Below are 114,806 nucleotides of genomic sequence, written 5' to 3' on the forward strand. Positions count from 1 at the left end.
CGCGGCATTGGGAACGTCTCCAAGTGCTCGTTCGAGCAGTACGGCGCCGAGTTCCTGGGCGCTCAATTGCTGGGTAGTGAACGGGCGCGAGCGCTCCGTGCCCTTGTGCTGGGTCGACCAGATCACATAGGGCGTCGTGCCCGCAGGCGCACCGTAGTGAGCGTAGGCGGCGGGCAAGATGGGCACGTGATCGCCGTACCAACCCAGTAGCCCTGGGCGCGAGCGGCTACTCAGCGCTTTCGTTACCTCGGCCATCATCCTGTCGGCCTCGCGCAGGTGATGCAAGTAGACCGCCAAATCGCGCTGGTGTTCGGCCAGTGGCCAGTGCGCCTTGGGCAGCGTCTGCTGGGCTGCCTCAGCCTGCGGCGCTTCCAAGTGCAGCGGGCCGTGATTTTCCATGGTGATGATGAAGACGAAAAGCGGTCTATTATCGTCATCTTCCAGCAGGCGTCCAACCTTTCGCGCAACCGCTGCATCGCCAATGTATTGGCCGTGACGGTCGGTGGCGGCGTCGAAGGCCTGCAAATCGACGAACTGCTCGAAGCCCAGCGCTGGCATGACGCGGTGGCGTAGATAAAACGTCTCGGGGTAGGGGTGCACGCAAACCGTTCGATAACCTGCCGCCTTGAAGGCGCTCGCGATGCTGGGCAGTGGGTGGCGGGCAAGTGTGCGGTAGGGGTTGAACTGTAGCGCTCCCCAGGCGCTGGGCGCGATACCGGTGAGTACGGCGCATTCGGTGCGCACGGTATTGGCGCCCCAGGCAGGAACGCTTAGCGTGCCTGCGATATCGGCTTGTGCGCGTAGCGTATCGAACGCCGCCAAGATCGAAGGCGCTATCTCATCGCACCAGGAGCGTGGGTCGAAGAAGGATTCACTCTGCACCAGCACCACGTTGGGGCTATCCGCGCTTGGGGTGTTGGTCTGGGCATTGACCTTGGCGCTGGCGTGGTCAGTCTGATTATCGGCACCTTGATCAGCGCCTGGGTAATAGGGTGACTGCTCGGGCCGAGGTGGGCGCGCGCGCATAAGGGCTACGCCGTAGGCCCACAGGCTAGCGAAGAGCCCCAACGCGTGCATGTCTTGCGCTGGGTGTAGGGTAATCGACGTGCGCCAGGGCTTGACGGCCACGATGAGGGCGCTACCCACGGCGATGAGCGACAGGGTGGCGACGAACAGCGCACCCGCGCCATGACGCGAGACCAGCGACGGCTCCCAAATGAGAAAGGCGCCAATGGCGGCGGCCCCGACGCAAGAGGCAAGGATCGCCAGGGTAACACCGAAAAACGGTACATAGAGACGAGGGTGGCGCAGGGCGTCCCAAAAGTACTCGAAGTCGTGGCAGATGAAAGGCTCGTTCAGCGTGCTGGATTTGGTGTTACTCGACTGCACGATGACCAACTGCAGCGAGAGCAAAAACACCACCGCAAACCAGGGGCGTTGAAGCACTAAAGTGAATAGCCCGAAAAGCAGCAGCCAGCTGCCCACATGCATCGCCGTGGCTGCCATACCACGCTGCCAAAAGGGCGTAGGGGCCGGGCGCAGCAGGGCCTCGATGGCGAAGGTGGCGATCAACCCCGTCACTAGCGGCCAGAGAAGTGATACCTCAAGCATGGGGATGTCCGCTGTGATCGAAACCGAGGCGCTTTACCAGCCATTGCGACACTGGAGCAGGGAGCACGGCGAGCCACCAGGTGCCGAAGTTGAGCGGGAACGGGAAGCTAACGCGTGCTCGGTTACGCTCGATGCCGCGCTTGATCACCTTGGCGGCTTTTTCCGGCGGCCACTCCCACGGTTTAGGGCCCGGCATCGCCTCGCACATGGGCGAGGTCACGTAGCCTGGCATGATCACGCTAACGCCAATGCCACAGGGCGCCAGCAGCCCGCGAAGGCCTTCGCCGTACGCTTTGATGCCTGCCTTGGTGGCGCTATAGGTCGGCGTGGTGGGTAAGCCGTGCCAGCCTGCGAGCGAGCTAATGAAAACCAACTGCCCGCTACCTCGCGCTTTCATGGCAGGCACAAGCTGCTGCGCCATCGCCATGGGCGTGCGCAGATTGAGCGCGACCAGTGCCTCGGCTTCTGCCCAAGGCTCGAGCTCGCCGGGGCCGGGCGGGTGCGTATTTCTACCGGCATTGGCAATAACGATATCGGGCAGGCAACGCCGCGCGACGTCGCTGAGCCATTCGGCAAGGGCTGCATCATCGTCGAGCGGGATCGAGGCCGTCTCTACCGTGGCGCCCTGTACGCGGCATGTCTCGGCCAAAGCGTCGAGCACGGCTTGTTTGCGGCCATGGAGAATGAGATGACACCCCGAGGTGGCATAGGCGCGTGCCAGCGCCCCGCCAATAGCGCCCGTGGCCCCGGTGATCAGCACGCAGCGTGTTGCAGTAAAACTCAAAGCAGCTTCTCCAGGGGTGATGGGCAGGCCTGTAGTATACCCGCTGCGTTGTCTACGGCTAACTCGATGCCGGTTTGACAGTAAAACCCGCCATTGACCTGGGTGGCATGCATCACCGTTTTGTGGAAATAGCCAAAGAGCTCGCGGCTTGGCGGCGGCGGCTGGAACCAGAACTCCTCCAGCGCGCCTTGATAGGTCAGCCCCGCCAACTGATAGATGGGATCGCTAAGGGCAAAGGTAGGGCAACCCTGTTCCAGGGCCACGAGACCCACGGTGCTATTGACGGTCACCGTGCCGGTAGCATGCTTGAGCAGCGCGTTGAGATCGCCCGACTCCAAATAGACGATACGCCCTTCAAGGCCGTAGAAATCACTCAGCCGCTGGATGATGCCGGGATAGTTCACCAAGCCCATGTCTAACGGGTGATTCTTGATGCAGAGCAGGGCATCGCTTGGCGCGTGCAGGGCGAAAGAGCCCAAGACGTGATCCATCACCTCTTCCATGTTGGCGTAGGGCGAATGGTCGCGAATCTGAGCGTCAGTGTTGAGCTGCAAGGGCAGTAGAAAATATGGCTTTGACTGGGCGATCAAGGCATCGATCCGAGCTTTGTCGCGCTTTTTCCAGTGCTTTAGCAAGGTGAAACGCTTGAGGTAACCTGCGTACTCCATCGGTGCCGTAATGCCCGCATGGTTACGGTAGCGTGGCGCGACGAGCGGGTTGGCAAGACCTGCCACGTGGTAGCCGATATCGTGCAGCGCGCGCACCTTGAACGAAGAGCGAAAGCGCTTGGGCTTGGGCGGCTCGGGCAGTGCCTTCCCCGTAGCATAGAACCAGCTGGGGTCGCGGGGCAGTAGCGAGTGACCGTTGACGCCGTCGCGCTCCAGGGTGATCCAGAAGGGGCGAAAGTAGCCCTCTTCGAACACGTGGGTGCGCACCCCCGCATCGTTTGCGCCTTCGATGGCGGCGCGATGCACGGGGCGACGGTCGCCGAAAAGCACTTGATCGGTAATGCCATAACGCTGCCAGAGCGTGTTGAGATAGCCGGGCAGCTCGTTTAGTGGCGCGCGAAAAAGATGCTGCTGAGCGCCGGTGCCTTGCGAATAGGCGATATCGCCCGCATTGAAGTTGACCTTGACGACGCGGTGACCGGCGTCGGTGAGGCTACGCGCCAAACGCGGGTAAAAGGGGGAACAAACTCCCTGTAGAAACAAGAAGGCGCGCTTTTGCTGCTTCAACTCAGTGTCTTCCTATGACGATGCTGCGATAGCAGCGATAGAGCTGCTGTTTCCATGTCGGTTTGACCAAGCGGTACTGGGCCTGCTCCAGCAGAGTGACCACGGTTTCGACGTTACACAGCTGCTTCGTTGCGGGGTCGACGTAGCTTGGATAAAGAATCAAGGTAGCGGCGACGAGCGCGTCAAGACCGAGGCGGCGCGTGCGCCTTGGGCAGTGCAACGCATCCTGGGTCAGGCCCCAGCCCGCATAGAACGGCAGCCCGTAGGTGTAGACCTTACGACCACGTAATAGCGCCTCGAAGCCCGTTAACGAGCTCATCGTGTGCACGGCGTCTACCCGTTCGAGCAGGGCGGCAATGTCGACATGGCCCACTTCGGCATCATACAGCGTGCTCGCATCGGCGGCGAGTAGCCCCAGGCGCGCCCCGCTGATCACATCGGGGTGCGGTTTATAAAGAATATAGGCGTCCGGATGCGCCGTACGCACGGCTTCTAGTAGTGCCTGATTGGTACGAATCTGAGGAGAGCCTGCGGCAATCGAAGCATCACTTTCTACTTGGCCAGGTACCAGCACGAGGTGCCGGTCGCTCGGAAGATCGAGCTCACGTTCGCCCGGCACGTTGTACTTGGAAAGTTTTAGGCCCACCAAACGCTCGCGCAGGTGCCGGGCGCGCTCGAGTAGGTCGGGTGTGAAGTCGAAGGTTTCCAGCAGTATTTCTAGATCGCTTGGCTGGCGCGGGTCGTAATAGATGCCTTTACTGTCGATGACGAGCGATAGGGGGCGAGTAAGATCCACCCCAAGCCCCGCTGAGCGCACGAAGCCGTCCTCCATTCGCCACAGGGTGTCGATGTGCCCGGAATGGCGCTGCTTGAAAGCGTCATCGATGCTGCTTGACCACACCAGCACGCGTTTACTGACAGGCGCTTTAGGCAACTGACGCTGATGGCTTACTTTGGCGGCGGCGCCGAGAAAATCGTCGATGAAGCCACGCTTCCACGAGGAGAAACCACATGCCAACCAGTCACCGCTCAGGCGGTCGCGCTGGCGCTTTTGATCGGCGATCAGCGCAAGGGTATCTTCCAGCGTAGAGGGCTGGCCGGTATAGGGGTTGGCGTAGCGGGCATAGCGTAAATACGCCGCCGCGAAGACCTCGGTCAGCGTGCGGGTACGCCGCCGTCGGTGGCAGGCTTGGCGATCATCGGTAAGCCCCCAGGCGGCGTAGAAGGGCAGGCCAAAACAGGTGACAGGCACTTGAGCGAGTAGGGCCTCGAAGCCCAACTGGCTGGTCACGACATAGACTTGCGAGACGATGTCGAACAGTGCCCAAGGGTTGATGTCGTTTCCCACCAGCACGCAACGAGGATGCTGGGCTGCCTTTAGCAAGTGCCCGCTCTTTTTACCCGCGATGACGTCTGGGTGAACTTTCACCAGCACCGTGGCATTGGGGTGCTCTGCTAGCGCCGCTTCCAGCATAGCGGTGAAGCTCTCGGCACTGGCGCCACCAAAGCTTATCGAGGCATCTCCGGCGGTTTGATCCACCACCAATACGCAGCTGCCCGGCGTACCTCTATTCAGCGGTTCCGGAAGCTGGTCGGGGGCGTGGTTATACTTCGATAGACGATAGTGTCGCAGTTGCGTCATACAGCGCTCGGCAAGAGCGAGTTCGTCGTGGTCGAAGGTGGCATCGTTGAGCCAGTTTTCCAGATCACTGGGGCGCGTGGCATCGTAGTAAATGCCGGTATGATCCACTACCAAGCTGTGCGGTTGGTAGCCCGCAACGCCAAGACCTAGAGAGCGCAGAAAGCCATCTTCCAGGGCGATATAGGGTAGGTGGTGTTTCTGCGCATAGCGGCGGGCACGAACGCTCGTCGGTTTCAATCCCCAGCCGACGACGGCATCAGGCATCCGACTGAGTGAGTTAAGTCGGATAAGCCGGTCGAATTCGGGTAGCAGCGCCTTGAGGGCGCTAATACGCTGAATTCCAGGAGAAAGAATGCCTGCCGTGCGTTTTTCCATGGTGAGTACGTACCGCTGACGAATACGCTCAGCGGCGCTCTTCGTGTCGTGGGTCAAGGGAGGGCGAACATACGTGAATCCCGCTGTCTTGGCAATTTCTCAATCACCAGGCAGTTGTACCAGGAAAAATGAGCATTGATACTTATTTTCATTTTTAAATACAAAAAGTTACGTTGGCTTGAAAAAAGCTTGATGAGATAAATGGTTAATTAAAGTTAAATTGTGTTATATAGTTTTGCGAAGCGTTAAAAAGTATCATTGACGGCATAACGCTTTTACTTAAATTAATAAATATTACGTTCTTACCGTTTAGCCCATGCTGTTATACAAAACTGGGTAACATCAGCGAACGAGTGGCCTTTGCACGAGGAATTACCTTGGGTAACGTATTTTTCTTGATCGCCAGGGTGACCGAGTGGATGCACTACTGCGTTTGAGCCGCCGCGTTCGCTTCCCCTCTCTCGAAGGGCGCTTGCTGATGGGGCTGGCCATTATCTGGCTATTAGTGGTGACGCTAGTCGTGGGTGCGGCGTGGCATCTGGGCAAGGAGATGATGCTCAAGACCAACATCACTCATCTACGCTACGAGTCGACGCTGTTAGCCGACGAGGTGACCCAGCAGATCAATAGCCGTATTCGCTCGCTCGAGCGTGTAAGCACCAAACTCGGTGAAGAGGAAAACCCCACACGCCTCTATGAAGAATTGCGCAGCAATCAAGCGCTTCTCTCCTGGTTCGAAGGACTTGTGGCCATTGATCAATACGGGCGCGTCGTTGCCGATATGCCAGGTGTGGCGGGGCGCATGGGGCTCGATACGGCCGAGCGTGAGTTTTTCGGTATGGTCAAGGGAACGCTTCGGCCCTATGTCAGCGAGCCGTTCATTGGCCGGGCGAGTCAGGAGCCGATCGTAGTGATCGTTGCTCCCCGTATAGCCGCCGACGGCGCCTTTCTTGGGGCAATCGGCGGGGTCATGAACCTAACGGGCGGTATCTTCGAGCGCCTGTCGCGGGTGCGTTTGGGTGAGCATGGCTACGCCAGTATCGCCACGGCATCGGGCAAGATTCTCTATCACCCCAATCGCGACCTGCTACTGACGCAAACACCGATACAACCCACGAGTGACCTGCTCGACCAAGCGCTCTACGGTTGGCAGGGAGAGGGCGTAGGCCCATTACAAAGCGGGCAGGCGGGGCTTCAGTCGTATGCCCAGGTGTGGCCAGCTAATTGGATCGTTTGCCTTTTCATTCCGCTGTCCCAAACTGAGCTACTGCTTTCCGATTTCATTGGCCAACTGCTGTGGCTATGGGGGCTTTTGGCGTTGTCGATGTTGCCACTATTGTGGTGGCTGCTGCGCAAACAGCTTCGCCCCTTTAGCCAGCTAGCCCAGCAGATCAAAGAAGTGGGGCTGCGCCAACGGCGTCGCGTAGCGCTAACGACCAGCATGCAGGAGCTGCAAAATCTGACGGAGACGTTCAATCGCGTCGAGGAGGAGCGCGACGCGCTCTTGGCGCACCTACAAGAGCGTGAGGCCTTTTTAGACTCGGTGCTCAATACGTCGCCTCAGGGTATGTTCGTCGCCAGCTTCGATGGCCAAATTACCTACATCAACCCCGCGCTGCTGGAAATGCTCGGCTTTGATCGCAACGTTTCGCAGCCCTCTTGGCTCAAACAGATCCATCGCGACGACCTTGAAGATGCCAAGGATCTATGGCTGCACAGCCTTAAATCGGGCAATGACTTCATTCGCCAACTGCGTTTCATTCGTGAGGATGGCGAAGTGCTGTGGCTGGATATTCACGCGCGCAGCGTCATGCTCTACCAAGGCGGCCATTCGCTTGGCCTGGTAGGCGTGGTGAAAGACATCACCGAGCGCCGTGCACAGGAGGCGCTGCAGCGTTGGGAGGCCGAGCATGACCCCTTGACTGGACTTCTCAACCGGCGCGGCTTCCTTCGGCGCTTGGAGGAGGCCTTTGCCGATTTTCAAAAGACCAGTACGCCTTCGGCGCTGCTGCTCTTCGATCTCGATCGCTTCAAGCCGATCAACGACGAGGGAGGGCACGCCTTGGGCGATGAGATGCTTCGGCGAATCGCCCAGGTAGTGGCCTGGGAGGTGCGACGAAGCGATCACGTAGCCCGCCAAGGAGGCGATGAGTTCGCCGTTCTGTTGCCAAGCTGTACCTTGGGCCAAGCCGAGCGGATTGCCGAGGCGCTGCGCCAAGCCGTGAGTGAAATTTCGGTTTCCCAAGCAGGGCGGGAGTACCACGTGACGCTGAGTATCGGTGTCACCACCTTCGATGAACATGATGCCAGCGTCGAGGAGGCGCTTGAGCGCGCGGACGCGGGCAGCTATTACGCCAAGGACAGGGGGCGCAATGGCGTTGTAGTCAATATCATGAGCGACGAGGCCACGCAGCTCTTCGAATGAGGTAAAATCAACGCTTACTCGTTGGCTATGGCGCTAAAAGGCGCGGCCACCTATCACATTCGAGGCCCTGTCGTGAGCCTATTCGACCTCTTTTCCCGCACCCTCGATACCACACTCCCCGTGTTTGCCATGGTCTTTCTCGGGATAGGGCTCAAGCGCCTAGGCTGGATCGACAGCGCTTTCATTACCACCGCCTCAGCGCTGGTCTTTCGCGCTACCTTACCTACGCTGATTTTCCTGAGTTTGGTGCGAGCCGATTTAAGCGTGGCGCTGGATGTGCCGCTCATGCTTTTCTTTGCCGCCGCAACACTCGGGCAATTTCTCTTTAGCTGGCTCTGGGCGCATTATCGGGTTCCCTACGCCGAGCGTGGCCTCTACGTTCAGGGCGCCTTTCGCGGTAACTGTGGGGTAGTGGGGCTAGCGCTGGCAGCGGGGATGTATGGCCAGTACGGCTTGTCGGTAGGGGGCTTACTGGTAGGCGTAGTGATTCTGATGTACAACGCGCTCTCGGTCATTGCGCTGGCGGCGTATCAGCCCGGTCAATCGACCGAGTGGCGAAGCATCCTCAAACATATCATCACCAACCCGCTGATCCTGGGCGTGCTGATCGCACTGCCTTTCGCCGCTTTTTCGATTCCTCTGCCCAGCTGGCTGATGACCTCGGGTGACTATTTTGCATCACTGACCCTGCCGCTGGCGCTGATCTGCATCGGCGCAACGCTCTCTATGTCGGCCATGCGTGAAAATAAAGAAGTGGCGCTCAGCGCGAGTATCATGAAGATGGTCGTGCTGCCCGTGGTAAGTACGCTAGCAGCGTGGGCGGTAGGCTTTTCCGGCCAGGCACTGGGGCTTTTGTTCCTCTTTTTTGCAAGCCCCACGGCCGCGGCAAGCTTCGTTATGGTCAAGGCCATTGGAGGCAACACCGTGCTCGCCGCCAACATCATCGCCATGACCACGCTCATGGCCAGCCTCTCGGTGACACTGGGGATTTTCGCCTTACGCTGGCTCGGCTGGGTCTAAACCAAGCGGCGGCACCGAACTATGCATCGAGCTACGCACTGGCCTATGGTTGGAGTAGCACGCTTAACGCGCTATACTCTGCCCCCGCAATCTCCCCTCCACGCGACACAAAGTCCCTGTAGCTCAGTAGGATAGAGCAGCCGCCTCCTAAGCGGCAGGTCGCAGGTTCGACTCCTGCCAGGGACGCCAACGGCGTATTTTTCGTAAGTCTGCCCAACGCTGAAATGAAAGCTTAATCCTCTAAAAATATTGATTTTCAGGCTTTCAACTCTTTATTTTTTCCCATTCAAATTTTACTTTCAGGTGGTATACAGAATGGTATATGCCGCTAGCTCAGAGATATCGGTGGCTCGCCGCGCGTGAAGTAGCTAAAGAGCCGGATAGAGTATGTATGCAGTCTTGAAAAGCTGGACAGCGACAGCGCCGCTTAACAGCCCCTTGCACCCATCAGAACCAGCCCCGCCACGTGCGGGGCTTTTCGTGTTTGGGCAGCGAGGACAGATAAGGGAAGCACGCCACAAAGTGCTAGCTGATGGCAATTGCTATGGGGAGAACCTGCCTTCTAGGCTGCAACCTGCGCCGCGCTGTCAACTCCCCGCCCCGCCCTCGCGCTAAATGTAGTGGTTTTTATGCACTCTACGCCTACCCTCAAGTCGCGCCACTGCTGGGCTGGCCAGTAAAAAATGGGTGCATGAAAATCATGCGAATTCATGCGGGTTTATGCACTTTAGTAAGGTGCGGTGGTTAATCAGGCTTGCCAGCTCGCTCATACCTCGCTGACAGCGAAATAGGGCGTTCTTGAGCAGCTTTAGTAAGGCTTCAGAGTACATACCATGAAAGATGCTAATAATTAAGCGTGTGGTTTTGCCCCTATGAGGACTTTCGTTGTTATGGGGCTAGGCGCAGTGTAGGAGGGCTTATAGCGGCACCCAGCAGCTTTGCGGAACAGTTACCTCTGCAGTCCCACCCACCAAGGCGCGTCTTTCACCACTGATTTATGGAGCTTGCTTGTAAGCTATTTCCTTCTGCACCTTAGAGTATGGTCGCAAGCCCGTTACTGTTTGACCTTGGAGAAAAAGCAGGGCCACATGAAATTATGTGGATTTTTGCTTCAGTTGGAGGAGGGAGTATTACTTATTGCTAGGTGTAGGGTCCCGGATGATCAAATGAGCTATAGGAGTTATCCTCTGCTGGCAGCCAGAGAGCTTCTAAAGCACTTCATTCGGGAGCAGATTCATGAACATCAAACTGCATAAGCAGGCCACCACGACACCGAAGATCCGGGGCGAGATCCAGGCGTCACCCACCAGCCTCACGGATAGCGAGCTGGCCCGCCAGTATGGCGTCTCCCCCGCGACCATCCGGCGCTGGCGGTACCGCGACGATGTCCATGACCGACCGCATACGCGTCACAACCTGCTAGCCACCCTCACGTCCGAGCAGGAGGAGGTGCTGATCGCCGCCCGTGAATTCCTGCGGCTCGGCCTGGATGATCTCCTCGTTGTGGCACGTGAGTTCTTGAACCCTCGACTGTCTCGTTCGGGCCTGCACCGCATGCTCCAGCGGCGCCAGGTGCCGACACTGGCAGAACTAGCCCGTCAGGACGCGGGAGATGATGGCAAGCCCCGGCACAAGCCCTTCAAGGACTACGAGCCCGGGTACGTGCATATCGACATCAAGCATCTGCCGCAGATGCCCGACGAGGAGAAGAAACGCTACCTGTACGTTGCTATCGACCGTGCCACACGCTGGGTCTATCTGGAGGTCAGGCGCAGCCAGTCTGCTCAGGATGCCCAGGCGTTCATGAAGCGCGTGGAGGAGAAGGCTCCCTTCATGATTCAGACGGTGCTCACTGACAACGGTAAGTCGTTCACCGATCGCTTCACGCGGGCAGGAGAGCGCAAGCCCACCGGGCGCCACCCCATTGACAAGGAGTGCCAAGCCCATTTTATCGAACATCGCCTGATCAAGCCGGGAAGGCCACAGACGAACGGTAGGGTGGAGCGGTTCAACGGCCGCATCAGTGACGTGCTGGCAACCCGGCGCTATACCACAGGCGAGGATCTGGAACAGACGCTTAAACGCTATGCCTGGGTGTACAATCACCACGTCCCCCAGAAGGCACTGCATCATCAATCACCGATCACGGCGCTGAAGGAGTGGCAGGCCAGGCAGCCCGAGTTATTTAACAAACGGGTAGTTAATCATGCGGGACCTGACAGCTAGGAATGTTCTAGTGTAAATGAGTGGCAAAATCACTTGTTCCTTAGTATGCTTTGGCGATCCAAGCTAGTACATCAGATGCAAGTCATAAGGCGGGTGCCCTTTGATGTATTATAGAAAAATTATGTAACTAGTAAAATTCGAGATGTATATATAATTATTGGTCGTCTATTTGCCAGCTATTGATCAGTATCCGTTCAGAAATAGAAGTTAGTTATAAGAAGGTAAGGGAATTATAAATGGATGAGTTTTGGAAAAAAGCTTTAAAGTGTTGTCCTGGCTTAGCTATTTCTGGTGTAGTAGCTGTTACAATATTCCCACGTATTTTTGAATCAAAATATCTTGATGGCTTAAATGAGTCTCAAGTTTATGGCCTTTTTGTTTCAATTGCGGTTTTAACTTTTCTGCTATGTACTTTCATAGTTTTTAAGTGGGATGCCGGTGAGCGTTCCTTGGGGGGGAACAAGATTAGTATCAATAAATCAAGTGTTAGAGGTGATGTTGTTGGTGGTAATAGTAATGGGCGTCGTGAGAAAAAATAATGAATAAAGTATCAGTCAAAAATGGCGAAGTTGGTAAAGATATTATTGGGGGTGATCAGTATAACTATAATATTGAACTCCCCCCGATTGACTGTGGGGCTGTGGTAAGAGGCCTAGAGCGTTTTCAAGAAATGGCTGAAAGTGATGAAGATTTTCAATATTTTCTTGAGCGGCTCGAGTTTTTTACTAATAATAAAACGCGTTCGGCTGTAATTGGTTTAGAACAAAAGCTTGTTAACGGTGGTAGATCTGATTTAGTTGATGATGCGATTGAAAAGAAAGATCACTTTGCCAAGAGGTTTTCAAAGTCGCAGTTAAACCCAAGACGTCAATGGATATATCTTTATATTTTACAAAAAATTAAAGCTACTTTTGAGAGCTCGATTCGTCCGTTAATTAAAAATAAAGCTCGCTCTGAAGTTATTGATATGGCAATATATAATCACATAGTCGATAGAGTTTATAGTGAGGTTATAGGTTCTGATCCTACTATAGATCAAGATACTATTTCAGGCATGTTGTACTTTTTGACAGGTAAGTGCCACTTGATTTGGGATTAATTATGCTTATTTATCATCCTGCTTTTGATGCGAATCATTGCCTTTATCGTATTGTTTCAATTTTGCACTCTGCTAATAAAACGGGAGTGTCTTGGTCTCTTTTACGTTTGCTAGATTTCTATTATTTGTTTCCAGCTCAGCTTAAAGAAATATCTCCTTGGCCAAGTCAGATATCTAAATATAAGAGGCTTCTTAAAAACATCCCTCAACAGTATGAAGATATAAATAACTCTCCTAGAGTTTTTTATGATCTTGAGAAATTTCAAAAGACTGCAGTGTTAGAGCTTATAGCTAAAGGAATAGTTTCAAAAGAAAGCTTTGAGGCTGATAAGTTGTGTTTGGTCGATGATGCTTTGCCACCTTCCTTTATTGCATATATGAAGAGTGATGAATTTTTTAATAAAGATGAATTTAAAATTATCACTGAAGCTTTGCCCATGGTTGGTTTAAATGGGCCTCAAGGACTTAAAAAAAGATCTGGATTAATGGAATATATTTATGATGCTTAAAATGGATACTTTGTTCGTAAATCGTTTTATCGTTAAAAAGTCTAAAAAAAATGTTTACGATCAGGTGTTTGGCAAAAGTGTAAATATAATCCGTGGTACTAACAGCATCGGTAAATCTACTGTAATGGATTTGCTTTTTAGCTGTTTAGGTGGCGATGTTCCAGAAGACCGCTGGAATAAAGAAGCAAAATCCTGTGACCAGATGATTGCCGAGATAGAAATCAATGGCCATATAATTACGATTGAACGAGCGATAGATCCAGGGTCTAAACCTCCAATCTACTTTTTTAGCGGAACACTTCTCGATAGTTTAAAAGCTAGTCGTGATGATTGGCAGCGATATGGATTAAATAGAACCGATAACAAACTTAGCTTCTCTCAGCAGTTTTTTGATTTGCTAAATTGGCCTCATAGTCAAACTGATGATTATGCAAATTTAACTATGCATCAAGTGCTACGCCTTATATATGTAGATCAAGGTACAGCAGTAAATAAAATATTGCGGGCTGAGCACTCAACTTTTGATAAGCCAAGTATGCGACAAGCGATAGGGGATTTTTTACTTGGGCTAGACGATTTGGGTGTTTACTCTTTAAAGCAGCAGCTTGCGAAGGCGGAGTCAGAATTTTCTAAGATAGGAGGGCAGTTAGATTCAGTATATAAGTTTATTTCACCCACAGAAGGTGTTTTACGTGAAGAGCATCTTAAAGAAGAAATAACTGAATACTATAGCAATCTTGTTCAGCTAACTGAGGAGCGTCAAAATTTATTATTAAAGCCAGATGATGATTTAAATGAAAATATAAAAGATGAAGTCGAAAAATTATCCAATGATATAATCGAAACTTCTAATGAAATTGATTCTTTAACTTCCGAACGTACTGAGGTATATAACGAAATTATAGAGTCAAAAATGTTTTTGGGTTCAATTGAAACACGTACAAAAGCTTTGAAAGAATCAAGGACAGCGTATAACTTTTTTGGTGAGGTTCGGTTCAAGTTTTGCCCCAGTTGCCTCTCTTCGTTAGAGTCTCAGGATGATACCTGCTGTGCTCTTTGTAAAACTCCATTAGGGGATAATGCTCGGGATAAGTTATATTTATCCACTTTAAATGAACTGGAGTTTCAAAAGCGTGAAAGTCTGACTGTTGTAGGCCGATTGAAAAGTAGGCTTGAAGATTTGAATCATGCTATTAGAGTTTTAATAAGTAAATTAGAAGCCCGAAAAGCCGAACACAAGGCGGCTTTAAATATAAGCTCGGAAAAAATACTTAAACTAAATGTGCTATCGGGAAATATAGGTGCCCTTCAAGAGAGAATTGTTAATTCAGAAAGTAAGATGAAGTTAGTTTCATCTGTTGAGGCTTTGATAAATGAAAAAGCTGAACTTAATGATAAAATTTTGAAGCTTAGAGAGTCTATAAAAGAAAGTAAAGAAAATTCTGATTCTCGTCGTGAAAAAATAGAACATAATCTATCAGAAAAGACAAAAGAGCTACTTGAAAAAGATGGTGGCTTTGAGCCTGATTTTAATAAAGCGAAGGTTGTTCAATATGACTTTGCTAAGGATTTAATACTTGTAGATGGACGGTCTAAGTTTTCAGCTAGTTCTGAAACTGTATTAAAAAATAGTTTTCATTTAGCTATTTTAATGGAGTCGTTAGAAGATAAGGATATGAGATATCCCAGATTTTTAATGCTTGATAATACTGAAGATAAGGGAATGGGGCCGGATCGTAGTCAAAATTTTCAACGAGTGCTAATTGATGCATTAAGTCAATATAAGGAACCATATCAAGTGATTATGACTACCTCAATGATAGATCCTGATCTTGATAAATCTAAATATTGTGTTGGACCTCACTATGTAAAAGGTATGCATACTTTAGAAATATGATTTTGCGAGATGGTTTTAACGGCTATTTGTTGTAAGCCTTTTTGGGGAGGAGTGGTTTGTTGTTCAGTATGCTGAGAGCCTTGGGACTAGGCGTTTTTTGAATAGAGGTATATTTGTAGGTATACCATTGTTTTGTTTTGTTTTTTTATAAAAACAGTGATTTGTTTTATTTTTTGACTCCTGCCAGGACGCCATATCATCCCGCCTATCATTTTTCTAACCCCACTAGTGTTAGATGAGCATTTTTAATTCAACAATGTTTCATATGGAATTTTCATTCCCGCATGCAGCTTTTTGATCATGTTGATGCTTAATGTGCGCTTACGATTGAGTACTTCCGAAACTCGGCCGCTGGCGCCAATGAACGGTATAAGGTCTTGCTGTGTAAGCCCTTGTTGTTCCATGCGAAACTTGATTGCTTCGATGGGATCAGACGGGCCGATAGGATAGTGCTTGTCTTCATACTTCTCGATTAGAATGGAAAGCACTTCGAGCTCATCGGCTCCCTCAGAGCCGGGTTCTGCGGCCCAGAGCTTCTCCATGCGAGCGAAGGCTCGATCAAGATCGGCGTCATCACGAATAGGGTGAATATGCATTAGATTGTCTCCGCGTCGATTCTATCGTACTGGGCATGCGTGCCGACAAAGCGAATCCAGGCGATTTGTTCTTGGTAGCGAATGGCGAGGATGACGCGATACTTATTACCTGCAATATTGAAGACGACGCGCCCACCTTTCAAAATACTTGCCGTTCTAATGTCGGCTTTGAGTTCTTGTGGCGTTCGCCAAGAAGCACTCAGCACCATGTTGTACCACTCGGTTAGTGGTGTCTCGGCATCAACATAGCCTTGCTGCCAAAATAGCCTGAGTGTGCGTTTTGCTATGACTCGCATGCGGCCTCCTTCCTTGAGTAAAGATAGATCCTCCCGTTTTGGGAGTCAATGGTCTTCTCTCGATGCTGGCGTACTCTCGCTTTGTCAGCGACCCTAAAGGTGAGCACCGTACTTTCGGCCAACGGGAGATTTACCATGACGCGCTTTCATGCCACCACCTTGGCGGCGCTACCCCTAGTGGCGCTGCTGTTGTCGGGGTGTAGCACATTGACCAGCGAGCAAAATGCCCAAGAGGCGCAGCGCTATGCGGTTGCCTACTGCGAGCGAGAAGGGGGCGAGGTGCATACGCGCGAAACCTCTGATGGGACGCGGCAGTATTGCCATCTGATGGAAGGGCGAGTCGTCGAGGTCAATATGCTCTACCGTACTGAAGGGCTGCGCCCCTACTAACTAGAGGTGCGTGGTCACTTCGCTTTAGGTGGCGATTTTGGCAACGCCGCTTCCTTTCTCCCCGCGTTTCCACGATGCGGGGCTTCTATCTCTTTCGATCCTTGATCTAGATCAAGCCCCTTAGATCCGAACGGCGTATGTTGGGGTTAGAGACGCGGTCACTACGCTGCCTACTCAATGGTCTGCAGTGGATACGGGTATGCGCATGAGCCGAGAGAGCCCGGCACTGCGCCCTTCGAGTAGATCGGCAAGCGTATAGTCATCGAGTACCTGAAGAAACGCACCGAGCGCCTCGTTGAGAATGGGGCGTAGTTTGCAAGATGGGGTGACGACACAGGCGTTGTCATCGCGAAAGCACTCGACCAGCGCCATGTCGTTTTCGGTGTCGCGCACGAGCCCGCCCAAGGTGATTGAGGCCGGGTCGCGTTTGAGGCGTAGCCCGCCGTGTTTGCCTCGCGTCGCTTCAAGGTAACCTTTTTGATTGAGCTCTTGAACGATCTTCATCAAATGGTTGCGAGAAATTGCGTAGGTGTCGGCGATTTCGCCAATCGTTGCGCGCTCCTCACCTTTGACGGCAAGGTAGAGCAGAACGCGAAGGGCGTAGTCGGTGAAGCGGGTCAGGTGCATGAGGTGACCAGCGAGAATGAGTGTAAGGCCTATTGTAAAGCTTAACCCGAAGGTAGGAAACGCATAGTAGCTTATCGGGTTTACCACAATAGGGTATGACCTTGGCTTTAAAGATGTATAAAATATGCATCTTTAAAAAAGACCCAGTGATAGAAGGAGAGAGCATCATGCTGACGCCAGCACAAGAAGCCGTTATTGCCGCTACGGCCCCAGTCGTTGCCGAACATCTTGAGACCATCACCCAGCGGTTCTATCCGCTGATGTTCGAGCGCTACCCTGAAGTAAAGGCGCTGTTCAACCAAACGCATCAGCAGGATGGCGCTCAGCCAAGAGCACTTGCCGGATCGGTATTGGCCTACGTCAAGGTGCGTCAATCACCGGAAACAGCGCGTCAGGTAATGGAAACGGTGGTCAACAAGCACGTTTCACTGGATATCCGGCCGCACCACTATCCCATCGTGGGGGAGTGTTTGATGGCCGCCATCGCTGAAGTGCTGGGCGAGGCGGTAACGCCCGAGATCGCCGATGCCTGGGGCGCCCTTTATCAAGAGCTTGCGGGGCTTTTGATCGAACTCGAAGAGCAGCGCTATCGGGCTTTCGAGCAGAAACCTGGCGGCTGGCGTGGCCCACGGCGTTTTGTCATCGAAGCGATTCGCCAGGAGAGCAGCGTGATCCGTTCCTTTGTACTGACGCCTGAGGATGGGGGGCCGGTTGCCGAACACGCGCCAGGGCAGTACATCGGCGTCAAGCTGCGTATCGACGGTGAGCCAGTGCATCGCCACTATAGCCTTTCGGCCATGCCCAACGGCCGCTCCTATCAGCTATCGATCAAGCGCGAAGCGCATGGTGTCGTAAGCCGCTACTTCCACGATCAGTTGAGCGTCGGTGATGTTCTCGAGCTATTACCGCCTGCAGGAGAGCTAACGCTGATACCCGGTGACGAGCCGCTGTTACTGATCAGCGGCGGCATTGGTCAAACCCCGCTACTGCCCATCGCCCAAGATGCGCTGCAACAAGGCCGTTCGGTGGTCTACTTACACGCCGCCCTCGACTCAGACCACCGGGCCTTTACCCAGATGCTGGAAGAGCTGGCCGAGGCCTACCCGCAGCAGCTACGGGTGGTGACGGTATTCGAAAAAGAGACCAGTGGGGACTACCAAGGCCGTATCACGCAAGAGATACTCGCTAAACACCTTGCGCCGAACGCGCGCTGCTATTTCGTCGGCCCTCACGGCTTCATGGGTGCCGTGAATGCCTACCTAACGCAGCTCGGCGTACCTGCCTCGCACCGCCACTTCGAGCATTTTGGACCTGCCAAGGCGCTTAGTGCTGCCTGATTAGCCGCAAACTCAAGCTAACCAAGAAAGAGGATCATGACGGATCGCCGCCCCCACTATGTAGATGAACACCGCAACGGCGGCAACGGCAGCCCCCGCGCGAATAGTGGGGGTGGCGCCGCGCTTGATGGCTACCGTACCTAAGACGATATAAATCACTAGACCCGCGAGCTTAGCGCTTAGCCAGCTGGGTAGGGGCCAGAAATTGAGCATTACCGCGAGCATGACGCCAAGCGTTAGCAGGGCGGTATCGATGATGTGCGGAACGATCTTTACCCAGCGCGCCTGAAGCAGGGGAAGGCTTTGTACCGACCACCATGCCCTAACGATGAAAAAGGCGAGACTGGCAAAAGCGGCCGTCATGTGTAGATGCTTCAGTGTCATGTAGTGTTCGAGCATTAAGACTACTCACCCAGGTTGCCTGCCACGCACTGTATCGCGTAAGCGACGGCTACTCAGTGCGCTGGATCAATGCGTCGAAACTATTTTCGATGGCGCAAACAGCTGGCTTCTAGTTCAGCCAGCTGGGTGTGGCCGAGCAAGCCAAGCGTTGCTTCCATCTCTTTTTTAATCAGTCGGAGTGCGTGTTCGACCCCAGGCTGCCCGCCCGCCGCGAGGCCGTAAAGCGTTGCGCGACCCAGCCACACGGCATCGGCGCCGAGTGCCAGTGCTTTGATGATATCGGTGCCGCGGCGAAAGCCGCTATCGACATAGAGCTCGCAGCGTTCGCCCACGGCCGCTTTGACTTCAGCCAGCGTGTCCATGGGGGAGAGCGAGTGGTTGAGCTGGCGCCCGCCATGGTTGGAGAGCACCAGGGCATCGATGCCGTATGCTGCGGCCTGCTCGGCCTCGGCAGGGGAGAGAATGCCTTTGAGAATCAGCTTGCCCGGCCAGAGCTCGCGTAGCCACGCCATATCATCCCAGTTCAACGAAGGGTCGAGCTGAGGGCCGATGATCTGCGAGGCACCTTGAGCATTACGTTTATCCGGTGGCAGCAGGTCATCCAGGTTCTTGAACGTGGGTAGTCCGTCGGGGATCAGCACGTCTTTGATCCAGCCAGGTTTGGTAAGCAAATGCATAAGGTTGGGAAGCGAAGGCTTCATCGGGCGGCGAAAATTGCGTACGTCCCACTCTCTGTTGCCATAGATCGCGCTATCGGTCGTGATCACGATTGCCTCGAAACCCGCTCTCGCACAGCGCTGGATCATCGATTTGACGAAATCACGGTCGCGATAGAAATAGATCTGCATCCAAGCGGTGAGTCCTTCGATGGCAACGATATCTTCCATGCGCGTGGTCGAAACGCTACTGAGCACGAAGGGGATACCCAGCTCCCGGGCAGCGTGGGCGAGCTTTAAGTCACCATCGCGGGTGAGCATGCCGTTGAACCCTGTAGGGCCTATCGCCAGCGGCATCTGATAGGTGTTGCCTAGAAGCTGCGTGTGTAAATCGCGAACCCCCACGTTGGTCATCGTTTTGGGTTCGAACAAATACTCATCGAACACTTGACGGTTATGGCGCAGCGTATGCTCGTCATCGCTGCCACCGTAGACGTACTCGAACACGAAGTTAGGCAGCTTTTTCTTGGCGATGCGTTCTAGATCCTCGATGTTGACCGCTTTGGCATAGCTCTTTCCTGTATAGCGCTGACGTTTCATGGGGGCTCCTTGGTTGTCCTGCCATTGTTTCTTTTTCGTCGCCATATGCCACCTGAAAGCCGACGAATACCTACCAAAGTATACGTATATAGGGCTTTTTCTTATTTCGCCATACTACCATACTAGTTGCATCGAGCACCGCTAACCCTAAGGACACGCGTGTGAACACGACACTTCAGGCACTGCATCGAGAAGCGCTGTGGCAAGAGATGCCGGAAACCGAACCGGTACGTCAGCGGCTCTATCGCGTGCTGCGCCAATCGATCATTCAAATGCAGCTAACGCCGGGGCAAGCGCTATCCGAGAAGGAGGTGGCCGACGCCTTTGCGGTCAGCCGTCAGCCGGTACGCGAAGCGTTCATTCGGCTTTCTGAGGCGGGGCTCATTGAGGTGCGCCCTCAGCGCGGCTCCTATGTGGTCAAGATTTCCCAGCGCGCCGTGCTAGAAGCGCGTTTTGTGCGCGAAGCGGTAGAAATTGCCGTGGCAAGGCAGGCCGCTGTGCGGGGCCTTGCGCCGGAGGTGCTAACCGAGCTGCACGATTTACTCGAACGCCAGCGCCAATGTGTGGCGCCACACGACTACGCCCGTTTTTACCAACTAGACGAGGCCTTTCACCGCGCGCTCTCTTTTGGCGTTCAGCAAAGCGCTGCCTGGAAAGTAATCGAGGACGTGCGTGTCCAGATGGACCGCGTGCGCTATCTCAGCGTGCCGGACAGTACCCCTATCGCGCGGTTGATCGAGCAACACACCGAGATCGTGGCCGCCATCGAAGCGCGCGATGAACGGTGCGCGGAGCAGGCCATGCGCCGCCACTTACGTGAAATATTCATCTCTCTTCCCGACCTGGTTCGGCGTTTTCCCGAGATGTTCGATGCTCAGGAAACGGCAGCGCTCATCGAGGAGGCTAACCAATGAAAATCGAACACGCCTATACCATCGTCACCTCACCGGGGCGCAATTTCGTCACGCTGAAGATCGTCACCGACGAAGGCACTTACGGAATCGGAGATGCCACACTCAACGGCCGCGAAATGGCGGTCGTGGCCTATCTCGAGGAGCACGTGATTCCAGCGCTGATCGGCCGCGATCCGCAGCGTATCGAAGATATCTGGCACTACCTCTATCGCGGTGCCTACTGGCGTCGTGGCCCCGTGACCATGAGCGCGATTGCCGCCGTCGATATGGCGCTGTGGGATATCAAGGCAAAGCTTGCCGGTATGCCGCTCTATCAGCTGTTAGGGGGCAAGAGCCGCGATCGCGTCATGGTCTATGGTCATGCTACCGGTCGCGATATCGAATCGTGTCTCGAAGAGGTCGCTCGCCACGTCGAGCAGGGCTATAAAGCCGTGCGCGTTCAGGCAGGGGTGCCGGGGATCGCCAGCATTTACGGCGTGGCCAAGAAAGAGGGCGAACCTTACGAGCCCGCCGATGCGGACCTGCCGACCGAACACGTTTGGAGCACGAGCAAGTATCTGAATCACGTACCCAAGCTCTTTGCCGCCGTGCGCGAGCGCTTTGGTGACGACCTGCACGTGCTGCACGACGTGCACCACCGCCTAACGCCGATCGAGGCGGCTCGCCTAGGCAAAGCGGTAGAGCCTTACAACCTGTTCTGGCTCGAAGACTGCGTGCCAGCGGAAAACCAGGAAGGCTTTGGGCTGATTCGCCAGCACACCACCACGCCGCTGGCCGTCGGCGAGGTGTTCAATAGCCTCTTCGATGCCAAAACGCTGATCGAGAATCAGTGGATCGACTACATTCGCGCCACGCTGACCCACGCCGGGGGCATTACTCACGTTAGGCGCATTGCCGATCTGGCCGGGCTCTATCACGTGCGTACCGGTTTCCACGGCCCGACGGATCTCTCGCCGGTGTGCATGGGCGCCGCCGTGCATTTCGATACCTGGGTACCCAACTTCGGGATTCAGGAGTACATGCCGCATACCGACGAAACCAATGCCGTCTTCCCTCACGATTATCGCTTCGAAGCGGGGCATTTCATCGTCGGTGAAACGCCGGGGCACGGCGTCGATATCGATGAAATGCTGGCCAAACAGTACCCCTACAAGCGGGCAAGCCTGCCGGTGAACCGGCTCGAGGACGGCACGCTATGGCACTGGTAAGCAGGACGGTAACGGCCACGATGCGCTTGGATAACACGAGGAAATCGCCATGAAAGCCTTTCAGGTCAATGCCCCCCACGATTTTGCCGTGGTCGAAGCCGAACTGCCAAGCGTTGGGTCGGGTGAGGTGCGCGTACGCGTAGCGTTTGCCGGCATTTGTGGCTCCGATATGCACATCATCCACGGTGACAACGCCTTCGTGCGCTACCCGCGCATCACCGGGCACGAGTTCGCTGGCGTCATCGATGCCGTAGGCGAGGGCGTTACGGAGGTGGGCGTAGGAGCACGCGTGTGTATCGACCCGGTCATCAGCTGCGGTGAGTGCTATCCCTGTCGCATTAGCCGACCCAATGTCTGCCGCTCGCTAGAGGTCATCGGCGTGCATCGCCATGGCGGCTTCGAGGAGTGTGTCGTGGTGCCTGCCGCCAACGTCCATGTTCTGCCCGATCACATCGGCTTGGACGCGGCCGCGCTGGTCGAACCTTATACCATCGCCGCCAACGTGCTCGATCGGATGCAGCCGCATCCGGGCGATGCGCTGCTGATTCTCGGCGCGGGCGTGATCGGCCTCACCATCTTGCAAATGGCGCGGGCGATTGGGTTGGGCGAGATCATCGTCACCGACATCATCGACGAGCGCTTGGCGCTGGCGCGCGAGCTTGGAGCCACGCATACGCTCAATAGCCGTGAGGTCGACGTCGAAGCAGAGATCATGGCCCTCACCGACGGCGAAGGGATACCGCTAATTGCCGATGCCGCCTGTGTTCCGGCGCTGTTGGCGCAGATGCTGCGCGTCGCCTCTCCGGCTGGGCGCATCGGTCTGCTGGGCTTTAGCGCAACACCCAGCGAGCTGGTTCAGCTCGAAGTGATCAAGAAAGAGCTGACACTGGTCGGCTCGCGGCTCAACAACCGCAAGTTTCCGGAGGTGCTGTCCCTGATGACGGAAGGCAAGCTCGATCCCCTGGCGCTGGTGAGTCACCGGCTACCGCTAAGCGAGATGCCCGATGCCATCGATATGCTCGAGCATCATCCCGAAAAAGCGCGCAAGGTGCTCGTTCGCATCGAGGCCTGACGCGTGCACGCCAACCACGCATGCACTCACGCAATGCACTACTAACAACACAATGCCACGTGCAGGAGAAATACCATGTTGAAGCAATTCGTTACCGGTGCCCTGGCCAGTGCCGTCATGCTGGGAAGTAGCTCGCTTTGGGCCGCCGACTACACGCTGCGTTTCGGTCACCTCGCCAATGAGCAGAACATCTGGCACCAGGCGGCGGAGAAGTTCAAGGAAGAGGTAGAGGCCAACTCCGAAGGGCGTATCGAAGTGCTGCTGTTTCCTAACGAGCAGCTCGGCAGCGAAATGGACGTGATCAACAGCATTCAGTTGGGCACGGCCGATATGACCATCACCGGTGAGAGCCTGCAGAACTGGGCACCTAAAGCTGCGATGATGGCCGTACCCTACGCCTTCCGCGATTCGGAGCACATGCGCGCCGCCGTTAACGGCGAGATTGGCGAAGAGATCGAAGCGCAGGTGATCGAGCGTACCAACCTCGTGCCGCTGACCTGGTTCGAGCGTGGCCCGCGCGAATTGACCGCCAACCGCGCCATTCGCACCCCTGATGATCTCGATGGTCTGCGTTTGCGTGTACCCAACGTACCGCTGTTCGTGGATACCTGGGAAGCCATGGGAGCACGCCCTACGCCGATGGCCTTTAGCGAAGTGTTTACCGCGCTGCAGCAAAACACCATCGAAGGGCAGGAGAACCCGCTGAGCCTGATCGAAAGCGCCAGCCTCAACGAGGTACAGGACTACGTCAACATGACCGGTCACGTACGTAGCTGGATCTACGTGGTCATCGGCCGCAACCAGCTCGAGCGCATGCCCGACGATCTCCAGCAGGTCGTACGTGACGCTGCCGAGGTAATGCAGGCCTATGAGGCCGATCTGTTCGTCGAAGATCAGGAGCGTCTGGAGCAGGCGCTGACCGAGCGCGGCATGGAGTTCGTCGAAGTCGATCAAGAAACCTTCGCCGAGCGTGCGCTTCCCGCCGTCACCGAAGCGTTGAATGACGAACAGCGCGCGCTGTTCGAGGCCATTCAGGCGCTTTGAGCCCACCCGCGTTACTCGGCGGGCGTATGGGCGTCTGCCGAGTGCATGTCTTCGAGGATACGTTGATGGAATCGAATCACAAGGCGTTGGAAGAGCAGGCGCTGGAGAGTCTGGATTCGATGTCGTCGGTGCCGACCCTCAAGGGGCCTATCGGCTTCGTGATCGGGCTGATCGATAGAGTATTCATAACCCTGGCGGTGCTGACCCTGGTGGCCATTGCCTTCACGGTTTTGCTGCAGGTGTGTTCACGGCTGTTTCTGCCTTTCTCCATTTCATGGACCGAGGAGCTCTCGCGCTATCTGTTCATTTATATGGTGGCGTTCTCCGCGGGTGTGGTGCTGCGGCGCCACCGTAACGTCAGCGTCGAGCTTTTCCACCATCTATTAGGGCCACGTGGGAAAGGGGCTTTCCAGGCGTTGATCTGTCTGTGTATCGGCGTATTTGCCGTCATGGTGCTGCCCTACGCCTGGGCCTATGCCCAAAACGGCGCCTGGCAAACCTCGCCAACGCTGCGCGTTCCCATGCTCTACATCTTCTTCTCCACTGTCGTTACCTTCGGGCTTCTGTCGCTCTATAGCGTACTGGGGTGTCTCGAAGGGCTTCTCGCCGTGGTGAAACCCAACGCCTCACCTACCCAGGAGTCCTGAGCATGGAAGTCATCGTGCTGTTCGGCGTTTTCTTGCTGCTGCTCATCGTCGGGGTACCCATCGCTTTTTCGTTGGGGATCGCCTCGCTCGCTTATCTGCTTCTGGAGGGTATTTCGCTTACTATCGTACCCCAGCGTATGTACGCGGGAATCGATACCTTCGTGCTGCTGTGCATCCCCGGCTTCGTTCTTGCCGGTAATCTAATGAACGTGGGCAATATCACCGAACACATCGTGCGCTTCTCCAATGCGCTGCTCGGCCACATTCGTGGCGGGCTAGGGCTTGCCAACGTGGGCGGCTCGATGATCTTCGGCGGTATTTCCGGTACTGCAGTGGCCGATTCGGCCAGTATCGGCTCGGTGATGATTCCTGGTATGGCGCGCTCGGGCTATGACAAGCCCTTTGCCGCCGCCGTCACCGCAGCCTCGTCAACCGTGGGCCCAATCATTCCGCCCAGTGTACCGATGATCATTGCCGGTTCTTTGAGCGGTATTTCGGTAGGCAGGATGTTCCTCGCGGGCGCCATTCCGGGACTTCTGATGGGCTTGGCGATGATGGTGACCGTCTATATTCTGGCGGTGCGTCGTGGCTATCCCAAAGAGAAGCGGGTACCGCTCTTGCAGCTCTTGCGCGAAGCCAAGACGGCCTTCTGGGCGCTACTGATGACCGTAATCATTCTCTACGGCATCATCGGCGGCTTCTTCACGCCTACCGAGGCGTCCATCGTCGCCTGCCTCTATGCTCTCGTGGTGGGCATGTTCGTCTACAAGGGGCTCTCTTGGCGTAAGCTGCCGGGCATTCTAGTCGATACGGTGCTCACGTCGTCGGCGTTATTGTTGATGGTGGGGCTGGCGAACCTGTTCGGCTGGATTCTCACCAGCGAGCAAATCCCCCAGATGATCGCCGCCCTGATTCTCTCCATTAGCGAAAATCCGCTGATCGTCCTGCTGATTCTCAACCTGATTCTGCTTTTCGTCGGCGCCTTCATGGAAACCATCGCCGCGCTGATCATTCTATTTCCCGCACTGGTAGGTGTGGCCACGGGCGTTGGCGTCGATCCGGTGCACTTTGCCGTCATCGCGGTGTTGAATCTGATGATCGGCCTGACTACGCCCCCGGTCGGCGTCTGTCTGTTCGTCGTCGCTGGTATCGGCAAACTGCCGATGCTGACGGTCGCCAGAGCCATCGTTCCCTTCATCCTCTGCAACCTGGCGGTTCTTTTCCTCGTCACCTACGTGCCGGCGCTCTCGCTTTGGCTACCCAATTTACTTATGGGGAGTAATTAAGCATGGCCGAACCACGCGCGTACCAATCATCTATGTCTCAAGCACGTAGGTCTCAAGCACGTATATCCGTAGAGCGTATCGAGGCCGCGCCTGCATCAGGCCAGATCGGTATCGTGCATCTTGGCCTTGGCGCCTTCCATCGCGCGCACCAGGCGGTGTATCTCGAGCGCTACCGCAAGCGCTCAGGAGATACGAGCTGGGCGGTGAGCAGTGCCAACCTACGCACTGGGCTTGCCTTGGTGGATGGGCTGCATGAGGCAGGCCACCGCTATCACGTAGCGGAGTACGCCGACCGTGAAACGCTTACCCTACGCCATGTGGGCGTCATTGAAGAGACGCTGTTTAGCGGTCGTGATGGTCAGCAACAGTGGGGGCGAGACCTCGATCGACTGCTCGCTCGCATGGCCGCCGCTGATACCCGTATCGTGACGCTAACCATCACCGAAAAAGGCTACTTCCTCAACCCCGCCAGCGGCGAGCTTCTGCTCGGCGACCCGATGATCCAGGCCGATATCGCTACGCCGACGCAGCCACGCACGGCGCCAGGGCTTTTAGTCGAGGCGCTGGCCCAGCGCAGGGCGCGCAATACGGCGCCGTTCACGGTGCTCTGCTGCGACAATATGCCCGACAATGGTCAACGCACGCGTCAGGCCGTCATTCAACTGGCGTGTCAGCGCGATGCGTCACTGGCCGAATGGATTGCTGAACAGGTCGCCTTTCCCTGCAGCATGGTCGACCGTATCGTCCCCGCGATGACGCCCGCTGACTTCGAGGCGCTTAAAGCGCTCGGCGTCGAGGATGCCAATGCCGTGGTGTGCGAAGCGTTCTCGCAGTGGGTCGTGGAGGATCACTTCCCGCTGGGTCGCCCGCAGTGGGAAGAGGAGGGCGTGACCATGGTGGCCGATGTCGCGCCTTTTGAGACGATGAAGCTGCGCATGCTCAACGGCAGCCACTCCTTGTTGGCCTATCTGGGCGCGCTTGACGATATCGATACCGTCGTCGACGCCGTCCAGCGCGACGACATTAAGGCGCTGCTGCGTCGCTACATGCGCGATGAGGCCGCGCCCACGCTCGATATGCCCGAAGAGGTGAATCTGAGCGCCTACGCCGACTCGCTCCTGGCTCGCTTTGCCAACGATAGCCTGCGCCACAAACTCCAGCAGATCGCCATGGACGGTAGCCAAAAGCTGCCCCAGCGCTGGCTATCCGCTGCCCAGATCAACCTCGAGGCCGGGCGCGATGCCTCTTGTGCAGCGCTGGGGTTCGCGGCGTGGGTTCGCTACACCGCAGGCCATACCCTGTCGAATCAGCCTTATTCCGTCGATGACCCTATGGCGGCGCACTTCGCCGAGCTGCATCGGCGCTTTGCTCATGATGAATGCGCCCTCATCGAGGCGTTTCTCGCCATTGAGGCCGTCGTGCCCGCCGCCTTGGCGCGCCATGAGGGGTTCAAGGCCTGCGTGCTGGCTTCGTACCAGCGATTAACCCAGCAAGGCCTGGCAGCAGCGCTCAACGAACTCATGCACCGCGCCTAAACAGGCGCTATTAGGATAACGCTATGGAACATACCTGGCGCTGGTTCGGGCCTAGCGACCCCATCCAGCTCGAAGAGATTCGCCAGACCGGTGCCACCGGCATCGTCACCGCGCTGCACGACGTGCCCAACGACCGCGTATGGACGGTACAAGCGATACACGAGCGCAAAGCGATGATCGAGGCCGCCGGGCTTACCTGGTCGATCGTCGAGAGCGTTCCGGTACCCGAAGCGGTGAAGAGAGGGCTTCCCGAGCGCGACGAGTTGATCGCGACCTACTGCCAGACGCTCAAAAACCTGGCGGCCTGCGGCATCGATACCGTCTGCTACAACTTCATGCCGATTCTCGATTGGACGCGGACGGATCTCAGCCATGCGCTGCCCGACGGCGCCCGAGCGCTGCGTTTCGATCAAACCGCCTTCGCTGCGTTCGATCTCTATCTGCTCGCGCGCAGCGGTGCCGAGGCGGAGTATTCGGATGCCGACAAGAGAAAGGCCAAGGAGTATCTCGCTACGCTCGACGAGTCGGGCCGCGCGACGCTCATCGATACACTCATCGCTGGGCTTCCCGGTGCCGAGGAGCACTACACGCTGGTGCAGTTTCGCCAGGCGTTGGAGGGCTATGCCCATATCGATGCCGAGGCGCTGCGCGAAAACCTGGGTTACTTTCTGCGAGCGATCATTCCCGTGGCCGAGGAGGCCGGCATTCGCATGGCGATCCACCCAGACGACCCGCCCCGGCCGCTGCTTGGCTTGCCCCGGGTGGTCTCGACCTTCGATGACGCCCAGTGGGTGATCGACTGCGTGCCCAGTCCGGCCAACGGCATCACCTTCTGCACCGGCTCTTACGGGGTGCGCGAGGATAACGACCTCATCGCTATGGCGCGACATTTCGGCCCGCAGATTCACTTCGCCCACCTACGCTCGACCCAGCGCGAAGCTGACCCGCGCTCGTTCCATGAAGCGCCGCACTTGTCAGGCGATGTGGATATGGTCGGCGTGATTCACGCCCTCGTTACCGAAGAGCGCCGCCGCGAGCGCGAAGGTGGGGCGCGGTTACCGCTGCGACCGGATCACGGCCATCACATTCTCGATGATCGGCAGCGCGCTACCGCCCCAGGCTACCCGCTTTACGGTCGCCTACGTGGGCTTGCCGAACTGCGAGGCGTCGAAACGGCGGTGCGTCAGCTCACGCTGTAGCCAAGAAGCCAGTAAGCTAAGAAGTAGATCAAGAAAGCCCCATCTGATTGCTTCCACAGATGGGGTTTTCTTATATAAATGCTAGCTAAGCGCTGAGAGACTCAGGCGTGCCACGGTATCGACCAATTCGCTGGCATGGCGAATTTCGATGGCGCCTTCCGGCGTTGTCTCCTCGTCGGGGAAGTGGTTGAGGTGAATGACCTGCATGCCGGCGGCAAGGCCCGCTTCGACCCCCACGGCGGCGTCATCGATGACGACGCACGCCTCTGGCGCGAACCCCATGGCGGAAGCGGCCTGAAGGTAGAGCGCTGGATTGGGTTTCCACACGTTGAGCGTGTAGGCGCTAAACAGGTTGTCACCGAAATGATCGCTCAATCCGGTGCTTTCCAGGGCGCAGCGAATCTTGTGCTCTGGGCCATTGGATACCACCGCTTTGGGATGCGCCGCTAGCGCCTGCAAAGCACCGGGCATGCCGGGGATGGGGTTGAGCTGCGCGCGCATACGTTTTTCCATTAGGGCGCGCATCTGGGCTTCTAGCGCCGCGAAGCGCTCCTCCATCCATACGCCGTGACGCTCTTCGAGCAGCTGCACGATGGTGTAGAAGCGGATGCCGCGAAACTCCTCCATGTACTGCTGGGCCGAGAAGGGCAGACCGAACTGCGGAAGCAATTCGGCCATGACGTTCGCCAACAGGATTTCGCTATCGACCAAGGTGCCGTCGTTGTCGAAGAGTAAACAGAGCGGTGATTGCATAAAAGCCCTATTGCTGATTGAGCGCTTCGGCATTGACCGGGCTAATGGGCGGCTGGCCTTGCAAAAAGCGCGTGAGGTTGTCCACCGCGCGTTGGGCCATGGCCAGGCGAGTCTCTGAGGTCGCCGAGCCGATATGCGGCAGCGCGACGACGTTGGGAAGCGCGAGCAGCGGTGAGTCGGCCGGTAGCGGTTCCTGCTCGAAAACGTCCAGGCCCGCGCCGCGAATCGTGCCCGCCTTGAGCGCCTCGATCAGCGCGGCTTCGTCGACCACTTTGCCGCGCGAGATGTTGACCAGAAGAGCGGAGTCCTTCATTTGCGCCAGCTGTTCGGCGCCGATGAGCTTTTCGGTTTTCCTGGTCAACGGCACGGTAAGGCAGACGAAATCGCTTTCGGCCAGCAACTCGTCGAGTTCGCAGCGCGTGGCGCCAAGCTCACGTTCGAGGTCGGGCTTAGGGGACGAGAGGGCGTAGCGCACCTTCATGCCAAAGCCCAGCGCGCCGCGACGGGCAACGGCCGCGCCGATACGGCCAAGCCCGACCATGCCCAAGGTCTTGCCGTGGATGTCGCTACCATAAAGCTCGGGGCCGGGCGATTTCTGCCACTTGCCCGCCTTGACCCACTCCGCCAGCTCGACGACGCGGCGGGCACTGGACATGATCAGCGTGAACGCCAGGTCGGCCGTGGTTTCGGTCAATACGTCGGGGGCGTTGCACAGCAGTACGCCGCGCTTGCTCAAGGCGTCGACATCCATGGTGTCGTAGCCTACCGAGAATAGCGTGACGGCTTTAAGCTTCGGGGCCGCATCGAGGAAGGCATCATCGATGGTGAAGCCAGAGCCAATGATGCCGTGCGCATCGGCAAGCGCTGCTTTTACCTCGGCGTCGTCGGCGTTAAGCGGCTTGCCCAGGTCGATGAGGTGGGCATGGGGTTCGAGTTCCTGGCGCTGCGCTTCGCTGAGCTGTCCGGCGACGATGATGTTCTTTTTCATGCGTTCTCCTGTCGGGCTTTTGTGTAATGACTTTTGTTATCGATGCGTTTAGGCGTTTTCCAGTGCCTGTAAACGCGCGCGAGTGGGCAGGCCTTCCATGTCGCCGACGACCTGAACCGCTTCGGCACCGACCAAGTTGCCACGGCGCAGCGCCTCTTCGGGTGATAGGCCTTCGAGCAGGGCGCTGATGGCCCCCACGGCGAAGCCGTCTCCTGCGCCAACGGTATCGATGATCTGGGCGACCGGCTTACCGGGTACCTCGCAGCTCTCTAATGTAGCGCCTAAACGGCCGCGGTAATAGCTGCCCTCGGGACCCAGCTTGATGATCACCCCTTTGGCACCGCGGGCAAGATACGCATCGGCAATGGCCTCAGGCGACTCTTCCCCGGTCAGTAAGCGTCCCTCGGTAAGGCCGGGGAGCACCCAGTCGGCAAGGCCTGCTAGTTCGTTGAGCGTCTCGCGCATCACGGCTTCGCTTGGCCACAGGGTAGGGCGCAAGTTGGGGTCGAAAGAGACGGTAGCGCCGTGTTCGCGCGCCTGGATCATCAGCTGACGCGTTAGCGCCCGCGCTGAATCCGAAAGCGCCGGGGTGATGCCGGTTGCGTGAAGGTGGCGCAGGGCGGAAAAGTCGATCTGTTCGGCATCGGTTGGTGATAGGGCGCTGGCGGCGCTGCCGCAGCGAAAGTACTCCACGCGTGGGTCAGCGCCATCGCGTGTGCGCTCTTTGAACAAAAGTCCGGTGGGGCGTGCAGGGTCGGTGATGATATAGCGTCCATCCACGCCCTCGTGGATGAGCGCTTGGCGAATGAAGTGGCCAAAGCTGTCTTTACCCACCCGGCTCAGCCAGCCCACGTGGTAGCCCAGGCGCGTCAAACCGATGGCGACGTTGTTGTCGGCGCCGGCAAGTCGGCGCTGAAAGGCTTCGGCCTCGGCCAGTGGCCCCGGTGCTTCGGCGATGAACATCGCCATGGCTTCGCCGAAGGTGAGAATCTCAGGACTGCTGTTACGCGCTGCGTGCGACATAGAGGCTCCAATCAAAAGGCTTCAATCAAATGCGTTGGGTGCTGCCCCGAGCGATCAGCGTAGGGCGGTGGCGATACTGGAAAGCAAGGTCGAGCGGCATTAGCCGGTTGAGCAGGCAGGCCGCCGCCGCCTGGCCGATAGCCTCCGTGGGCTGGGCTAGGGTAGTGATGCCTGGCCCCACGAGCGCGCACCAGGGCATATCGTCGATGCCCATAAAGCCGACGGGCCCCATGGTGAGGCCGAGCGCGCGGAACGCATGGGCGACAGCGAGGGTGACGTTGCCATTGGCCGCGAGTACGGCGCAGGGTGTTGCCGAATGGCGGGCAACGAATGCCTCTATGGCGACTTCGAGCGTGGGCTCTGCATCCTTGCCTGCAATGACGCTGCTGGCGGCCATCGCAAGCATTTGGCTGCGCGCCTCGAAGCGTTCGAGCCGGGCGCGGCGCGAGCTTGCCCGTTCGGGCGCTTCGCCCACGTAGAGCACGGCACGGTAGCCCTTGGCATGCAGGTGGTCGAGCGCCATATCGATGGCGCCTTCGTCGTCCAGGCCAATGACATCGAGCTCCGGCAGGCCAAGATCACGATCGAGCAGCACTAGCGGCAGAGCGCGATCGCGAAGGGGGGCGAGCTGGCGCTCGGGAAGGCCCGTGGCGTTGAGAATAACGCCTTCGACGCGGTAGGCATCCAAGGCATCGAGCAGGTCTTGCTCGCGGGCATCGTCGTTGTCGGTATTGGCGACGATCAGGGCATAGCCGTGCTGGCGGCAGAGCATTTCAGCGCCGTGCATCACGGCCACGGAGTAGGGGTTGCGAATATCGGCCACCAGCAGGCCCAAGAGTCGCGAGCCACTGCCTTTAAGGCTGCGCGCCATGAGGTTGGGGCGGTAGTCGAGCGCGGCTGCCGCACCTTCGATACGTGCCTGCAATGTGGGCGAGAGCTTATCGCGCTCGGGGCCAAAAAAGCGTGAAACGCTGGTCTTCGAGGTGCCCGCCAGACGGGCAACTTCGATTAGGGTGGCGCGTGTGGGTGGGGTGAAAACCATGGGCAGTACGGTATACGCTAGCAAATGGGAACGTTCCCATAATCTAGTCATTGGATGACCTCACGACAATAGGGCCAAGGTCGAAAAGGTGAAGACGAGCGTGATCGGCACTCGGTGTGACGCCAGCGCTATGGAGTGCGATACACTAGGGCACTTCGTTTCTACGCCGATACCGTCTCTGTATGCGCCCCCATGCTACGCCTTCCCACTACGAACTGACCGCCGCCGGTGATCGCTATTTCGATGGCCTGGCCGAGAAGTTCTCGCGCTCGCTCTACCAGGCGCCCCGAGGCGAGCTTCGGCTTGCCATGCTCGACTACTTGCTCCCGCAAATGCTGGCGCTCCATGATCAGCCGGTGCTCGACATCGGCGGTGGGCTAGGGCAGCTCTCTGCTTGGTTTGCTCGACGCGGCAATGCCGTGACGCTGGCCGAACCCTCCGGCGATATGCTCGAACATGCGCGCGGCTGGCATGCCGATGAGTGCGGGCAAGGGGCATGGCCGTGCGAGCGTATTACTTACCTGCCGCTTGCGCTGCAAGCGCTTCCAGCGGCAGTTTCCGGCCCCTGGCAGCTAATTACCTGCCACGCGGTGCTCGAATGGCTGGGTGACCCGCGTGCGGCGCTGCATACGCTGGCAAGCCTGCTGGCACCGGGCGGCCAGCTTAGCCTCATGGTGTTCAATCGCGACGCGCTGCGTTTTTCCAACGTGGTCAAAGGCAATCTAGAAAAGGCCCTCGATGACCGGCTCGAAGGCAAGGGCCGACGCCAGCGGTTAACGCCCATTTCGCCGCTGACGCATGAGAACATCGTTGCCTGGAGCGGTGAGGCGGGGCTTGTCATCGACGCAGTGGCGGGTATCCGCATCTTTCAAGACTACCTGCGCACCCCCACGAAAGAGGGCGCGCGCGACACCCTGCTCGCCCTGGAAAAGCAGTATTGCCGTACCGAGCCGCATTGGCGCTTGGGGCGCTACCTTCTTTATACCCTGACCAAACCCGAGGCCGATGCATGAGTGCCCAGACGCCCGCCTGCCAGCTTCTCGAGCGCTACTACGGTGAGCGATCGACGCTGTTGCCCATCGTCCCGCCCCAAGACGACTGGTTGATCGCCCGTTCGATGGCCATGATCAGCGATAACGTGGCGCTGCGCGCGCTGTGGCAAGCGCAAGGTCGTGCTGCTTTTAGTCCCTTCGACAGCGCCATCGCGCTTCCCGATTCGCTGGCCGCGCCTATCGTTCTCTTCTGGCCGAAGGCCCATCAGTTGGGCGCCTGGTGGCTCGACTGGCTCTGCCATCTGCTGCCCGAGGGCAGCGCTATCGAGATCGTGGGCGAGCACCAAGGCGGCATCAAACGCGTGCCCAAGCTGCTCGAGGCGCGCAATATGGCCTGTGACAAACTCGACAACGCTCGACGCTGTTCACTGTTCGCTACCCGCAGCGTAAAAGGCGACGCCCCTGACGCCGCCTGGACGAACTTTAGCGCCGAAGGATTGATGTTGGTTAGCCATCCAGGAGTGTTCGGCCATGGCAAGCTCGACGACGGCACGCGGCTTCTGCTCGCTACTCTCGAAGAGCGCCTTCCGGCATCGCCACAGCGGGTGCTCGATATGGGCTGCGGTGACGGCATTATCAGCGCTTGGCTTGCGACCCGTGGTCATCATGTCAGTGCGGTCGATGTCAGCGCCTTTGCCGTCAGCGCCTGCCGCCGCACCCTTGATGCCAACGCCTGCGAGGGGCGCGTGGTCGAGAGCGACGTCTACTCGGCGCTAGCGGGCGAGCGCTTCGATCTCATCGTCAGCAACCCGCCGTTTCATCAAGAGCGCGACATTACCTATGGGCCCAGCGCTCGGCTGATCGAGCAGGCCCGTGACCACTTGACGCCCCGAGGCCAGCTCGTTCTGGTAGCGAACGCCTTTTTGCCCTACTCGGATCTGCTCGACCGCGCTTTCGGGGGCTTCGAGGTGCTAGCGGATGATCGGCGGTTCAAGGTTTATCGCGCAGCACGCTAATTTTTGTTGGCGGTAGCCGCGTATTTGTCCTGCGGCGCTGTCTAAGTGCCGCTATCAATCGATTCGCTTAGCGTAAGGAGCAAGGAGATGGCGGTGAATACACGCGGTATCGTGGTGTTGACGAGTGCGGTGGCGCTGGGCGGGCTGCTTGCCCTGGGCCTTGGCTGGGGAGGTAGCTATCTAAAAGGGGCGGCCGAGGTGTGGCAGCAGTCGTCGCGTAGCGTGACCGTACGCGGGCTTGCCGAGCGTGAGGTGGCGGCGGACTTGGTGATGTGGCCGCTCAATTACGCGGTGAGCGCCAATACGCTGACCGACCTGGAGCAGCAGCTCTCCGACAGCGAACGCCTGGTGCGCGATTTTCTCACCGAACGTGGCTTCGATATGAGTGACGTGAGCGTAACGCCCCCGCGGATCACCGATCAATACGCCAACACCTACGGCGGCGAACGCCCGGACGAGCGCTTTCGCGCCGAGGCGACGCTGGTGCTGCGTACCGACCGCGTCGCAGACGTGATCGACGCCGTGCCCCAGGCAACTGCGCTGGTGCGCGAGGGGGTGCTACTGTCGCCCACTTATGAGTACCGCACCGAGTTCCTGTTCACCGGCCTTGATGCCATCAAACCCGAGATGATCGCTCAGGCCACGGCGGATGCCCGCAGCGCCGCCCAGCAGTTCGCCGAAGATTCGGGCAGCGTGGTAGGCGGCATTAAAAATGCCACCCAAGGTTACTTCTCCATCGATGATCTCGATAGCTACACGCCCCAAACCAAACGGGTGCGGGTGGTCACTACCGTGGACTACGCGCTGGAAGAGTAGCGAACCTCCAGGATGCAGTAAGTTTTTTCACCGGACGGGGTGGCCACGGCCACCTCGTCGTCCTCTTCCTTACCCAAAAGCGCCTTGGCCATGGGCGTATCGATGCTGATCCAGCGCTTTTGCGGGTTGATCTCGTCGTGCCCGACGATGCGGATATCCAGCGTCTCGCCATCGTCGTCTTCGAGGCTTACGTAGGCGCCGAAAAACACCTTATGGGTATCGGCAGGTAGGCGATCAATGACCTGTAGTTCATCCAAACGCTTGGTCAGGTAGCGGATCCGGGCGATGACGCGGTTGAGCTCCTTCTTGTTGTAGGTGTAATCGGCGTTTTCACTGCGGTCACCCAGGGCGGCGGCTTCGCCTACTTTGGTCGAAAGCGCTGGCCTTTTGACTCGGGAGAGATGGTCGAGAATGCCGCGCAGGCGTGCAGCGCCCTCGGCGGTAATCAGGTTGCTTTTGGGCGCCTGGCGCGGGTCCTTGGCCGGGTCGCGCCAGCGGGTCATGTTACGGCCTTTCATGGTACTTGCCTTCTGTGCTTATCCATCGCGATGTTAGCCATTGCGGTCATCCCTTGGTCGTAATGCGCGCAACGTCATGGCGAATGATTCAAACGTTCGTTACATTTGAAGGGGGTAGTTGCTGATGACAGCTTTTCAATGACAGTTTTCCAACAACGGCTTTTTAATAACAGCCTTTCCATAACAGCTTTCTAAGAACGACTTTTGGGTGACAACAATAATCCAAGGAGCACGCAATGTATCCATCTCTTTCTCCCAAGCGCACGTGGTCTTTTGGCCGAGCGCTGCATGTCACGACAGGCGCGGTGGCGTTGAGCGTGGCGCTATTGGTGTCGGCGCCGGTGGCGGCTTTCGAAAGCGAGCTGTTCTCGCTCAAAAATCGCTGGGAGCACACCGTGACTCAGATGCCCGCCAACCAGCGTCAGGCTACGCTCGAAACGCTTGCTGCAGAAGCCAAGGCGTTGGCCGAAGCCGATCCCAGCCAAGCGGATGTGCTGGTGTGGCAGGGCATCATCCTCGCCTCCTACGCCCGTGAGCGCGGCGGGCTTGGCGCATTGGGTACGGCGGGTGACGCGCGCGACGTGCTCGAACGCGCCATCGAGCTTGATCCCGATGGCGCCAACGGCTCGGCCTACGTCACCCTCGGGGCACTCTACGATCGCGCGCCGGGGCGGCCGCTTGGGTTTGGCAACAGCACCACCGCCGAGCGTATGTTTCAGCGCGCGCTAGCCATTCGTCCGAACGGCATCGATGTCAATTTCTACTACGCGGCGTTTTTGAACGAAGAGGGCAATACCCAGGCAGCGCGCGAGCACGCTCAGCGTGCGGTGGCTGGTACGCCACGCCAGGGGCGTGAAGCCTCCGACGAGGCGCTGCGCGGCGAGGCACAGGCGCTGCTCGATTCGCTCTGACGCCTTCAGGCGTTCTCTCACGTGGCTATCTCTTACGTGGCCATCTCTTACGAGCCTAAAGTGGCAATCCCCATGGTGAGCATTGATAATGGAGCAATCATCATCATGGGGAGTGGCGCATGTCTGGACTGAAGGCGCTCGAATTAGGGCCACAAGACGTCGACCTGCAAAAACGCGAAACCCTTTATCAGGGTTTTTTTCGTATGGAGGCGCTGGAACTGCGTCATCGGCTGTTCGAGGGTGGCTGGAGCACGGTGATGCGCCGTGAGCTACACTGCCGCCACGACGCCGTCGGCGTGCTGCTCTACGACCCGGCGCGCGATACGCTGGTGTTGGTCGAGCAGTTTCGTGCCGGGGCCATCGACGATCCGCGCTCGCCCTGGAAACTCGAACTGGTCGCGGGGCTGGTTGATAAGGCGGAGACGCTGGAAGCGGTGGTCCGTCGCGAAGCGCTAGAGGAGGCGGGGTGCGAAGTAGGTGAGTTGATGCGTCTGCACTCCTACTACCCAAGCCCCGGTGCCTGCAACGAGCGGGTAACGCTCTTTTGCGGGCTGGTGGATACCCATGGCCTTGGCGGCATTCACGGCCTGGAGGAGGAGCACGAAGACATTCGCGTCCACGTAGTGAGCTTTCGCCACGCCTGGGAACTCCTCGAACAGGGGCGACTCGACAATGCCATGTGTTTGATTGCCATGCACTGGCTGGCGGGCCAGCGCGCCTCTCTGCGTGCCGCTTCGCACCGCGCCCTGGCGCAACCCGAACCCGATTAAGGAGGCACCTCATGGCTAGAGCGGCCTACGTAACCGATCTCAAATCGCTGCAGGGCGAGTGCAGTGCCAACTATCTACGCCTGCTACGTCTGATCGGCGACATGGAAGCGGGGCAGGCGCGCGACATCGCCCTGAGCGCCAATACGCACCACTTCGGCGACCTTCACCTCGAGGTGCTCGAAACGGCACCCTACACCACCATGGTGCAGGTATCGCAAACCGGGCCACTGGATGACTTCATGGCGGGCCCGAGGATGCGCGTGCATCTTTATCACGACGTGCGTATGGCGGAAGTGACCGACTTTCAGCGTGAGCGCCATTTCAATGGCCGCTACCGCTATCCCAATGCGCGAATGCACCAGCCCGACGAGAAACTCCAACTCAACCGTTTTCTCGGTGAGTGGTTGGCCCACGCGCTGGCCCACGGTCACAGCTATGACTTGCCAGAGGTACGCTGATGCGCCTGATTCAGCTCACCGATGCCCACCTACACGCCGATATCCATGCGCGCTCGCGCAGCGGTATTCCCTGGCGCCAGTTCACCGCAGTCATCGAGGCAGTGGCCGCCGAACAGCCGGATATCGTCGTGGTTAGCGGGGACATCAGTCAGGACGAGAGTGAGGGCTCATACGCGCGGGCAGTCGAAGCGCTCAATGAGCTGCGCTGCCCTTGGTTTTGGCTACCTGGCAATCATGATGACGTCGAGCTGATGGCCGATGCGCATCCGCTTCTCAACGAGGTGGATATCGATATCGGCCGCATCGTGCTGCTGAATACGCAGGTGCCAGGAAAGCCTCACGGCAAGCTTGGCAGCGACCGGCTCGAGGCGCTCGCCAATACGCTTGCCGCTGACGAGCGCCCGGTCATCGTCGTCATGCATCACCCGCCGGTGGACGTCGGCGCTGCCTGGATGGACGCTATTGGGCTCGAAGATCGCGAGGCCTTTTGGGAGGTGGTCGGTACTTTTGCTCACGTCAACATGGTGCTCTTCGGTCACGCTCACCAGGCGTTTGCTACGACCTACCCAACGGCGGCTGGCACGGTCGAGGTCTACGGCTGCCCGGCGACGTCCGATCAGTTCATGCCCGGCGCGCCCACGTTTAGCGTCGACCAAGCCTCTCGTCCTGGCTATCGGGTCATCGACATTCAAGCTGGCGAGTGGCTCACCTGGATAGAGCGCGTATAGACGTGAGCGCAAGGCACGCGATGACAGCAAATAGTTAATAAAGATATAAAAAGATAGTTATTAATTCTTTTGGGTTATTACCTCTTCAGCGTTACCCTACCTCATTCGATAAAAAAGCACCGTGCTTAGCTGGTTTCAGTGAGGTAGGCCATGACGCAATTTTCCACACTCTCGGCGGCTGACCGGCGAGAGCCTTCTCAAGAGCCCACTCAAGAGCTCACTCAAAAGCCCTCCCAGGCGATCGATCCGGCGCGCTTGACGCACTTGAAGCAGCTGGAAGCCGAGTCCATTCACATCATTCGTGAAGTGGCGGCCGAATTCAGCAACCCCGTGATGCTGTATTCGATCGGCAAGGACTCGTCGGTGATGCTGCATCTGGCCCGTAAGGCGTTCTATCCCGGTACGCCGCCGTTTCCGCTGCTCCATGTGGACACCACCTGGAAGTTTCGTGAGATGATCGAGTTTCGTAACCGCATGGCGGCCGAGGCGGGTATGGAGCTCTTGGTGCATACCAACGAAGAGGGGCGGGCGGCCAACATCAACCCCTTCGATCATGGCAGCGCCAAATATACCGATATCATGAAGACCCAGGCGCTCAAGCAGGCGCTGGACAAGTACGGCTTCGATGCCGCCTTCGGCGGCGCGCGGCGCGACGAGGAAGCCTCCCGTGCCAAGGAGCGCGTCTACTCCTTTCGTGACAAGTACCACCGCTGGGAGCCCAAGAGCCAGCGCCCGGAGCTTTGGAACATCTACAACGCCAAGGTCAACAAGGGCGAGTCGATTCGCGTCTTCCCGCTCTCCAACTGGACCGAGCTCGATATCTGGCAGTACATCTATCTCGAATCGATCGCTATCGTGCCGCTCTACTACGCCGCCCCGCGTCCGATCGTCGAGCGCGACGGCATGCAGGTGATGGTCGACGATGAGCGCCTGCCGCTGGCGCCGAACGAGGTGCCGGAGCACAAGTCGGTGCGCTTTCGTACGCTCGGTTGCTATCCGTTGACCGGCGCCGTGGAGTCCGAGGCGGCCACGCTGCCCGAGATCATTCAGGAGATGCTCCTGACCCGCACTAGCGAGCGCAGCGGCCGCGCCATCGACCGCGACCAGGTCGGTTCCATGGAGAAGAAAAAGCGCGAGGGGTACTTCTAATGTCACATCAGTCGAATTTGATCGCCGACAACATCGAGCAGTACCTGCACGAGCACGAGAACAAGGACCTGCTGCGGTTCATCACCTGTGGCAGCGTCGATGATGGCAAGTCGACCCTGATTGGCCGCCTGCTCCACGACTCCAAGATGATCTTCGAAGATCAACTGGCGGCGATCACCCAGGCCTCGAAAACCAGTGGCACCACCGGCGATGAGGTCGATCTTGCGCTGTTGGTCGATGGCTTGCAGTCCGAACGCGAGCAGGGCATCACCATAGACGTGGCCTATCGCTTTTTCTCGACCGACAAGCGTAAGTTCATCATTGCCGACACCCCTGGGCATGAGCAGTACACCCGCAACATGGCCACCGGCGCGTCCACCGCGAGCCTGGCGATCATTCTGATCGATGCGCGCTATGGCGTGCAGACGCAAACCCGGCGGCATAGCTTCATTGCCGATCTGCTGGGTATCGATCATTTGGTCATCGCCATCAACAAGATGGACTTGGTCGACTACTCGGCGGCGCGCTTTGACGAGATCGTCACCGAGTACCAAGCGTTTGCCGAGAACCTAAAAGCGCGCGACATTCGTTTCGTGCCGCTTTCGGCGCTCAAGGGCGACAACGTGGTCAACCCCAGCGCGCAGATGCCCTGGTACAGCGGTGAAACACTGATCTCGCTGCTCGAAAACGTCGAGATCACCCACGACCGTAACCTCGACGATCTGCGTTTGCCGGTGCAGTACGTCAACCGCCCGAACCTCGATTTTCGTGGTTACTGCGGTACCTTGGCCGCTGGCGTGTTGCGCCCCGGTCAGGCGGTCAAGGTGCTGCCCTCGGGCAAGCACGCCACCGTCGAGCGTATCGTCACCTTCGACGGTGACTTGGCCGAAGCCTACCCGGGGCAGGCGATTACCGTGACGCTGAACGAGGAGATCGACATCTCGCGCGGCGACTGGCTGGTCAATGCCGATGCCGACGTGCCGCTCGCCAACGCCTTCACTGCCGATATCGTCTGGATGCACGAAGACGAACTCACCCCAGGCAAGCTCTACGACTTCAAGCTCGCCACGCGGGATCTTTCGGGGCAGGTCAGTCGCATCGAGTATCAGGTGGACGTCAATACGTTGGCGCGCCACCCGGTGGGGGCGCTCTCGCTCAACGCCATCGCCCGCTGCGACGTCGAACTAACCGCGACCGTACCTGTGGACGACTATCGGGCGCATCCGGGCACCGGCAGCTTCATCGTGGTCGACCGCTTGACCAACGTTACCGTAGGCGCAGGGATGATTCGTGGCGTCGCCAAGGCCGCGCCAAGCCTGCCCAACACCACCGACTGGGCGGCTTTCGAGCGTGACCTGAATGCACTAGTGCGTAAGCACTTTCCGCACTGGGGCGCCAAAGACATACGTGAGTTGCTAACGCCCTGACTGATCGGTCGAGGCCGCTCTCGTATCTGTCTTAACTCTCGACAATTTCTTAACTAAGCCCGCCCAAAACGTGCGGGCTTTTTTTTGATATTAGATTTTCTCGATATTGAATTTTCTTGATATTTGACAAGTTTTGTACAGCGCTTGACGTCATGCACACATCGACCACAATGAGAAGGGTACACGGGGAGCCGAGCTGCGTTCCCCTTCGTTAACATCGAGTCATCTAGAAAAGGAGAGCATGATGAGTCAAGTACTGAACGGTAAGCGCGTTGCCATTCTCGCTGCCGACGGCTTCGAGGAGTCCGAACTGAGTTCTCCGCGCGCCGCCCTTCAAGGCCAAGGCGTGGAAACCCACGTCATCACGCCTGACGGTAAAGGCATCAAAGCCTGGGCCGAAACCGATTGGGGCGATACGTATGAGGCGGATAAAGCGCTTTCCAGCGCCAACGCCAGCGACTACCACGCCTTGCTTCTGCCAGGTGGCTTATTCAACCCCGATTCGCTGCGTACCAACGATGACGCCCTGGCGTTCGTCAAAGCCTTTTTCCAGGCAGGCAAGCCAGTTGCCGCCATTTGCCACGCGCCTTGGGTACTGATCAATGCCGAAGTGGTCAACGGCCGTCGCATGACCTCGGTGCCAAGCGTGGCTCAGGATCTGCGTAATGCTGGTGCCAAGTGGGTCGATGAGGCCGTCGTCGTGGATAACGGCTTGGTCACGAGCCGGACACCCAAAGACCTCGATGCCTTCAACGCCAAGCTACTCGAAGAGCTGAGCGAAGGGCGTCACGAAGGCCAGCACGCTTGATGGCGTGGTGGAATCACTGGACGAGCTTCGCCAAGAGGCTCGTCCACGTCATTGCCAAACCGGTCAAGCGTGACCGGGGTCGTGGAGGGATGGTCGTTCATCCCTACCGTGGCTATGGCTCCCACGAAGACGTTTTCGTCATGGGCCGCGTGTTTCGTCAGGCGGCCCTTGGTCGCGCCATTCCCCGACGCGGCATGCTGCGTGATACGGCCGATGTGGCTAGGCGTATTTTCCGCCGCGGCTTGGCCGATGCAAAGGTCGAGATTCGCCTTGGCGATAACCAACTCTGCATCAAGACCGATCGCGACGGCTACTTCGATGCCCACCTGCCAATTACCACCTCTTTACCTATCGATGTCTCCTGGCATCGCGCCGATATTCACGTCGAAGCGCAAGGGCAGCAGAGCGTTCGTACGGATGTCGAGGTCTATATACCACCGCCGGAAACCGACCTGGTCATCATCAGCGATATCGACGACACCGTGATGTTCACTGGCGTGGCCGAAAAGCTCAAAATGCTCTATCGGCTGTTCGTCAAAAAGCCCCACCGCCGCACCGCCTTTCCCGGCGTCGCCGCGCTCTATCAGGCACTGCACAGAGGCGAAACCAATAAGGCCGAGCGTCCGATTCTCTATGTTTCGCGCGGGCCCTGGGCCATCTACGAGATGCTCGAAGCGTTCTTTCAGCTCAACCGTATTCCAGTAGGGCCGATCCTATTTCTACGCGAATGGGGCATCTCGCTGCGCCACCCCTGGCCGCGCCGCGCCGAGGCGCACAAGCGAGATTTGATCGACCGCATGCTGGCGCTGTTCGAAGATATGCCCTGCATTCTCATCGGCGACAGCGGCCAACACGATCCTGAAGTCTACACCGAGATCGTCAAAGCCTATCCAGGGCGCATCAAAGCGATCTACATTCGCCGCGTGGACAGCGATCCCAAGCGTGAAAAGGGCATCGAGCGGCTGCGCAACGAACTCGCCGACACTAACTGCGAACTCGTGCTCGCCGCCGACAGTGTCCTCATGGCCGAACATGCCCACGCCAACGGCGACATCTCCGCTCGCGGCCTCGACGCCGTACGGCGTGATGTCGAAGAGCACCGTCGGGAAGAGGCCCAAGAAAACGCTTCTTTATAAGATTAAAGCAGAGCGGCGTGTGCCTGCTGCTTTGACCCCACCGCCAAGCATGATACAACCCAGAGGTTCATCGAGCCGCTGGGTTTTTCATGTTTCTACTGCTTATCCTCGTCATGCTGGCCATCTTCGTGCTACCCAACGTATGGGCGAAATGGATTCTTCAGCGTCATCATCGCGGGCGCGACGATTATCCGGGGACCGGCGCCGAGCTTGCCGAGCACCTTCTGCGTCGATTAAAGATCGAAGGCGTGCGGGTCGAACGTACCGAGCGCGGCGACCACTACGACCCCGGTGCACGCTGCGTGCGCTTGAGCGACGCCCATTTTGATGGCCGCTCGCTTACCGCCGTTACGGTGGCGGCCCACGAAGTAGGCCACGCCATTCAGCACCACCAGGGCTATGCTCCGCTTCTGGCTAGAAGCCGGTTGGTGGGCATGGCGCAGAAGGCGGAGAAGATCGGTGCGCTGTTGATGATGGCGGCACCTTTTCTCTTCTTGCTCACGCGTACGCCGGGCGGTCTGGCGCTGGTGATCATTCTTGCCGTGCTTAGCTTCGGCACCGCCGCCTTAGTGCATCTCGTGACGCTACCGGTCGAGTTCGATGCCAGCTTCAACCGCGCGCTGCCGCTATTAGAAGAGTACGTATCGCCCAAGGACATGAGCGGCGCCCGCCATGTGCTCACGGCCTGCGCCTTCACCTACGTTGCCGCCTCGCTTGCCAGCATACTCAACCTGGGCCGCTGGCTAGCCATTCTGCGCCGCTGAGGTGAGGCATCTTCGTCGATGGCACGCTGGTGGGCGGTGACATTGGCTCGAATGATGTTCGTCAGTTGAAGTGCTTGCGCACCAGCGCCAACAGCCCCTGTGTCGAAGCGTCGAAATCCGCGGCGTTGGTGTCGATGCGTTCGCTGATTTCACCGGCGATGCGCTTACCCAACTGAACACCCCACTGATCGAAGGAGTTGATGTTCCAGATCACGCCTTGGACGAACACCTTGTGTTCGTATAGCGCGATTAGCGCGCCGAGGTTCTTGGGCGTCAGTTCGTCGAGTAGCAGAGTGCTGGAAGGGCGGTTGCCGGGGCAGCTGTATGGATCCTGGCTCAGTTCTTGGCCTTCGCCGTGGCTGCCCTCCATGAAGGCGTTGGCCTGGGCGAGCATGTTGGTCAGAAGGGCAAAGTGGTGCTCCTCCATGCCGGGTTCGGGTTTGAGCGAGGCGATGAAGTCGATGGGCACGTAGCGCGTGCCTTGGTGCAAAAGCTGAAAGAAAGCATGCTGGCCGTTGGAGCCCGTTTGACCCCACACGATCGGCCCGGTCTTGTAGTTGACCGGATGACCGAAGATGTCCACCGACTTGCCGTTGGATTCCATATCGAGCTGCTGCAAAAACGATGGTAGCTGGTTGAGCGCCTGATCGTAGGGCACGATGGCCTGGGTCTCGGCGCCGATGAAGTTGATGTACCAGATGCCGATTAGTGCCATCAGCACCGGCATGTTCTGGGCAAACGGCGCTTCGATGAAGTGGCGATCCATCTCGTGGGCGCCTTCGAGCAGTTCGATGAAGCCTTCGAAACCGATGGAGAGCGCAATCGGTAGGCCAATCGAAGACCACATCGAGTAGCGCCCGCCTACCCAAGCCCAGAATTCGAATACGTTCTCTTCGCGAATGCCGAATGCCATCGCCGCTTTACGGTTAGTAGAGGCAGCGATGAAGTGCGCGCCGACGTCGGCATCATCGCCTGCGTTCTCCACGAACCAGCGTCGCGCGGTCTTGGCGTTGAGCAGGGTTTCCTGCGTGGAGAAGGTCTTGGTCGAGACGATAAAGAGCGTGGTGGCCGGGTCGAGTCGCGACAGCACCTTTTGGATATGGGTGCCATCGACGTTGGAAACGAAGTGAAAGTGAAGCCCCGCTTGGCGGTACTTCAGAAGCGCACGCACCGCCATATTGGGGCCGAGATCTGAGCCGCCAATGCCGATATTGACCACGTCCTTGATTGGCTTGCCGCTATAGCCTTTCCATTCCCCGCTTCTGACGGCCTCGGAAAAGGCCTTGATCTGATCGCGGGTGCGGGTGATTTCCGGCATCACGTCCTCGCCGTCGACGAAGACCGGGGTGTCGCCCAAGTTTCTAAGCGCCGTATGTAGCACCGGGCGGTTTTCGGTGACGTTGATGATGTCGCCGGAGAACATCTGCGCCCGGCGCTGTACCAGCGCCGAATGATCGGCAAGCTCCAATAGCTTGTCGAGCACCTCATCGGAGACGTGGTGCTTGGAGTAGTCGAGAAAAAGCCCGCCCACGCGTACGCTCATCTTCTCGAAGCGCTCTGGGTCGCGGTCGAAGTAGTCGCGGATACGGTCGTTGTAGCTCTTGTCGCGCAGGCGTTCGAGCGCCTGCCAGGTCACACTGCGAGTCAGTTGAAACATGGCGCGGTCCGTGGTGGTGCCCGGTGCAAAGCCGGGGAGTGTTATGTATGTAAAAATACTACAAAAAAAGCGCTACCAGGAAAACTCACCGGTGCAAACGACACAAACGAAAGGGGCGAGCCCATGGCTCGCCCCTGTTGCAGCATTGACGATTAGCTCGCCACCGCCACCTGGGCGGCGCCACGTTTGAGCATGGCGTAACCCAGCCCGGTGATGAGCGAGCCCACCACGATTGCGCCCAAATAGAGCAGGGCAGGTGTAATGGCGTGGGGAATCAGCAGCACGAAGATCCCGCCGTGGGGGGCCATCAGCTGCGCACCGGCCAGCATGGAGAGCGCGCCGGTGACCGCGCCGCCGACGATGCAGACGGGAATGACACGCAGCGGATCCTTGGCAGCAAAGGGAATGGCGCCCTCGCTGATGAAGCAAAGCCCCAGCACGAAGGAGGCCTTGCCTGCCTCGCGCTCCGGTGCGGAGAACTTGTGTCGGGCGATGACGCTTGCGATGCCCATGCCGATGGCGGGCACCATTCCCGCCGCCATGATCGCGGCCATGGGCGCGTAGGTTTGTGAAGAAAGCAGCCCCACGCCGAAAGCGTAGGCGGCCTTGTTGACCGGCCCGCCCAGGTCGAAGCACATCATCGCGCCGAGCAATAGCCCAAGCAGTACGGCGTTGGTGGAGTCCATATCGGCCAGGAAGGTTTCCAATGCCGCTAGAATCGCCGCGACCGGCTCGCCGATCACGTAGATCATTACCAACCCCGTCACCAGGCTCGCCACGAGCGGGATGATCAGGATGGGCTTGAGCGACTCGACGCTTGAAGGGAGCCTCACCCAGCGGGCCACCGCGAGGGCCGTATAACCAGCAAGAAAGCCCGCCAGGATGCCGCCGATGAACCCTGCCTCGATGGTGCTGGCGAGCATGCCGCCGATCATCCCCGGCGCAATACCGGGACGATCGGCGATCGAGTAGGCGATGTAGCCTGCCAATATCGGCACCATGAGTGCCAGAGCCGTGCCGCCCCCGATCTGCATCAGCGCTGCGGCAAGCGTTCCCTCCTGTTCGAAGGCCGTAATGCCGAAGGTGAACGAGAGCGCAGTGATCAACCCGCCCGCCACCACCATGGGCAGCATGAAGGACACCCCAGTGAGCAGGTGCCGATAGATGCCTTTTTCGCTACCGCTTTTGGATTTACCACCCGTTGCCGTTGTCTGCTCGCCGGTCGCGCTGTGATCTTCGATCTGGGCACTCTCTAGCGCAGCTTCGAGCGTGTCGCGCGGCTTTTTCAGTGCATTGCCGGTCGAGGTGCGATAGATCCGCTTGCCCGCAAAGCGGGTAGGGTCGACCTCGATGTCGCAGGCCAGCACCACCACGTCGGCCGCTTCGATCTCGGCATCGCTAAGCTTGTTTTGCGCGCCTACCGAGCCCTGGGTTTCGACGCGCATGGCGTGCCCCAGCGCCTTACCCGCCTCATTCAGCGCCTCGGCGGCCATGAATGTATGAGCAACGCCGGTAGGGCAAGCGGTGACCGCAACGATGCGCGTTTGGCCTTTGCCGTCGCGCGGAGCCGCAGGTGCGGCCGATGCAGGCGGCGTATAGAGCGGTGCCTCACGCTTGGCGGTGGCCAAGAAGGCGGCAGGGTCGGGCAGCGCCTCGGCGATGGGCGCTTGGTAAAGGCGTTTGCCTTCGAAGCGCTCGGCGCCGGGCACCTGGTCGGCCGCGACCACGATCAAATCGGCAGTGGCGATCTGATCAACGCTTGCCGCTTCGAGAGGAGCGACTTCGCCGTGCATTTCGACGTGAACGTTCCAGCCCTGGCGCTTGGCCGCCTGCTCTAGGCGCCGCGCGGCGAGAAAGGTCGTGGCCATGCCACTAGGGCAGGCGGTAATCAGAATCAGGTTCATGGCGTGGTTCCCTTGGCGCTTTCGGCGTCCAGACGTTGTAAGTGAGTAGCGTGTAAAAGCTGCGTGAAATCAGGCGCGTTGGGGTCGCCCACGCCGACGTGGCGAACCGCCTCCGCAGAAAGCGCGGTAGCAAAGCGCAGCGTCGTCTCGGGCGAGTGCCCCATGAGCTGGCCGTGCAGCATACCGGCAACGAAGGTGTCGCCCGCGCATACCGTATTGACCGCCTCGACGCGCGGCGGGCTCGCCTGCCAAACGCCCATTTGGCTTGCCCAGAGCACGCCGTCAGCGCCTGCCGAGAGCATGGCGTTGGCAACGCCCGCTTGGTGAAGCCGGTTGACGGCGTCCAGGCGTTTGGCGTGGCTGTCCAACGTTTTGCCTGCCCAATCGGACAGCTCCACCTCGTTGGGCTTGAGCGCGGCGGGGGCGATGTCGATGGCGGCGCGTAGCGCCTCGCCGCTGGTATCCACCCAGAGCGGCACGTGGCGCGCTTTTAGCCGCTTGAGTAGGGCGCTGAAGTCTGCCAGTGCCATACCGGGCGGGAGGCTCCCGGCGATGAGCACCGCATCCGGGGCGTCTGAGCCTTCCAGTGCTTCATTGGTTTGGCGCTTAAAGGCGGCGAGGGTATCGGATGAGATGGCGATGCCGGGGCCGTTGATATCGGTCACCCGGCCGCTGGCCTCGGCGAGCTTGGCGTTGATGCGTGTTTCGCCCGGTACGCGGACAAAACCATCCCGCACACCCAACTGCTCGAAGGCGCGGCGGAAGGGGGCGTCGTTGTCGGCGCCGAGAAAGCCGCTGACGCTGACGTCATGACCTAAGCCTGCCAGTACGCGGGCGACGTTGACGCCTTTGCCTGCCGCTTCAAGGTGCGCCCGCTGGGAGCGATTGACCGCACCCGGCACCAAGGTGTCGAGATCGAAAGCGAGATCCAGCGCCGGGTTGAGAGTAATGCAGAGCACGCGAGCCATTAACGTGCCTCCAGCGCATCGCGCACATCGCTTGCCGTGGCGTGACCAAGTGCCAGCTCGGCGGCGGCCTTGGCATCGGCGAGGTCGAACTCGCGCAGGCGCGCCTTCACTAGCGGTACTTGGCGAGCGCTCACCGAAAGCTCATCGACGCCGAGCCCTACCAGTACCGGCACGGCTGTCGCATCGGAGGCGAGCTCACCGCACACGCCGACCCATTTGCCTTGGGCGTGGGCGGCGTCGACGGTCATCTGAATCAGCCGTAGCACCGCCGGGTGCAGGCCGTCAGCCTGAGCGGAGAGCACCGGGTGGCCACGGTCGATCGCCAGGGTGTACTGGGTCAGATCGTTGGTGCCGATGGAGAAGAAGTCCACTTCAGTGGCAAGGCTTGGCGCTAGTAGGGCGCTGGCGGGCACCTCGATCATCACGCCGAGCTCGACGTCGGTCGCGCGCTCTTCGGGGGTAAGCCGCTGCATCAGCGCATCGAACAGCGCCTTGGCGGCGCGAAACTCGGCCACGTCCTTGACCATCGGCAGCATGATGCGCAGCGGCGCGCCGCGCCCGGCGCGTAGCAGCGCTTCGAGCTGAGTAGCGAGCACTTCCGGCTGGGTGAGCGCGAGGCGGATGCCGCGAAGCCCCAGAAAGGGGTTCTCCTCGGCGGGTAGCGGCCAGTAGGGCAGCGGCTTGTCGCCGCCGACATCGAGAGTACGGGCCACTAGCGGGCGGCCAGCGAGCGCTTCGACGGCGTGGCGATACTCAGCGACTTGGGTATCGAGCGCGGGGGCGCTGGCGTGCGCCATGAACAGAAACTCGGTGCGCAAAAGGCCCACGCCTTCGGCGCCGTTTTCTACCGCGTCGGCGGTATCGGCGGTAGCGCCCAAGTTGGCGGCGACCTCCACGCGGTGGCCATCGCGCGTGGCGCCGGGCGCGAAGCGGTGCTCCCAGGCTTCGGCCCGGCGGCGCTCTAGTGCTTCGCGCTGCTGCTCGGCCCGAGCCTGGCGTGCGTTGGAAGGCATGGGAATTATCTGGCCGCGCTCGCCATCGAGAATCATTAGGCTTGAGTTTTCCAGCGCCATCACCGCCTCGCCCGCGCCGACCACCGCTGGAATGCCCAGCGAGCGCGCAAGAATTGCGCTGTGCGCCGTGGCGCCGCCGCGTTGGGTCAGAATGCCGCGCACCTGGGCGGTATCCAATCGCGCTACGTCAGACGGCGCGATATCGTCCATCACCAAAATGTAGGGGTGGGCAGGCGGCGTGGGCATATCCACTTGGCAGAGAATCCCCAGCACGCGACGGCCGACGTCGCGCAGATCCGCCGCGCGCTCGGCCAGTAGCCGGTCGGCAAGGCGCTCCTGGGCGTGGGCAGCGCTCTCGATGGCCTGCCACCAAGCCGCCTCGGCGGAGCGGCCCGCGTGAATCGCCTCGCGGGCATCCTGGCGAAGTTCGGGGTCGTCGAGCATTTCAGCGTGCATGGCGAGAATGTCGGCGACGTCATCGTTGGACGCATCCTTGACTAACTCGGCAAGCGTTACCGCTGCGCTATGCAGGGCGTCGTCCAGCCGTGCCTGTTCGCGCTCGGGATCGCTTGCCTGCTCGGGGTAATCAAATACCAGGGGGCGCACTACGAAAACCGGGGCGATGGCAAGGCCGGGAGAGGCGGCCACGCCCTGGTGTGGCGTATCGGCTGCGATTGGCACGACCGGGGCGGTGGGCGTTTGAGGTGAACTCGCGCTTGGCTTTTCTGCGGTGACAGTTGAGGTTTTATCTATAACGCCATCATCGCTGATGGGTACCACGTGCTCGCCCAAGCCCGCTTCGATGGCGGCTGTCAGGGTATCCAGCGCCTTGGTGGCCCCTTCGCCTTCGGCGGAGAGGACCAGCCACTGGCCGTGACGTGCGCCAAGGCCCAGCACTTTGGTCAGGCTCGCCAGGGAAACGCTGCGGGCGCCATCCTCTTCCAGGCGTACGTTCACTGCCACGCCCTGGGCGCGGGCGAGCTGCACCAGCGCCTTGGCCGGGCGGGCGTGCAGGCCGTGCGGGTTGAGGATACGCACGCGGCGGCTTTCGCTGGTTGCGGATTCTCCTGCCAGCAGCGCCAATATCTTGGCTTCCGAGGCGGCCAATAACGTCTCGCTGGCGGCAGCCTCGAGCACGCCGTCCAGGCGCTCCAGCAGCGGCCAGTGGGCATCGCCTTGAGCAGCTAAGCAGAAGAGTACGTGGACAGGGCGTTCGTGCTCGCCTGCGCGCTCGCTTAGCGTGTCAGTGGCTGGGGTGGCAAGGCCCAGCGCTGGCGCCTCGACGCCCTGGGCGCTGCTCGCAAGCCAAAACCCCTGGCCGAGCCAAACTGGCGGGCGAGCGGCAATATCGGCTATGAAGGTGTTGTCGACTAAGCCGCGCTGGCGCAGCCGCGCGGCGCTGGCAAGGGCAAGCTCTTGAACGCTGCGCGCGGGAAACTGCAGGCACAGCGTATCGCGGTCCAGGTGCGTGGTGGTGGGCGGGCGTGAAAGCAGCGCGGCCACGGCCTCGGGCTGAGTCGCGCTGGCAAGCGCTTGGGCGATGCCTTCGCGGTCGAGGGCGTGGGTCAGCTGACGCAGAATATCCAGATGCTCGTCGCTCTGGGCGGCGATGACAACCAACACATAGACACGCTGCCCATCGTGCCACTCGACGCCCTCTGGGAACTGCAGCACGCGCACGCCGGTTTTGTGCACGTGTTGGCGGCTTTCAGGGGTGCCGTGGGGAATGGCGATGCCGTTGCCCAGATAAGTCGAAGACTGTGCCTCGCGAGCGTGGAGCCCATCGCGATAGGCGGTATCGACCAGCTTGGCGTCCACCAGTGCCTGCGCGGCGGCGTCCAGAGCGTGCTGCCAGGCATCGGCGCGATGGCCAAGCAACACCTCGTTAGGGCCTAGTGTAAGCATGCGGTTCTCCCGTTCAAAAAACGATGCCTTCTCGAAGACGGTGCCGTGAAGATGACCAAGGGCGGGTGCAATCTCAGCCCCGAGCTATCTCTCTAGGATTTTGGCCAAGGATACAATAGATTGATAGCCAAGGCTGAAACGATTCAGCTAACGATACAAGCGCCTTTTCCATAGACTTTGGTCGGGGTGAGGCCAAGGCGCTGTTACACTGCGTTCGCGCTAGCCTGCTGTATGAGTGCGTTGTGTGAGTGATGAGGGAGAGGGTATATCGAATGGGGAAAACGCTAGCATGACACTGGCCGACATCGCCCGGCTCGCGGGGGTCTCGCGTACCACTGCCAGCTATGTCGTCAACGGGCAGGCGCAAGAGCGGCGCATTAGCGCGGCGACCATCGAGCGGGTCATGGCGGTGGTACGCGAGCATCGCTATCAGGTCGACCCGCAAGCAGCGGCGCTGCGCCGAGGCGCAAGCCGTCTGTTGGGATTGATCGTGCCGGATCTGGAAAACCCAAGCTATGCGCGTTTGGCCAAGCGGCTCGAACGCGGCGCCCGCGAGCGCGGCTATCGGCTCTTGATCGTAAGCTCCGACGATGACGCCGAAAGCGAACGCGGCCTGGCCTTGGCGCTGCGCGCCCAGCGCTGTGAAGCGTTAATCACCGCAAGCTGCCTGCCCGAAGAGGACGACTTCTACCCCACGCTTGCCGAAGAGGGCTGGCGCGTGGTGGGCATGGACCGTGGGCTCGACCCCCAGCGTTTCGTCAGCGTGGTCAGCGATGATTACGCTGCCGCCAAGGCGCTTACGGCGTCGATTCTTACTCCCTCGACGCAGCGCGTGCTCTGGCTCGATGCCATGCCCGAACTCTCGATCAGCCAGCAGCGCCGAGCGGGGTTCTTGGCTGCGATAAGCGAAAGCGGCGCCGAGCCGCTGTGTATGAGTGGCGTGCGCTACGAGCGCAGCGAAGGGCAGCGGCTTGCCCACCAACTCTTTGTCCAAGGCAGTATCGATGCGCTGGTCACGGCCTCCTACACCATGATGGAGGGGGTGTTCGACGTGTTACTCGAACGCGGTGGGCTTTCCTCCTCACTGCGTTTGGCCACCTTCGGCGATCATCGTCTGCTCGATTTTTTACCCCAGCCGGTCAACTCGGCGCTGCAAGACTACGACCGTATCGCCGAGTTGGCGCTAAGTAGCGCTTTGGCCGGTGCTGTAGCAAGTGATTGGGAGCGTAAAGTGGAGTGCGGGCAAGAAAACGCCCTGAGCGGCGTGGGAAGGCGAGTGGTCGAGCGCCGTATCAAGCGGCGCTCGCGTTAACGTATTACGCGCTTTAAGCGTTACCCACGCTTAGATACGCGCGTTGGCCCAGGCGTTGGCATCGGGAATCGATAGATCGTAGCTGGCGCTGAGATAGGGCGAAGAGAGCAGGAAATCGGCGCTGGCGGCGTTGCAGGCCACCGGCACGTTCCATAGCGCTGCCAGGCGCAGGAGTGCTTTGACGTCAGGGTCGTGGGGCTGCGGGGCGAAGGGGTCCCAGAAGAACACCAGAATATCCAGCGTCTGCTCGGCGATGCGCGCGCCGATCTGCTGATCGCCCCCTAGCGGCCCGCTCATCAATCCTTCGACCTCGAGCCCGAGCTGGCTCTTAAGGCGCCCAGCCGTAGTGCCCGTGCCGACCAAACGGTGCTTTTGCAGCGTTTCTTGCCAGCGCTCGGCCCATTCGAGCATCTCGCTCTTCTTGCCGTCGTGGGCGATCAAAGCGATGCGCTTTTGCGCTGGTAGGGTGCGCTGCGCTTGGCGCGGCGGTCGGGCATCGTTCATGGGCGCTCTCCAGTCACGCTCGTGTTATTCGGATTCGACGGCGATGATCTTCATCGTATTGGTGCCGCCATGGGCGTTCATGTGATCACCGCGGGTGAGGATGACATGCTCGCCTGGGCGGGCCAATCCATGGGCGGTGAGAAGCTTGAGCGCCTCTTGATTGACCTCGGTGGGCGCCATGTGAGTGGTATCGAAGGGAATCGACACCACGCCGCGATAAAGCGCCATGCGCCGCTGGGCCACTGGGCTATGGGCCAAGCCGACGATGGGCAGGCGCGAGCGAATGCGCGAGGCGATCAGCGGGGTATAGCCGGTCGAGGTCATGCAGGCGATGGCGCTAACGCCTTTGAGATGGTTGGCGGCGTACATGGCCGATAGGGCGATGGTCTCGTCGGTGCGCTCGAACCCCTCGTGAATGCGGTGGCCCGAGGATTGGGCAACGCGCTCGCGCTCGGCGCCAAGGCACACGCGGTTCATCGCCTCGACGGTCTCTACCGGGTAGTCACCTGCGGCGGTTTCGGCCGAAAGCATAACGGCGTCGGTGGCGTCGAGCACGGCATTGGCTACGTCGAAGACCTCGGCGCGCGTCGGCAGGGGAGAGGTGATCATCGACTCCATCATCTGCGTGGCGGTGATGACGGCGCGGTTGAGCGTGCGGGCATGCTTGATGATGCGCTTCTGGGTGCCGATCAGCGCTTCGTCACCGATCTCGACGCCCAAGTCGCCGCGAGCGACCATCACCGCCTCGGAGGCGACGATGATGCCGTCGAGGGTTTCGTCATTGGCGACCGCTTCGGCGCGTTCGAGTTTGGCGACGAGGCCAATCTCCTTACCCTCTTCACCGAGCAGGTCGCGGGCTTCCTGCATGTCGGCGGCGCTGCGCGGGAACGAAACGGCGAGGTAGTCGACACCAATGGCGACGGCCGTCTTCAGGTCTTCCTTGTCTTTCTCGGTGAGCGCGGGGGCAGACAGGCCGCCGCCCTGCTTGTTGATGCCCTTGTTGTTGGAGAGCTTGCCGCCAACGTGCACGCGCGTGTGTACTTCCTTGCCCTTGACGGCGGTGACATCGAGCACCACGCGGCCATCGTCGAGCAGCAGGCGGTCGCCTTCGACGACATCGTCGATCAGCGACTTGTAGTCGCAGCCAACGCGCTCGGCGTTACCGGCGTTGCTATCGAGCGCCATGTCGAGAACGAAGGGAGCGCCTACTTGAAGTTGAATCGGGCCTTCTTTGAAGCGGGCGATACGAATCTTGGGGCCTTGAAGGTCACCCAGTGCCGCAACGCTGCGGCCAAGGCGCTGGGCGATCTCGCGCACCTCGCTCAAGCGACGGCGATGATCGTCGGCGCTGCCGTGGGAGAAGTTGAGTCTCACGACGTCGACGCCTGCCTTGATCATGGCTTCGAGCACGCCGGGTCGGTCGCTGGCGGGCCCTAGGGTGGCGACGATCTTGGTACGACGAAGCGGAACGGAGGAAATCGATGAGCTCACGTGTGCGTTCTCCTTAAAGGTGGCGGGGTAGGCGCCGCGTCTACCCACTATTCTTACTCACTGTTATGTATGGCCGTATCGAGTATGACCCGTTGCGCAGACTCGTTTTGCGCCGCTATGCCCAAGGCTTATGGTGCACAGTATGTGCCAAATAGGGTAGCTGAAACACTATGGCACTGGCGCATTTGTAGGCCGCGACGTCGCTGGGCGTTTTGCCCTGGCCTTGCGAGAGCTACGAGCAAACGGGTGGCCATCTAGGTGTGGACTACGATAGCGCTAATATAGTAATTTTACTACAAAATGGTGGCTCGCCAGCGCGCTTAAGCGCAATGACTGGCCTGGAGCCCCCTTTAACCGGCTTTTAGCGATCTTTTTGGTAATTTTTTTACTGGAATGAAGCCAGTGTCCACGCAGTGGGAGGTGTCAGCATGACCATCAGAGTTGCAATCAACGGGTTTGGACGGATCGGACGTAACGTACTTCGCGCACTCTACGAGAACGGCTATCGCGACCGCCTTCAGGTCGTGGCGATCAATGATCTGGGTGATCCGTCGCTGAACGCGCACCTGCTCCGCCATGACAGCGTTCACGGTCATTTTCCCTTTAGCGTCGAGCACGACGAGACGAGCCTGAGCGTCGACGGCGACAAGATCGCCATCTCCTCCGAGCGCGATCCGGTCAAGCTGCCCTGGAATGATCTGAATATCGACTTGGTAATGGAGTGTACCGGGCTTTTCACCAAGCGTGACGCCGCTGCCAAGCATATCGAGGCCGGCGCCAAGCGCGTGCTGATCTCCGCCCCCAGCCCCGATGCCGATGCCACCGTGGTCTACGGCGTCAACGAGCATGTGCTAACGGCCGACCACACCGTGGTTTCGAACGCCTCGTGCACCACCAACTGCCTGGCGCCGGTCGCCAAGGCGCTCAACGACGCCGTGGGTATCGAGAACGGCCTGATGACGACCGTTCATGCGTATACCAATGACCAGAATCTTTCGGATGTCTACCACTCCGACCCTTACCGCGCACGCAGTGCCACCCAGTCGATGATTCCGACCAAGACGGGGGCTGCCGCTGCCGTTGGCCTGGTGCTGCCGGAGCTTGCCGGTAAGTTCGATGGTCTTGCGGTACGCGTGCCGGTGATCAATGTCTCACTGGTAGATTTGACCTTCACCGCCGGGCGCGAGACCTCGAAAGAGGAGATCAACGCCATCGTCAAAGACGCTGCGGCCAACTCGCCGGTGTTGGCGGTCAATGCTCAGCCGCTGGTCTCCATCGACTTCAACCACGATGCGCACTCATCGACCTTCGACGCCAACCACACCCGCGTCAACGGTCGCTTGGTGAAGATCATGGCGTGGTACGACAACGAGTGGGGCTTCTCCAACCGTATGCTGGATACCGCCATCGCCATGCAGGCGACGGCCAAGTAAGAGGCTGTTAGCACCCGTTTATCGGGGCAGTTGTCGGGAGGTCGCGTTATCGCGGCCTCTTTTTTTTGGAAAAAATTTAAAAAAATTTCGTCTTGGCTGCATCCAATCGCGTCGCTCGCGGGTATTCCCTATACAGCCGCCATTAGCGGGGGCTGATTACCCCAAGGAGACTGAACATGAAACGCCAACAATTTGCGCAAGCTACGCTGGCCGCCCTTGTCGCGACCGCTTTCAGTCAAGCCGCTCTGGCCGACGTGCCGGAGGAAGTCCAGGTACCGGACGGCCACACCGTGATGCTCGAAACCGTCGGTGTGGGCGAGATCACCTACGCCTGTGAAACCAAGGACGATGGCACGGTAGGTTGGGTATTCAAAGGCCCCGACGCCGTTCTTAACGATACCGACGGCAACCAAGTCGGTCGCTACTTCGGCCCACCCGCCACTTGGGAAGCCAGCGACGGCTCCTCTGTGACCGGCACCGAACTCGCCACTGCTCCTGGCGGTGACGGCAACATCCCGTTCCAGTTGGTCGAAGCCAACCCCGCTGAAGGTGACGGCGAAATGGTCGGCGTTGCCTACATCCAGCGCTTGGCCACCGAGGGTGGCGTCGCCCCCGATATGGCGTGCAGCGCCGACAACGAAGGCGACACCGAAATCGTCGAGTACCAAGCCGATTACATCTTCTGGACCGCGAACTAATCGACTGGCCTAAGGCACGCTTGCCGGTGGATGTGACACCGGCAAGGGGCCAACGGCTAAGGGCGCGTTGAAGGATTAATGCGCCAGGCACGACCCAGGTGACGACGTTGACGACGACGTAGGTGGCCTGGGTCGTTTTGCGTTGAAGGAGTAGGCTGGCTTGCCTAGCCCTTGGCCCCGTATGCTGCTGATGAGAGCGACGCTCGGCGTCGGCCCGTCATCAGGGAGCCAAGGTGTGACTGACGTATCCACTAGCTGCGATCATGCGGCGCTGATCACCCGCTGTGCTCAGGGCGATCAGCAGGCATTGAAGACACTGTATCAACACGAAGGCGCACGCCTGTTGGGCGTGGTGATGCGCATCGTCAAGGACCGTGGTATGGCCGAAGACATCGTTCACGATGCCTGCCTCAACATCTGGCAGCGTGCCGACACCTTTGACCCCAGCCGGGGTTCGGGGCGTAGCTGGATGTTCAGCGTGGCGCGTCATTTGGCGCTCAACGCCATTCGCTATCGCGATCGCGAGGTCGGGTTCGACGCCGAGTTCAGCGCTAATGGCACCGATGCCGAACACGACGAGGGGCAAGAGGAGGGCGTTAGCCCCTCGACCCCCGTGAGCGAAGCCTTCGATTGGCAGACGGGCGAGCGTATCGACGAATGCCTCAAGACGCTGACGCCCGAGCGGCGCAACTGTGTCTTGCACGCTTACGTCGATGGTTTGAGCCACGCCGAAATCGCCGAGCACACGGGCACGCCACTGGGCACCGTCAAGGCGTGGATCAAGCGCAGCCTGCTGCGTTTACGGGAGTGCATGGCATGACGACACCTACACTCGGCGATGACGATCACGTTCTCGCGGGCGAGTACGTGCTAGGCACGCTGCCCCACGACGAGCGGCGTCGCGTCGAACAGCGCCTAGCCCACGAGCCCGCTTTGCAAAAAGCGGTCGAGGCGTGGGAGATGCGCTTTCACCCCTATAGCGCCCTGGCCGAGCCGGTGGCGCCCTCCGATTATCTCTGGGCGCGCATTCAGCGAAGCTTGGCGCAAAAGACACCTGCTACCCAGGCGGTTAAAAGTGCCGCCCAACAAGCCTCGACTGCGCCCACACCCATGCCCAAACGGGCTCGCAAAGGCGTGTGGCACAGCCTACCGGCGTGGCGCGCCGCAGCGGGCCTAGGCATGGCCGCAGCGCTGGTGATGGGTATCTTGCTGATCAATCCGTCAAGCGTGCCGGTGACGCCGCAGTACATGGTGGTACTCATGGCGCCGCAAACCGACTCGGCAGGCTGGGTGGTTCAGGCCTCGACGCGCCAGGAGATCGAGCTGATTCCCCTCGGTACCTTCGAGGTTCCAGAAGGGAAGGCGCTGGAGTTTTGGACCAAAGCCGACGACTGGCAGGCGCCGGTATCGCTTGGGCTGATCGAGCCGGGCGGCCCGATTCGTCTGCGCCTTGACGAACTGCCGCCGCTCGAAGACGACCAGCTCTTCGAGCTGACCCTGGAAGACGCTACCGGCTCGCCCACGGGCTTGCCCACGGGCCCCATCGAGTTCATTGGTCGCGCGGTGGAGATCTAGCTCAAACGGTTGGGTTACGGGCATCGTCGCGGTCATCGAGTTGATGCTCGCAGAGGCGGTGATCGCTCAGCGCCTCAATGACCCGGCAGTTTTTCACTTTGCCCCCGGCGCACTGGGCAAGCGTGCGCCGCAGCTCGTCGCGAAGCGCGGTCAAGCGCGTAATGCGCCGCTCGACCTCTTCGAGGTGGCGCGTGGCGAGCGCGTCCACTTCCGCGCAGCCAAGCGTCGGGCGATCGCTCATCTGAAGAAGCTCGCGTACCGCCTCGATGGAGAAGCCGAAATCACGCGCGTGGCGGATGAACAACATGCGCTGCAGTGTGGCGTTGGCGTAGCGGCGCTGGCCGCCTTCGGTGCGCGAGGGCGCATCGAGTAGCCCGATCTGCTCGTAATAGCGAATGGTCTCCGGCTTGCAGCCTGCGGCTTTGGCCAGGGCGCCAATGGTCATGGCCTCTTTGCGTAATGTCGTCGTCATGGCTTGAACCTCTAGTTACTACAGGCTTTATGCTCCTGACCATACGCCACCACGAGGAGCAAGGCCATGTCTTCCTGCTGCACATCCGGCTGCCACGCCGCGCCACCTGTCTCACTGTCATCCACCTCTGCGAATACGCCTAAGCCCTGGTGGCAAACGCCCAAAGGGCAGCTAGTGCTGGGCACCGGCGTGCTGCTCGCTCTGGCTTGGCTTGCCAAGCTCGTTTGGCCAGCGCTAGGGCACTGGCCCTTTATCGCGGCCACGCTTGTCGGGCTCGTGCCGATTCTCCAGGCCGCTCTGCGCGCGGCGCGTGGGGGCAACGTTTTCACCATCGAAATGCTGATGAGTATTGCCGCGCTTGGGGCGCTGGCGATCGGGGCCGCCGAAGAAGCCGCCGTGGTGGTGTTTCTCTTTGCCGTGGGCGAGCTGCTCGAAGGCGTCGCTTCGGCGCGGGCGCGGCGCAGCATCTCGGCGCTGGCCGATCTCAAACCGTCGGCGGCGAATCTGATCAAGCCTGACGATTCGCTAGAGGAGGTCGCGGCTGACGTGCTCACGCCTGGGCAGCGCGTGCGCGTACGTCCTGGCGAGCGCATTCCCTGTGATGGCCGTGTTCTGCGCGGCGCCTCGAACATCGACGAGTCGCCGATCAACGGCGAATCGGTACCGCGCTTTCGCGATGTCGATGACGAGGTATTCGCCGGCACGGTCAATCTGCAAGCCGTGCTCGATATCGAGGTCACGCGTGGCAGCGCCGACAACACCATTGCCCGCGTCATTCGCCTAGTCGAACAGGCCCAGGCCGCTAAAGCCCCGATTGCGCGTTTCATCGACCGCTTCGCCTACTACTACATGCCAGCGGTGATTGGTGTGGCGCTGCTGGTCATGGTCGTGCCGCCTTTGGCCTCTTGGCTTAGCTGGAGCGAGTCGGTCTACCGCGCGCTTGCACTTCTTCTCATTGCCTGCCCCTGTGCGCTGGTGATCTCGACACCGGCGGCCATCGCGGCGGGGCTCTCCGCCGGGGCGCGGCAGGGGCTTTTGATCAAAGGCGGCGCGGTGCTCGAACAGTTGGGTAAGGTCAAGATCGTCGCCCTCGACAAGACCGGCACGCTGACGGCGGGCGCGCCCCGCGTGACCGCTATCGAAACCTGGACGAACGCCGCCGACGCCAGCGCCATTCTGGCCTGGGCGGCGGCGCTGGAGAGCGGTTCGAGCCATCCCCTGGCCACCGCCATCGTAGCCGAGGCGAAGGCGCAAAGCCTTGAAAGCCTTCCGCTCGAGATGGGTGTATCGCATCCCGGCATCGGCATCGAGGGCGTTGTCGCTGGGCGGCGTTTTAGCTTGTCGGCGCCTGCCCGCCTTGAGGTAGCGCTTGAGGCGTCCGCACGCGCGCGTATTGAGGCGCTCGAGGCCAGCGGCCATACCCTGACCGTGCTCTGCGAGCATACGAGCAGCGAAACTGAAGTGGGGCAGGTCAGGGTGCTTGGTGCCATCGCGCTTCGCGATGAGCCACGTGAAGATGCCAAGCGTGGTCTCGCGGCGCTAGCACGGTTAGGCGTTACGCCGATCATGCTAAGCGGTGACAACCCGCGCGCCGTTACTGCCATAGGCGAGCAGCTGGGCATCGAAGCTCACGGTGGGCTGCTGCCCGAAGACAAGGCCGAGCGTGTCGCCGCCTGGCAGATGGGCGGCAGTGGCCCGGTTGCCAAGGTGGGTGACGGAATCAACGACGCCCCCGCGCTTGCCCGCGCCGATGTGGGCATTGCCATGGGCAGCGGCACGGCCGTGGCGCTGGAAGCCGCCGATGCGGCGCTGCTGAAAAACCGCGTGACCGGCGTTGCCGAGTTGATCGCACTCTCACGGGCAACGCTGGGTAACGTCAAGGCCAACGTCGCTCTCGCGCTGGGCTTGAAGGCGATCTTTCTGTTCTCGACGGCGCTCGGCTTTACCGGCATGTGGATTGCAGTCATGGCCGACACCGGTGCCACGGTGCTGGTCACGTTGAATGCGCTGCGTCTTTTGGGGTATCGATTTGCACTGTAAGAAACTACTGTAATGCTCCCTGGTTTCTGCACACCCTACGCTGCTAATGCAGGGGGGCAGAAACCAGGGGGCATTACTGACGGACATAATTGCCCGCGCATGCACCGGCTATGCTGGTAGCCTTCAGGATGGGCTTGTTAAATAATTTATCTATTATTAGCTTTTTTTTATTAAAAAATGATATAAGTTTTGTGAACTTTAGGTTAATTATACTGTGATCTTCCGCTTGCTGTCTTCCAGGATCATGTCTGACGCTTTCTCGGCAATCATCATGGTAGCGGCACAGATATTGGCAGAGGGGATGTCGGGCATGACGGAAGCATCGACAATTCTTAGCGAAGTGATCCCTTTGACACGCAGTCTTGAATCAACGACAGCCATTGAGTCATTGGACGGCCCCATTTTTGCCGTGCCGCATAAATGATATGACGATACGCCATAACGGCGACAGAAGTCGAGAATCTGCTGATCTGTTTGGCACTTACTGCCTGGAAATGTTTCGGTGGGATTGTAAGGCGCAAGAGCATCACTTGACATCATTTTGCGTGCCAGCTTGGCGCAGAGAATTATCTTTTCCTGATCTTCCTCATGCTGCAGATAATTTGGTTGAACAGCGGGAGCGTCAAAGGGGTCATCGGAAACCAGCTTTACTTCACCCGTGCTTTTGGGTCTATGCTGCCAGAAACCACATGTCATGCCAGGGTATTTATCCAGCACACCAACATAGCCATTTCGGTAGCTGGCGGGTGAAAATACGCCTTGCAGATCGGGCTCTTGAACTTCCTTGTTCGATCGGCAAAAAATGTGCACGACAGAAGGGCTCAAACTCAGAATGCTGGGTTTTTTAACAATCCATTTTAAAACTTCAAGCGCGAGTCTGGGCCCTTTCGCTCTTTCATTGATGGTCACTGCATTTTCAATTTTATTTGAAATTCTTATCGAATAATGATCTTTCAGATTTTTTCCGACGCCCGGTAAATCTGCGACGGGTGTTATATTGAATTTTTCAAGATCCTTAATTCCCCCAATCCCTGAAAGATTGAGAATTTTAGGGGTGTTAATCGCACCCGCGCTTAAAATCACTTCCTTGTTAGCATAGATGTTTTCTATTGATCCGCTTTTAGAGTTGAAGAATTCGACGCCAATGGCGCGGTTGCCATCGAATAGCACTTTCGTGACCTGCGAATGCGTCATCACAATCAAGCCGAATTGCTTTTTGGCTCTTTTGATATACGTATTGGCGGTGCTTACTCGTTTGCCAGAGAAGATGGTGCGTTGGAAATATCCGACTCCCTCCTGGGAGGTGCCGTTATAATCCGGATTCTTGCTTATACCAAATTCAGAGGCACCCTCTATGAAAGCGTCACATACCGCATCTGGCCAATTCGAGTCCGTCACTGAAATCAAACCATCGAAACCTCGGGTCTCATTTTTTGCATGGCCGATCCGGCGTTCACATTTGTTGAAGTACGGAAGTACGCTTTTATAATCCCATCCTTCATTGCCCAACGCTGACCAGTTGTCATAGTCCGACTTGAGTCCTCGGTTATAAACGAGGCCATTGATGGAGGTCGACCCACCAAGAACACGCCCCTGTGGAATAGGAATGTTTCGATCGAGCGTCAGCGCGTTGGCCTCTGTAGAGAATTGCCATGCAAAACCGGGTTTGAATATCACCTTGATAAACCCTGCCGGTATGTTCAGGTAAGGGTGCCAGTTGCTCGATCCCGCTTCGAGAAGACAAACGCTATCTGGATGTTGTTCACTGAGACGACATGAAACGATCCCTCCTGCAGCACCGCTGCCTACGACGATATAATCGTATTTTCTCTTTTTTTTATTTTTCATTAGATTTTCCTTAACTATTTAAAAGTATGCTGGGTAGTCCAGTAATGATTTGCGGAAAAACGGACATCAAGATGCAGGCCAGAATGATAATGGCAACAAAAGGTATGACGGCTTTATAAAGGTCCAGGGTTTCAACGCCCGCCGGTGCAACCCCTTTTAGATAAAACAGTGCGTAGCCAAAGGGCGGCGTAAGAAACGACGTTTGCAGGACAACGGCTACCATGACAACGAACCAGAGCATATCGATACCCAGCTGTTGAACGATGGGCAATATGATGGGAAAACTTAAAAGTACGATGCCCGTCCAGTCCAAAAACATGCCCAGAACAAACACCAGCAGGAAGATGGCGATCAGGGCACCTGTCGTACCGCCAGGCATGGCGAGCACAATGTTGTTGATTACTTGCATGCCGCCACCGCGAGAGAAAACGCCTGTAAAAGCCGTTGCCCCGACCAGTACCAGCATGACCATGGTGGTGGTCTTGCCCGCCTCGAGCAGCGTATTGAAGCACGTGCCGATCTTTCTATCGCCGAATGTCAAAAACAGGATGAACGCAATCCCCACCCCGATAGCCGAGGCCTCTGTTGCCGTTGCGATTCCAGTAAACAGCGCACCCAGCACACCCAGTATGAGTGCCATGGGAGGAAGCACGTACTTGGCCAGCATGAGCAAGAGTTGGGGCGTGGAAACCTGGCTGCGCTCCTCTGCAGGCACTTTTGGCCCGTATGCGGGTTTTATAAAACAGGCAATTAATACGTAAAGCGCATACATGGCGCCCAGCATGAGACCGGGTACCAGGGCACCCGCGAAAAGCGCCCCTACCGACACGGGCGAGTAGCTGGCCATCAAAATGAGCATGATACTGGGGGGAATAAGGATCCCCAGACAACCGCTGGCCATGATCACGCCGGAACTCAGCCCCTTGTGATAGCCATATTTCAGCATCGGTGCGAGGGCGATCAATCCCATGACGGCAATCGAGGCGCCTACGATACCGGTCGTTGCAGCCAGAAGCACCGAGACAATCACCACCGTCAGGGCAAGCCCTCCTCTTAAATTCGCAAGAAGAAGCCTCATGGCTTCAAACATCTTCTCAGTCACGCTTGAGTCGTTGAGAAAACGTGCCATCAGGATAAAAAGAGGGATGGCGACCAGGACATAGTTATCCATGGAGTTGCCATAGATATTATTGATGATGGTTCCAAGAACTCGCTCCCCGGGCCCCAGGTAGGCCCCAATGACGGCGGTTCCTCCCAACACAAAAGCGAGGGGGTGGCCCATGAAAAGCCCGATCAACAACCCACTAAACATGACAACGGTAAGCATTTCAGGACTCAGGCTCATGGCTTGCTACCTTTTAATGTATGAATGCATTTAAGAATGACGGAGACAACCTGTATCAATAGCAAAATGGCCGATACAAGAATGACGCCCTTGATTGGATAAAGGGGGATGGCCGTCATGCCATAGGTAGTTTCACCTCTTGAAAAAGAGCGCTCGAAAAAAGCCCAGCCGTAATATATGAGCATCCAGATAAAGGGTATAAAGAATATGAGATAGCCCAGTACGTTGATAATGGTTCTTTTTTTGTTATCGAACAGTCGAGTGATCACATCTACCTCGACATGACTTCCATGAAGTAATCCATAGGCAGCCAACAGCATGAAGTGGGCGCTAAAGAGCATCTTTGTAATATCAAAGACCCACTCACTGGGGCGGCCCATTACGAAACGCATGGCAATATCATAAATAACAATGAAGGTGATCACTGCTAAAAGAGGAGCCACGCAGCGTCCGACACCTTCGTTAAAGGCGTCAATCATAACGAATAATCTTTTCATTTCAGCGCTCGAGATGGCTTGAGGGCAAGCGTCACACACGCTTAAAAAACCCAATCTGATGATTATCAGATTGGGTCATCAAGAATTACATGCACGCTTCGATGTCTTCGAGAGAAGGTAAATCGGTAATATTCCTGCTCAAGTTGAAGGGGGCGGATACTTCATTCCACTGTTGATGCTCTTGAAGGTAGCTGATCTGCGAATGATAAACCTTGGCATGCATGGGGTTTTCGCAGGCGCTTTCAAGAATCATCTCATTGGTGACTTCCTGGATTCTCGCCAAGTCTTCTTCAGAGAATCGCGTTATCTCTATCCCTGCATCTACAAAGGCAGCAACCCCTTCCGAGTTTTTCCTTTCCGCCCACGCCAAGGACCACGCCATATTGGCTTCAGCGGCCACTTTGAGTCTTTCCTGAACCTGTTCAGGTAACGCCTCCCAGGCATCCTTATTGATCATTATGCCATGTACCCCACCTGTCTGATGCCAGCCCGGGGTAGCCCAGTAGGGCGCTACTTCTGCAAAACCAGCGTTGAAATCGACACCAGGCATGGAGAACTCTGCGGCGTCTACAACACCACGTTCTACTGCCTGATAGATTTCCGACCCCGACAAGGTCACCTGTGAACCGCCCAGTTTTTCCAAAACGCGCCCTTGGTCTCGACCTGCTAGTCGGATCCTTTTTCCATCCAGGTCGGCAAGGCTATTAATTCGTGTTCTTCCTCTAAAGCCTGATTCGGAAGTTACCAGGCCAAAAGGCAAATAATAAATGCCGTATTCACCGTAAACTTCTTGATAAAGCTCTAGGCCACCCCATTCAAATATCCAGTTGAGGTAATCAGCGGCATTGAAGAGGCTGGTATGAGTCGATAGGGGAGAAAAAGCTGAATCAAGACCCGCCCAGTAACCGCCCCAGTCTCCAGCTGCGTCAATAGCACCTGTTTCGACTGCATCGAAAACCTCGGTACTGGGCATCAAGGTTCCGCCTGAGAAGAAGGTAATCTCGAGGTCATCGCCGGTAATACGATTGACACGATCTACCCAGGCTTTATCTATTTCGATAAGTTCAAGGCTTTCAGGCCAAACGCTTGTGACCGTCCACTCAATCTTGTCATCTGAAAATGAGTGATTGGAGGCCAGCAACATGCCGCTTGCAGTGGCGATGCAGAGTTTCTTGAGGTTGAACTGATTCATGGTGTGCTCCATTTTTTAGGAATTATTCTTTCGAAGTGCTGTTTTCAATAAAGGAGTCTTGGTCAGTAAGCTTTTTGTAATAGTGTCAGAAAGTCTTTTTCAGTTGTCCATCGTGGATTCCAGCGATTGTAGTTAAGTAAGAAGCATTTCTCAGAAATTTCTGGTAAATCCTTCTTTTCTACTCCTACGTCGCGTAGGCGAGGAGGGACGTTTAAATCGTCGCAAAGTTCCTTGATCGCTGTAATGGCTTTTCGGCCAGCGTCTAATGTCGATAATCCTCGCGTATCGATGCCCATCGTGGCAGCCAATATGGCAAATCGCTGAGGCGTAGCGATAAAGTTGAATTCCGCGACATGAGGTAGGCAAACGGCGTTCGCCAACCCGTGAGGTATCGGATATTTACTTCCCAGGGCCATCGCCATACAGTGCACATTACCTGTACCGGTCGTGCCAAATGACATGGCCGCCATGGAGGAGGCGCATAGCATATTGAACGCTGCGTCCTGATTCTCTCGATTAGCGACGTAGGGGCGAAGGTTATCGCTGATCAACCGGATGGCGTGAAGGTTCTGGGCATCAGTGAACGGGTTTGCCAATTTGGAAAGATAGGATTCAAAAGCGTGAACGAACGCATCGATGCCCGAATGAATGGCAACGTGCTGTGGTGTGGTACTGATGGCTTCAGGATCCAGAATGGCGTACGTGGCCGGACCATAATGAGCATGACGTATGGCCATCTTGCTGTTTCGCAGCGTATCCGTGATGACCGCTGCACCTGAGACCTCTGAGCCTGTGCCGGCTGTCGTAGGTATGGCAATCAACGGTAGGGGAGGCACGTCAAACGTGTCGATACCTTCGTAGTCACTGATCTCTCCACCGTTCGTTGCGACGATGGCGACTGCTTTAGCGACATCAATGGCACTTCCCCCACCCAGCACCACCAGGGCGTGTGGTGATAAAGCGCTGCTTACGCGTAGTGCCGACACCACGTTTTTATCGGTAGGCTCAGGATCGATGCCGTCAAACTCTTCAAGTTCGATACCCAGACTCTCCAATGAACTGACAAGCGATCGATGAAGACGGCTTCCTTTCAAGCCCGGATCGGTCAGTAACAGTACCTTGCTCCAGTTGTTCTCCTGGACAATTTCCGCGACACGCGTCCACACTTGGCGTCCAAACTCTACACGTGTGGGGCAGTGGCTTTTTGAAAGGCTGGCGTCAGTCATGTCATTGTCTTTTTAGAAGTTGACGTTCGAAGCATCGATGCGTATGCAGACGTTCTTTATCTGGGTGTAGGAGAGGATGGCGTCCATGCCTTTCTCGCGGCCAAACCCGGATTTCTTGTAGCCGCCGAAAGGTATTTCGGCACCTCCACCCGCGCCGTAACAGTTGACGAATACTTGTCCTGCCTTGATTCGATTCGCAAGCCAATGGGCACGTCCAATATCTCGTCCCCAGATGCCCGCCACCAATCCGTATTCCGTATCGTTGGCCAGGCGTTCGGCATCTTCGAGCGTATCGAAAGGCAGCAGCGTAAGGACAGGCCCGAATATTTCCTCTCGCGCGACCCTGGCGCTGGAGGATGCTGGGCAGACAAGAGTCGGCTTTACAAAATGGCCAGTGGATTGATCAGCATCTCCGATAAATCGGCCGCCGGTATAGACATCCGCCTCCTCCTGCTGACCCAGTTTTATGTAGTCTTCGATGCGCTGTCGTTGAGAAGCGCTCACTACTGGCCCAAGGTCAGGATCATCCAGTCCACGTCCCAGGGTCAGCTGACCAATCGAGTCGCGAAGCCGTTCGATCACAGTTTCTTTTATCGAGCTATGCGCCAGAACACGGGATCCGGCCGAGCACGTCTGTCCTGAATGAGGGAAGGCCGCCTTTATTATCAAGGGTATGGCTGTATCCAGTTCCGCATCGGGCAAAATGATATTGGGAGATTTGCCGCCTAGCTCTAAAAGAACGGGTGTAACGTTTTTGGCGGCTGTCTGCATGACAGCCGTACCCGTTTCAACAGACCCCGTGAACACGAGAAGATTGATCCCCGGGTGTGACGCCAGTGCGGCCCCGGCCTCATGACCAAAGCCAGGTACGATATTGAGTAGCCCATTCGGCAGGCCTGCTTCCTGACAGATATCGGCAATGGTGAAGATGCTGAGGCATGCAAGCTCGGCGGGTTTGAGTACCACGGCATTACCGGTTGCAAGCGCCGGTGCTATGCCCCGACAGGCAATTTGCAATGGATAGTTCCAGGGCACTATCTGGCCTGTCACGCCCAGGGGCTCACGAACGGTAAAATCAACATAATCCGGTCCGAGAGGAATGGAGTTACCCAGTATCTTGTCGGCCACGCCGGCATAGTATTCAAAGAAGCGAGCTGCCGCATTGGCGTCGGCCTTTGCTTGTACCAGGGGTTTGCCGGCATCACGACATTCGATCATGCTCAGCTCTTCAGCCTTGTCTCGTATGATCTGTGCAATGTTATAGAGAATTCTTGCCCGGTCACTTGGTAGCCGAGTTGCCCATTTCTGCTGCGCTACCTGGGCGGAGACGACCGCTTGATCAATATCCTTTGCAGAACCACGCGCAATTCGAGCCAGTACTTTCTGGTCGGCGGGGTCATGCAAGTCTATCCACTCATTGGTCTCTGCCGGACGCCATGTCCCCTCGATGTAGCAACCAAAATCTTTCATATGGGCCTCTTGTAAGAATTCTGTCAGGAAGTAGTGCAGCTCATCAGAGCTTGCAGGTTTAGTTGTTGGTGTGGCTTCCAATGGGCAAGCTAAGCAAAGCCGAGCCTAATGATTTACCGTGGGCATCTAGCGCTAAAGAACCTACGACACCTCCTGAGAGGGCATGAGTGAGTACCAGGTTAAGAGCACCAAGCCTGGGGATTTCATAACGAATAACGGTACCTTTGACACTATCTCGCAGGTGCTCGGCCACACGTTCTGGCGTGACTTCCTTGACCAATAACTCGTAATCTTTATCTTCATAAGCAATGACGGAGATGTTGGCGGTATCTCCCTTGTCACCACTTCGGCAATGAGCAATATCTCTCAGGATCATGAGTTGGCGGTTTCCATGAAGATGATCGATGTGGGTACATGGCTTTCTGCAATGAGTGGCGATGTTAGAAATACGGCAGGACGCGTCGATTTCCATGCACCCCCCCCCCCCGATGGACCATTGGTATAAAGCGCCTCGACTTCATTACCAATGCGTTCGGCATCTTCCCGGGAGTCGCATTTTGCCAGGACTCTAAGACGCACTTCATACGGCTCATGACCACTGCTTAACTGATCGCCGTGAAGTGCATTCATGCCAATGAAATCGACTCTCAAGTCACGGTATATATTTTCGGTTAGTCTTTCTTTAATGATATCCCTGGCCAGCTGCGCACGTGCGACCGCGCCGATACCGGCATAGGAAATCTGGCCTTCGCCAATAAAACCATCGTGATAACTGATCGATACTTTTAGATGGTTGGTCTTGGCATGCCCCGTGGCATCATGAATACGCACACGATTAGTCGCTATCTCCTCGATCCAGACATTGCTGAAATCCGCAATCACGTCTGGTTGAAGATATCGGGCAGGATCATGTATCTCATATAAAAGCTGCTCCTTGACGGTTGCGGGAGTAATGTAGCCTCCCGTATTGTCCAGCTTGGATATTTCGATGCGACCATCGGCGTAGATATCTCCAAAGGGAAAGCCAATGTGTGCCAGCTGCGGAACATCCTTTTTGCCAGGATCGGCAAAATAGCCACCGCAAATTTGCCCTGCGCACTCCAGAAGGTGACCAGCCGCAGTTCCCTTGCCAAGCTTGTCCCAATCATTCATTTTCCATTTGAATGAGTGTATCAGCGGCCCCAGAAATAATGCGGGATCGGCCGCTCTGCCGGTCACGACCACGTTTGCGCCTTTATCCAGAGCCTTGGCAATCGACTCAGCACCGATGTAGGCGTTGGCAGATATGATTTGGTCACGATGTTCGGCAATCGTATAACCGTGTTCTTCTTTTAGGCAGGCACTATCCTTCGTGCATTGCGTCAGGATATCGTCGCCGACGACAGCTGCCACGCGTATCGAATCAAGGCCCATGTCATGTGCCAAATCACGGATGCACTGCGCCGCAGCCAGGGGGGCAGCCGCCCCCATATTGGTTATAATGCGTATGTTGTTCTGATGACAAAGGCCTAGAACGGCCTGCATGCGAGCGACCAGGAAGGGGTCATACCCCTTTTGTCGACTGGACAGCAACTGCAGCTGTGCATTAGTGATAGTTCTCTCAGCCAGACACTCGAATACGAGAAAATCCAGATTGCCTCGCTTGGCGAGATCTACCGCTGGATCGATTCTATCGCCTGAATATCCAGCGCCAGCTCCAATTCTCACCTTGTGCATGCGCCACCATATCGTGTTGTTTGTATAAGACTAAAGGCTATGAACTAAAGTTCAATATTGATATCGAGTGTGATTACTAGTTGTTGGTTTCAAGTTAAAGCTGGCTAATCAATTAAACAATTGAAATAATTAAATGGTAATTATAAAGGATTTTTATGGATATTAGCTTTCGTCAAATACGCTCATTTCTTGCTGTGGCCCAGTTAGGTAGTTTCACTCAGGCCGCAACGTCTCTTTTTTTGACGCAACCCGCATTGACGATACAGATTCGTAATATGGAAGAGTCGTTAAATGTTCGCTTGTTTGACCGTAATACGCGAGCTGTAAAACTTACTCGCGTGGGGGCATCGTTATTGCCCGTATTTCAAAGGATGGTCAACGATCTTGATTCGGTTGTGACCGAGGCCCGCGACATCGTTGCAATGAGGCGGGGCGTTGTGCGCATTGCCGTCCTTCCTTCAGTGGCTGCTTCTTTATTGCCCTTTGTTATCAAGGGGTTTCATGCCGTTTATCCAGGTGCTGAATTTATAGTTCGCGACGCCATCGATAACAAGGTTGTCGAGCTGGTAAAGGAAGGTGAGGTCGATATAGGTGTTACGGGCGGGTGGATCAGAGATAAAGAAGTTAAAACGCTTTTCAAGAAGTCAGAAACGCTTAAAGTTATCTTCCCTCATGAACATCCGCTTGGTAATTTGAAGAAAATAAGTGTTTCCGATATTGCTCAATTTCCACTTGTCACCTTGAATGCCTTGACAAGTTTGAGAACGGTTGTTGAAGAAGCTTTTTCCAGAGAAGAGGTGACGCCCGTCACCGCTTGCGAAGCCACCTACATGATGACTGTAGCTAGTATGGTTAGCGCAGGATTAGGCGTTGCCGTATTACCCTCGGCGGCAAAGGAGGATCATGCCTTTCCCGATATAACGAGTGCTCCTATAGATATCTCTAAACTAAGTCGTACTATCTCGATTATTACACTATGCGACAAGACTCTACCGCCTATGAGTCAGTTTTTTTGCAAGCATTTAATCAGCGCTTTGGAGGGTTAGTGAACTCTCCTATATTTTCTGTATTATATCTTAGTTTTAGGGTCATCTGATGATCATATGGGTTATAAGATTTAATCTCAGGCGTTTAATTGAAATAAGAAAGAATTTGTTAATATGGTCTATCGCTATTCTGTCTTAATCTTCTCGATTAGTTCAGACAAGAAATACACGTATTCTGGTAATTCGCTCTCTTTGCAACGAATATTCGACAAGGCAATGACGGCGTTGCTGTCCGGAAGCTGCCGAGCAATACGATATTCATTGAAAGGGTACGATTTGATATAAGATTCGCTGTTTCGCGCCGCCTCTATTTCGTCACGGAGCAACGCAAACTCCTCTGCGCCGATTAGATCGGTAATTTCTTCGTCGTTTTTACGCGAGAGCAGCATGATGCCGATGACCGAACTTGAGGCTGGAATTGAATCATAGTTACCGATAGACTGCGCAACACTGGCGCTTTTACCCGTGTGGACCAGGTAGACAACCTTGTCGCCGCCGAGCACGCCGATTGCGATAGTACATAGACGAGTGTCGACCGACTCTAGGGTGGTGATAACCGACTTGTAGAATTTCGAGTTGTGAATCGACAATGCCGATAACCGATTTAGCCCCCAGCCAACAGTGTATTTGCGCTTCTTGCTTTGACTGACCAAATCCAATTCGACCAGCGTTTTCATGATGCGCGTGACTTTGGCTGGATCCATATCGAGAATTCTGCCCATTTCACGGATACCCATGGGATTTTCGCTGCTGGCGAGCAGCTCAAGGCAACGGATGGCGTTGCTGATGCTTTGATTGATCATCGGAGATTTGTTCTGTATTTGAAACAGTTCTGCATATGACCTTTGCTCGCTGAGACGGCTAATCGCGGATGCTACCATAATTTCCGGCCTATTAAAGATTGATTGTGTGGCAGAAGCCCCGGTGTGCGGCTCCTGTCAATCGTGTGCCTGACCTGTTTATTTCCGTTGCCTCAGTTAGCCGTTCTCATCAAGGCTTGCACTGCTCGCCCCTTGCTCGCCGTTTGCTCGACGCTCTGGCCGGGTTTGTAAATCGCCGAACCGAGGCCGATAGCGTCGTAGTGGGCTAGAAACGCTTGGGCGTTGGATGCGTCGATGCCACCGACAGCCGCGAAGCGTACCGTTTCCGATAGTGGTCCTTTAATATACTTGGGGTATTCAGTCGGCAATGCCGCCGCCGGAAACACTTTCAGTAGGTCAACGCCCATACTGACTGCAGCGAAGATTTCCGATGCACTAAAAACACCGATGCAGGTTTTCAGGCCGAGGGAGCGGGCCATATCGATGACTGACGGATCCAGGTTTGGTGTTACAATGTATCGAGCTCCGGCTTCGCGTGCTTGGCGTGCTAATGTCGCCGATGTGACGGTACCGACCCCGATATTTAGGTCACTGCCGAAGTTCTCGACGACCATTTGCACACTCTCGAACCACTTGGGAGAATTGGTCGGAATTTCGATATCGACTAGCCCCAACGCTAATAGCTGTTCGGTATGAGCAACCGCCTCGTGGGGTTCGATTCCACGAAGAATCGCGATCAGGTTGGTTCTAGTCGCCATTAAACACCTCGTTGAAGCCCAGCAGCACAGTTTCCTCCAGCGTCAGGCAGTTGCATGCCACGCCCAGCATGTCACAGGCCGCGCGGTATCGTGGCAATAATGCGTCAGAACCGATGAGAGTGATCGCTTTGTCGGTGCGCGGTGCCATCGAGCGGACCTCGTGCCCGATAAGCAGCCCCGAAAGATAGCTGGCAGTATGCTTGGCTTCGATCTGTCCTAGCACATAGCGGGCACGGCATTTGAATAGCTCGGTAATGATATCGCGCTGTTCGGAGGCCATTGCCTTGGCAGCCTCAATGCCTCTGATAAAGAGTTCATTGCTTTCTTCCTGTTCCGGCAGCCCCTTACCGACCAGTGAATGGTCGAGCAGCAGCTTGTACATTTCACCGGTCATGAATGTGTGTAGCTTTGTCACCACAGGTTCGGTGCCGCTTTTGTCTACCTGGACCCACTTGCTGTGGGTGCCCGCAGCGACGAATATCTCGCTGTCAAAACGGCTGGCCGCGCCGAGTATCTGCAGTTCTTCGCCGCGACATACGTCCCAGCTGTCGCGACAAGCAATGCCTGGCTTGATGTAGGTAGGGTTTGGTAGTTCCGCATCGACCTGGACACCTCTGGATTTCAGGGCTTTGATCGGCAACGGTAGGTTTCGATAACCAACATCGCAGATACCAAGATTGCTGCCGATCATGCCACACATCACCACCGGTAGATCTTCTGAATAGTTGCTCCCGAGCCGTTTCATTTCGTTGGCCAGTACTGCGTTCAACTCGGCCTTGTCCGCAAAGCGGCCGACGCCGGCGCTAGACTGAACCGTGGCAACGATATTGCCATCCTGCACCCGCATGGCGCGGAAATTGGATGAGCCCCAATCAACTGCTATATAGTTCATGAACTTTTCCGCATTATGGATAGGGGAAGGATTTCGAGTATGTCGAACAGCTCGCGGCGGGTAACGTTATCGATGTAACGTGCCGGATTGCGCACGTGGTTGGTAGCGAAAATACCACTGGCGTGCAGTACTTCCTTGTGGATACTGACCCCGATGTTCGGCTGCACTCCATAGCGCAGAAACGGCAGGTAGCGATAGAAAGTTTCGCGGGCACCCTCCCGATTGCCATTGAAATATTGGCCCAGTATGTTGTTGATCACATCGGGAAACTCGCAGGCCGGCATCGTGCCGATAGCACCCCTTTCCAGCTCTTCAAACAGGAACCCCGCATTGAGGCCGCCAAACAATGTCGCGGAATTTTCGAGGGCCTCCATCAGCAGGGTTATCTTGAGGGTCGTGGGCGGCTGCTCGACCTTGATGTACTTAACTCTCTCGGATGCTTTACAGATGTTCACAAGCGTCGGTACTGGCAGGTTTACGCCGGTCATCAGCGGCGCATCTTGAATCATTATGTCTATGTCGGTGCCCTCGACGACCAAGCCGAAAAACTCCTGCGCTGCTTCGGGTGACGGTTTGATGACGCTGGGAGGATTGACCATAGCGACAGTCGCCCCCAAATCAGTTACACGTTTGATGTCCTCAATCGCCGCCATCGGCGAGGCGCCCCCAGCCGCAGCCACCACGGGCAGATCGCCTACCATTTGTTTCACACGAGTAAGGATAGCCTGCTTCTCGCCCGTAGTTAGCGCATAGCCCTCCGAGGCATTACCGAACAGGGCCAAGCCATTGACTCCTTGTTCCATCAGGAACGCCACCAGACGTTCGATACTGGCCATGTCGACTGCTCCACGGTTGTCGAAAGCCGTGGATAGAATCGGTACGTTACCCTTAAGCATGTTGGTACTCCGCTGCATACTGTTTGATGATTTCTTCATTGACGTCGACGCCGAGACCGGGACGATTATTTAAGCAATAGCGACCTTCATCGCAGTTGAGGGGAGAGTTCAGAATACTGTTGGCTATATGGAAGACGCTGGGCTGAAACTCCAGCTTGATAGCGTTGGGCAGTGCGGCAGCCACTTGCATCGATGCGGCTATACAGGGCCCCAGGCCAACGCTCAGGTGCGGCGCAACTTGCAGGTGGTGCGTTTCGGCCTGGAAGCCGATGCGCATAGCCTCAGTAATACCCACTCGGCCGACATCGGGCTGTAGCAGGTCCACGGCCCGATGCTCAATGAAGGGGCGAAATTCGAACCGGGTGCGTTCGGTTTCGCCTAACGCGATCGGTATCGACGTTTTCTGACGAAGCTCGGCATGTCCTGCAATATCCTCAACCAATAGGGGAGCTTCGAAAAAGCGAATATCCAATGCCTCGAGGCCTTTTGCCAAGCGTACGGCGTCACTGACGCTGTAGTTCCAATGCGCGTCGATGAACAGCTCAACCCCATCGCCGACGGCCTCGCGCACGGCCGAGAGGTTGGCCAGATCTTCTTTGACGCCATAGCCTAGTGCCATCTTGATGGCGCGAAACCCTTTCGACTTCCATTCCAGGGCGAGGGCGACACGCCCCTCGATAGTCGGCGCGGGCAAGCCGGACACATAGCAGGGTATCTCCTGGCGGTATGCTCCACCCAATAGCTCGTGCACCGGTTTGCCCGCTTCCTTGCCGCGCAGATCCCAGAGCGCACAGTCGACTGCGGCGATCGCATCAACAAGGAAACCGCTTAGATAGCCGCGATCACGCATGGAATCGTACATGCGCGACCAGAGCACGTTGGTGTGATTCGGGTTTTCGCCGACTAGTATCGGCTTGAACAGATTGAGAATGATCTCTGAGACGATATGCGGTGTGACCGGTGCTAGCGCTTCGCCCCATCCCACCAGACCGCAATCGGTGGTGATCTTGACCAGGCTGGTTTCCATTTTGCGTGAATAGACGCAGCGATACTCGTTTCGGTAGTAGTAGTCCGGGAGGTCATCGGACACATCGCCGCCCAGATAGGCATACGGTGGCGTTATCTTTATCGCAAAGCATTCAATATGCGCTATTTTCATTTTTGCTGCCCTTAAGCTTGGGAAGGTTTTTAGTAGTGAACTTCATCATCAGCGCAATAACGGCAACGGTAGCGACTATGGCGAGTAAGTTGTTGGTATACATCAGGAAAAGTGAGGCGCCGACCAGAAATCCGCTATGCAACCATGACAGCGGCTTATGTAGGCACCCCGAGATACCAGCGGCGAAAACGATCATGCCAAGCAGACAACTGAGGATCTGGTAAGCGATCGACTGTGGGCTGCCGAGCAGCAGCAGTTCGTTGTGATATACGAACAGGTACGGTACGAGAAAGACCGGGATGCAGAGTTTGAACGCTAGCAGGCTGGTCTTCATCGGAGAAGCGCCTGAGAGTCCCGCTGCAGCGTAGGATGAGATCGCCACTGGTGGGGTGATGGCCGAAAACACGCCAAAGTAAAGAATGAACATATGGGCGGCAATCGGTTCTAATCCAGCATCGATCAGGGATGGAGCTGCGATTGCCACGATCAGTATATAGGCAGCGGAGGTAGGCAGCCCCATACCTAGGACCAGCGACGCGATCATCATGAAAAACAACAGCAGTAGCAGGCTGTTGCTAGTGCTGCCCAGCACCACTGAGGTGAATTTGATCCCAAGGCCGGTTTCGGCCGCAACTCCGATGATGATGCCTGCCGCAGCACAGGTGACACAGATTAGTACGGCGTCTTTGGTGCCGTCGATCAGCGTCATCAAGATCTTGCGAAAAGACATGCGGGTCGATGCTCTGAACGCCGAGAAAACGATCACGCTGATCAGTGCTAAGACCGCTGACAGGTAGGGGGTATACCCCATAAACATCACAGCCACCACAATAACCAATGGCAGCAAAAGGTAGATGCGCAAAAAGATGGAGCGCCAAGCTGGTATCAAAGATTTATCGACGCCCTTCATGCCCAGCTTTACCGATTCGAAGTGAACGGCGGCGAAAATGCCGACAAAGAACAACAAAGCCGGTATGGCGGCGGTCATGATCAGGTCGGTGTAGGGAATGCCAACGAAATCAACCAGTAGGAAGGCGGCGGCGCCCATCACCGGTGGAAGCAACTGGCCACCGGTCGAGGAGGCGGATTCCACCGCGGCGGATAGGCTAGGTGAGTAGCCGGCTTTCTTCATTAGCGGGATAGTATAGGCGCCGGTGGAGACTACATTGGCAGTGGCGCTACCTGAGATCGAGCCCATGAACGCTGATGTTATAACCGCCATCTTGGCTGGGCCGCCGCGGGAACGACCGGCCAATGCGAAGGCCAAATCGATGAAGAGTCCGCCGGCGCCAGAGCGCTCGAGAAATTTACCGAACAATACGAATAGGAAAATAAAGGTCGCCGAAGCAGCAATGGGAATGCTGAAAATGCCGTCGGTAGTGTAAATCAGCTTATCTACCAGGTCAGTGTAGGTGCTACCGGAGTAGGCGAAGGGGCCGCTGATCAGACCGCCGAACAGAGTGTAAGCCACTGCGGCCAAGCAAATCGCGACCATACCCCAGCCGACGATGCGACGTGCTGCTTCAAGAATGCAGAGTAGCAGTGCCGAACCGATCACGACTTGGGGGAGCGTCAGGGTATCGATGCCCGGAAGCCGTTCAATGATCGTTGCGTAATCGTAGTACGACAGGTAGAGGGTGGTGCCTGCGGACGTCAGGATCATCAATAGATCCCAAGACAGCAGCCAAGGCCTGTTCTGACTAGCCGAGGGCTTGATCAAGAATGCTAGTGGTAGCAGTAAGGACAAGTGAGTCGTGCGGAACCGGTATGCCTCGGGAATGCCGTTGATCACCAGTTGCAGGTGATAAAGTGCCGCGATTAGGGCGATACCCAGAGCGAGCTTTTGCAAGCCGCTCTGGATGTGCGCAAACACGGTTTCCTGTTGAAGTGATGTCTTCATGGAAGCCTCGTGCGGTTATTGGACAATGCCGGCTTCGCTGAAGTAGCGCTCAGCGCCTTCGTGTAACGGGATTCCAATGCCGCTGGCGCAGGCCTCGATCGAAGCGAGATAAGAACTGATCGAGCCAGAAAGCGTTGCCAGCCGGTCGCGCCCTTGGTCGGAGCAGACCGCTTGGGTAAGCTGGTACGCGGTTTCTGCGGAAACATTACTGTTTGTGACCAGCACAACACCGCCGGCAACCGATGGAACAGGGCTGTCGATACCCTCATAGGTGCTGGCCTTGATTTCAGTGGCCGTATAACCGTACTGCTCCTGCATCGTAGTGACGGTCTCGTCGCTTAGGGGCAGCATTTGGAGCTGACGCGCTGAGTTGATCTCAACCACGGGCGCATACGGCAAACCTGAAAGTATTGTTACAGCTTCCAGGTGTCCGTCACGAATAAGTGAGTTGGCATCGCTGATACTGATGAACTCGACACGCCCGCCCCAGTCGCGGATATCGTCATAGCTAATTCCGTTCGCTTCGAGCACCCGACGGCTGAGCAGCTCGTTTTCACGCCCGCGCGGACCCACGGCAATTTTCAACGGATACTGCTTCTCCCTCAGCTCCGCTAGTGAGTCTATAGGCACGTTCTCGAGAGTAAGGAACTGGAACGACGATTCCATCACCTTGGCAATTCCACGCAGGTTTTCCATCCTCTGCTCGTAAGGTTCCTGGCCGTTGTAAGCCGCAAGTGCGAGCCCCGAGCTGGAGTGGCCGAATTGCGCCTGATCACGGCCGATCATGATCAGATTACCTAATGCGCCGCCCGTTTTGACGTTGATGTTGTAGTCGCCGTTTGCCCTGACCGTTTCGGCGACCTGAACGCCGATGGCGTAAGTGTTGCCCGAAATGGAGCCCATGCTGAAGTCCAGGGTTTCGTTAGCAGAGGCATTCGAACCGATCAGTAAGGCTGCTGCTGCGAGTAGTTGTTTTGTCATCGCTTAATCATCCTGTGTGCTTGGCTAGTTTTTGTGATGAATATTGAAACATATATGGGTAATATGGCTTTATTTGTTTCACTATGTCAATATTTTTGTTGCTTATGAGATCCCGTCTGTAACCACCACCGAATCGATGAATGCGTCATTAGAGTTTTCCAGCCTGCAATGAAACAAACAAAGATCGATATGAAGAAATCACGATACTGCGAGCCACAGATCGTCAAAATCATGGAATAGGTTGAGTCCATTTGGCTGATCAAGGACTTCTGGCGGGGGGGCGGCATCTCTAAGGCGACTATTACGACTGGAAATCCAAATACGTCTTCAAGGAACCTGAAGTGGAAAGCCATCGCCTAAATCAGATGTATGCCGATCTGAGCCTGGATCACAGGCTGCTGCAGTATGTGATCGAAATAAAACTGTAACGCCAGCCGTTCGACTATAACTGGTGCCTGAATTCATGCATGAAACGCCGCTTTTCGTAATATGCTGGCGGTACCGCCCATTGCCACGTTCCACACACTTCGCGGCCCCTTGCGATAATGCCAGCCAGTTAAGCTGATTGGCATTTTCATCTTCGACAAGGATACTTTGTCTTCCGCTGCTTCAGGCTCTCGTGAACCACCGATCAGGCCTGCGATGGGCAGGACATATTGTGCCGCCGAGGTCTGTAGTCTTGCTAGAAACCAGCTCGGCTGATGCAGTGAAGTGCCTTGCAGCAAGCCCGGTATTGCCCAGCTACAGGCGGTGAAGCTCATTTCGCAAAAGTAGACGCCAGGGCATTGTCAACGCAAAGCAGAGATGTCCCCTTTTGAACCAGTGAGAAATGTCCCCTGAACGGAACGCCATCTGTTCAGGGGGGCGTCGTCTTGGCGTTATTGACGATGGGACGTTTCCAAGGGTGGTCTGCAGCCGGTTTGTACTTCGGCCTCGCCTGCTGATCGTTCAGCACCCGCTCCACATGCTGGCGAACGCTCTTTTCGTCCTCCACTGGAATCGCGACCTCGCCCTCGGCCAGGACCTTCCAGGTCAAGGGTCTCCCTTCATGTAGCGCGGTGATCCTGCCATCCAATGCTTCGCAGAGGGTGACTGCGGCGCCACGCAATCGATAACCACGCCCCTTGCCTTGAATCTGGTATTCCCGGTGCCTGAACTGGAGCAGAGGTTTTTTGACAGCTTGCGCGTGTGCTGTCGGGACAAGATCCAGTCGACTTCTGCAGGCGTATGCAACACCGGGCGATGGGCATCTTCCGGGTGACGCGGTGTGACGCCAAAGCGGGCGTTGTACTCGGCGATGAACGTCGGCAGGAACGCGTTGGCGGTCTCCATGTCGCTAATGCCGACCAGCCAGCTCCTTGACGAGCCGATCCTGCAGCGTCTGATTGGCGCGCTCCACGCGTCCCTTGGCTTGCGGGGTGTTGGCATGAATGGCGGCGATATCCAGAGTGGCGAGGGCGCGCGAGAACTGCGTCAGCTCTCCTTCGCCGTCCCGTCGGTTGACGCGAAAGATGCTGTGACGATCCGAATAGATCGCCACGGGCCGCCCGTGCGCTTCGAGATAGTGGCCGAGGGTCTGCATGTAGCCTTGAGTCGTCTCTGCGGGCACGAAGCGCAGCGCCAACAAACAGCTAGTGGCATCGTCGATGAAGACGAGCAGCGTGCAGTACGGGCCGCGAGACTCGAACCAATCGTGTGGCGAGCCATCGATCTGGATCAGTTCGCCGAATCGGGCGCGCCGAAGGCGACGCATGATGGACATGGGGTAGACGGCGTGACGTGGGTGCCCAGATCCCGTCATCGATCATCCATTGGCGCAGGGTCTCGGCCGAGAGGCGGTGTGCATGACGCGTCTGAAGCTTCTCGCACGCCAGCGTCGGACCGAAGTCGAGATAGTAGGTGCGGATAAGCGTCAGGATCTGTGTCCGCACCTCTGGGGGTATGGCATTGTTGGGGGCTTTGCCGCGCCGCCGAGACACAAGTCCGGCAGGGCCAGCATCACGATAGCGCTGTACGAGCCGCTTGATCTGTCGCGTGGTCAGGCCGAGCTGAGCGGCGGCTTCGCGTTGCTTGAGCTGCTTATCAACGACTCGCTGTATCACGGCAAGCCGATCCACTTCCCGATGACTCATTGTCAGGTATTCCTCCGCCACAGCCCCACCAGGAAATGAAAGGGGACATTTTAGAATGGGACGAAGGGGACAGTACTGCTTGGGGCTGACATAGACGCCAGGGCATTGGCGAGCCATCAGCATCATCTGGTAGCGTAGAAGGTTGTACCCCAGCAGCACGTCCTATAATTCCTGTGCAATCATCTCCGACCTTTTGTTGCGCAGGACGTCCTCTCTACCGAGCATCGCTTGCTTGATCTCTCGATAACCCAGTTCGATTTCCCAGCTCTGACTGTAAAAGTGGGTGATTTTTTCACTAGGTAAGCGCAGTGGATCAGTCATCGAGGTGAGGACACTGACGACTTTTCCCTTGATTCTTTTGCTCAGCAGACGCATCTGGATGTTTACTGGCAAGTCGGGCCATTGCTTGCGGGCTTAAGAAGAGGTGCGCAGGACAACGTGTGCATCGTAGGCCCCACGCTGATGCACCAGCTCCCCTTTTTAGGGAAATCAACCAGTGTCGCTGCTGCCCCTGAGACTGCTAGTGGTGCAAGAACCCTTTATCGAACAGAGTCAGAAAATTATCTGGCGTGCCGACCATGAGCTGCTCGGCCAGTCTCATCTAATTAGTGTGCTAGCTGTCAAAGACGCTGCCGCACGGCAGATGGCTAGTCAGCTCCACCTGGCAAGCTTCGCAAACCCGAGGGTAGCTACCATCGCCATGCTGATCGGTCGCGCTACTGTATTGCAGACGATTTTCTTGTGTAGGGAGTGTTCCAGACAAGGCCGTCCACATCGAGCAACGTCAACTCCAGCCACTGAGGATACCGGGCCTCCTCATGCCATCGCTACTGAGTCAGCGTGAATATTTCACGCAACGCTTTACTCCCCATGCGTTGATGCCCCTGAATCACAGCGCTGGGGGTAACGAGTGGGCGCTTGCCAAGCAGCATGACGTCCATGTGATTGACCATATCCCATGCTGACCTCCTGCGAAACTGCGCCATGCTGATGATGCCCCAGACCAGGCTTCCGAGCGGGAGACGTCTTTTACGAGTGCTCGAGATACCAGCCGTTTCAAAGGCCTGCCTGACTATTCCGGGATCAAACAGCTCGCCGAGCCCTTTAAGAGCATGAGGGTATGCAGCCATATCTTGGGTAAGGGATAGCGCTTCTAACAGACGCATAAAAAAAACCTGATGTTCGTATCCAGACATCAGATTTTATGGTTTGCGGACTAATGGTCAATGCCTCAGCCTTAACTGACTGGAATTAGCCCTCGGGGCCGTTTTTTTACGCTTTCTTGACGCCAAGTGGCGTAATCGTCATCGAATTTTTACGCCCTGCCTACGTACGCTTTCTCGGTCCATACGGATTACCTCAAGAGGAAGCTCTCGATGAATTTGCTGTTACTGCTCGTCGCCCTGGGAACGGCGGCGTATCTGTTCTACGCCCTCGTTCGCCCCGAACGGTTCTAGGAGATCGTCATGAACGACGTGATTGCTATCTACGCCGTGGTGGCGCTTCTGGCCGTGCCGCTGGGCGCCTATATCGCCAACGCGGTGGGTGAGCGGCGTGGGCGCCTGGATACGCTGTTCGGGGTGATCGAAACGCCGATTTACCGCCTGAGCGGACTCCGACCCGACCACGCCATGAGCTGGCAGGCCTACGCGATGGCGATAGTAAAGCTCCACGGTGCCCTGATCGTTTTTGCCTGGCTTTTGTTCATGGGCCAGGGCCTGTTGCCGCTCAACCCGGATGCCATTCCCGGCATGCCCTGGGATACCGCGCTGCATACAGCGGTCTCGTTCGCGACCAATACCAACCAGCAGCACTACTCGGGCCAAGCGCAGCTTTCGCACCTGAGCCAGACGCTGGCCATCGTGACGCTTCAGTTCGTCACCCCTGCCACAGGGGCGGCGGTGCTGATTGCCATTGCCCGCACGCTGCTGAAAAAACGTGCCGATGGTGCGTTGGGGGTGGGCAACTACTACCACGACATGACCCGGCTGGTAGTGCGCGTACTGCTGCCGCTGGCGGCGGCCGTGGCGCTGATGCTGACCTGGCAGGGCGTGCCCGCGAGCTATCAGGCGTCGCACCAGGTCGAGATGCTCGATCCGCAGGTAGAGGAGGTACAGAGCGTGCCATTGGGGCCGGTTGCTTCCATGGTCGCGATCAAGCAGTTGGGTACCAACGGTGGGGGTTGGTTCGGACCCAACTCGAGCGTGCCGCTGGAGAATCCGACGCCGCTTGCCAACGTAATCGAGACGGCCTCCATCATGCTGATTCCCGTGGCGCTACTGGTCGCCATTGCGCTGATCGCCAATCGGCGCCGCCTCATGGTGGGTATCGGCGCGGTCATGCTGGCCTTTTCGCTGGTTTCCACCTCAGCCGTGGTGATGTCCGAGCGGATGCCCAACGCGGCCCTGACCGGGCTCTATCAAACTGATGCGGGGCTTCAGGGCAACCTGGAGGGCAAGGAGCTGCGTTTTGGCACCGACCTTTCGGCGCTGTGGGGCAGTTGGACGACCCAGACCTCCAACGGCTCGGTCAACGCCATGCACGACAGCTTCAACCCGCTGGGCGGCATGATGCTGCTAATGGACATGTTCGTGAACGTGACCTTCGGCGGCATCGGCGTGGGGCTGATTGGTTTTCTGCTCTACCTGATGCTGGCGGCGTTCATCGGCTCGCTCATGGTGGGGCGCGCGCCGGAGCTCTTCGGTAAGCCGTTGGAAACCCGGGAGATGCGCTGGATTTCACTGGCCATCCTCGCCCAACCGCTGGTGATTCTGGGGCTGACGGCGCTCACCGTGGCGCTGCCAGGCCTTGCGCAGACCTCTAACGCGGGCTTCCACGGTCTTTCCCAGGTGCTTTATGAGTTCACCTCGGCATTCGCCAATAACGGCTCGGGCTTCGAAGGCCTGGGGGATGACACGCCCTGGTGGAATTTGACCTGTGTGGTAGCGCTGCTGGTTGGCCGCTTCGTGCCCATGCTGGTACCGCTGGCCGTTGCCGGATGGCTTGTGACCAAGCGCAGCGCGCCAAGTGGCCGAGGCACATTGGCGATGGATAGCGCCGCCTTCATGGGATTGACCGCAGGCGTCATCGTGATCGTCAACCTGTTGGGGTTCCTGCCTGCGCTGGTGCTCGGGCCGATCGGCGAAGCCGTTACCAGCGGCACAGGTTTTTAGGAGAAAAACGAGATGTCGAAAAGAGAATTCAACCTCGTGGGCCAGGCCGTGAAAGGGTTGGCGCCGACACAGCTGGCGCGCAATCCGGTGATGATGGTCGTGGCCATCGGCACGCTGGTCTGCTTTGTGATGACGCCTATCGGCTTTGCCGAGGGAGAAGGGGGTGGCTTTGCGCTGACGATCGCGCTGTTACTCTTGGCAACGCTGCTTTTTGCCACCGGCGCCGAGGCGCTAGCAGAGTCGCGCGGCAAGGCCCAGGCGGGCGCGCTGCGGCAGACCAAAAGTGCCCTTACGGCACGCCGTTTGAGTGCCGATGGCCAGCTCGAAAACGTCGCGGCCACTGAGCTTAGGCGGGGCGACCGGGTGCAGGTCGAGGCCGGGGAGCTGATTCCCGCCGACGGCGATATCGTCAAGGGAGCGGCCTCGATTAACGAGTCGGCGGTAACCGGTGAGTCGGCCCCCGTGCTGCGCGAAGCGGGCACCGATAACAGCGGCGTGAGCGCAGGTACCAAGGTGCTCAGCGATACGCTGGTGATCGAGGTCAGCGCTAACCCCGGCGAGTCGCTTCTGGATCGCATGATTGCGCTGGTGGAGGGGGCGAGTCGTCAGAAAACGCCGTCGGAGCTTGCGCTGTCGGTCTTGCTTGCCATGCTCACGCTGGTGTTTCTGCTGGTCGTGGTCACGCTGGTGCCGATGGCGAGTTTCGTTGGCGTCGAGACGTCCACGGTCATGCTGGTGGCGCTCTTGATCTGCTTGATTCCCACTACCATTGGCGGGCTCCTGCCTGCCATCGGTATCGCCGGTATGTCGCGGGCGATGCGCGCCAACCTGGTGGCTAAGTCGGGCAAGGCGGTGGAGATTGCTGGCAGCATCGATACCCTGCTGCTCGACAAGACAGGCACCATCACCCTTGGCGATCGTCGGGCCACCGATTTTGCTGCCTGCCAGCGCGTGCGCTTCGAGCCTCTGCGCGATGTCGCCTTTCTTTCCTCGCTCGACGACCCCACGCCGGAGGGGCGTTCGATCGTCACACTTGCCAGCGCCAAGGGCGTCGACGTGCAGCTTGGCGAAGAGGCTGATGGTGCGACCTTTATCGCCTTCAGTGCCGAAACGCGGCTGTCAGGCGTCGATCTGACCAGCGGTAAGCAGCTGCGTAAAGGCGCGCCCAACGCCATTGCTGCCTGGGTCGCGGCACAGGGCGGCGTGGTGCCGGGGGATTTCGATGCGCTGGTTGCGCGTATCTCCCGCGATGGTGCAACGCCGATTGCGGTGGCCGAAGGCCAGACGCTGCTGGGTGTGATTGCGCTTTCCGACGTGATCAAGGAGGGCATTGCCGAGAAGTTTCTTGAGCTGCGGGCTTTGGGTATCAAGACGGTGATGATCACCGGCGACAACCCGATCACCGCCTCGGCCATTGCCGCCACGGCCGGGGTGGACGACTACATCGCCGAGGCCACGCCCGAGCGCAAGCTGGCGCTGATTCGCGAGGAGCAGGCCAGCGGGCGGCTGGTGGCGATGGTGGGCGATGGCACCAACGATGCCCCGGCGCTCGCTCAGGCGGATCTGGGGTTGGCCATGAACTCGGGCACCCAGGCGGCGCGGGAAGCGGCCAACATGGTCGATCTCGATTCCGACCCCGGCAAGCTGATCAGCGCCGTCGAGATCGGCAAGCAGTTGCTGGTCACTCGCGGTGCCTTGACCACCTTTTCGCTCGCCAACGACGTGGCCAAATACTTCGTCATTCTACCGGCGCTGTTCGCCGCGAGTGTACCGGCGCTTGGCATGCTCGACGTGATGAACCTGCACTCGCCGACCAGCGCCGTACTCGCGGCGGTCGTCTTCAACGCACTGATCATCCCCGCGCTGATCCCCTTTGCTCTGCGCGGGGTATCGGTCAAGGTGGCGTCAGCAACGGAGCTTCTACGTCGCAACTTGCTGATCTACGGCGTAGGTGGGCTCTTGCTGCCATTCCCCATGATCAAGCTTTTCGACACCTTGATCGCGCCGTTTGTGTGACACCGCGACGCCGTTCCACTTTCAGGAGAAACGAGATGCAAACAGCCAACTCATCGAATGAGCCGATGGCCAGTCGAGCCCCCTGGGTTCAGGCACTCCGCTTCATGCTGGTCATGGCCATTTTACTCGGTCTTTTTTACCCGCTGGTGACGACCTGGGTGGGCGGGATGCTATTTCCCGATCAAGGCAAAGGTAGCCTTATCCACGCCGAGGATGGGCGCGTCATTGGCTCGCGCCTGGTGGCGCAAACCTTCGTCGGAGAGGCGTATTTCATTGGGCGCCCTTCGTCGGCGGGTAACGATGCAGGCGAGGTCGTTGGCTCTAACCTGGCACCGGATAGCCTTGAGCTGCGTGAGCGTGCAAGCGCTGATGCTGCCGCCGTGGCCGCCCGTGAGGGGGGGAGCCTCGATCGCGTGCCGCTGGATCTGATTACCGCTTCGGGGTCGGGCATCGACCCGCACATCTCGCCCGCGGCGGCGGATATCCAGGTGGCCAGGGTGGCGCGCGCGCGCGGAATCGAGGAAGCTAGCGTCATGGCGCTGGTGGATGAATCCCTCGAGCATACCGGCTGGCTCGGTTCGCCGGTGGTCAACGTGCTGGTGTTGAATGCCCGCCTCGATGATCGCTTCCCGCCTCCTTCAACCGGGATGGAGTGACCCATGTATTCGTCGGATCGACGTCCGGATCCCGATACCTTGCTACACGCCGCGCGCCGAGAGGCGCGCGGTTGTTTGCGTGTATTTCTAGGGGCCGCCCCTGGCGTTGGCAAGACCTTCACCATGCTGCGCACGGCCAAAGAGCACGCCGAGGAGGGCGAGGATGTGGTCATCGGGGTGGTCGAGTCCCACGGTCGCCGCGATACCGAGGCGCTCTGCGACGGGCTCGAGCGTCTGGCGTTGGCGCCACTGGCCTATCGCGACCAGACCTTTCACGAGTTCGATATCGACGCCGCACTAGCACGACGGCCGGACATTCTGCTGGTCGACGAGCTGGCGCACCGCAACATTCCCGGCAGCCGCCACCCCAGGCGCTATCAGGACATCGAGGAGCTGCTCGACGCGGGCATCGATGTCTGGACCACGGTCAACGTCCAGCACCTGGAAAGCCTCAACGATGACGTTGCCCGCATTACCGGTGTCCGGATGCGCGAGACCGTACCGGATACGCTGATCGAGCGCGCCCGCGACGTATCGCTGGTCGATTTGACGCCGCAAGAGCTGCTCGAGCGTTTGCGCCGGGGCAAGGTGTACGTGCCGGAGCAGGCCCGCGCTGCCATGGAGGGCTATTTCAACATCTCTAACCTCCATGCGCTGCGCGAGCTGGCGATCCAAACCATGGCTGAACGCGTGGATGCCGACGTGCGTCTGGCGATGGATGCCGGTGGCAATGAAGGTCCCTGGCCGGTGCGCCCGCGCCTTTTGGTGGTACTCGAGGCCGGTGACGAGGATATCGCCCTGGTGCGCGCCGCCCACCGTTTGGCAGAGAAGCGTTTGGCCAGTTGGCAGGTGGCCTTTGTCGATGCTGGTCGCCTGTCACCCGCACGCCACCTGGCGGTGGAAGAGGCGTTCAGCTTGGCCCAGCGCCTGGGGGGCGAAACGCTGCGGCTAAAAGGCGGCGACGCCTTGGGAGAAGTGCTCGATCATGCCCGGGCGATGAACGCGACCACCCTGGTGGTGGGGCGGCCCGCTTCGCCTCGGCTTTGGCGCTGGCCAAGGCCGCTCGCGCATCGCCTGCTCGATCACGCCGAGAGTTTCGACGTGGTAGCCGTTGCCCGCACATCGCATCCACGGCGGCGGCTTCGCCGTCTGCGCCCGCTAGACGTGACGCTGCCCCGTGTGGCGCTAACGCTATTGATCACAGTGGGGGCGCTGGGGCTTGCGCTATTGCTCGAACCCTGGTTAGAGCTTGCCAATCTGTCGCTGCTATTTCTCTCGGCGGTGCTGTTCAGCGCTGCCTGGATGGGCACCTCGATGGCCATGCTCAGCGCGGTGGCTGGGTTTCTGCTTTTCAATTTCTTCTTCACCGACCCGCGTATGACCTTTGCCATGAGCCAGCGCGGCCAATTAGTGACGGTGATCTTCTTTTTACTAGTGGCGACGGTGGTGGGGCAGCTGGCTGGGCGTGGCCGCCAGCGGCTAATGCAGCTGCGCGCCAGCCGCGATCAAACCCAGCTTTTGCTGGGCTATGCGCAAAAGCTGTCGACGGCGACGGATGCAGCCGAAGTGGCACGCGTGGGCGTGGACACGCTAGCGCGCTGCTTCAGCGTGCCGGTGGCGTTCATCGATAGCGCCGAAACAGCGACCGAGACCAGCGTGGCCCATGTCTGGCCTGCCTCCGAACGGCTGGATACGCCTGCCCGTCAGGCGGCGGTATGGAGCTGGCAGCACGGTAAGGCCAGCGGTTTTGGCACTCAGACCCTGAGCCAGCAGGCCTGGCGTCTGGTGCCATTGGTAGTTCAGCGCGAGCGGGTCGGCATGCTGGCCATGAAGCTATCGACGCGTGCGACGCTGCTCACTCAGGATGACGAGGCATTGATCGACACCCTGGTGCGTCAATTGGGCATGGCGCTCGAACGTACGCGGCTGGTGGCAGAGCTTGGCGCCACCCGGGTCTCCGAGGAGAACGAGCGCCTGCGCTCGGCGCTGCTGGCTTCGGTGTCGCATGACTTGCGTACGCCACTTGCCTCGATCATGGGTGCTGCGAGTTCGCTCATCGAGCTCAGAGCGCAACTGAGCGATGCTGACCAGCGCGAGCTGTTGGACGGTATTCTCACCGAGAGCGAGCGGCTCAACCGCTACATACAGAACCTGTTGGATATGACCCGGCTGGGGCACGGCACGCTCAAGCTCGAACGCGACTGGGTGGCCTTCGATGACGTGATCAACGCCGCTCTAAAGCGTTTGGAGCAGTCGCTCAAACATATCAACGTGCACAAAAGCTGGCCCCCGACGCTGCCGCTTTTGTACGTACATCCCGCGCTGATCGAGCAGGCGCTGGTCAATATCCTCGACAACGCCCAGCGTTTCTCTCCAGAAGGCGGCGTGGTTCACATTGATGCTCGGGTCGAAGATGCCCAGAGGGATAAGGCGGGAGCACCGTGCCTGCAGATCACCGTTGCCGACCAGGGGCCGGGCATCGATTATGCGCTGCGCGAACGGGTATTCGACATGTTCTACAGCGGCGGTGACGGCGACCGTAGCGCCCACGGCAGCGGCCTAGGGCTCGCCATCTGCCGAGGAATGATTGGCGCCCACGGCGGCACCATCGAGGCGCTGCCGGGCGAGCAGGGGCGCGGTACGCGGATTCGGGTCACGCTACCGCTGCCCCGCGTCAGCGACGCGCTCGATTAAGACGACTGCGCTTCAAAAGCGGCGGTATCTTCGCTCTTGACGCGTTTGTGCTGGTCTTCGCTGCTGCCGAGTTTCCAGTAGCTGGAGATATATAGATCACGGCGCTCGACCTGGCGCTCTTCTTTGAAGTGTTGGCGCAGCGCGCGCATACCGCTGAATTCGCAGGCAGCCCAAATGCTGGGACGCCCCGGCAGCCACTCGAGCGCGCGCACCCGGTCGAGCAAAACGCTTGCCTGCCCAGGATGGGGGTTGACCAGCCAGTGCAGCTCGACGCCCGCGGGGTGGTCGAGGGGTTGAATGTCGCGCTCGTCGAGCACCTCGATCACGGCGTACCCTTTGGCATCGTCGGGTAATTGCTCGAGGTTGACGCTGACCGCGGGCAGGGCCGTCATGTCGCCGACGATCAGAAACCAGTCGGCGCTGTTGTCGACGAGCTTTTTCGGCCCCGGCCCGCCGATCAGAATAGGATCGCCCGGGCGCGCGTTTTTGGCCCACTGGGCGGCGGGGCCTGCGGGTTCGTGCAGCACGAAGTCGACGTCGAACTCGTTCTCACGTTGCTTGCGCACGGTGTAGGTGCGCATCAAGGGGCGCTCTTCGCCGGGGTGCTCGAAAATGAGCTTGATATAGGCGCTCTCCTGTTCAGCAGGAAAATGGTCGATGCCGGCGCCGCCAAGCGTGATGCGCAGCATGTGCGGGGTGACCGGAGTAGAGGCGACGACGTTGAGGGTACGGGGAGCAGGGCGAGCCATGGGCGTCTCCTTGGCGATGAGGGGTGAATCGTAAAGGGTGGAGGAGCGTATGCGTGAATTAGGCATCGAGTCGTGCCGTCATGTGGCGGGTCAGGCGAATGAAGTTATCGACCTCGAGTGTGCTCAGCCCCGCGGTCATTTGCGCGGCAGCCGCTTTTTCCAGGCGCTGTACCTGCTCCAACAGCGCTTCTCCGCTGGCGGTCAGCGTTAGCCACTGGCTGCGCCTATCGTGCGGATGATCACGCTTTTCGATCAGTTGATTATCAAGCAGATCCTTGAGCATGCGCGTGATCTGAGCGCGGTCGCGGCGCAGACAGTTAGCCAGGTGTTGGGCCGTACAGGAGGGCGCGGCCTCGATGCCCTTGAGCACGCGTACGTGCGCGGCGGGAATGCCGATTTCGGCGGCCTCGATGGCGCGACGCATGTAGGCGCGATAAGCGTGGGTGAGCTGCTGTAGCGGATCGGCTAGATAACGATGTTGCATGGAAAACCTATTAGTTGACTTGGTCAACATATTCAGCCTTGCGCCGAAAGTCAATGTTGATAAAGTCAATCATTTCGCCAGCGTGCGAGCGTATTCAATGAGGGCCGGGGAAGAGCAATGAGCGATAAGGAAGGCGGGTGCATTCTCATCGTCGACGACGAGCAGCAGATTCGGCGCTTTCTGCGCATCAGCCTGGCGTCTCAGGGCTATGAGGTGATCGAGGCGGGTAGCGGCGAGCAGGCGCTGGCGACGGCCTTCACCCGCTCGGTGGATTTGGTGCTACTGGATTTGGGGCTGCCTGACATGGATGGGCAGGAAGTGCTACTGGCGATTCGCGAGCAGAGTGATGTTCCGGTCATCGTAGTCTCGGTACGCGAGCGCGAAGAGGACAAGGTGACGGCGCTCGATCATGGTGCCAACGACTACGTGACCAAGCCGTTCGGCATTCAGGAGCTTTTGGCCCGGGTGCGTGCGGTGTTGCGCCACGCCCAGCAGGCCAAGGGCGAGCGTCGTGCCAAGCGCTATGGGCGCGGCGCCCTCACTATCGACCTGGGGCTTCGTCGGACTATCTTGAACGGCGAAGAGGTGCATCTCACCCGTAAGGAGTTCGCGGTGATCGAGCGGCTGTGCCGCTATGCCGGGCGTATCGTCACCCAGAATCAGCTACTCAAGGAGGTGTGGGGCCCCACCCACGTGGATGACACCCATTACCTGCGCATCGTGGTCAGTCGGCTGCGCCAGAAGCTCGGCGACGACCCACAAGCGCCGTTTCTGCTCCAAACCGAGGCGGGCCTGGGTTATCGCTTACAGGTAGAGGCGCTTTAGCGTTTCCAAAGATATCGTTTCCAGAACTAGCGTTTCCAGAACTAGCGTTTCCAGAACATAGGCGTCAGCAGGACTACGACGGTCAAGATCTCCAGGCGGCCCATAAGCATGCCCAGGCACAAGAGCCACTTGGCAGCGCTGGGCAGGGGAGCGAAATTACCCGCCGGGCCGATGATGTCGCCAAGGCCGGGGCCGACGTTGGTGACGGCGGTGGCCGCGCCCGAAAGCGCTGTTACGAAATCGAGCCCCATGGCCGCTAGCGCCAAAGCCAAGGCGGCAATGGTGAGAAAGAAGAAGAACGAGAAGGCCACCACGCCTCGGCTAACGTCACCGCTCACGCTCTGACCGTTGTAGCGGGTGGTGAAGACGCCGTTGGCGTGAATCAAATAGCGCAGCTGGTTGCGCAGCATCAAAAGCGCGATTTGTAGGCGGAACACCTTCATGCCGCCGCTCGTCGAGCCGCTACAGCCGCCGATGAAGGTCAAGTAAAAGAACACGGCAATGGGAAAGCTGCCCCAAAGCGTGTAATCGCTGGAGGCGTAGCCTGATGTCGTGACCACGGAGACGACGTTGAAGGTGGCGTGGGTGAGCGAGGTGCCTAGAGGCTCGTCGTGAAAGACGCGCCATAGCGTTAGCGCGCCGATAGCCACCGCTAGAATCAAGAGTAGTCCGCGCACCTGCTGGTCCTGCCAAAGGGAAGCGCGGCTGCGGCGTAAAAAACGGATGTAGAGCACGAAAGGCAGCGCGCCCATCAACATGAACAAGCTGCCCATCCATAAAAGCCAGGGCCTGTCGGCGTAGGCGCCAAAAGAGGCGTCCGAATTGGCGAAGCCGCCGGTCGAGATCGACGTCATGGCGTGCACCACGGCATCTAGCGGCAACATTCCGGCCAGCCAGTAGGCCAACGCTGCGACGAGGCTAAACGTCAGGTAGATACCCAGCGTTGCCTTGGCGATGCCGCCGGTGCGAGGCAGTACTTTGTCCGACCAGTCGGAGGATTCGGTATGAAAAAGGCGCATGCCGCCGACTTTCAGAAAGGGCAAAATGGCGATGCCCATGACGATGATGCCGATTCCGCCCAACCATTGCATCAGCCCGCGCCATAGCTTGAGGCCATCGGAGAGCGTTTCGATCCCCGAGAGTACGGTCGAGCCCGTAGTGGTGATCGCCGATACCGACTCGAACACCGCATCGGTCAGGCTTAGCTGCGGCGCGCCCAGAATCAGGGGGAGGCTGGCAAACACGCTGATGCTCACCCAGCTCGCTGCCGTCAAGACGAACATCTGCCAGGGCTTGAGCTCGATGGTCACCCTAAAGGTGGCCAGGGTCACCAGCGCCACCGCCGTCAGCACTACGGCAATGGACAGGCCGAACGCTTTGGCGTCTGGGTCGCCTTCGAGCAGCAGCACGACCAGCGGCACCAGCATGAACAGCGCCAGGATCAGCCATAATATCGAGATGATCTTGAGAATGGGCGCATAGTGCTTGAACAGTTCAAACGCTACGCCGCGAGGGCGTGAGGGATGGCGTCGTGGAGATAGAGCCGTCATGATGCTAAAACCTTGAAGCAGCGGGCGTCGAAAGTGGGCGCCATGTCAGCACAGCTTAATGTAAAAAATCCGTAAAAAGAGTTTTTAAAAGAGCCCTTAAAAGAACTTTTAATATTTACGATCTTGCTAACGCACTGCGTAGGATCCGCTGGTTTTGTAGTAAAATTACATACATTGTTGCGCTCTATGCCTGTGTTCGGATAAATTTTAGGTAATCCAACGCCGATTTTTTGCTTTGGATGCCGCCTTTGCAAGGAGCCAAGATGAGTTCGTCCTCCGCCGATCGCCGCGCCCCCTTGGGCGACGACAAGAATGTTATCGACCTGGCCCTGTTTGGTGCGCTGGGGGATCTGGCCATGCGTAAGCTGTTCCCCGCCCTCTACCAGCTCGATCGTGAAGGGCTGATGCCGCAGGCCACGCGGATCATGGGGCTTGCACGGCAATCCATCGATGCCGCGTCCTTTCGCGAGCAGGTCGCCGCTACGCTCAAAGAGCGTATAAAGCCCAGCGAGCAGGACGAAAAAGCCATCGAGCGCTTTCTTGCGCGCCTGGACTACCTAGCGCTCGATTTTACCGAGCAGAGCGGCTACGCGGGGCTGCGCGACTGGCGCGCCAACGCCCGCCATCCCATGGTGGTTTACCTCTCGGTGGGCGCGCGTATTTATGGCGATATCTGCCGCCATCTACACGCCAGCGGCAGCCTCGATGACGAGACGCGGGTGGTGGTGGAAAAACCCATTGGCTACGACCTGGAATCGTCTCACGAGATCAACGACGCCATCGGCGCGGTGTTTCCTGAGTCGCGCATCTATCGCATCGATCACTACCTGGGTAAGGAGACGGTGCAGAACCTGATTGCCATGCGCTTTGCCAACCCACTATTCGGCAACCAGTGGAATCAGAACCACATCTCTTACGTCGAGATCACCGTGGCTGAGAAAGTCGGCATCGAAGGGCGTTGGGGCTATTTCGACGATGCCGGGCAGCTCAGAGACATGGTGCAAAACCATCTCCTACAGCTTCTCTGCCTGATCGCCATGGACCCACCCTCGAACCTCGACGCCGACGCCATTCGCGACGAGAAGGTCAAGGTGCTCAAGGCACTCAAGCCCTTCACCGGTGAGGCCCTGGGGCGCGACGTGGTGCGCGGCCAGTACATCGCGGGCACCAGTGACGGCAAATCCGTTCCCGGCTATCTCGACGAAGAAGGTGCCAATACCCAGAGCCAGACCGAAACCTTCGTAGCGATGAAGACCGAAGTGTCCAACTGGCGCTGGGCAGGCGTGCCGTTTTACCTGCGTACCGGCAAGCGCATGCCCGAGAAGCTCTCGCAGATCGTCATTCATTTTCGCCAACAGCCACACTACATCTTCGACCCCGACCAGCGCGGGATCGCTTCCAACAAGTTGATCATTCGTCTGCAGCCCGAAGAGGGCATCGCCCTGCAGGTGCTGACCAAGGACAGCGGCCTGGATAAAGGCATGCGCCTGCGTCCCGGGCCACTGCATCTCGATTTCAACAGCGCCTTTCCCAAATCGCGTATTCCTGACGCCTACGAGCGACTATTGCTCGAGGTAATGAAAGGCCAGCAGTACCTGTTCGTGCGTCGGGACGAGGTCGAGCACGCCTGGCGCTGGTGCGACCAACTGATCGAAGGCTGGAAAGCCCGCGAGACGCCGCCGCGCCGCTATCCCGCAGGCTCCTGGGGGCCGGTGGCATCGATTGCCATGATCACCCAAGATGGACGCAGCTGGTACGAGGATTACTAATATGAGCAACCCACGTAATGCCTTGGCCCAGCAGCTGGCCGAAGCCGTCTATCAAGCGCTTAGCGATGATCTCGAACGCCAAGACAAGGTGCTGCTGGTGGTTTCCGGCGGTTCGACGCCAGTGGCGTTTTTCGCCGCACTCGCCCAAAAGCCGCTGCCCTGGGCGCGGGTACAGGTAACGCTGGCTGACGAGCGCTGGGTCGATGCCCAGAGCCAAGACAGCAACGCCAGGCTGGTACGCGAGCATCTGCTCATCGGCGAGGCCGCAAACGCCGAGTTCGTTACGTTGACGACCTCTGACGAGACCCCGGAGCAGGGCGTCGACGAAATAGCAAGACGCGTCGAGCCGCTAGCCTGGCCCGCGAGCGTGGTGGTGTTGGGAATGGGCGGCGATGGCCACACCGCATCGCTTTTCCCCGATAGCCCCGAGCTTGGCTTGGCCATGACTACCGATGAAGCACTGGTGGCGGTGCGCACGCCGAGCCAGCCCCAGCCGCGTATCACCTTGAGCGCTGCCCGCTTGCATCAGGCACGCCGTCACTTTTTGCACATCACTGGCGATGACAAGCGCGCGGTGCTCGGTAGCGCCATGGGAGGCGACGATGTTCGCCAGTTGCCCATCCGAGCTTTTCTAAGCTGCCCGCTGGCCATCTACTGGGCTCCCTAATACTTCATAGCATTTAGTAGCGTATCTTCTAACAACGCACAGCACGCCCAGTCACGGGTTTGGAGACAACATGACCATCGATAAACAGCTTCCGTCGACGCGTACCGCCGAGCTCGACAGCATCTGCCTCAAAGCCGAAGTGATTCCGGTGATCACCATCGACCGTGTCGAAGACGCCGTGCCCATGGGCCGAGCCCTGGTCGAAGGTGGCCTCAACGTGCTCGAAATCACTCTGCGTACGAGCTGCGCGTTGGAAGCGGTCAAGCGGATGAAAAAAGAGCTGACCGGCGCAAGCATTGGCGTGGGTACGGTGCTTACGCCTGCGCAGTACCGTCAGGGCGAGTCGGCAGGCGCCGATTTCGTGGTTACCCCCGGCACCACCGAAGCGCTTTACCGTTATGGCGTCGAAAGCCCGGTACCCATGCTGCCGGGGGTCGCCACCGTCTCCGAGCTGATGACCGGCTGGCAGTACGGCTACCGCCGTTTCAAGTTCTTCCCCGCCGAAGCAAGCGGTGGCGCCAAGGCGATCAAGGCGTTCGCAGGCCCTATTGGCGAAGCACGTTTTTGCCCAACGGGCGGCATCACGCTGGATAACGCCGATGAGTACCTGAAACTGCCTAATGTCATGTGCGTTGGCGGCTCTTGGCTCACGCCCAAAGCGATGGTCGAGGCCGAAGACTGGGCAGGCATTAAGAAGCTAGCGCAGGAGGCAGCCGAGCGCTTCCACCACTAATACTAATTTAGTAAGACTCTCTAAACGCCCAGGCCATGCAGATGGTCTGGGCGTTTAGCGTGTTGGAGAACTGATCGATCAAGATTAATTAGCAGGGTTAAGACCAAAGGCGGATAACTTGGCTGAATCGGTTTACCTAGAATGAGCATTGAATTGTCTGACATATAGCTGGCCTGGCGCCACTATGCCAATAATCGCCATGCCAACAACAAGGAGGTGGGCAATAATGCATTTGCTGACTTTGGCGTCCTTTCTGTTCTTTACCGCACTGGTCGCCTTCGTAACCTGGCGGATTACCCGCCGCGACGACCACTCCAGCACCAGCGGCTACTTTCTTGCCGGGCGCAGCCTGACGTTCCCGCTAATTGCTGGCTCGCTTTTGATGACCAACCTCTCCACCGAGCAGATGGTGGGCCTGAACGGCTCTGCCTTCGCCGATGGCCTAAGCGTTATGGCCTGGGAAGTAGTGGCGGTCATCGCGCTGGTGGCGCTCGCGCTGTTCTTTCTGCCGCGCTTTCTCAAAAGCGGGATCGCTACACTTCCGCAGCTTTTAGAAATCCGCTTCGACAAGACCACTCAACTGATCACCAATGTGATCTTTCTGATTGCCTACGCGGTAATCCTGCTGCCGATCATTCTCTACTCTGGCGCCATTGGCCTGCAGGGCATGCTCGATCTGCCGGGGCTAACGGGCATTCAGTCGTCGACCACGCTATTGTGGCTCACCGTTTGGATCGTCGGCATTATCGGCGCCGTGTATGCGCTGTTCGGCGGGCTACGCACCGTGGCCGTATCGGATACGCTCAACGGCGCAGGGCTCTTGATTGGCGGCTTCGTCATCGTCTACTTCGGCCTGCAGGCGGTGAGCGACGGTACGGGCGTGATGGAAGGGTGGAGCATTCTCAAGGAGACCAACCCCGAGCAGCTGAACTCCATCGGTGGTTCCGAGCAGCAGGTACCGTTTTTCACGCTGTTCACTGGGGTCTTTTTGATCAACCTGTTCTACTGGAGCACTAACCAGCAGATCATTCAGCGCACCTTTGCTGCCAAAAACCTGGCCGAAGGGCAGAAGGGCGTGCTGCTCACCGGCTTTTTCAAACTGCTTGGCCCGCTGTATTTGGTGCTGCCGGGCATCATTGCCTATCACCTTTATGCCGATGACGGTATTCGCGCCGACGACGCCTACGGCTACCTGGTCTTCAACGTGCTGCCGCCGTACCTGACTGGCTTCTTCGCCGCCGTCATGGTCGGGGCGATTCTCTCTTCGTTCAACTCGGCGCTGAACAGCACCACGACGATCTTCAGCCTGGGGATCTACAAGGGCGTACTGAACCCCGAGGCGAGCGAAGCGCAGGTAGTGAAATCCGGCAAGGTATTCGGCTGGATCATGGCCGTGATCACCATGATCATCGCGCCGCTGTTGGCGGGGCAAGAGAGCCTATTCGGCTACCTGCAGAAGATGAACGCGATCTACTTCATTCCTATCCTCGCCGTGGTGATCGTCGGCCTTTTGACCAAGCGCGTACCGCCCATGGCGGCGAAGATCGCTCTGGTAGGTGGCTGCTTGATGATCGCTGCAGGCTACTTCGTGCCGCCGTTCACCCTACTGCCGGAAGTGATGCACGAGTTCCACTTCGTTGCCTTGGTGTTTGCGCTGCTGGTGGTCATCATGCTGGTGATCGGCAAGCTGCGTCCACGGGAAACCGACTGGGTTCAGCAGGACTCCGGGGACGTTGATCTCACGCCTTGGAAAGGCGCGGTACCCGTCGGTGCGGTGCTGGTGATTCTGGTGATCGTGATGTATGTCAGCTTCGCGGGTGGTTGAGTCCTTCGGCATAAATGACACCACGTGCTGATAAACATCGCCCCGCTTTTGCGGGGCGATGTCGTTAGAAACTGCTAGTTCATTACAAAGAGGCTCAAGCAAGCTTCAATAGCGGCGTGTCGAGCTTGGCAACGCTCAAGAGCTTGAAACAGTGGCCCTGCTTTGGACATTACAGCTTCAAGTTTTATTAATCAGATACTAGCGTAAAAGTTATAAAAGGGTGCGTAGGCCATTTTTATACCGCATGTATCGCGCTTATATCATGAGTTCATTTCGACTAGGTGTGGAATGAAATCGTCGAAAATTTTATCTTTCTCTTTTCCTCTATGTGGTCTCATTACCATACGACGTCAAAGGGTTCTGCTGGAGTTTCTTATTGGTAGTCAGTTTTTAAGCTGAGTGCGTCGTTTAGCTGACAAGCGTTCCAACCACACACCTATTTCTCGTAAACGTTTTTGTGCTAGGATTTCCTCGCATCCGTCAAGTAGGTTTTTTAGTGTTAGTCCAAGCTCCGTGTCCCCTTCAATTATTAAACGACGCTGGAAGAAAAGGGTGTCGGGATCTTCTTCGCGCATGGCAAGGCATAAAAACTCACGCCAACCGCCACGAATAGTTGCTTCACTTTCCTTCTGAGTTAATATCAAACGCTGTGACTTAAGTGTCAGACTTAGCGTTATACCTAAGTCTGCGACAACGAGACTAATACGCCGATTTTCCAAGGTGTCGAACTCACCCTCTGCGAGCGGTATGCTAAAAGCATGGTTGAGGAGGGGTTCGACGATTCGTTTCTTGGCTGTAAAAGGTACCCGTGGCTCTAGGAAATAAATTAAATGATGGATGGTTGTTGAGGGCGTAATTGAAAAAAGTGACGTCAGAAAATCTGAATATGACACAGTAGTGCTCCAAGATAAATGAAATTATTAAAGCTGTGACTACTCATGATAGATGTTGCTGATTGTCGTGATGATGATATGTGTCAATATTGTGTGATTGGTAAGGGTTGGTTGCATGATAATTTAATTTTAGAAGGGAATTTCTTTAAAATAATTTTACCTGGCTTTTAGCCAACCAGTTAGAACCTAATCGCCAGGAATAAATAGCTCCATCAGGATATCCCAGTTATAATCATGTCGATAGTTTCGGTAAAGTTTAAGGAGAGTCTTAAAGTCTTAGTTCAATCTGATCAAAGTAAGGCTTCAAACGGCTTATCAGTGCATTCATCTGAGTGGTAGATGGAGCGTTGGCAACTGGCTTAGAGTAAGTAGGGTCGAAGCATTGCTCGCTGCGGGCTATCTGCAGCGCATAATGACGTACTCCGCAGTCGGCAAGGCTCATTGCCAGGCGTTCCACATCGTCTAGCTGAAAATCTTTCCAGTGAATTGTGGTACGGCATTCGAAATTGAGTCCGCTGTCGAGCAAAGCTTCCAAGCTGCGGGCATGCAACTGCCAGATGCCTTGGCGGCCGCAGATGCGGTCAAAGGCTTTTCCGTGTCCTTTTACATCCAGCCCTACCCAATCAAGGTGCGGTAATAATCGGCTAAGGCGCTCAGGATAAGGACCGGCAGTATGTAGTCCTGTCTTAAAGCCCAATGCTTTTACTGCCTTTACAGCACTGAGCAAGTCGGCATGTAGAGTGGGCTCGCCACCGCTGAATACCACCGCTTCCAGCAGGTTTTGTCGGGTGCTCAGGAATTCCATTATTGCTTGCCACTCTTGAGGTTCACCTCGGCGCGGCTGAATCATGGTGGGATTGTGGCAGTAGCCGCAGCGTAGCGGGCAGCCTTGAAAAAAGACAACGCACGCTAGGTGATTGGGGTAATCAAGGGTGGTCATGGGCACCAGGCCGGCAACGGGTAGCCGAACCGAAGAAAATTTTTCCCTGGTAGCATCAAGTTTTGTTTGCATAGCCATATGGAAACCTACCACTGGGGGGCCTGTTGCCAGACTCCCCCGCTGTCGTTAGAGAAAAGTGAAGGCTAACTACCGAGAGGCGGCAGCTTCGGTGTAATGGCGGCGCTCTTGGTGTTCGGCACGTTTGCCGATGTTGAACTGACTTACTGGACGGTGATAACCCATGACCCGGGTCCAGACTTCGCAGCGCTGACGTTGTTCGCTGGGCAAGCTAGCATATTGAGAGGTTTGCATTAGTGTGTTCCTTAAGCGGATAGATAAAAATGAGGTAAATACCTCAAGCTGTGGTGGCGTCGATTGCGCTCGCCATTTTTGCCCACAGTGTTTCATCACACTTCGGGCAAAACTCATGTTCACCCGCCAGGTAGCCATGCACCGGGCAGATCGAGAAGGTGGGTGTTACCGTTAGATAGGGTAAGCGAAAATACGAAAGCGCCGTTTTGACCAGCTTGCGGCAAGCGGTGGACGAGGTAATTCTCTCACGCATATAAAGGTGTAAAACCGTGCCGCCGGTATAGCGTGTTTGTAGTGGATCTTGATGACTTAGTGCTTCAAAAGGGTCATCGGTATGGCCTACTGGTAATTGGCTGGAATTAGTGTAGTAAGGTGCGTCTGGTGTTCCGGCCTGAAGAATGTCAGGGAAACGTGCTTTATCCTCTCGAGCAAAACGATAGGTCGTGCCCTCTGCTGGCGTCGCTTCAAGGTTATACATATGACCAGTCTGCTCTTGAAATTCACGCATCCGCTCCCGAACGTGCTCAAGAAGATCCAGCGCCAGCTGTAGTCCTTGGGGAGCAGCGATATCGAAGCGATCCTCGGTAAAGTTGCGCACCATTTCGTTGAGCCCATTCACACCTAGTGTAGAGAAATGATTACGTAACGTGCCCAGGTAGCGCCGGGTAAAGGGGTAGAGTCCCTGATCCATTAGTTTCTGAATGCGGTCGCGCTTGAGTTCTAGGCTATCGCGCCCGAGTGACAGTAAACGATCCAACTCATTGAACAATCCTGCTCGGTCGCCGACAAAGCGGTAACCCAGTCGGGCACAGTTGATTGTCACTACTCCCAACGATCCGGTTTGCTCGGCACTACCAAATAAGCCGTTACCACGTTTGAGTAACTCACTTAAATCAAGTTGTAGACGACAGCACATGGAGCGCACCATGTGGGGTTCAAGATCCGAATTTAGAAAGTTTTGGAAGTAGGGCAAGCCGTATTTGGCGGTTAATGAGAAGAGGCGTTCGGCGTTGTCACTTTCCCAGTCGAAATCATGAGTAATGTTATAAGTGGGTATCGGGAAAGTGAATACACGCCCATGACGATCTCCGGCTTCCATCACTTCCAGGTAGGCCTGGTTGATCAAGTCCATTTCAGTCTGTAATTCGCCGTAACTGAATGGCTGCTCCTCTCCGCCAATAATGGGTACTTGTTGACGTAAGTCCTCGGGACAGACCCAGTCAAAGGTAAGGTTGGTGAAGGGTGTCTGACTACCCCAGCGTGAAGGGACATTGAGGTTATAAATGAATTCCTGAATCGCCTGCTTCACTTGTGCGTAGGTCAGGCCATCCTTGCGTACGTAGGGAGCCAGATAGGTGTCGAAAGAGCTGAAAGCTTGTGCCCCGGCCCACTCATTTTGCAGCGTACCAAGAAAATTCACCATTTGTCCTAAGGCACTCGACAGATGACGGGGTGGGTGGCTTTCGGCTCGCCCTGCTACCCCATTGAACCCCTCTAGAAGAAGAGATCGCAGCGACCATCCGGCACAGTAACCACATAGCATATCGAGGTCATGAATATGTAGGTCACCTTCCCTGTGCGCTTCCCCAACGGCCCGGGGATAAATCTCATCTAGCCAGTAATTGGCAATCAATTTGCCAGAAATATTGAGAATTAAACCGCCTAATGAATAGCCCTGGTTGGCATTGGCATGGACGCGCCAATCGTGGCGTTGGAGGTACTCGTTGACCGTCGAAGCGACGTCAACATGATGTTTGGCTACCTGAACGCGTGTAAGGTTTTTCACCTGAGACACCTATATATATGTGTTTTTTGAATATTTGATACTATATGTAGTGTTCAAGGGTAAGCGTTCAGGATTTTTTGGGAATGATTCAGGTCAAAAATGTTGAGGAAAAGTAATAAGGCATCGTGGCACTTACGCTATAGCCTCAACCTGTCACCGTACGCGTGTTAACCATACCTGGTTGGCCATACCAATAACCGTCACATATTTCGGCATCTATCAACGTCAGGGGATCGGCCCTAGGTAAGCTGCCGTGGCGAGCCTGATCGAAAGCTTTGACCACCTCGGCCATGCCTTTCGCTCGTGGACTGAGGCGTGCCACTGAAACCCCCATATCCACCATGACCGTAAGTTCATGGCGTAAATCCTGACAAGCGCCGGAAAGGGTTTGAATGCCATTCAGGGTGAACACACTGTGGGACTCTTGTGAACGGAGTAGTAATCCTTCGGGGTATTTTTGGCAGACAAACTTGCAACGGTCTTTGGGTGTTTGATGGCGCCGCGCGGTAAAACAGCGTGATGACCAGGCCAAAGGAAGGTGTCCGTAAGCGAAGACTTCGCATGGGTGGGTAACACCGACATTGTGACAATCAGGGATAAGCTTGGCTAAGTCCTGCTGTGACATTTCTACCGGCGCTTGCCAGCGCCTCATTCCAGCGCGTGCCATGACGCCCAGCGTCGCCGAGTTGTAGAGGTTGAGCGCAGCACCGGCAATAAACGGCAGTCCGGCACTGGAGAGGCGCTGCAGTGCACTCTGGTCATTGGCCTCGACAATGAAGTCGCCGTTATCACACAGCCTGCGTAGGTCGCGCAGGTCGGCTTCGGATTCGATCAGGGTCTGGCTGGCAAGAACCACCTGCTTGCCCATCTGGGTAAGCTCGCGCCCGATGCCTAGCCAATCGTCCAGCTTCATGTCGCGGCGCCGCGAACAGACAGTTTCACCCAGGGTAATAATTTCTACAGGCCAATCGGCTACGTCGCGGTAGAAGTCAGCGTAGCGTTGACGAGTCCAGTAAAATAGTACCGGCCCGAGTGAGAGTTGAAGAGGGCTGGTTGATGAGGTTGGTGATGGGGGAAGTGTAATGTTCGCCATAGTGGGGCTCCTATTTCCAGCGGCGCTCGTAGGCACCTAGGGTAGTGATGGCACCTTCGGAAAGCTCGGCAAGGCTCGCCATCCAGGCGGGGTCTGGTTCAAACTCAGGTCGAGCTCCTAAGCGGTTGAGCGCCTGACGCCAAATACCGGCCACTTTAGAGACATAGGCGGGACTACGCTGACGACCTTCAATTTTGACGGCGCTAATACCTAGGTCGCGTAGCTCCGGCAATAACTCCAGGGTATTGAGGCTAGTGGGTTCCTCAATGGCGTGATAAGTCTCGCCTGCTACCTCGAAGCGACCCTTACACAGGGTAGGGTAGCCCGCGTGTTCGCCTTCGGCGTAGCGGTCGATAAGAACGTTATTAAGCCGCGACTCTAAGCCTTCAGACGTTTCTTCCCAGCGAACATGTGCCGCTGGCGAGCAGACGCCCCGGGTATTGGGCGATTCGCCGGTTAGGTAGGAGGAGAGATAACAGCGCCCTTCGGCCATGATGCATAAGCTGCCGAAGGCGAACACTTCCAACTCTACTGGTGCTTGCTTGGCTAGCTCGCGTACCTGATTGATCGACAAGACTCGTGGCAACACGGCTCGTTTGATGCCGAAATGCTGGTGGTAAAAGCGTAACGCTTCATGGCTAGTTGCCGATCCCTGCACTGAAAGATGTCGAGCAATCTCGGGGTGATGGTGAGTGGCATAATCGAGCAGGCCCATGTCGGCGAGAATTAGTGCGTCCACGCCTAACTCGGCAGCTTGATCCACTGCGCGCGTCCACTGATGCCAACCGTCAGGTTGGGGGTAGGTATTAATAGCACAAAAAACGCGTTTGCCGTGCCGGTGGGCGTAGTCAACGCCTTCGCGGGCGCGTTTATCGGTAAAGTTGAGCCCTGCAAATTGGCGTGCATTAGTGATGTTTTGAAAACCGAAATAGACCGCGTCAGCCCCTTCGTCTACAGCACGTTTCAGAGCGGGCAAATTGCCAGCAGGACAGACAAGCTCCATAGTAAAAATCCTTACGTTTAAAGACGAGAAGTTTAGTCACCTATTTCTTGAGTCCTTTTGATTCAGGTCATAAGGATGTCTTGTTTAGCGATTAGTGAAGTTAAAGCTAACGTAGCATAGATAATTAATCTAGATGTAGTGAGTAAGATTTCTGGCATCTATTCCGTTAAATACCTCTTTTATCTCTTTGGTGGTAGGTCGTGAGTAAATAGAGGTAGTCATGCGGTAATTTTTTGATCAATTATGCAGAATCATTATGCTGAAAGACTTATAGTAAAGTTTGAACGTTTCCAAGGTTCAGGAGAGCTAATATTAGGAGGTGTCTGATTTGGGTAGTGGTTTTGGCGTATTTTTTAATTAAATAGAGAGGTTTGATAGGAGGGTTTTAATGTCTCATGTTCCTTTGGATGCCATTTTTGTTCCTCTCAATATAGGAATTTTAACGGTTTCCGATACCCGAAGTTTGGATGAAGATAGTAGTGGTGATTTGTTAGTGAAACGCTTGCGAAAAAGCGGGCATGTTCCAGTGGAAAGATGCATCATACCTGATGACATTTATCGAATTCGGGCCGTAGTATCAGAATGGATCGCACACCCTGATATCCAAGTGATTTTGGTTAACGGCGGCACCGGATTTACTCTGCGAGATACCACGCCAGAGGCTCTTACGCCACTGTTCGATAAAGTGGTTGAGGGGTATGGTGAGTTGTTCAGATACTATTCCCTGCAGACTATTGGAACAGCGACCATTCAATCTAGAGCTATTGCTGGGGTCGCCAATAAAACACTGGTATTTACCATGCCAGGCTCGCCAAAAGCCTGTGCTCTGGCATGGGATAAGATCATCTCGCTACAGCTAGACTCTCGTACCCGCCCCTGCAACTTTACTACTATGGTACTGCCTTCGGTATCCATGTGCAGTGGGCGGCAAATGCCCTCTTCCCATAACGAGGTGGGGCGCTCATGAACTGCCAGTGTGCAGAAACAGCAACGCCAGATTTACTAGATCTGTTCGATGCACGCCAACGCCTAATCGAATCGGCTCATCCAATACAGGGCGTAGAGGAGGTAAGCCTTGAGCAGGCAGTGGGGCGCGTATTGGCCAATACGGTATCAGCGCCCCTAGATATGCCGGGGGTAGATAATAGCGCTATGGATGGATATGCGCTATGTCTTGCCGATTACCAAGCGCTTGATGATGGGCATGGTTTACCTATTCTCCAGCGTGTGCCGGCGGGCGCAGGTGTCATGCCACAGCTCCAAAAAGGGTGTTCACGTATTTTTACTGGAGCTCCAATACCTATGGGGGCCGATCTCGTGGTGCCCCAAGAGCGCGTTACGATTGATAGCAACGGCCATATTCATATTGAAGGCGCCCTAACAGTAGGGGCGAATATTCGTCGCCAGGGTGAAGAGAGCCGTACGGGGGAGCGACTTTTAAAAGCAGGTGAATGCCTCAATGCGGCATCGATCGCGCTGCTAGCCAGCCATGGAATAAATACCGTAACAGTTAAACGTCGCCTTCGGGTAGCGCTACTCTCAACCGGTGATGAGCTAATTGCACCTGGGAATGATCGGTCACCTGGTCAGGTATATGACAGTAATCGCTTCATGCTTCATGTGCTGCTTACACAAGCACAGTGTGAGGTATTGGATTTAGGCATCATCGCAGATTCCCCGCAGTCATTGCACCATGCCTTCGATCAAGCTCAAGCCAATGCAGACGTGGTGGTATGTACTGGGGGCGTTTCGGTGGGAGAGGAGGATCACGTTCGCGCAGTTTTAGAGAAGCGTGGTGGATTACATTTCCACGGTGTCGCGATGAAGCCTGGTAAGCCCTTTGCCTTTGGTTATTTAGGTGACGCATCCTGCTCGATTACGCCGCTAATAGCATTGCCAGGCAATCCTGTTGCTTCTCTAGTGGGTTGGCAGTTTCTAGCACTAGCATTCATCCATGCTATGCAAGGGAGAGGTTCTACGCTACTGCAATGCTACCCCGTCATAGCAGGGTTCTCTAGAAGTCGCTCGCGAGGGCGTAGTGAACTGTTGCGAGTTGTACTCGATGGGGCAAGAGAGCATGCGGTGGCTGAGTTAGCGGGTGGGCAAGGTTCACACATGCTGAGTGCGGCAAGCCAAGCCCAGGGTTATTTAATGGTGAATGCAGATACTGACGTAATAGCAGGGAGTTTCTACCACTATTATCCCCTTCATCAGTTCGCTTTGTGAGTTTCCTAAATCCACGGCGGTCGCTGATGTATTAGTTTTTGATAGGAGGAGCTATGCCTTCATACAGCAAACCACGCACATTGGTATATGCCTGCTCCGGCTGCTCTGATGTGGCACAACTGGCCAATAGTGTCGCTCTGCGCTTAGATCATGCAGGAGATGCCGAAATGTCCTGTATTGCTGGTGTTGGAGGCGGCGTGCCTGGTCTCGTACGTATTGCCCGTTCGGGGCGTCCTATTGTGGCGATCGATGGTTGTCAGATGCACTGCGCTAGCCACTGCCTTTCCAAAGTAGGAGTGCTTCCCACCGAGCACGTCAAACTTTATGAAAATGGACTTCGTAAGCGTCGAGGACAGTTTTATGATGAGCAAACTATCACCACTGTCACTAATGAGGTGAAAGGACTCATTGCTCGATTGCCTGTTGATGCCCGGTCCCAGTCAGAGGAGTCCGCAAAGTGATGGTGCTACTCGATGGTTGCGTATGCACTGATAGTTACTTACGTGTTTTAAGGTGAGCGCTGTGATTTTCGCCGCATTCATCGCATGGCTGAGAAATGAGTTATCTATTACGCTCCCAGCTATTTGCTCTATAAATACGGCGATTTCCTTGGGCCTAAATTCAAGCAATGAGTGCAGCGGCTCAAGCAAGCTTCAACAGCGGCGTGTAGAGTCCGGCAACGTCTAGGCGTGCCTGAAACAGTGATCCTGCCTGGGGCGTTGCTGCCAGTGCCTCAGTACTCAAGCCCTCGCGGGCCGTGGTGATGTAAAGCGTTGTGAGATCGGTGCCGCCGAAGGCGGGGCAGGAGGGCTGGCTGACCGGCAGCACAATCTCATCGCTTAACTCGCCGTGTATGTCGAGGCGCACCACCTTGCCTGCGCCCCAGAGCGCGAGCCACATTTGGCCTTCGGTATCGATCACCGCGCCATCGGGGTTGCCCTCGCATTGGCTGAAATCCGCAAAAGGCGTTGGCTCGCCAAGGGGGAAGCCTTCCTCGTTTAGCGCCCAGCGCATGACGATGCCCGTTGGGGTATCGGTAAAGTAGGCGGTGTCGCCCTCCGGCGAAAAGCAGATCGCATTGGGAATGGTCAGCCCGGTGCGCAGGGTATGTAGCATGCCGCGATGAAGCCGGTAAAGGCTTCCCGCCCCGGGTTCGGCGTTCTTGCCCATGGTGGAGAGCCAAAGGCTCCCGTGGCGGTCTACCCGGGCGTCGTTCGAGCGCGTGACGGGATTGTCCGCCTCGACGTCGCAGAAGGGCGTTTGCGTTTGGCGTTCGGGATCGAAGAGCGTCAGGCGGTTTTCACCGACCAGCAGTAAACGGCCATCTTCCAGAGGGGCAGCATACGAGACCATACGGTCGAGTTCGATCTGGCCGTGGCGCTGGGTGTCCGGGACCAGCCAGTGAAGGCGCTGGCCTACAATATCGCACCAGTAGAGTCGTCCGCTTTCTGCCTGCCACTGCGGGCCTTCGCCAAGCGTGCAGCGGCAATCGAGAGCGAGTTCGGCCTGAGGTTTAGCCGCCATGTTCGCCTCCGGCGGCCTGCCAGGCGCGCACCAGCGTTTGGGCCTGTTGCCCTACCTGCTCAGCGCTTTGGCCGGGCTTGTAGAGTGCGCTACCCAGACCCGCGCCGTCGACGCCGCCAGCGCGCCACGCTTGAAAATTATCCTCGCCGATGCCGCCTACCGCGTAGAGCAGCGTCTTGGCGGGCAATACCGCGCGTACCGCTTTCATGCCCTCGATACCGACCTGCACGGCGGGGAAGAGCTTGAGGCCGGTCGCGCCTGCGTCCAGCGCATCGAAAGCCTCGCTGGGCGTGACGATGCCGGGCCAGCTCGCCATTTCCAGGCGGCGGCTCTCTTCGATCACCGCAGGGCGGCAGTTGGGCGAGACGATCAAGCGTCCGCCAGCGGCGTGAACATCGCGCACCTGGGCGGGGGTTAGCACGGTGCCCGCGCCGATCAGCGCTCGGCTGCGTAGCGCATCTGCCAAGCGCTCGATGCTTACCAGCGGCGAGGGTGAATTGAGCGGAATCTCGATCTGGGTGATACCGGCATCGAGCACGGCGTTGGCGATGGGCAGGGCGTCCTCAGGGGTAACGCCGCGCAGAATGGCAATGAGGGGAAGCGTCATGAGCGTACTCCATCGTTGGAGGAAGTGGCGGCATCAGGGCTCTCGGCGAGCGCGCGATACGCGAGCGCCAGCCCGCCCAGCACAGCTTCTTCGCCTTCGATGCTCTGCGAGGGCTGGCCGAGGGTCTCGAGCGCCAAGGCATAGCGCTGGCAAAGTGCCTGACTGCCGATAAGGGTGACGGGTTCAGGTAGCACCTTGATGCCAGCAAGTTCGAGCCCAATGACGAGCCCCGAAAGCCGTGCGGCTAATAGGGTGCCACGCTCGGGATTGGTGGGCATCTCGCTATCGAGCAGGTCCTGCGCGCGTAAGCCGAAGAGCTTGCTGGTGAACGCGTGAGGCGTGTGGCTCATCTCTTTGACGGCGGTGACGAAGGCGTCGCGGTGCGCGTCTTGAGTGAGATCGGCCGCGTTCAGCGCGCTGGCAACCGAATGCTTGAGCACCGAGCGCTCGCCGAGCAGGCGGTAGAGCTCGCCGCTAAGAAAGGTAGTGAAGCCAACGAGAGCGCCGTCACGCAGCGTGGCCCACTTAGAGTGCGTGCCGGGCAAGCAGACGCGGCCGGAAAAGCCGGGAGTGCTTGCCACGAGCCCCGCTAATTGCGTCTCTTCGCCGCGCATGACATCGAACGTAGCGCCCTCGCGGGCCAGTTGGCGTACGCCAGGCAGTAGGCTGACACGCAGCTGCGGGCAGCTAATTAAAGGCGCGACCGCACCGTTTGCAAGCTCGGCAAGCGAAGCGGGGGCGGTGAGGTAGGGCGCTTCCTTCCAGCCCTGGCGAGCACCGGCCATACCGCATACGATTACCTGCGTCTGCCCTTTTTCGGGCAGCCATTTGCCGATCAAGCGCAGCAGCGCCAGTTCGTACTCGTTGGGTGTCAGCGAGAGCATGCCGGTGTCGCTTTGGACCTCAGCCAGCACGCGATCATCGGCATCCATTGCCCAGGCACGCAGATTGCTCGACCCCCAATCGGCGGCGATCCAGGCGATGGCACTGCGAATGGCATCACTCATGCGCGGCCTCCATCGACGATCAACTCCTGCCCGGTCATCATCCGCGCGGCGTTGGAGGCAAGAAACAGGCAGGGCCCCACCATATCCACCACGGCAATGGCCTCTTTTAGACACTGCTGGGCGAGGCAGGCGTTCAGGTCCTTCTCGTTGACCCACTTTTCCCGCTGGCGCTCGGTCATGACCCAGCCCGGCACCAGCGTATTGACGCGAATCCCATCCGGCCCCAGTTCGCGGGCAAGGGCGCGAGTAAGCCCCGCAATGCCTGCCTTGGCGGCGACATAGCTTGGGTAGCCTGCAAGGCCCAATTGAACGCTGTTGGAGGAGAGGTTGACGATGGCGCCGCCGCCTTGAGCGCGCATATCCTCGGCGACCGCTTGGGCGGTGAAAAAATGAGGGCGCAGGTTGATCGCCAAGGCGTCGTCCCACTGCGCTTGGCTCCACTCATCGAGGCGATGGCGGGTATCCAGGGCGGCGTTGTTGATGAGCACACCTATGGGCCCTTGCTGCTCTCGCGCCTGCTCGATGGCTGCCTGCAAGGCGCTGACATCGCGCACGTCGCACACGATACCCAAGGGCGCTTTGGTGTAGGCTGCGTTCATGGCTTGGCAAAACGGCGTGGCATCGATGAGATCGACGAACGAGACCTTGGCGCCCTGGGCCAGAAACCCCTCGACCAGGGCCGCGCCGATGCCGGAGCCGCCGCCGGTGATGAAAACGTGAATGCCGCTCAAATCGGCGAAGATCGGCATCGCCATACGCCGCGTGTCGCTACTCGAGTGCATTAGCACCTCCCTGTTACCATTCGATGACCCAGCGGCCACTTACCACTCGGCAATGGAGCCGTCTTCATGGGTCCATACGGGGTTGCGCCAGCGATGGCCTACCTTGGCCCGCTCTTCGACGAAGGCTTCATCGATTTCGACCCCCAGGCCCGGCCCTTGCGGAATGACGCAGAAGCCGTCTTCGATCGCCAGCGCCGTCTTGTCGACCAGATAGTCGAGCACGTCGTTCCCTTGGTTGTAGTGAATGCCCATGCTCTGCTCTTGAATGAAGGCGTTGTGCGAGACGGCATCCAGATGCAACGAAGCAGCCAGGGTCAAGGGGCCGAGCGGGCAGTGGGGCGCCAGGGCCACGTCATAGGCCGAGGCGAGCGCGGCGATCTTGAGCCCTTCGCTGATGCCGCCGCAGTGGGAGAGATCCGGCTGAACGATGTCGATCATGCCGTCTTGGAGCAGGTCGCGGAACTCGAAGCGAGTGTGTAGCCGCTCGCCGGTCGCGAGCGGGTAACCTAGCCCTCCCGCGATCTCTTTCAGGCAGGGCAGGTGCTCCGGCGCTACTGGCTCTTCGACGAACATCGGGTGATAGGGTTCGAGCTCGCGCAAAAGCGCCTTGGCCATAGGCCGATGCACGCGGCCGTGAAAGTCGATACCGATGCCGACATCCGGGCCCACCGCTTCGCGCGCTTCGCGTACCCTTGCCACTGCCTCATCGATCTTTCTGTGCGAATCGACGATCTGCATTTCCGGCGTGCCGTTCATCTTGAATGCAGTAAAGCCCTTATCCACCAACGCCTTGGCGCCAACGCCTACGTCGGCAGGACGGTCGCCGCCAGTCCAGGCGTACATGCGCATCTTATCGCGCACCGCACCTCCAAGCAGTTGGTGCACCGGCACGCCCAAGTCGCGCCCTTTCAAATCCCATAGCGCCTGGTCGATACCGGCAATCGCGCTCATCAAGATGGGGCCGCCGCGATAGAAACCCGCGCGGTAGAGCGTGTTCCACAAGTGTTCGATACGATGCGGGTCCTGGCCGATCAAATAGTCAGCAAGCTCGTGCACGGCGGCCTCGACCGTTGCAGCGCGGCCTTCGATGACCGGCTCGCCCCAGCCGTAGCAGCCTTCGTCGGTCTCGATCTTGAGAAACAGCCAGCGCGGCGGTACCTGCCAGGTTTTGAGTTGGGTGATTTTCATGTCGTCTCCTTTTGCGATGAGTGAATGCCCGGCCACGCGAGCCTTAAATCCTCAGCGGTGCGTTCGAGCACGGCACGCGCCGCCGTGGCTGCCTGCTCGCCATCTCCACGGCGAATGGCCTCGACGATACGACCATGGCGCGCCAGGCTGTCATCGAGCGCGGTCAGAGAGTGCTGCGAGCGCTGTACCAGCGCCAGAATAGAGGGGCGCAGCAGATGCTCCATCTGCCGCCATACGAGGTTGTGGCTGGCTTGGTAGACGGCGTCGTGAAAGGCCACATCGTATTCGGCGTGCTCCAGGCGCTTCTGGGCACTGGTCGCCGTTTTTGCCATCCCTTCGAACGCCGCTTCGATACGCTGTAGGTCATCGGCCGAGGCGGCCGTGGCAGCAAGCGAGGTGACTACCGGTTCGGCGGATAGCCGAAAGGCATAGATTTCGCGGAGCAGCTGCGGGTTGAGATCGACCAGCCCCGACATCCACTCGCTCAAACGCGGATCGAGCAAGTGCCAGTCGTTCAGGTCGCGCACCAGCGTCCCCCGACCTGCCGTACGCACGATGAGCCCCGTGGCGGCCAATTGGGTCAGCGCATTGCGCACCAGGTTACGACTAACGCCAAAATGGGCGGCTACATCCAGCTCGCGAGGGAATAGATCTCCCGGTAGCCAGTGGCTGGTCAACAGCGCTCGACCCAAAATACGCGCCAAATCATCGGCGTCGCCCACGTGCGCAGACAAGGTATCCAGGCTCATACGGCACTCTTCATTAGCGATAATGAAGCGAGTCTATAAAATGTCTGACATTTAGGCTATGCGGCTTTTGGCTAGGGTAGGCGCATAGATAGGAGAATCAATAGGCCCCATTATCGCTATTACGGCTGTACCTTGGCCCTGCTCGACGCGGTAATGATCTCACCACCATGGTCGGTTTTGCAGCCCAAGTAAGCCGTGGGCTTACCATCGTGAGTGGAGTGGCTGGAACCTTCGATAATCGTAGCGCCGCACGCCGTCTTGTCGCCCACACGAGCCACGGGCTGGCCCTCCACGCAGGAGGGCGAACCGGAGATGATTTCGGTGGTGCCGTGAACAGGACAGCGGTGAAGGTCGCCTTTGCGGGCGATGGGTTTCATCGGCAGATTTCCCACTGGCCGTTGCGGTTGATGAAATAGGGTCTAATAAAAGTAGCGGCATCCTTGGTTCCAACATGACTAAATACAATGGGAACATTAACACCCTGAGTTGTTAGCCAAGCCACACGATTACCTGCTCCGAGGTTTAGTGTCATGGGCTCTTCGGGCAAATCGTCCAATTGGTATACATCCGGGTTATCAAAGTACATGTCGTAGCTGAACCGATGGCGCACATACTCTTCTGGCGTATTTGAGGCAATGGCCAGCTCTTCGGTTCTTGTGGAGGCGGCGTCCTGCAAGGCGTCATTATCGCCCGCTGCAAACAGGGCATGCAGGCGACGATACGCGCGGGTCAGGCTATCCCTAGTGGCCGCGTTGTCTTGCAGAATATCGCCCTCTTCCCAGCACCAGGTGGGCATGGATTGGCGATTGTTAAAGGGTACTGTTAGCCTGAAGTTGTCCTGATCCCAGTTAATATCACTTTCTCGTGGTTGCACCGGAGCTGCCGGATTTGTCGCTACAATTTCAGGCGTGGCGTCTTCTATACCGGGCATCATCACCACTTCAAATGCCGTTTTTGCATCAGTGTTGGGATTGTCACCGGGTTCCCAATACTCGACGGAGAGGCGAAGCTCATGCTGCTCTTCGAAGGGCTCAGCAGATGGCACTGGCCAAGCATAAAATTGTAGAGCGTTGCGCCCATTTTTAACGTACTCGGTTATGGGTAGCATTGTATTTTGCTCACTCTGTACCCCTTTGAAATTGAGCATGATGTCCTGTATATCGATGGAAGATGCCAAGCCATTCACACTCCAACGAACGCCAAACTGATACTCGATTTCCTGTGCCATCGCTTGCCCTCCCATAGTAAGCGCTGTCGATAAAATTGATGTGACAAGTATTTTCATAAAGTTATTACCCACGCCGTTAAAAAGGATGAAATTCGCCGGTCCAACCTTCGGCCAAACGGTAGCCTAGAACTTGGCCATCCTCTTGCCACCGAGTTCCGTCCTCTGTCTCGACCACTTGAGAAGCGCTTCGCTGAATTTGGTGATTTGCATTGGGTCGGCCACCAGCACCTGGTTGGCGACTATTTACAGTATCGCCATCCGCCTTCTTGTACCCTTGCACTCGCAACATGGCGCCCGTATGGGAGAGCTGATACCCCCAACGCCCCAATTCATCACTTGTCAGGGTGATGCTGCCACTGGTCGATACTTCGACGCCGTACTTGAAGACGGTGCGTTCAGTAAACAGGCTATCGAAGTAACCCAATAGCCCCCCAGCGACCAGTGCTTTCAAGGTAATGCTCACGCCACCTTCCATTCCTCCGCTACTTAATTCACCATTCTGGAAGTCGTACGCGTAGCGCAGCATATGATTGCCCAACGTTTCCTCCGTGGGCTCAGGCCCAACGCCTAACCCCACCTCCATGAACAGCGCGGCTTCAACCCGCCCTTCCGCAAAATACCAGTCGAAGCCCTCTTCGAGATTATCCAGAAACTTGACGAGAGCCGTGCCCCCGCCGGTACCTCTGGCGGCTATTTTCAGCGCTGCGTAGATATCGAGCCGAATACCACATTCATAGGCGAGTGACAGCCCGGGCGTAATACGCCAACTGGTTCCGGGGCCGCCGCTCTCCTCGACCTGCTCACTTGTGGCTCCCAGCATCAGTTCCGGGCCACGGGTATAGAAGCTGAACAGTTTGCTGCGGTCGCTCTCCGTAGCACTAAGGTTTTGGGCAATGCGCTGTGAGGCACTGCTCAGCGTATCGATGAACCGCTCGATCGTGCTTTGCTGTTGCCGCTGGTTTTCCGCCTGCCGCAATGAAGGGCCAGTGTCATAGGTGGTGGTTTGACTGGGGCTAGTGCCCAGCGTGATGGTTCGGTTATCGGCGCCGCATACGGCGGTCATGCCAGCATGAAATCCCCAGCCTTGTCGCTGGGTGACCTGTCTTACGCGCGACCCCATACTTAGCTCGGCGGCCGCCATTCGCCCTTCCTGCTTTTCGACAGGACGGGTATCGATGCTGGGTGGAGCGATCGTGATCAAACCATCAAGTTTGAGCTGGGGTAGAGTCACCGACGTAAAAGAAAAGTCATTGGTACCGTCGTAGCTAATGTTGAAGTGCTGCCGATGGATCATCTCATCCCGCTTCATGAGGATATTCAGCAATAGGACGGCCAACTTGAACACGAGTTCGGCGTCGGGAGGTATAAGCCCCATTAGTATATTCGGCAGCGTGATGGGGGAAATCGGGCGCGTCATCACCGTAAAGTTGAGCGTCGTCGTTGTCCCTGGTGGGAGGGCAATACCCGAGAGCTCGGTTGTCCAGTTCACGGTGTGTTGCCCATGATGGCAATCATCGGCCAGCGTGATGGCGACGGTACCCTCAT

At 57.5% G+C, this 114,806-nt stretch carries 104 protein-coding genes, 1 tRNA gene and 1 pseudogene (2 of these 106 running past the window's edge); 50 read left to right on the forward strand and 56 right to left on the reverse strand.

The window, feature by feature from the left end; genetic code table 11:
- The 4 genes in view from LLY24_RS07550 to LLY24_RS07565 are tightly spaced (at most 1 nt apart) and all read right to left on the reverse strand, a layout consistent with a single transcriptional unit that may run on beyond the window.
- Positions 1-1,611: the 5' portion of an LTA synthase family protein gene (locus LLY24_RS07550; RefSeq protein ID WP_259035672.1), read on the reverse strand. Its footprint begins 111 nt before the window's first position; 1,611 of the gene's 1,722 nt are visible here — the first part of the coding sequence; the start codon lies at positions 1,609-1,611; its stop codon lies beyond the left edge, outside the window.
- Positions 1,604-2,395 (reverse strand): SDR family NAD(P)-dependent oxidoreductase, encoded by a 792-nt coding sequence (locus tag LLY24_RS07555; protein ID WP_259035673.1) that lies wholly within the window; start codon positions 2,393-2,395, stop codon positions 1,604-1,606. Before LLY24_RS07555 ends, LLY24_RS07550 begins: the two co-directional genes overlap by 8 nt.
- A complete protein-coding gene (locus tag LLY24_RS07560) occupies positions 2,392-3,630 on the reverse strand; it encodes a capsule biosynthesis protein (protein ID WP_259035674.1) in 1,239 nt (412 codons plus the stop codon). Before LLY24_RS07560 ends, LLY24_RS07555 begins: the two co-directional genes overlap by 4 nt.
- Position 3,631: 1 nt before the next feature.
- Entirely contained in the window at positions 3,632-5,704 is a 2,073-nt protein-coding gene (locus LLY24_RS07565) for a capsular polysaccharide biosynthesis protein (RefSeq protein WP_486606398.1), read from the reverse strand.
- 358 nt (positions 5,705-6,062) lie between these two features.
- On the opposite strand from LLY24_RS07565, the gene LLY24_RS07570 reads away from it, so the two are divergent.
- From LLY24_RS07570 to LLY24_RS07605, 8 genes are all read left to right on the forward strand, one after another.
- Positions 6,063-8,072 carry a sensor domain-containing diguanylate cyclase gene (locus LLY24_RS07570; RefSeq protein WP_345799643.1) on the forward strand — a complete coding sequence of 670 codons (2,010 nt, stop codon included), beginning with the start codon at positions 6,063-6,065 and terminating at the stop codon, positions 8,070-8,072.
- Between the two features lie 72 nt (positions 8,073-8,144).
- Positions 8,145-9,092, forward strand: a complete 948-nt coding sequence (locus LLY24_RS07575; RefSeq protein ID WP_259035675.1) for an AEC family transporter — start codon at positions 8,145-8,147, stop codon at positions 9,090-9,092.
- A gap of 112 nt (positions 9,093-9,204) precedes the next feature.
- Positions 9,205-9,281: transfer RNA gene (locus tag LLY24_RS07580), tRNA-Arg, on the forward strand.
- Positions 9,282-10,328: 1,047 nt separating this feature from the next.
- On the forward strand, positions 10,329-11,318 hold the full coding sequence (locus LLY24_RS07585; RefSeq protein WP_259035676.1) for a DDE-type integrase/transposase/recombinase: 990 nt from the start codon (positions 10,329-10,331) through the stop codon (positions 11,316-11,318).
- A gap of 236 nt (positions 11,319-11,554) precedes the next feature.
- The gene (locus LLY24_RS07590) at positions 11,555-11,857 is read left to right on the forward strand and encodes a hypothetical protein (RefSeq protein WP_259035677.1); all 303 of its coding nucleotides are present in this window, start codon (positions 11,555-11,557) and stop codon (positions 11,855-11,857) included.
- A complete protein-coding gene (locus LLY24_RS07595) occupies positions 11,857-12,417 on the forward strand; it encodes an ABC-three component system protein (protein ID WP_259035678.1) in 561 nt (186 codons plus the stop codon). Before LLY24_RS07590 ends, LLY24_RS07595 begins: the two co-directional genes overlap by 1 nt.
- Positions 12,418-12,419: 2 nt before the next feature.
- Positions 12,420-12,926: an ABC-three component system middle component 5 gene (locus LLY24_RS07600; protein WP_259035679.1), complete on the forward strand. Its 507-nt coding sequence runs from the start codon at positions 12,420-12,422 to the stop codon at positions 12,924-12,926.
- A gap of 1 nt (position 12,927) precedes the next feature.
- A complete protein-coding gene (locus LLY24_RS07605) occupies positions 12,928-14,823 on the forward strand; it encodes a hypothetical protein (protein WP_259035680.1) in 1,896 nt (631 codons plus the stop codon).
- 245 nt (positions 14,824-15,068) lie between these two features.
- Here the strand turns inward: LLY24_RS07605 and LLY24_RS07610 are convergent, their stop codons facing one another.
- Entirely contained in the window at positions 15,069-15,419 is a 351-nt protein-coding gene (locus tag LLY24_RS07610) for a helix-turn-helix domain-containing protein (RefSeq protein WP_259035681.1), read from the reverse strand.
- Positions 15,419-15,715: a type II toxin-antitoxin system HigB family toxin gene (locus LLY24_RS07615; protein ID WP_259035682.1), complete on the reverse strand. Its 297-nt coding sequence runs from the start codon at positions 15,713-15,715 to the stop codon at positions 15,419-15,421. The genes LLY24_RS07610 and LLY24_RS07615 overlap by 1 nt, the downstream gene beginning before the upstream one ends.
- A gap of 135 nt (positions 15,716-15,850) precedes the next feature.
- Between LLY24_RS07615 and LLY24_RS07620 the strand changes: the two genes are divergently transcribed.
- Positions 15,851-16,105 (forward strand): DUF333 domain-containing protein, encoded by a 255-nt coding sequence (locus LLY24_RS07620; protein WP_259035683.1) that lies wholly within the window; start codon positions 15,851-15,853, stop codon positions 16,103-16,105.
- A 174-nt stretch (positions 16,106-16,279) separates the two neighbouring features.
- On the opposite strand, the gene LLY24_RS07625 is transcribed toward LLY24_RS07620, so the two are convergent.
- Positions 16,280-16,732 carry an RrF2 family transcriptional regulator gene (locus tag LLY24_RS07625; RefSeq protein ID WP_259035684.1) on the reverse strand — a complete coding sequence of 151 codons (453 nt, stop codon included), beginning with the start codon at positions 16,730-16,732 and terminating at the stop codon, positions 16,280-16,282.
- Positions 16,733-16,899: 167 nt separating this feature from the next.
- Here LLY24_RS07625 and hmpA point away from each other — a divergent pair, with 167 nt between their 5' ends.
- Positions 16,900-18,069: an NO-inducible flavohemoprotein gene (gene hmpA / locus LLY24_RS07630; RefSeq protein ID WP_259035685.1), complete on the forward strand. Its 1,170-nt coding sequence runs from the start codon at positions 16,900-16,902 to the stop codon at positions 18,067-18,069.
- Between the two features lie 12 nt (positions 18,070-18,081).
- Here the strand turns inward: hmpA and LLY24_RS07635 are convergent, their stop codons facing one another.
- Both LLY24_RS07635 and LLY24_RS07640 read right to left on the reverse strand, forming a co-directional pair.
- Positions 18,082-18,453: a SirB2 family protein gene (locus LLY24_RS07635; protein WP_259035686.1), complete on the reverse strand. Its 372-nt coding sequence runs from the start codon at positions 18,451-18,453 to the stop codon at positions 18,082-18,084.
- A 98-nt stretch (positions 18,454-18,551) separates the two neighbouring features.
- Complete coding sequence (locus tag LLY24_RS07640) at positions 18,552-19,727, reverse strand: alpha-hydroxy acid oxidase (RefSeq protein WP_259035687.1); 1,176 nt, start codon at positions 19,725-19,727, stop codon at positions 18,552-18,554.
- 161 nt (positions 19,728-19,888) lie between these two features.
- Between LLY24_RS07640 and LLY24_RS07645 the strand changes: the two genes are divergently transcribed.
- The 8 genes from LLY24_RS07645 (at position 19,889) to uxuA (ending at position 28,632) form a co-directional block, all read left to right on the forward strand.
- Positions 19,889-20,641 (forward strand): GntR family transcriptional regulator, encoded by a 753-nt coding sequence (locus LLY24_RS07645; protein ID WP_259035688.1) that lies wholly within the window; start codon positions 19,889-19,891, stop codon positions 20,639-20,641.
- A complete protein-coding gene (gene manD, locus LLY24_RS07650; RefSeq protein WP_259035689.1) occupies positions 20,638-21,849 on the forward strand; it encodes a D-mannonate dehydratase ManD in 1,212 nt (403 codons plus the stop codon). Before LLY24_RS07645 ends, manD begins: the two co-directional genes overlap by 4 nt.
- Positions 21,850-21,898: 49 nt before the next feature.
- The gene (locus tag LLY24_RS07655; RefSeq protein WP_259035690.1) at positions 21,899-22,921 is read left to right on the forward strand and encodes a Zn-dependent oxidoreductase; all 1,023 of its coding nucleotides are present in this window, start codon (positions 21,899-21,901) and stop codon (positions 22,919-22,921) included.
- A gap of 75 nt (positions 22,922-22,996) precedes the next feature.
- The gene (locus LLY24_RS07660; RefSeq protein WP_259035691.1) at positions 22,997-23,965 is read left to right on the forward strand and encodes a TRAP transporter substrate-binding protein; all 969 of its coding nucleotides are present in this window, start codon (positions 22,997-22,999) and stop codon (positions 23,963-23,965) included.
- Between the two features lie 65 nt (positions 23,966-24,030).
- On the forward strand, positions 24,031-24,612 hold the full coding sequence (locus LLY24_RS07665) for a TRAP transporter small permease (RefSeq protein WP_259035692.1): 582 nt from the start codon (positions 24,031-24,033) through the stop codon (positions 24,610-24,612).
- Positions 24,613-24,614: 2 nt separating this feature from the next.
- Positions 24,615-25,898, forward strand: coding sequence for a TRAP transporter large permease (locus LLY24_RS07670; protein ID WP_259035693.1), 1,284 nt, complete (start codon positions 24,615-24,617; stop codon positions 25,896-25,898).
- A gap of 2 nt (positions 25,899-25,900) precedes the next feature.
- Entirely contained in the window at positions 25,901-27,433 is a 1,533-nt protein-coding gene (locus LLY24_RS07675) for a mannitol dehydrogenase family protein (RefSeq protein WP_259035694.1), read from the forward strand.
- A gap of 23 nt (positions 27,434-27,456) precedes the next feature.
- The gene (gene uxuA / locus LLY24_RS07680; RefSeq protein WP_259035695.1) at positions 27,457-28,632 is read left to right on the forward strand and encodes a mannonate dehydratase; all 1,176 of its coding nucleotides are present in this window, start codon (positions 27,457-27,459) and stop codon (positions 28,630-28,632) included.
- 81 nt (positions 28,633-28,713) lie between these two features.
- Here the strand turns inward: uxuA and LLY24_RS07685 are convergent, their stop codons facing one another.
- The 4 genes from LLY24_RS07685 to LLY24_RS07700 are packed head-to-tail and all read right to left on the reverse strand — an operon-like array spanning position 28,714 to position 32,489.
- Complete coding sequence (locus LLY24_RS07685) at positions 28,714-29,385, reverse strand: HAD family hydrolase (RefSeq protein WP_259035696.1); 672 nt, start codon at positions 29,383-29,385, stop codon at positions 28,714-28,716.
- A 7-nt stretch (positions 29,386-29,392) separates the two neighbouring features.
- Positions 29,393-30,373 carry a 2-hydroxyacid dehydrogenase gene (locus LLY24_RS07690; RefSeq protein WP_259035697.1) on the reverse strand — a complete coding sequence of 327 codons (981 nt, stop codon included), beginning with the start codon at positions 30,371-30,373 and terminating at the stop codon, positions 29,393-29,395.
- 48 nt (positions 30,374-30,421) lie between these two features.
- Positions 30,422-31,396: a sugar kinase gene (locus LLY24_RS07695; RefSeq protein ID WP_259035698.1), complete on the reverse strand. Its 975-nt coding sequence runs from the start codon at positions 31,394-31,396 to the stop codon at positions 30,422-30,424.
- Positions 31,397-31,421: 25 nt separating this feature from the next.
- Positions 31,422-32,489: a LacI family DNA-binding transcriptional regulator gene (locus LLY24_RS07700; protein ID WP_259035699.1), complete on the reverse strand. Its 1,068-nt coding sequence runs from the start codon at positions 32,487-32,489 to the stop codon at positions 31,422-31,424.
- 131 nt (positions 32,490-32,620) lie between these two features.
- On the opposite strand from LLY24_RS07700, the gene LLY24_RS07705 reads away from it, so the two are divergent.
- From LLY24_RS07705 to LLY24_RS07715, 3 genes are all read left to right on the forward strand, one after another.
- Positions 32,621-33,451, forward strand: a complete 831-nt coding sequence (locus LLY24_RS07705) for a methyltransferase domain-containing protein (protein ID WP_259035700.1) — start codon at positions 32,621-32,623, stop codon at positions 33,449-33,451.
- A complete protein-coding gene (locus LLY24_RS07710) occupies positions 33,448-34,446 on the forward strand; it encodes a methyltransferase (protein WP_259035701.1) in 999 nt (332 codons plus the stop codon). Before LLY24_RS07705 ends, LLY24_RS07710 begins: the two co-directional genes overlap by 4 nt.
- Before the next feature lie 87 nt (positions 34,447-34,533).
- Entirely contained in the window at positions 34,534-35,262 is a 729-nt protein-coding gene (locus LLY24_RS07715) for an SIMPL domain-containing protein (RefSeq protein WP_259035702.1), read from the forward strand.
- Here LLY24_RS07715 and greB read toward each other — a convergent pair.
- A complete protein-coding gene (gene greB / locus LLY24_RS07720) occupies positions 35,244-35,780 on the reverse strand; it encodes a transcription elongation factor GreB (protein ID WP_259035703.1) in 537 nt (178 codons plus the stop codon). The genes LLY24_RS07715 and greB overlap by 19 nt on opposite strands.
- Positions 35,781-36,016: 236 nt before the next feature.
- Here greB and LLY24_RS07725 point away from each other — a divergent pair, with 236 nt between their 5' ends.
- The 9 genes from LLY24_RS07725 (at position 36,017) to LLY24_RS07765 (ending at position 43,931) form a co-directional block, all read left to right on the forward strand.
- Positions 36,017-36,691, forward strand: coding sequence for a tetratricopeptide repeat protein (locus tag LLY24_RS07725; RefSeq protein WP_259035704.1), 675 nt, complete (start codon positions 36,017-36,019; stop codon positions 36,689-36,691).
- Between the two features lie 119 nt (positions 36,692-36,810).
- Entirely contained in the window at positions 36,811-37,461 is a 651-nt protein-coding gene (locus LLY24_RS07730) for an NUDIX domain-containing protein (RefSeq protein ID WP_259035705.1), read from the forward strand.
- An 11-nt stretch (positions 37,462-37,472) separates the two neighbouring features.
- On the forward strand, positions 37,473-37,919 hold the full coding sequence (locus LLY24_RS07735; protein WP_259035706.1) for a DUF1249 domain-containing protein: 447 nt from the start codon (positions 37,473-37,475) through the stop codon (positions 37,917-37,919).
- Positions 37,919-38,647: a phosphodiesterase gene (locus tag LLY24_RS07740; protein ID WP_259035707.1), complete on the forward strand. Its 729-nt coding sequence runs from the start codon at positions 37,919-37,921 to the stop codon at positions 38,645-38,647. The genes LLY24_RS07735 and LLY24_RS07740 overlap by 1 nt, the downstream gene beginning before the upstream one ends.
- Positions 38,648-38,797: 150 nt before the next feature.
- Entirely contained in the window at positions 38,798-39,796 is a 999-nt protein-coding gene (cysD, locus tag LLY24_RS07745; RefSeq protein ID WP_259035708.1) for a sulfate adenylyltransferase subunit CysD, read from the forward strand.
- Complete coding sequence (gene cysN / locus LLY24_RS07750) at positions 39,796-41,223, forward strand: sulfate adenylyltransferase subunit CysN (RefSeq protein ID WP_259035709.1); 1,428 nt, start codon at positions 39,796-39,798, stop codon at positions 41,221-41,223. The genes cysD and cysN overlap by 1 nt, the downstream gene beginning before the upstream one ends.
- Positions 41,224-41,467: 244 nt before the next feature.
- Positions 41,468-42,031 carry a type 1 glutamine amidotransferase domain-containing protein gene (locus LLY24_RS07755; protein WP_259035710.1) on the forward strand — a complete coding sequence of 188 codons (564 nt, stop codon included), beginning with the start codon at positions 41,468-41,470 and terminating at the stop codon, positions 42,029-42,031.
- Complete coding sequence (locus LLY24_RS07760) at positions 42,031-43,167, forward strand: App1 family protein phosphatidate phosphatase (RefSeq protein WP_259035711.1); 1,137 nt, start codon at positions 42,031-42,033, stop codon at positions 43,165-43,167. The genes LLY24_RS07755 and LLY24_RS07760 overlap by 1 nt, the downstream gene beginning before the upstream one ends.
- Positions 43,168-43,256: 89 nt before the next feature.
- Positions 43,257-43,931, forward strand: a complete 675-nt coding sequence (locus LLY24_RS07765; protein WP_259035712.1) for a zinc metallopeptidase — start codon at positions 43,257-43,259, stop codon at positions 43,929-43,931.
- Between the two features lie 61 nt (positions 43,932-43,992).
- Here LLY24_RS07765 and pgi read toward each other — a convergent pair whose 3' ends face one another.
- The 4 genes from pgi to ptsP all read right to left on the reverse strand — a co-directional run bounded on the left by pgi (position 43,993) and on the right by ptsP (position 51,378).
- Positions 43,993-45,588, reverse strand: coding sequence for a glucose-6-phosphate isomerase (gene pgi / locus LLY24_RS07770; protein ID WP_259035713.1), 1,596 nt, complete (start codon positions 45,586-45,588; stop codon positions 43,993-43,995).
- A 152-nt stretch (positions 45,589-45,740) separates the two neighbouring features.
- Positions 45,741-47,492: a PTS fructose-like transporter subunit IIB gene (locus LLY24_RS07775; RefSeq protein ID WP_259035714.1), complete on the reverse strand. Its 1,752-nt coding sequence runs from the start codon at positions 47,490-47,492 to the stop codon at positions 45,741-45,743.
- Positions 47,489-48,460 carry a 1-phosphofructokinase gene (pfkB, locus tag LLY24_RS07780; RefSeq protein WP_259035715.1) on the reverse strand — a complete coding sequence of 324 codons (972 nt, stop codon included), beginning with the start codon at positions 48,458-48,460 and terminating at the stop codon, positions 47,489-47,491. Before pfkB ends, LLY24_RS07775 begins: the two co-directional genes overlap by 4 nt.
- Positions 48,460-51,378, reverse strand: coding sequence for a phosphoenolpyruvate--protein phosphotransferase (gene ptsP, locus LLY24_RS07785; protein WP_259035716.1), 2,919 nt, complete (start codon positions 51,376-51,378; stop codon positions 48,460-48,462). The genes pfkB and ptsP overlap by 1 nt, the downstream gene beginning before the upstream one ends.
- Before the next feature lie 289 nt (positions 51,379-51,667).
- Between ptsP and cra the strand changes: the two genes are divergently transcribed.
- The gene (gene cra / locus LLY24_RS07790) at positions 51,668-52,690 is read left to right on the forward strand and encodes a catabolite repressor/activator (RefSeq protein ID WP_259035717.1); all 1,023 of its coding nucleotides are present in this window, start codon (positions 51,668-51,670) and stop codon (positions 52,688-52,690) included.
- Between the two features lie 30 nt (positions 52,691-52,720).
- On the opposite strand, the gene LLY24_RS07795 is transcribed toward cra, so the two are convergent.
- The gene (locus tag LLY24_RS07795; protein WP_259035718.1) at positions 52,721-53,194 is read right to left on the reverse strand and encodes a methylglyoxal synthase; all 474 of its coding nucleotides are present in this window, start codon (positions 53,192-53,194) and stop codon (positions 52,721-52,723) included.
- A 24-nt stretch (positions 53,195-53,218) separates the two neighbouring features.
- Positions 53,219-54,685 (reverse strand): pyruvate kinase, encoded by a 1,467-nt coding sequence (gene pyk / locus LLY24_RS07800; RefSeq protein WP_259035719.1) that lies wholly within the window; start codon positions 54,683-54,685, stop codon positions 53,219-53,221.
- A 428-nt stretch (positions 54,686-55,113) separates the two neighbouring features.
- Between pyk and gap the strand changes: the two genes are divergently transcribed.
- The 4 genes from gap to LLY24_RS07820 all read left to right on the forward strand — a co-directional run bounded on the left by gap (position 55,114) and on the right by LLY24_RS07820 (position 58,391).
- Complete coding sequence (gene gap, locus LLY24_RS07805; RefSeq protein ID WP_259035720.1) at positions 55,114-56,118, forward strand: type I glyceraldehyde-3-phosphate dehydrogenase; 1,005 nt, start codon at positions 55,114-55,116, stop codon at positions 56,116-56,118.
- A gap of 176 nt (positions 56,119-56,294) precedes the next feature.
- Entirely contained in the window at positions 56,295-56,816 is a 522-nt protein-coding gene (locus LLY24_RS07810; protein ID WP_259035721.1) for a DUF3455 domain-containing protein, read from the forward strand.
- Positions 56,817-57,051: 235 nt separating this feature from the next.
- Positions 57,052-57,636: a sigma-70 family RNA polymerase sigma factor gene (locus LLY24_RS07815; RefSeq protein ID WP_259035722.1), complete on the forward strand. Its 585-nt coding sequence runs from the start codon at positions 57,052-57,054 to the stop codon at positions 57,634-57,636.
- Positions 57,633-58,391 (forward strand): anti-sigma factor, encoded by a 759-nt coding sequence (locus LLY24_RS07820; protein WP_259035723.1) that lies wholly within the window; start codon positions 57,633-57,635, stop codon positions 58,389-58,391. Before LLY24_RS07815 ends, LLY24_RS07820 begins: the two co-directional genes overlap by 4 nt.
- A 1-nt stretch (position 58,392) precedes the next feature.
- On the opposite strand, the gene LLY24_RS07825 is transcribed toward LLY24_RS07820, so the two are convergent.
- Positions 58,393-58,863 (reverse strand): MerR family transcriptional regulator, encoded by a 471-nt coding sequence (locus tag LLY24_RS07825; protein WP_259035724.1) that lies wholly within the window; start codon positions 58,861-58,863, stop codon positions 58,393-58,395.
- A 66-nt stretch (positions 58,864-58,929) separates the two neighbouring features.
- Here LLY24_RS07825 and LLY24_RS07830 point away from each other — a divergent pair, with 66 nt between their 5' ends.
- Entirely contained in the window at positions 58,930-60,903 is a 1,974-nt protein-coding gene (locus tag LLY24_RS07830) for a heavy metal translocating P-type ATPase (RefSeq protein ID WP_259035725.1), read from the forward strand.
- Positions 60,904-61,110: 207 nt separating this feature from the next.
- Here LLY24_RS07830 and LLY24_RS07835 read toward each other — a convergent pair whose 3' ends face one another.
- The 8 genes from LLY24_RS07835 to LLY24_RS07870 all read right to left on the reverse strand — a co-directional run bounded on the left by LLY24_RS07835 (position 61,111) and on the right by LLY24_RS07870 (position 70,197).
- Positions 61,111-62,751, reverse strand: coding sequence for a GMC family oxidoreductase (locus tag LLY24_RS07835; protein WP_259035726.1), 1,641 nt, complete (start codon positions 62,749-62,751; stop codon positions 61,111-61,113).
- A gap of 10 nt (positions 62,752-62,761) precedes the next feature.
- Positions 62,762-64,096, reverse strand: coding sequence for a TRAP transporter large permease (locus LLY24_RS07840; protein ID WP_259035727.1), 1,335 nt, complete (start codon positions 64,094-64,096; stop codon positions 62,762-62,764).
- Positions 64,093-64,593 carry a TRAP transporter small permease subunit gene (locus LLY24_RS07845; RefSeq protein ID WP_409335765.1) on the reverse strand — a complete coding sequence of 167 codons (501 nt, stop codon included), beginning with the start codon at positions 64,591-64,593 and terminating at the stop codon, positions 64,093-64,095. The genes LLY24_RS07840 and LLY24_RS07845 overlap by 4 nt, the downstream gene beginning before the upstream one ends.
- A gap of 85 nt (positions 64,594-64,678) precedes the next feature.
- Positions 64,679-65,785 (reverse strand): TRAP transporter substrate-binding protein DctP, encoded by a 1,107-nt coding sequence (gene dctP, locus LLY24_RS07850; RefSeq protein ID WP_259035729.1) that lies wholly within the window; start codon positions 65,783-65,785, stop codon positions 64,679-64,681.
- A 62-nt stretch (positions 65,786-65,847) separates the two neighbouring features.
- Positions 65,848-67,011 (reverse strand): iron-containing alcohol dehydrogenase, encoded by a 1,164-nt coding sequence (locus LLY24_RS07855; RefSeq protein ID WP_259035730.1) that lies wholly within the window; start codon positions 67,009-67,011, stop codon positions 65,848-65,850.
- 12 nt (positions 67,012-67,023) lie between these two features.
- Complete coding sequence (locus tag LLY24_RS07860) at positions 67,024-68,481, reverse strand: aldehyde dehydrogenase family protein (protein WP_259035731.1); 1,458 nt, start codon at positions 68,479-68,481, stop codon at positions 67,024-67,026.
- Positions 68,482-68,539: 58 nt separating this feature from the next.
- Positions 68,540-68,857, reverse strand: a complete 318-nt coding sequence (locus LLY24_RS07865; protein ID WP_259035732.1) for an AtuA-related protein — start codon at positions 68,855-68,857, stop codon at positions 68,540-68,542.
- Complete coding sequence (locus LLY24_RS07870; RefSeq protein ID WP_259035733.1) at positions 68,854-70,197, reverse strand: acyclic terpene utilization AtuA family protein; 1,344 nt, start codon at positions 70,195-70,197, stop codon at positions 68,854-68,856. Before LLY24_RS07870 ends, LLY24_RS07865 begins: the two co-directional genes overlap by 4 nt.
- Positions 70,198-70,352: 155 nt before the next feature.
- Between LLY24_RS07870 and LLY24_RS07875 the strand changes: the two genes are divergently transcribed.
- Positions 70,353-71,243: a LysR family transcriptional regulator gene (locus LLY24_RS07875; protein WP_259035734.1), complete on the forward strand. Its 891-nt coding sequence runs from the start codon at positions 70,353-70,355 to the stop codon at positions 71,241-71,243.
- Positions 71,244-71,368: 125 nt separating this feature from the next.
- On the opposite strand, the gene LLY24_RS07880 is transcribed toward LLY24_RS07875, so the two are convergent.
- The 9 genes and pseudogenes from LLY24_RS07880 to LLY24_RS07935 all read right to left on the reverse strand — a co-directional run bounded on the left by LLY24_RS07880 (position 71,369) and on the right by LLY24_RS07935 (position 81,948).
- Complete coding sequence (locus tag LLY24_RS07880) at positions 71,369-72,046, reverse strand: helix-turn-helix domain-containing protein (protein ID WP_259035735.1); 678 nt, start codon at positions 72,044-72,046, stop codon at positions 71,369-71,371.
- Positions 72,047-72,216: 170 nt separating this feature from the next.
- Positions 72,217-72,822 (reverse strand): beta/alpha barrel domain-containing protein, encoded by a 606-nt coding sequence (locus LLY24_RS07885; protein WP_259035736.1) that lies wholly within the window; start codon positions 72,820-72,822, stop codon positions 72,217-72,219.
- A complete protein-coding gene (locus tag LLY24_RS07890) occupies positions 72,812-73,714 on the reverse strand; it encodes a 2-dehydro-3-deoxygalactonokinase (protein WP_259035737.1) in 903 nt (300 codons plus the stop codon). Before LLY24_RS07890 ends, LLY24_RS07885 begins: the two co-directional genes overlap by 11 nt.
- A complete protein-coding gene (locus LLY24_RS07895) occupies positions 73,711-74,550 on the reverse strand; it encodes a dihydrodipicolinate synthase family protein (protein ID WP_259035738.1) in 840 nt (279 codons plus the stop codon). Before LLY24_RS07895 ends, LLY24_RS07890 begins: the two co-directional genes overlap by 4 nt.
- A gap of 52 nt (positions 74,551-74,602) precedes the next feature.
- The gene (locus LLY24_RS07900; protein WP_259035739.1) at positions 74,603-75,769 is read right to left on the reverse strand and encodes a mandelate racemase/muconate lactonizing enzyme family protein; all 1,167 of its coding nucleotides are present in this window, start codon (positions 75,767-75,769) and stop codon (positions 74,603-74,605) included.
- A complete protein-coding gene (locus tag LLY24_RS07905; protein WP_259035740.1) occupies positions 75,750-77,669 on the reverse strand; it encodes a TRAP transporter permease in 1,920 nt (639 codons plus the stop codon). Before LLY24_RS07905 ends, LLY24_RS07900 begins: the two co-directional genes overlap by 20 nt.
- A gap of 15 nt (positions 77,670-77,684) precedes the next feature.
- Complete coding sequence (locus tag LLY24_RS07910; RefSeq protein ID WP_259035741.1) at positions 77,685-78,650, reverse strand: TAXI family TRAP transporter solute-binding subunit; 966 nt, start codon at positions 78,648-78,650, stop codon at positions 77,685-77,687.
- Between the two features lie 856 nt (positions 78,651-79,506).
- Positions 79,507-80,782, reverse strand: a pseudogene (locus LLY24_RS18355) (ISNCY family transposase).
- A gap of 827 nt (positions 80,783-81,609) precedes the next feature.
- Positions 81,610-81,948 (reverse strand): transposase domain-containing protein, encoded by a 339-nt coding sequence (locus LLY24_RS07935; RefSeq protein ID WP_259035746.1) that lies wholly within the window; start codon positions 81,946-81,948, stop codon positions 81,610-81,612.
- 210 nt (positions 81,949-82,158) lie between these two features.
- Between LLY24_RS07935 and kdpF the strand changes: the two genes are divergently transcribed.
- From kdpF to LLY24_RS07960, 5 genes are read left to right on the forward strand one after another with little or no spacing between them, the layout of a single operon-like run.
- Positions 82,159-82,239, forward strand: coding sequence for a K(+)-transporting ATPase subunit F (gene kdpF, locus LLY24_RS18360; RefSeq protein ID WP_259035968.1), 81 nt, complete (start codon positions 82,159-82,161; stop codon positions 82,237-82,239).
- Between the two features lie 9 nt (positions 82,240-82,248).
- Positions 82,249-83,955: a potassium-transporting ATPase subunit KdpA gene (gene kdpA / locus LLY24_RS07945; protein ID WP_259035747.1), complete on the forward strand. Its 1,707-nt coding sequence runs from the start codon at positions 82,249-82,251 to the stop codon at positions 83,953-83,955.
- Between the two features lie 12 nt (positions 83,956-83,967).
- Positions 83,968-85,971, forward strand: a complete 2,004-nt coding sequence (gene kdpB, locus LLY24_RS07950; RefSeq protein WP_259035748.1) for a potassium-transporting ATPase subunit KdpB — start codon at positions 83,968-83,970, stop codon at positions 85,969-85,971.
- 35 nt (positions 85,972-86,006) lie between these two features.
- Positions 86,007-86,627: a potassium-transporting ATPase subunit KdpC gene (gene kdpC / locus LLY24_RS07955; RefSeq protein ID WP_259035749.1), complete on the forward strand. Its 621-nt coding sequence runs from the start codon at positions 86,007-86,009 to the stop codon at positions 86,625-86,627.
- A gap of 3 nt (positions 86,628-86,630) precedes the next feature.
- Positions 86,631-89,321, forward strand: a complete 2,691-nt coding sequence (locus LLY24_RS07960) for a sensor histidine kinase (protein ID WP_259035750.1) — start codon at positions 86,631-86,633, stop codon at positions 89,319-89,321.
- Here LLY24_RS07960 and LLY24_RS07965 read toward each other — a convergent pair.
- Entirely contained in the window at positions 89,318-90,070 is a 753-nt protein-coding gene (locus LLY24_RS07965) for a siderophore-interacting protein (RefSeq protein ID WP_259035751.1), read from the reverse strand. The genes LLY24_RS07960 and LLY24_RS07965 overlap by 4 nt on opposite strands.
- A gap of 58 nt (positions 90,071-90,128) precedes the next feature.
- The gene (locus LLY24_RS07970) at positions 90,129-90,554 is read right to left on the reverse strand and encodes a MarR family winged helix-turn-helix transcriptional regulator (protein WP_259035752.1); all 426 of its coding nucleotides are present in this window, start codon (positions 90,552-90,554) and stop codon (positions 90,129-90,131) included.
- A 117-nt stretch (positions 90,555-90,671) separates the two neighbouring features.
- Here LLY24_RS07970 and LLY24_RS07975 point away from each other — a divergent pair, with 117 nt between their 5' ends.
- Positions 90,672-91,379, forward strand: coding sequence for a response regulator (locus LLY24_RS07975; protein WP_259035753.1), 708 nt, complete (start codon positions 90,672-90,674; stop codon positions 91,377-91,379).
- A gap of 41 nt (positions 91,380-91,420) precedes the next feature.
- Here LLY24_RS07975 and LLY24_RS07980 read toward each other — a convergent pair whose 3' ends face one another.
- Complete coding sequence (locus LLY24_RS07980; RefSeq protein ID WP_259035754.1) at positions 91,421-92,929, reverse strand: TrkH family potassium uptake protein; 1,509 nt, start codon at positions 92,927-92,929, stop codon at positions 91,421-91,423.
- A gap of 263 nt (positions 92,930-93,192) precedes the next feature.
- On the opposite strand from LLY24_RS07980, the gene zwf reads away from it, so the two are divergent.
- The 4 genes from zwf (at position 93,193) to LLY24_RS08000 (ending at position 97,923) form a co-directional block, all read left to right on the forward strand.
- Positions 93,193-94,698, forward strand: a complete 1,506-nt coding sequence (gene zwf / locus LLY24_RS07985; RefSeq protein WP_259035755.1) for a glucose-6-phosphate dehydrogenase — start codon at positions 93,193-93,195, stop codon at positions 94,696-94,698.
- Between the two features lies 1 nt (position 94,699).
- Entirely contained in the window at positions 94,700-95,365 is a 666-nt protein-coding gene (pgl, locus tag LLY24_RS07990) for a 6-phosphogluconolactonase (RefSeq protein WP_259035756.1), read from the forward strand.
- A gap of 70 nt (positions 95,366-95,435) precedes the next feature.
- Complete coding sequence (locus LLY24_RS07995) at positions 95,436-96,098, forward strand: bifunctional 4-hydroxy-2-oxoglutarate aldolase/2-dehydro-3-deoxy-phosphogluconate aldolase (RefSeq protein ID WP_259035757.1); 663 nt, start codon at positions 95,436-95,438, stop codon at positions 96,096-96,098.
- Between the two features lie 226 nt (positions 96,099-96,324).
- Positions 96,325-97,923: a solute:sodium symporter family transporter gene (locus tag LLY24_RS08000; protein WP_259035758.1), complete on the forward strand. Its 1,599-nt coding sequence runs from the start codon at positions 96,325-96,327 to the stop codon at positions 97,921-97,923.
- 383 nt (positions 97,924-98,306) lie between these two features.
- Here the strand turns inward: LLY24_RS08000 and ubiT are convergent, their stop codons facing one another.
- From ubiT to ubiU, 6 genes are all read right to left on the reverse strand, one after another.
- Positions 98,307-98,816, reverse strand: a complete 510-nt coding sequence (ubiT, locus tag LLY24_RS08005) for a ubiquinone anaerobic biosynthesis accessory factor UbiT (RefSeq protein WP_259035759.1) — start codon at positions 98,814-98,816, stop codon at positions 98,307-98,309.
- A 268-nt stretch (positions 98,817-99,084) separates the two neighbouring features.
- The gene (locus tag LLY24_RS08010) at positions 99,085-99,834 is read right to left on the reverse strand and encodes an anaerobic ribonucleoside-triphosphate reductase activating protein (protein ID WP_259035760.1); all 750 of its coding nucleotides are present in this window, start codon (positions 99,832-99,834) and stop codon (positions 99,085-99,087) included.
- A 69-nt stretch (positions 99,835-99,903) separates the two neighbouring features.
- Positions 99,904-100,068, reverse strand: a complete 165-nt coding sequence (gene nrdD, locus LLY24_RS08015) for an anaerobic ribonucleoside-triphosphate reductase (protein ID WP_259035761.1) — start codon at positions 100,066-100,068, stop codon at positions 99,904-99,906.
- A gap of 43 nt (positions 100,069-100,111) precedes the next feature.
- Positions 100,112-101,854 (reverse strand): ribonucleoside triphosphate reductase, encoded by a 1,743-nt coding sequence (locus LLY24_RS08020; protein WP_427854546.1) that lies wholly within the window; start codon positions 101,852-101,854, stop codon positions 100,112-100,114.
- Between the two features lie 145 nt (positions 101,855-101,999).
- The gene (locus LLY24_RS08025) at positions 102,000-102,947 is read right to left on the reverse strand and encodes a U32 family peptidase (protein ID WP_259035763.1); all 948 of its coding nucleotides are present in this window, start codon (positions 102,945-102,947) and stop codon (positions 102,000-102,002) included.
- Between the two features lie 10 nt (positions 102,948-102,957).
- A complete protein-coding gene (ubiU, locus tag LLY24_RS08030; protein ID WP_259035764.1) occupies positions 102,958-103,950 on the reverse strand; it encodes a ubiquinone anaerobic biosynthesis protein UbiU in 993 nt (330 codons plus the stop codon).
- Positions 103,951-104,338: 388 nt separating this feature from the next.
- Between ubiU and moaB the strand changes: the two genes are divergently transcribed.
- The 3 genes from moaB to LLY24_RS08045 are packed head-to-tail and all read left to right on the forward strand — an operon-like array spanning position 104,339 to position 106,637.
- Entirely contained in the window at positions 104,339-104,917 is a 579-nt protein-coding gene (gene moaB / locus LLY24_RS08035; protein ID WP_259035765.1) for a molybdenum cofactor biosynthesis protein B, read from the forward strand.
- Complete coding sequence (locus tag LLY24_RS08040) at positions 104,914-106,176, forward strand: molybdopterin molybdotransferase MoeA (protein WP_259035766.1); 1,263 nt, start codon at positions 104,914-104,916, stop codon at positions 106,174-106,176. The genes moaB and LLY24_RS08040 overlap by 4 nt, the downstream gene beginning before the upstream one ends.
- Before the next feature lie 53 nt (positions 106,177-106,229).
- A complete protein-coding gene (locus LLY24_RS08045) occupies positions 106,230-106,637 on the forward strand; it encodes a putative zinc-binding protein (RefSeq protein ID WP_259035767.1) in 408 nt (135 codons plus the stop codon).
- A gap of 181 nt (positions 106,638-106,818) precedes the next feature.
- Here the strand turns inward: LLY24_RS08045 and LLY24_RS08050 are convergent, their stop codons facing one another.
- The 9 genes from LLY24_RS08050 to LLY24_RS08090 form a co-directional block, all read right to left on the reverse strand.
- The gene (locus LLY24_RS08050) at positions 106,819-107,700 is read right to left on the reverse strand and encodes an SMP-30/gluconolactonase/LRE family protein (protein WP_259035768.1); all 882 of its coding nucleotides are present in this window, start codon (positions 107,698-107,700) and stop codon (positions 106,819-106,821) included.
- Entirely contained in the window at positions 107,690-108,307 is a 618-nt protein-coding gene (locus LLY24_RS08055) for a 2-dehydro-3-deoxy-6-phosphogalactonate aldolase (RefSeq protein ID WP_259035769.1), read from the reverse strand. Before LLY24_RS08055 ends, LLY24_RS08050 begins: the two co-directional genes overlap by 11 nt.
- Positions 108,304-109,314, reverse strand: coding sequence for a 2-dehydro-3-deoxygalactonokinase (locus tag LLY24_RS08060; protein WP_259035770.1), 1,011 nt, complete (start codon positions 109,312-109,314; stop codon positions 108,304-108,306). The genes LLY24_RS08055 and LLY24_RS08060 overlap by 4 nt, the downstream gene beginning before the upstream one ends.
- The gene (locus tag LLY24_RS08065; RefSeq protein WP_259035771.1) at positions 109,311-110,096 is read right to left on the reverse strand and encodes an SDR family NAD(P)-dependent oxidoreductase; all 786 of its coding nucleotides are present in this window, start codon (positions 110,094-110,096) and stop codon (positions 109,311-109,313) included. Before LLY24_RS08065 ends, LLY24_RS08060 begins: the two co-directional genes overlap by 4 nt.
- 39 nt (positions 110,097-110,135) lie before the next feature.
- On the reverse strand, positions 110,136-111,284 hold the full coding sequence (dgoD, locus tag LLY24_RS08070) for a galactonate dehydratase (RefSeq protein ID WP_259035772.1): 1,149 nt from the start codon (positions 111,282-111,284) through the stop codon (positions 110,136-110,138).
- On the reverse strand, positions 111,281-112,033 hold the full coding sequence (locus LLY24_RS08075; protein ID WP_259035773.1) for a FadR/GntR family transcriptional regulator: 753 nt from the start codon (positions 112,031-112,033) through the stop codon (positions 111,281-111,283). Before LLY24_RS08075 ends, dgoD begins: the two co-directional genes overlap by 4 nt.
- Before the next feature lie 119 nt (positions 112,034-112,152).
- Positions 112,153-112,410: a PAAR domain-containing protein gene (locus tag LLY24_RS08080; protein WP_259035774.1), complete on the reverse strand. Its 258-nt coding sequence runs from the start codon at positions 112,408-112,410 to the stop codon at positions 112,153-112,155.
- Entirely contained in the window at positions 112,407-113,261 is an 855-nt protein-coding gene (locus tag LLY24_RS08085; RefSeq protein WP_259035775.1) for a hypothetical protein, read from the reverse strand. Before LLY24_RS08085 ends, LLY24_RS08080 begins: the two co-directional genes overlap by 4 nt.
- Positions 113,262-113,337: 76 nt before the next feature.
- Positions 113,338-114,806, reverse strand: the 3' portion of a protein-coding gene (locus tag LLY24_RS08090; RefSeq protein WP_259035776.1) for a hypothetical protein. Its footprint extends 550 nt past the window's final position; only the last 1,469 of its 2,019 coding nucleotides appear in the window; the start codon falls outside the window, past its right edge — the gene reads right to left on this strand; its stop codon occupies positions 113,338-113,340.

Source organism: Halomonas dongshanensis (assembly GCF_024790395.1).
In the GTDB taxonomy this organism is placed as follows: Bacteria; Pseudomonadota; Gammaproteobacteria; order Pseudomonadales; family Halomonadaceae; genus Vreelandella; species Vreelandella dongshanensis.

Excerpts from the sequence above, each read along its gene's own strand:
- ptsP (WP_259035716.1), bottom strand. The coding sequence starts at position 51,378 with ATGCTTACACTAGGCCCTAACGAGGTGTTGCTTGGCCATCGCGCCGAT.
- LLY24_RS07610 (WP_259035681.1), bottom strand. The coding sequence starts at position 15,419 with ATGCATATTCACCCTATTCGTGATGACGCCGATCTTGATCGAGCCTTC.
- LLY24_RS07965 (WP_259035751.1), bottom strand. The coding sequence starts at position 90,070 with ATGGCTCGCCCTGCTCCCCGTACCCTCAACGTCGTCGCCTCTACTCCG.
- LLY24_RS08075 (WP_259035773.1), bottom strand. The coding sequence starts at position 112,033 with ATGAGCCTGGATACCTTGTCTGCGCACGTGGGCGACGCCGATGATTTG.
- LLY24_RS07705 (WP_259035700.1), top strand. The coding sequence starts at position 32,621 with ATGCGCCCCCATGCTACGCCTTCCCACTACGAACTGACCGCCGCCGGT.
- LLY24_RS07835 (WP_259035726.1), bottom strand. The coding sequence starts at position 62,751 with ATGAAAAATAAAAAAAAGAGAAAATACGATTATATCGTCGTAGGCAGC.
- LLY24_RS07660 (WP_259035691.1), top strand. The coding sequence starts at position 22,997 with ATGTTGAAGCAATTCGTTACCGGTGCCCTGGCCAGTGCCGTCATGCTG.
- LLY24_RS08000 (WP_259035758.1), top strand. The coding sequence starts at position 96,325 with ATGCATTTGCTGACTTTGGCGTCCTTTCTGTTCTTTACCGCACTGGTC.
- LLY24_RS07725 (WP_259035704.1), top strand. The coding sequence starts at position 36,017 with ATGTATCCATCTCTTTCTCCCAAGCGCACGTGGTCTTTTGGCCGAGCG.
- LLY24_RS07995 (WP_259035757.1), top strand. The coding sequence starts at position 95,436 with ATGACCATCGATAAACAGCTTCCGTCGACGCGTACCGCCGAGCTCGAC.
- manD (WP_259035689.1), top strand. The coding sequence starts at position 20,638 with ATGAAAATCGAACACGCCTATACCATCGTCACCTCACCGGGGCGCAAT.
- LLY24_RS07755 (WP_259035710.1), top strand. The coding sequence starts at position 41,468 with ATGAGTCAAGTACTGAACGGTAAGCGCGTTGCCATTCTCGCTGCCGAC.
- LLY24_RS07970 (WP_259035752.1), bottom strand. The coding sequence starts at position 90,554 with ATGCAACATCGTTATCTAGCCGATCCGCTACAGCAGCTCACCCACGCT.
- LLY24_RS07865 (WP_259035732.1), bottom strand. The coding sequence starts at position 68,857 with ATGATCCTGAGAGATATTGCTCATTGCCGAAGTGGTGACAAGGGAGAT.
- LLY24_RS07775 (WP_259035714.1), bottom strand. The coding sequence starts at position 47,492 with ATGAACCTGATTCTGATTACCGCCTGCCCTAGTGGCATGGCCACGACC.
- kdpF (WP_259035968.1), top strand. The coding sequence starts at position 82,159 with ATGAATTTGCTGTTACTGCTCGTCGCCCTGGGAACGGCGGCGTATCTG.
- cysD (WP_259035708.1), top strand. The coding sequence starts at position 38,798 with ATGACGCAATTTTCCACACTCTCGGCGGCTGACCGGCGAGAGCCTTCT.
- LLY24_RS07700 (WP_259035699.1), bottom strand. The coding sequence starts at position 32,489 with ATGACTAGATTATGGGAACGTTCCCATTTGCTAGCGTATACCGTACTG.
- LLY24_RS07625 (WP_259035684.1), bottom strand. The coding sequence starts at position 16,732 with ATGCACCTGACCCGCTTCACCGACTACGCCCTTCGCGTTCTGCTCTAC.
- LLY24_RS07715 (WP_259035702.1), top strand. The coding sequence starts at position 34,534 with ATGGCGGTGAATACACGCGGTATCGTGGTGTTGACGAGTGCGGTGGCG.
- LLY24_RS07910 (WP_259035741.1), bottom strand. The coding sequence starts at position 78,650 with ATGACAAAACAACTACTCGCAGCAGCAGCCTTACTGATCGGTTCGAAT.
- LLY24_RS07615 (WP_259035682.1), bottom strand. The coding sequence starts at position 15,715 with ATGCGAGTCATAGCAAAACGCACACTCAGGCTATTTTGGCAGCAAGGC.
- LLY24_RS07710 (WP_259035701.1), top strand. The coding sequence starts at position 33,448 with ATGAGTGCCCAGACGCCCGCCTGCCAGCTTCTCGAGCGCTACTACGGT.
- LLY24_RS08080 (WP_259035774.1), bottom strand. The coding sequence starts at position 112,410 with ATGAAACCCATCGCCCGCAAAGGCGACCTTCACCGCTGTCCTGTTCAC.
- LLY24_RS07655 (WP_259035690.1), top strand. The coding sequence starts at position 21,899 with ATGAAAGCCTTTCAGGTCAATGCCCCCCACGATTTTGCCGTGGTCGAA.
- LLY24_RS07840 (WP_259035727.1), bottom strand. The coding sequence starts at position 64,096 with ATGAGCCTGAGTCCTGAAATGCTTACCGTTGTCATGTTTAGTGGGTTG.
- kdpB (WP_259035748.1), top strand. The coding sequence starts at position 83,968 with ATGTCGAAAAGAGAATTCAACCTCGTGGGCCAGGCCGTGAAAGGGTTG.
- ubiU (WP_259035764.1), bottom strand. The coding sequence starts at position 103,950 with ATGGAGCTTGTCTGTCCTGCTGGCAATTTGCCCGCTCTGAAACGTGCT.
- LLY24_RS07885 (WP_259035736.1), bottom strand. The coding sequence starts at position 72,822 with ATGGCGACTAGAACCAACCTGATCGCGATTCTTCGTGGAATCGAACCC.
- LLY24_RS07795 (WP_259035718.1), bottom strand. The coding sequence starts at position 53,194 with ATGAACGATGCCCGACCGCCGCGCCAAGCGCAGCGCACCCTACCAGCG.
- LLY24_RS07845 (WP_409335765.1), bottom strand. The coding sequence starts at position 64,593 with ATGAAAAGATTATTCGTTATGATTGACGCCTTTAACGAAGGTGTCGGA.
- kdpC (WP_259035749.1), top strand. The coding sequence starts at position 86,007 with ATGCAAACAGCCAACTCATCGAATGAGCCGATGGCCAGTCGAGCCCCC.
- LLY24_RS07730 (WP_259035705.1), top strand. The coding sequence starts at position 36,811 with ATGTCTGGACTGAAGGCGCTCGAATTAGGGCCACAAGACGTCGACCTG.
- LLY24_RS07675 (WP_259035694.1), top strand. The coding sequence starts at position 25,901 with ATGGCCGAACCACGCGCGTACCAATCATCTATGTCTCAAGCACGTAGG.
- hmpA (WP_259035685.1), top strand. The coding sequence starts at position 16,900 with ATGCTGACGCCAGCACAAGAAGCCGTTATTGCCGCTACGGCCCCAGTC.
- LLY24_RS07895 (WP_259035738.1), bottom strand. The coding sequence starts at position 74,550 with ATGGCCAGTATCGAACGTCTGGTGGCGTTCCTGATGGAACAAGGAGTC.
- dgoD (WP_259035772.1), bottom strand. The coding sequence starts at position 111,284 with ATGAAAATCACCCAACTCAAAACCTGGCAGGTACCGCCGCGCTGGCTG.
- LLY24_RS07605 (WP_259035680.1), top strand. The coding sequence starts at position 12,928 with ATGGATACTTTGTTCGTAAATCGTTTTATCGTTAAAAAGTCTAAAAAA.
- pgl (WP_259035756.1), top strand. The coding sequence starts at position 94,700 with ATGAGCAACCCACGTAATGCCTTGGCCCAGCAGCTGGCCGAAGCCGTC.
- LLY24_RS07810 (WP_259035721.1), top strand. The coding sequence starts at position 56,295 with ATGAAACGCCAACAATTTGCGCAAGCTACGCTGGCCGCCCTTGTCGCG.
- LLY24_RS07685 (WP_259035696.1), bottom strand. The coding sequence starts at position 29,385 with ATGCAATCACCGCTCTGTTTACTCTTCGACAACGACGGCACCTTGGTC.
- LLY24_RS08050 (WP_259035768.1), bottom strand. The coding sequence starts at position 107,700 with ATGGCGGCTAAACCTCAGGCCGAACTCGCTCTCGATTGCCGCTGCACG.
- LLY24_RS07585 (WP_259035676.1), top strand. The coding sequence starts at position 10,329 with ATGAACATCAAACTGCATAAGCAGGCCACCACGACACCGAAGATCCGG.
- LLY24_RS08045 (WP_259035767.1), top strand. The coding sequence starts at position 106,230 with ATGCCTTCATACAGCAAACCACGCACATTGGTATATGCCTGCTCCGGC.
- LLY24_RS08085 (WP_259035775.1), bottom strand. The coding sequence starts at position 113,261 with ATGGCACAGGAAATCGAGTATCAGTTTGGCGTTCGTTGGAGTGTGAAT.
- LLY24_RS07900 (WP_259035739.1), bottom strand. The coding sequence starts at position 75,769 with ATGAAAATAGCGCATATTGAATGCTTTGCGATAAAGATAACGCCACCG.
- LLY24_RS07880 (WP_259035735.1), bottom strand. The coding sequence starts at position 72,046 with ATGATCAATCAAAGCATCAGCAACGCCATCCGTTGCCTTGAGCTGCTC.
- LLY24_RS07595 (WP_259035678.1), top strand. The coding sequence starts at position 11,857 with ATGAATAAAGTATCAGTCAAAAATGGCGAAGTTGGTAAAGATATTATT.
- moaB (WP_259035765.1), top strand. The coding sequence starts at position 104,339 with ATGTCTCATGTTCCTTTGGATGCCATTTTTGTTCCTCTCAATATAGGA.
- LLY24_RS08060 (WP_259035770.1), bottom strand. The coding sequence starts at position 109,314 with ATGAGTGATGCCATTCGCAGTGCCATCGCCTGGATCGCCGCCGATTGG.
- LLY24_RS07735 (WP_259035706.1), top strand. The coding sequence starts at position 37,473 with ATGGCTAGAGCGGCCTACGTAACCGATCTCAAATCGCTGCAGGGCGAG.
- LLY24_RS07875 (WP_259035734.1), top strand. The coding sequence starts at position 70,353 with ATGGATATTAGCTTTCGTCAAATACGCTCATTTCTTGCTGTGGCCCAG.
- greB (WP_259035703.1), bottom strand. The coding sequence starts at position 35,780 with ATGAAAGGCCGTAACATGACCCGCTGGCGCGACCCGGCCAAGGACCCG.
- LLY24_RS08010 (WP_259035760.1), bottom strand. The coding sequence starts at position 99,834 with ATGGCTATGCAAACAAAACTTGATGCTACCAGGGAAAAATTTTCTTCG.
- LLY24_RS07635 (WP_259035686.1), bottom strand. The coding sequence starts at position 18,453 with ATGACACTGAAGCATCTACACATGACGGCCGCTTTTGCCAGTCTCGCC.
- LLY24_RS08065 (WP_259035771.1), bottom strand. The coding sequence starts at position 110,096 with ATGCACTCGAGTAGCGACACGCGGCGTATGGCGATGCCGATCTTCGCC.
- LLY24_RS07765 (WP_259035712.1), top strand. The coding sequence starts at position 43,257 with ATGTTTCTACTGCTTATCCTCGTCATGCTGGCCATCTTCGTGCTACCC.
- LLY24_RS07980 (WP_259035754.1), bottom strand. The coding sequence starts at position 92,929 with ATGACGGCTCTATCTCCACGACGCCATCCCTCACGCCCTCGCGGCGTA.
- LLY24_RS07690 (WP_259035697.1), bottom strand. The coding sequence starts at position 30,373 with ATGAAAAAGAACATCATCGTCGCCGGACAGCTCAGCGAAGCGCAGCGC.
- dctP (WP_259035729.1), bottom strand. The coding sequence starts at position 65,785 with ATGAATCAGTTCAACCTCAAGAAACTCTGCATCGCCACTGCAAGCGGC.
- LLY24_RS07825 (WP_259035724.1), bottom strand. The coding sequence starts at position 58,863 with ATGACGACGACATTACGCAAAGAGGCCATGACCATTGGCGCCCTGGCC.
- LLY24_RS07670 (WP_259035693.1), top strand. The coding sequence starts at position 24,615 with ATGGAAGTCATCGTGCTGTTCGGCGTTTTCTTGCTGCTGCTCATCGTC.
- LLY24_RS07695 (WP_259035698.1), bottom strand. The coding sequence starts at position 31,396 with ATGTCGCACGCAGCGCGTAACAGCAGTCCTGAGATTCTCACCTTCGGC.
- pgi (WP_259035713.1), bottom strand. The coding sequence starts at position 45,588 with ATGTTTCAACTGACTCGCAGTGTGACCTGGCAGGCGCTCGAACGCCTG.
- cra (WP_259035717.1), top strand. The coding sequence starts at position 51,668 with ATGACACTGGCCGACATCGCCCGGCTCGCGGGGGTCTCGCGTACCACT.
- LLY24_RS07740 (WP_259035707.1), top strand. The coding sequence starts at position 37,919 with ATGCGCCTGATTCAGCTCACCGATGCCCACCTACACGCCGATATCCAT.
- gap (WP_259035720.1), top strand. The coding sequence starts at position 55,114 with ATGACCATCAGAGTTGCAATCAACGGGTTTGGACGGATCGGACGTAAC.
- LLY24_RS07620 (WP_259035683.1), top strand. The coding sequence starts at position 15,851 with ATGACGCGCTTTCATGCCACCACCTTGGCGGCGCTACCCCTAGTGGCG.
- LLY24_RS07590 (WP_259035677.1), top strand. The coding sequence starts at position 11,555 with ATGGATGAGTTTTGGAAAAAAGCTTTAAAGTGTTGTCCTGGCTTAGCT.
- LLY24_RS07905 (WP_259035740.1), bottom strand. The coding sequence starts at position 77,669 with ATGAAGACATCACTTCAACAGGAAACCGTGTTTGCGCACATCCAGAGC.
- LLY24_RS07830 (WP_259035725.1), top strand. The coding sequence starts at position 58,930 with ATGTCTTCCTGCTGCACATCCGGCTGCCACGCCGCGCCACCTGTCTCA.
- LLY24_RS07860 (WP_259035731.1), bottom strand. The coding sequence starts at position 68,481 with ATGAAAGATTTTGGTTGCTACATCGAGGGGACATGGCGTCCGGCAGAG.
- LLY24_RS07640 (WP_259035687.1), bottom strand. The coding sequence starts at position 19,727 with ATGAAACGTCAGCGCTATACAGGAAAGAGCTATGCCAAAGCGGTCAAC.
- LLY24_RS07960 (WP_259035750.1), top strand. The coding sequence starts at position 86,631 with ATGTATTCGTCGGATCGACGTCCGGATCCCGATACCTTGCTACACGCC.
- LLY24_RS08040 (WP_259035766.1), top strand. The coding sequence starts at position 104,914 with ATGAACTGCCAGTGTGCAGAAACAGCAACGCCAGATTTACTAGATCTG.
- LLY24_RS07760 (WP_259035711.1), top strand. The coding sequence starts at position 42,031 with ATGGCGTGGTGGAATCACTGGACGAGCTTCGCCAAGAGGCTCGTCCAC.
- uxuA (WP_259035695.1), top strand. The coding sequence starts at position 27,457 with ATGGAACATACCTGGCGCTGGTTCGGGCCTAGCGACCCCATCCAGCTC.
- nrdD (WP_259035761.1), bottom strand. The coding sequence starts at position 100,068 with ATGCAAACCTCTCAATATGCTAGCTTGCCCAGCGAACAACGTCAGCGC.
- LLY24_RS08025 (WP_259035763.1), bottom strand. The coding sequence starts at position 102,947 with ATGGCGAACATTACACTTCCCCCATCACCAACCTCATCAACCAGCCCT.
- LLY24_RS07975 (WP_259035753.1), top strand. The coding sequence starts at position 90,672 with ATGAGCGATAAGGAAGGCGGGTGCATTCTCATCGTCGACGACGAGCAG.
- LLY24_RS08055 (WP_259035769.1), bottom strand. The coding sequence starts at position 108,307 with ATGACGCTTCCCCTCATTGCCATTCTGCGCGGCGTTACCCCTGAGGAC.
- LLY24_RS07870 (WP_259035733.1), bottom strand. The coding sequence starts at position 70,197 with ATGCACAAGGTGAGAATTGGAGCTGGCGCTGGATATTCAGGCGATAGA.
- zwf (WP_259035755.1), top strand. The coding sequence starts at position 93,193 with ATGAGTTCGTCCTCCGCCGATCGCCGCGCCCCCTTGGGCGACGACAAG.
- cysN (WP_259035709.1), top strand. The coding sequence starts at position 39,796 with ATGTCACATCAGTCGAATTTGATCGCCGACAACATCGAGCAGTACCTG.
- LLY24_RS07935 (WP_259035746.1), bottom strand. The coding sequence starts at position 81,948 with ATGCGTCTGTTAGAAGCGCTATCCCTTACCCAAGATATGGCTGCATAC.
- pfkB (WP_259035715.1), bottom strand. The coding sequence starts at position 48,460 with ATGGCTCGCGTGCTCTGCATTACTCTCAACCCGGCGCTGGATCTCGCT.
- LLY24_RS07820 (WP_259035723.1), top strand. The coding sequence starts at position 57,633 with ATGACGACACCTACACTCGGCGATGACGATCACGTTCTCGCGGGCGAG.
- LLY24_RS07890 (WP_259035737.1), bottom strand. The coding sequence starts at position 73,714 with ATGAACTATATAGCAGTTGATTGGGGCTCATCCAATTTCCGCGCCATG.
- LLY24_RS07665 (WP_259035692.1), top strand. The coding sequence starts at position 24,031 with ATGGAATCGAATCACAAGGCGTTGGAAGAGCAGGCGCTGGAGAGTCTG.
- kdpA (WP_259035747.1), top strand. The coding sequence starts at position 82,249 with ATGAACGACGTGATTGCTATCTACGCCGTGGTGGCGCTTCTGGCCGTG.
- LLY24_RS07600 (WP_259035679.1), top strand. The coding sequence starts at position 12,420 with ATGCTTATTTATCATCCTGCTTTTGATGCGAATCATTGCCTTTATCGT.
- LLY24_RS07855 (WP_259035730.1), bottom strand. The coding sequence starts at position 67,011 with ATGACTGACGCCAGCCTTTCAAAAAGCCACTGCCCCACACGTGTAGAG.